The following is a 94,168-nucleotide window of genomic DNA, read 5'->3' on the forward strand; positions in this document are numbered from 1 at the left end:
GTATAATTTATCATCCCAATTTCTTGGGTATTGATTTGCGATTGACCCAAAAGTAAAAGATAATGTACCAAACGCACCTCCTGGTTCATTTAATTGATGAGTAAGTACACTCCAATCCATGAATGATTCTACAATACCTTCAATTGGTTGACCAATAGTTTCAGAACCTATTTTCCATCTAAGAATATCAAAAAATCTATGATCTTCTAAGTGCAATTCAATTGCTCTTTCTTTTCTATAATCTTCAACTAATTGAACACCAGAACTTGTAAGGGCGGGCATACCAGATCTGGCTCTTACTTGATCCAAATAAATTTTAGCTTCAGCCTCTTGACCTAATGCAATTTTAATTTCAGCCATATTCAAATAAAACTCTGTTATTCTAAAAAATAACTGCATCTGAGGTACATCACTTGTTGTATTCCATCTTATGTTATTCCAATCTATAAATTTTAAAACATTATATCTTGTAATTGCATTTTTTCCAGGCCATCCAAATACTTTGTCAGCATATGTAAATCCATCTGATCCGAAATTCCAAGCCATTGAAAAACCAAAAGTTCTAACGCCTGTATTCCTATCCGGATAATTTGGATTTACAAAAGGTTCCGTATTCCAACTTACCCCTGTTGGGTCTGTAATACTTTCATAATTTTGTTGACGTCTAAATTGCACGGTTCCATCATCATACTTAAAATTAAATGGCCCAGAACCTGGATACATAATGGATGAATAAAATCTTGGGTCTCTATTTTCCCAAAACTTTTGGGGATCATATCCAGAACCTTCATCAGTTATCCTTTGACCATCTGCCATCTGAAACATATCTGCAAATTGTTGAGTCGGCATCATATGGTTCGATCCTAAACCACCAAAACTTGGCCACAACATAAAATTAATATCAGACTGATATATTCTTGATGTAGCATTATATGCCCTTGCGAAAATAATTTCATCTGATTGATAATTAGTTTTAAAAGGAATTTGTGTGTAATCAAGTGTCAACGATTTACCAGAATTCAACACAGCCATAGTTGCTGTTTCTGCTGCGGACCATTTTGACATGTCATTTCCCGGGTTGTTTAATGGGCTTGCCATGTACAAAAGCATTCTTGCTTTTAAGGCCTTTGCTGCAATAGGGGTTATTTTACCCATAACTTCAGGTGCTGATGCTAACTCTTCAATAGCCAAATTACTTTCAGAAACTACAAAATTTGCAACCTCGTCATACGTATTCCTGCCTATTTGTAAACTCTCCTCATCTGCGAAATCAAAAGAAGTAGTAACTAAAGGTACGCCACCATATAAACGGATTAAATCAAAATATAAATAGGCCCTTATGAACCGCATCTCTCCGTTCATAATTTTTATTTTGTCAGGATCAATTGTTGAACCTTCAATCTTTTCAAAATAAGAATTGATTGTAGCAATACTCGTATAATATGAACCCCATCCAGCGAAATTCTCAACATTGTCAGGTGATATATCACCATGAATATAATCGCGAAAGCCGTCCTGAAAGTTAATTGGATCAGGGTAATACCCTGAAATATTTCTACTCCAAAGCATAATATCAGTTATTCCATCGTATCCACCAAAAGCTGGATTTGTAAGTCGCCTTAAACTTTCATAGGTATTATATACCAATGATTGTGCTAGATTTTCATCGTTAAATACCACATCTTCTGAAAATCTATCAGTAGGTGTTATGTCTAAAAGTGTATCCTTTTCACAAGAAGTATTTAGTATACAAATACATATTGTGATTAATGACACAAACATTAAAAACGATTTGTTTTTTATTTTTTCCATCATGGTTTTATTTAAAATGTTATATCTACTCCTAAATTATACGTACTCATCATAGGATAAGCTCCCAACACTGAACTCAATTCAGGATCGACAGCACCATATTTATCCATATTATTGAATACCATAAAGAAATTATCGGCTGAAGCATAAATTCTAAATTTAGAAATATGTGCCTTTGATAATAATTTATTGTCTGATATTGTATATCCTAGGTTCAAAGTTTTAAATCTAAACCAAGATTTGGTTTGCATATTGAAATCCGAGGCAATACCAATGCTGTTTTGACCACTTTTAGGTAACTCGGCATTTGGATTCTCTAGGTTAAAACTATTTTCAGCAACATATTGTAAATTATTACCATGTGTAATATTAAAATCATTACCAAATTGCCAAAAATCCCCATAACTACCATTAAAATACATAGCTAAATCAAAACCAGCATAGTTAGCAGTAAATTGAAAACCATATTTAAGCTCCGAGTTCAAATTCTTTCTATACCTATCATTTGAATTTATAATACCATCTCCATTCTTATCCTCGTATTTTAAAAACCCAGCTCTAGCTTGCGAATAAGTAGCCCCCTCCAGTGCCTCATCATCGGTTTTATATATACCTACAGCATGCAATAATAGAGGGGATCCTAATGCATGTCCAGTAAGATTTTGATAGGCTGCTACTTCAGGGTCAGCATTAGGTACCTCATCAAAAAATGTAATTTCATTTTTATTTGTAGCTACATTTCCAGCTATCTTATAACTAAACTTGTTGATTCTATTTCTAAAACCTAATTGTAATTCAAAACCTTGATTCTTCATTGTTCCTATGTTTTGATCTGGTAATATTATACCAGTATAATCGGGAACTGAAAAATTCTTTTTAGCTAAAATATTTTCTGTAAGTACTTTAAAATAATCAAACTCAAGAAATAATCTATTATCTAAAAAACTCATTTCCATACCTATATCCGATGATGTAGCGACTTCCCATGTGATATCGGGATTTGGAGACCCTAGTTCATTCAACCCTTGCGTATTTGCATTATCAATAACAGCACCGTTTGTAATACCATAAGCACTTAAAAATTGAAAAGGATTTACTCTATCATTCCCTAACTTGCCCCAAGAAGCTCTCAACTTTACTTGTGAAAAAATATTTTTGGGCATAAATTCTTCTTCGCTAATTAGCCAACCTGCACTAACACCAGGAAAATATCCCCATCTTTTTGATGGAGCAAAAATTGCTGAACCATCTGCTCTGAAATTAAAAGTTAATAAATACTTTTTCTTGTAATCGTAAGAAGCTCTACCAAAAAACGTTTGAGTTGCTACATTACTTGATGAACCATCATTCTTAAAGAAATCAGTATCTGCAACGCCTGCAAAAAGTTCTGGAATTGCGTATGTATTATATTCCGTTCTTCCTGCATACAAGTTGTTACTTTTAAAGGTCATATCCTGATAAGCAGCAAAAACCGTAACTGAATGCGCATTGTTAAACAAATGATCATAACCTATTTGAACATGAAGTGTATTTCTTACATTTTGATCAAAATAATCATGTACTCCATAAGTCCAAGTCCCAGCCAATATAGATGGTATTTTTTGAATCTCCCCCGTGATTAAATCTTTTCCAAAATAGTGGTATGGGGTGACAAGGTTCTTTCTAAATGTAGAAGTGTGTATCTTTGAGATAAATGTACTTACGTATAATCCACCAGTATTCGGAATAAGGTATTTCAAATTAACTTTACCGTTATATATCTTTGTGTCCCATTTTTGAAAACCTTCACTTAATGATACTGCCACCGGAGACCAGTAAGCATCTCCATTTGTAGGTAAATTTATATCATCATCAATAAATGCTTCAAATGTAGGATTCATATTTGAAGCTAAATCTAAACCAGCACTTGTACCATAAGTGTTTACTCGTGAAGTCTTCGATCTAAAAGAGAGATCCAAACCCATTTCCAATCCTTCAAATAAATTAAAATCCAAATTAGTCCTGATGTTATTCTGATCGTTTTTAAATTTATCATCATTTACAAGAGCAGAATTTTGGTTTGCTGTACTTGCACTAACAAAATATTTAACTTCTTCTGTTCCTCCGGAAATTGTAATATCATATTTTCCCTGATATATAGGTAAGTCTAAATAGGATTTCATCCAATTGGTACTGGTTTTTCTTCCGGAAGTAAACTCGGCAATATCATCATCCGAGTATGTTGGTGAAAGCCCATCTAACACTTCTTTATCATTTAATGCCTTCATAAAAGAAAGTGCATCTGCTAATTTAGGCAATCTCGTTGGAGACTGAAAAGAGCTTGAAGTTGTAATCCGTACCTTAGTTTTACTAAGCTCCCCTCTTTTAGTTGTTACTACAATAACACCTCCAGATGCTTGCATTCCATATATAGCTGCTGAAGCATCTTTCAATACTGAAATAGAAGCGATATCATTTGGATTGAGCCTATTCAGCCCTTCAAAATCTGCACTTGCCACTCCATCAATTACTATTAATGCTGCATTGTCTCTAAAAGTATTTGAACCCCTAATATTAATTACAGGATTACTAAAACCTGGTGAAGCAGCTGTTTGTACTATATTTAGCCCTGGTAAAAGACCTTGTAATGAGTTAGTCAAATTAACAGATGGTGTTTTAGTAGCCATACTGCCCTCGATTTGGACAATGGCACTGGTAAGCTCGGTTTTTTTCTGGGTACCATAACCCACCACCACGATATCCTCCAGTTGTTGTGCATCCAGTTCCATCTGTACATCGACCACCGATTGGTTATTGACCAGGATTTCGCTGGTTTTGTAGCCAACGAACGACACTGTGATCAGCGATTGCTCTGATACGGTCAGTTTGTAATTTCCATCCAGGTCTGTAGTGGTTCCAGTCGTAGTGCCTTTTGCAACAACAGATGCACCTGGCAGGCCATCACCGTTTTCATCGGTAATTTTACCGGAGATTTCCACATCGGCTAAAACATCGATAAACTCTTCTAAAAATGATCCTTCGGAATCATTTTTATTTACCTGTATGGTTTCATCCACACGTTTAAAACTCAAACCTGTGTTTTTCGAGATATACCTTAGCAGGTTGGCTAGGGATTCTTGCTCGAATGAAGCGCTGATCCTTTTATTTTTTTCGATGATGCTCCTTTTATAAGCAAAAGAAAAAGATGTCTTGCCTTCAATCGTGGTGAATACATCCTTGATAGATGCCTCTTTCATTTCCAGTGTCAGGTATATGTTTTCAATGCTCTGGTTCTTTTGAGCATCTACTTCACTTGCAAGTAAGAAGGTAAAAGTGAGGCACTGTACTAAAAATCCAATAATAGCAAACTGTGACATAAGGAGTAGTTGCCGTATAAATTTAAATTTCATATTTTTACATGATTTGGTGAATAGTTTATTTCATCAAAGACCTTTTGTGATTGGTAGTATTTCTTTGTCCGCCAAGATTTTGGATATACTTCATCACATTCGAACTTATCGCCAGTTGTCTTCGGATGACTGGCTTTTTTTGAGTATTATCTTTTCAATTGATCCCTCCTTTCTTTTTTAATAAATTAATCCGAACTGTTTTATTGTCAATCTCAAAATCAAACCCGTAGGAAAAGCTTACCGCTTCCAATACCGTTTCAAGACTTTTGTTTTTATACTTTCCTCTGTAATCCTTTCTTTCAATAAATTTTTTATTCTTCCATAGGTCATTGTCTATAACAAAATCAACCCCATACCACCTTTCTAAGGTCACCATGAGTTGTTCGAAGTTTACATCTTCAAAATAGAGGGTTTTATCAGTCCATGCCAGTACCTTTTCAGGATCAAAATTTGACTTTAAAATAGTCTTTTCAGCCTTTCGATACGACACCATATCATTGGGTAAAAGAGCTATAATATTTTGAGATGGGGATGAATTATTGGTCAGTGACACTTTTCCAGAAACCAGTGCAACTTCTATCTCATTTTCACCTTTATAGGCTCTGATATTGAATGAAGTTCCCAGCACGGTTGTATTGATATTTTCTGTATTGACAGTAAAAAGCCTAAGCGTATCTCTTTTGATATCAAAAAAAGCTTCACCCTCTAATATCAATTTTCTGGTATTGCTTTTCTGATCTTCATAATATTCAATGGTAGAGCCTGCATTCATCATCACTTGAGAGCCATCCGGAAGGTACACTGTAGTTTTTTGCCCCATAGGTGTGGACTTGGTGAACTGATTGGCTTTTGCCAATTTTATTTCTACCTCCGGATCATTTACTATTTCAGTTAAAATAAAAACAGTACCAATCAAAAGTGCAATTACAGCTGCCACCTTCCACAATTTCCAATTTGAATTCTTTTTAATACTGAATTCTTTTGGTTTATGATTTTCATCAATACTGGACTGTAGTTTTTGCCATACTGATGCTATGCGCTCATCCGGCTCAACCCCAATACTATCATTTCGAAGCATCAAAACAATCTGTTTGGCTTCTTCCATAGCTTCAACTTTATCTGGATTGTTCTGACGATAACGCTTCCATTTCTCCAGTGTCTCTGCATCAGGATCAATGACCAACTTGCAGAAACTGTCATCATACATGAACTCCTCTACATTCTCTTTTGACTTTGCCATAAGAAATTTTAGTGCTTTTTGATATTCTTTATTAGTGCTTTTTGATATTCTTTAAATAAGTAATGGAAGGATTCTGAAAACAGTACTCACTTTTTCATACTTTTTTTAAAAAAAAGTTGAGAACTACAGGACAAACGCATTTAAAAATTCCTACTATCCCCAGACTCCTGCCTGCCGAGGCAGGCAAGTGTTCTGGAGTCTGTTAGAGTTGACTGTAATTTCAAGGGATACCGCAACGAGTGCGGTAAGGTGGTTTTGTTTTTAAATGCGGTTGCCCTGTTGAGAACCAGGTTCTAATAGTCTGAACAAGTAAAAGATTACCACTTACCAGGGCATGCTGATATCGTGCTGTTGGAGGTATTTTCTGATTTTGGTAATGGTTCGAAACAATACATTTTTAACCGATTGATGCTCCATGTCGAGTAAATCAGCGATTTCACGATTTTTCAGTCCTGCATAAAATTTCAGATGTATAATCTCTCTTTGATTGTCATTGAGTTGTAACAAAAGGCTTTCTACCAGAGACTGGCGTTCCTTATCGGTTTGTTTGTCGATAATTTGATTTTCAACAGACCTGGCAAAGCCACTGACGTGACTTTCCTCATGTGAAATATAATCCTTTTTCTTTCGAAGCGATTCGGTTATCTTCCTTCTCAGAATTTTAAAAAGGTAAAATTTGATGGAATCAGTTGATCCGAGTCTTTCACGTTTTTTCCATAGTTCAAAAAAAAGATCGTGAATACAATCTTCCACCATCTGATGATCCTCAGATATTTTTCTTCCATAGAGCATCAACAATTTGGCATAGCGGAAATACATATAAGAAAGTGCTGACCTGTCGCCAGCCTTAAAGTCCTCCCAAATGGAAGCATCATCCTTATTTGTATAGTTGGAAGAAAACATGTGATAGCTTATCCTTTGCTCGATTCAAAACTAGATTGCCTGAATTTCACAAATATATGCAAACTTGGATATTGCGATCAATAAAGACAAGATCGCTACAGGGCAAACGCATTTAAAAAATCCTACTATCCCCAGAACACTCGCCTGCCGAGGCAGGCGAGTGTTCTGGGGTCTGTTAGAGTTAACTGTAATTTTATTAGATACCGCAACGAGCGCAGTAAGGTGGTTTTTGTTTTTAAGTGCGTTTGCCCTGAAGATCACCAATGCGATTCCCAAAATATCAGAAGTAGCGGAAACAAGAAGGCGTTGATCAGGCTTTTCTTGATGTACCGGGAGGTATTCTTTTACACAAAAGAGTGATCAGTTCTCAACAAAAACACCATTCAGCATCACCTTTTTAACACTGGCTATAGATTTGATATCTTCCAAAGGGTTTTCAGCTAATAAAATCAAATCTGCCAGTTTTCCTTTTTCAATACTTCCAAGCCTCTTATCCACTCTGAAAAACCGGGCATTTTCCATGGTAGCTGATACAATGATTTCCATATTGCTTAGCCCTGCCTCTTTCAGCAATTCCAATTCCCTATAATAAGCATATCCATCCTCTGCGTAAGGCACCCATGTATGTGAACCGACCACTATTTTAACCCCACGCTTTTTTGCCACACCGACGAACTTTACCATATTGGCAAACCCATTCACTTCTACACTATCGCCCTTGTCAAATTGCTTTTCAAACACCGCCAATGTAGGACTGAGAAAAGTCTTTTGATCTGCCAGCAATTGCATCAGTGGTTCAACCGCACTGTTCTTTTCCAAATTTAAAGAATTCCACACTTCGTATCTGCCTCGCTCCCTCGCCTCATTATCTGACGCTATCAACTGCTTGTACTTTTCAGTTTCCCGCATAGGCAAAAGCACAGTTCCAAATGAAGTCACATGCTCGATTCCATCCATACCTGCTAATATTGCATCAGCAGCATTTGTTGTTTCCAAGTGACCAGTAACAGGAATTCCTCTGTTGTGAGCAGCATCGCAAATAGACTTTATCATACCAATGGATAAGCCGTAATAAACTTTAATAGCCGTTGCACCATTATCCGCAAACCGATTGACAGCCAATTCACCTTCCAAGGCATCCTTGATTAAATAACTATTATCGGGATGGGCAGGTGGGTAAGTATCAATATGTGGCCCGGTAAGAAATAATCTTGGAATGTCTTTTTTTGTATTTCGAACCGGATCGTAATAATTCATCCAGGCACCCGGATCTCTAACTGAAGTCACCCCTCTTTTCAGATATTCTAATGCCATCAAAGTATCGTACCCATTGTGGTAATGAGCATCGATCAATCCCGGCATGAGTGTCATTCCTTTAGCATCCAAAACTTTCATGCCTGATGGAATATCGTTTTGTCCTTGCACCCCAACAAACTCGATGGTATTTCCATTTACGATTACCAATGAATTAGAAACCGGATCCCCTCCATTGCCATCTATCAGCATAGCTCCTACAATGGCGATACTTTCACTACCCTTTTTGATCTCTCCTTTGTTGGTAGCATAAATGACCTTAACATTCTGATCGGGAACAACTGATATAGATGATTCTTCAATCCGATCAGAACAAGATGCAAATATGGCTAAAGAAAAAAGTACAAGTAACTTCAATCGTGTCGCTTTCATTTTATTGATTATTTATTGCTTGAGTTTCTGTATGGTTTCAGTTTTACTTAATATACTGCTTTTTGTCAAGTAAGTACGTATGATACTTTAATTACTCTGGCTTATTAGCTGGCAGCCATTCCAGTTTCGCTATTCTGATACCATCCAAAGTTGGGTTTAAGGCAGCTATAAAATACTCTCCCTGAAAAGTAATTATTTCTGGTGCAGCAATTGGAAGTTCTCCTACCAAATAGTTGTCATTGCCCACTCCAAAATCAAATGGATTGAGGGATGCATATTGAGAATTCAGGTTTTTCTCTCCATAAACATGGTTTCTAAATAAGTAATAATACCCATCCTTTTTTAATACGAAAGGGCATTCGGCATCTCCCCCAAACCACGGCCCTTTACCTGCTTGTGATCCTCCCGCTGAAACAACAACAGGCTCACTCCAATTTTTGAGATCGGCTGAGGTACGGCAAAAAATGGCAGTTATGTATCTTTTCTTTACCTCTTGCCCATTTTCCTTCACAACTTTTTCTTCATTGGTGTGCCCTGTATAATAACAATAGAATAGTCCATTTTCGACAAAAACCATAGCATCCCGTGTATTGTAGTATGGGCCTGAGAAAATATCCGGTTCAGGATCATTCACTCTTGTAAAGTTCTTACCGTCCTGACTAGTCGCAAGACAAATCCTGTTCCAATCCCCGTAAAACATATAATAGACACCATCCTTTTGAATCACATAAGGAGCTTGTAACCCTCCCGATGTTTCTCCTAATGTAGTATCAGCCTCCATTGCTATGCCCATAGGTTTCCAATTTTTATCGGTAAGTTTTTTACCCTCCCAACGATAAAACACCCTTTCTTTGGTTCCTGCTTTAGTATGCCTTATACATGACCATATCTGCCAGGTACCATCGGCTGCCTGCCATATTCCAAAGTCCACCGGTTGCTGTTTTTTTGTGGTATAATCTCCCAAATCGGGATTTCCGGCTACCTGCCACCATTCTCCGCCTATCGTTGGTTTGAGTTGAGCATTACTATTCTGGCAATAGAAAAAAACGATACAGCAGTACAATACAATTCTTAATTTCATATTCTTTAAAAAATAATTTAATACCTCACTTAACTTATAGTCAGCACCTTGCTGATTGAAAAAATCACATACTCTTTTTTTATTTCTCATTTATCTCAAATATTGTTGATACTTCATTATTTAAAACAGCCATTACAAATCGCTTGCTTCCCGATTTTATGGTTTTAAGTTTTTTCACATCTCCTAACAAGAAAAAGCCACTTTTTTCTGGTGAAATTGGCTTGAAATCACCCTTTCCATTTCCTTCCAAATACAGCCCAACTCCGGCATCATTTCTTGTGGTTTCTACCTCAGTAGGATAAAGGTTTCCCGCAATTACCAAATCTAAGTTTCCGTCTTGGTTAAAGTCTTCCACAAGAATATCGTTGACACTGGAAACCTGAGCCTCTACGGGTAATTGCCTCATTAGAAACTTTCCTTTGCCTTGATTTTCCAGAATCACACTTGCAAAAGTCTTTGCTTTATAGTGAAGGGCAGATGCCAGGTTTGTTTTTCCATAAACATCCATTAAAGTAGCTTCAGCAAACACATTATAGCTTTGAAAGCGACTGGCGATTATGGGTATTTGCTCCGATGAGCATGACCTTCCCCTGAGTGGAAATTGCTTGCCAAAATTGTAGTAACTCAATACTATATCGTTGCTCCCATTTTGATCAAAATCATCATAATGTACTTCAAATGGCTCTTGAATCGAAGCTTTGTATTTGTGGTTGAGCCCCAAATTACCAACCACTAAATCCTGATCGCCATCGCCATCTATATCTTCCGCTTCTATACTAAACCACCACCCTTCTGAATTTGATATGCCCATTTGATCGGTGATATTCTGAAATCCTTTTCCTGTGTTTTTTATAAACGTGATGGGCATCCACTCACCCAAAAGCATCAAATCCGTGAGTCCATCCTGATCAAAATCTATCCAGGTTGCATCAGTCACTAAGCCAATATTTAGTAAATCTTTGGCAATGGTATTGGTCACATCTGTAAACACTCCTCCATTGTTGTTTAATATCCTGCTTGATGCAGGTGAAGGATAATTCCAGGGCGTATGCCTGCCTCCGATGAAGATATCTAAATCCCCATCCGCATCATAATCGAATGGACGTACACACGAACCGCTCTCAGTGAATTTTGGAATGGATACATTGCTGTAAGTGAACCCACCTTTTCCATCATTGATATATAGCCTGTCCTGATAATTAGAACTGTTTTCCGGCCATTCATTGCCACCACTTACCACATACAAATCCTGATCACCGTCATTGTCGGAATCAAAAAAAACGGCATCTATATCTTCAAACTCTTTAGAAAACAACCATGTATTGCTTGATGTTTGATCGAAAGCACCCTGTTTGTTTTGTAAATACAAAGTTGGCAACTGTCCTGAAGCCCCACCGATAAAGACATCTTCCAAACCATCAGCATTTACATCCGCAACGGCCAATGCCGGGCCAAACTGAGATAACTTATGTGGAAGTAATACTTGCTTTTCAAAATCGTCAAAATGATTTTCCATATGCTCATGGGTGATCTGATCGTTCTTAGAAAAGAGTGGATTGTAAGCCGATTTATCAGCCTCTATATCCTTTGCTTCATTTATATCAATTGAGATCAGCTGATTCGGAGTTACGTTTTTCAGTAGTGAACCCTGAGCGTTTGGCCATACTATTTTAACACTGTCGATTATGGAATTACTGACTAGTCCAAAATGTGCTACCTGCTCACTGGTGGAATACATGCCCCGTACAGAAGTGAACTCATATAGTTGCTTACTATTTTGTTGAAACAACTCAACCCTGGCACCCAATATCGGCTGATTATTCTTATTATCGGTCAGCTTTACCCTGAGGTATCCACCTGAAGAGATTTCATTTGCGTTGTTTCGATATATGTACGTTACATCGTTCACATTGCTCACTACCAAATCCAGATCACCGTCATTATCTAAATCGCCATAAGCACAACCGGCTGAAAAAGTCTTCTGGTTCAATCCCCAAAGTTCTGACACTTTTTCAAAAACATGCCCATTCATGTTTTTATAAGCGTAATTAGGCATTTTGACAGAAGGAATATGACTGAGCGTTTTTTCTAAATCCAATATATCCCAAATACTCACTTCACCTGCATCTGGATTATTTTGTATGAAGTCTTGCACTACTTGGCTTACATACTTAGAAACAGCTTTGTCCGAATCTGTATTTCGGATGTCACGCATGAGGCCGTTGGTGACATAAATGTCTTTGTATCCGTCATTGTCAAAATCAGCAAGCACATTTGACCAACTCCAATCAGTACTGGATACTCCGGCCATTTGGGCTATATCACTAAATTGGGGTTGTCCATCGAAACTCCCCAGATTCAATTGCAGGGTATTGAACATGTATTGATAATGCCCTCCGTTTTCTACTATGTCATTAAATGACTTTGGATTCATTCCACTCATGTTCGACTTAAGTCGGTAATTGTCTTCTGCCACCATGTCAACGACCATAATGTCAAGGTTGCCGTCATTATTGATATCCGCAGCATCTACTCCCATACTGTAGTAAGAAATATGGCGCATGGACTCATCTATTACATTCGTAAATGTGTTGTCACCATTGTTGATGTATATGCAATCCGGCGCTTCAAAGTCATTGCTGATGTATATATCCTGCCATCCATCATTGTTGGAATCAAAAATGGAAACACTATTGGCAAATCCAGACTTTAACAACCCTGCATCTGAAGTGACATCTTCAAAAGTTTCGTCTCCGTTGTTGCGGTAGAGCCTTGGAGAATATTTTTTCTGTTTCAGGTCTATGTCGTACAAATCAGAAAAATTCCCTGGATTTGGAGGTTGATTAAGTAAGAAGATATCTAAAAACCCATCTTTATCATAATCCAGAAAAGCAGCATGCCTTGTTCTGGCACTATCATCTAATCCATAATCGGCAGCAAATTCTTTAAATGAAACCTTGCGATTAGGATTGTTTTTGGTGGTATTGATATATAACTTGTTTCTGCGTAATTCGGGTTGGTTGTCATAAAGCTCCCGTGTGACATAGACATCCTGCCAACCATCATTGTTAACATCCCCAACGACCACTCCTGAAGACCAGCCTCCATTGTCTTCTATTCCTGACGAATTGGTTACATCAACGAATTGCATTTGTCCCTCATTGATATAAAGACGGTCGCTCACCAGGTTTCCCGCAAAGAAAATATCCAATAAGCCGTCATTGTTAAAATCGCCTAGCCCCACACCTGCCCCACCATAATAATTTGAATAAATCAAGATGTTGTGTTCTTTGGTGTCAACTATTTTGTTGTTGAAATCAACTCCTGTTTGAGATGGATTGAGTAAGCTGAACAATTCCGTTGTAGTCTGAGCAGAAAGATTCATAGCAACTAAAATTACGAGAATGGCAATCATAATCACTCTGGTAAATTGGTTATATGTATCAGCAGTATTGTTCAACTTGATTTCTTTATTTTGAAACCGTCAAAACTATCTTTCCCCACTTGACCTCCCTTTCTATTGGGTCAAACACTTTGGTCTCATACCTGGCCAGCAATTCGATTTTGTGGTTAACAGGACAATCTTCAGCTATTTTAATTATCGAACTCAGGGTAATACCATCATCCCACTTAGCAGGTGTCATTTCATCATGAAGCCTTTCGGATAAATGATCCACGTAAGGATCATCAGTAAAAACCTGAGTCCTGTGACCATTGGTATAAACCATTATTTCTTCTCCCGGTGCAACTTTCCCATCGCCATTTCCAGTACCATATGCAGCATCATTCACTACTACTCCATCATCAATCGACACACTATTAAAGTCAGGAACATCAAAAAATACTGGAATTATGAATTCTTCTTCAGAAATATAAGAGTCGTATTCAATGGATAATAAAAACCTTATAGAAGCAGGTGACCCATCAGTAGGAGGAGTCTTATTTGCTGATATTGCGAACGGGTCTGAGTGGAACATCCTTTCTCCTTTTTTTGGTAAAAACTCTATTACGCCATTTTCAATTGACACAGATTTATCCTTAGTGCTAAGTGTGAGTTTTATATTGGTCTCTGCATTGACCATTTCACCCAGATTACCAATCTTTAGCGATATCTTGTTTTCCTTTCCAATCCTAAGGAGTTTTTGGTTTTCGTTTATTTGATAATCCAGAAACGTCAATTTTGGAGCGTCTCCTTTTTTATAAATTCCAACTTCATACCCATCGCCCGGCAAGTGAAATTGCAATCTTCCATCTCCATCACTAGCCTGTAAATAGGTCTCCATTGAACCATCCTTTTTATTGTATTTGGCTATTGTATATTCAGCCTTTGGTTTGTAGATACCAGCAGTGTTGATGCTCGTCTGACAACTTCCAATTGGAGGGCCAAGCGGAAGCCATTTTTGTGTATAAAAACCAAAACCTTGTTGAGAAACATTTTTCAGGTATAAAAAGCCGGGTTTCTTTTTATCACTTTTAATAGAATAATCCCAAACATCAAAATCTGAATACAGGTCATAATGAGACCATTTTTCCTTCCTTGGCATAGGATCTCTAAAAGCATCTGTCACAAATTTCATTGCCATTTCGAAAACCCGGGTTTCCCCCGGATCGTCTATTTTATGACCTCCATCAAACTCCCAGTATTGATAGTTAAGATCATTCTCCCAAAGTGCACCATTGTGTACCTCTCTGTTGAGGGGACTGATTTCCCCTTTAGAACTGTTGTGAAACCTTAGCTGAACATCCTTCAGGTTAGTGAAGGTGTATCGTAAGGGGTAAAGTGTATGATTATCAGGATGGCCAATAAAAAATTCAGGGCTTCCGGTCAGGTTAACAGCTGCACTAACCTTATCGGGATATTTTCCAGAAAGAAAAAAGGACATATATCCTCCCATGCTAAAGCCAATTATCCCTCTTGAATTTCGATCTGTTTTTGTACGGTAAGTATTGTCAATATGATCAACCAATTCTAGAAAATAGTCTTTCATTTGAGCCTCAAAACGGACTTCATGGTGATTGCCTACATTGTAAGGTCGTGGCTCTCCTTCTTCCATGTTGCCATCCCACATTACCAGTATCACCTGATATTTATCTACCAAATCCTTTATCATTTCGTATTCCAGATTGGCACTACCGTCAACGGACTTGAAGTTTCTACCTCCCCATCCATGAAAAAAATAAACAACAGGGTAAGCACTGCCCGAGGTATTATAACCTTCGGGAAGGTATAAAGTGTAATTTTTTTCTTTCTTAAATGCCTGACTGAAATGACTATGAAAAGAAAATGAACTCTTCTGCTGCTGACAACCAGATAAGATATACAACAGTGCAGCCATAATTGTCAATCGACCTGCTGTTTTATTGAAAAGAAATAAATGCATCTCTAACGTGTTTTTAAATACTTTATCTAACAATAAATTTCCTTGTCTTTTGATCACTATCGACCATAAGTCGTACAATGTAAAATCCATTTCTTTCTTTCCCTTTTGAATCTTTGTAGCCGTTCCACGCCACTTTGTATTCTCCCTTTTTCTTTTCCGTTTGATTATAATTCCAAACGCTTTGACCTGTCATAGTGAATACTTCTAATTCAAAATCAGAAGCACGATCTAGTGTGATTTTAAAATACAATTCATTCATATTTGTAGAATCAACCGCCAAGTCAAACCAGCTGTTTTCACTGTCCTTTTTTTCAACAGAAGTTAGTAAATTTTCTCTATAGTGATCGATAACAGCCATTCCTAAAGGTTCATCCCATTGCTGCTGCATGATATCATCTTTGGCTCTCCAGTATCCTTTTTGGGTGTCTTTTGTCACTGCATCGGCTAGTGGCACTATATCACAATCAAACAAACCCGAAAGGCCATAAGTCTTGTAAAGCCCACTTTGCGCTTCTATGCGAGAACTGGATTGGCTTTCTGTACTTCCTATGGTCGATAGTTCCTTATAAATACTATTGCGCATTTTATAATCGTCTTTAGCAGCCCAGTATGCTGCCGACATAGATTCTCTATGCCAGTACAAACCCCATCTGTCTTTATTATGCTTTCCTGCTTTCCACCAATCTATGATTGCCTTTTCAATGCCAGGATGAGGATTATCCTGTAGGTAAAGGCCATACCCAAAAAACCAGGTGTTGTCTCTCCATTCATCTCCGGGATTGGCTGTCCTATCTAGGGCAGAAGCATAAAAAGAATCTGCTTCTGTGACAGCCTCTTCATATCCCGGAATACCACCGATGAGTTTTAACCCGACAAAGGCACCACCTTTTATCTGATCGACATCCTTGTTTCCCCATTCATTCCATGCATACCGAATATCATTAATCACCTCATAGGTTCGCCAGTCTCCAGTCATATTCCAGTGTAAATAATGACCCAGCCAATTGGTACCATATCCATCCCAGGCCACTCCTCCATTTCTGTCATTCTCATCAGCAGGTGTCACTCCCCAATAAGCTGAATGCCTCCGCCCAAACCCTACAAAACGACTGTCATTGCTGTTGTAATGTTTGATAAGTACATCTCTAACAAATTCCAGATGGGCTGATGCAGCCTTCCAATACCTGTATTCTCCTGTTCGTAGATATTGCATAAACAAGCGATAGCTGATCATGGTATTTCCCCGTCTCCATCCATCATAATCATCTGACCTGCTGGATATGCCCCAGGTACCCAATGGCCTGTCTTCCTTTTGGTATGCATACATAAACATCATATCACCATAATTTAACATCCCAAGCCACCCAAACTCTGTCATAGAACGTTCTATGAAAGTAGTTCCGGTTGCCAACAGCGCTTCCGTTTTGGGAAATTTATCATCGGAATGTGGCATAATCATTCCAGCAGCTTTGGTTTCCTTGTAACTATACCAATCAGGATTAACATAAGGCTGTAGTGGATCATTGACTAATGCCGCAAATTCTGAGCTTTTCAACTCATCGGCTTTACCTGAAAAATTATAAAATATGTCATGAGAAAAGCTGATTCCCTGCATGCCATAGTCCCATCCTGACGCTCTCAGATCAAGTACCTGATTGCCATGATCAGGCCACATCCAAGCAGTTAGAGACTTCCCATCTCCATTGTAAGAAAGTTCTTTGGGGTATTTATATGCCATATCTTTCATCACCATTGTTACTCCAAATTTCCCGGAATTGACCTCTATCCAACCATCCGTTTTTTGCGTTCCTTCTACGTTTTGTGTTCCAGCCTGAACTTTCCAATACAATGGAAAACTGTTGTGCTCCAAATGAAAAACATCCTCCGGTCCTGCATTGTATAAATAGGCATTATCAGCATTGCCTACTGTTACGTCCTTCGGTAATCCGGCTGCTTTGAATTTTGGTGCTGAAGTAAAATCAAGAGGAAGAGTCAGACCCATGCGACGAATGTTAGTGATTTGCGGGTTTCCCCTAAACATAAAATTGTGTTGAATCCGTAAAAATGATTTTCCATTATAGGCGTGTATCCATATCGAATAGTCATTATCGTCACCAGAAGACCCAATTCGTCCTTTCAATTTTATGACAGTACGAAGGGAACCGTGTTCAACTATTTCAGCAGTATATATTCCATCTCTAGCCCGTTTTCTTGTTTCTTCTCCTCCACCTTCAGGTCGTATCCATCGTGAACCACCTTTTACAGTGGGTTGTTCATTAATAACCGACCTGGAAGTACCCTCATTTAAATTACGAATAGAATAAGGAATAGTAGGCCGGTTTGGATTGTTGGCTTGTAAGTCGATAAAATGATCTTGTCCGCTATTGGCAGACACTATTTGCTCTCCTAGTTCGTATTTTCCGTTGTTGTTGAGATCCAGCCACATTTGATTAATAAAGCCAAATTTATTTTTACTCACTGAAAATTTTAATACTCCGGTATCAACAAAAATCTCATCATTCGATTCTATCAGTTCATTACCTTCTGACAAAGATTCTCCGGACATTATTATTGTGTCGCTACTCTTATTTTCAGGCTCAATATCTACCTGATAGTCAAGAAGTAGCCATTTTATTGATCCGTCGCTCCAACGGGAAAGCACACGTGATTGACTGGCTTTTTCTGCTAACCCAATGTCTTCTTTTTGAAACACACTGCCTTTAGCAAAAGGAACACCACCAGTGACTGGCCAAGATTTTCTGGCAATACCAGAATGATCCTCTACCTGTATTTTGAGTTGTGCCTTTAATTCATTGTTTAAAGCAAATACTATCAGCAAGAATTTTATAAGCCTCCAGGTTTGCCTATGTCTAACATCTAATTTGAGTGCCATACTTTTATAGTACATTTAGTCTTGAGAAACAGGTTTCCAATGTCAGTCAGAAATAGAAGATTGACATCAAAAAATTCCAGGCGATTCAGATATGGCCAATAGAAGCCTGCATCACTTTTTTTTAAAAGAGAAATCAGTACTCCTATTGGTATAGCATTTTAATTATTGCACATCCCACCAAACTCTGGTGGTGTGGGTATCTGGTCCCTGACGGCTTATCGCTTCCTTGAGGTTAGCCGCATTGGTAGCCGATTCACTAGGCAGGTAAACAAACCTTCTGGGAATCACTCCATCTGTTCTACTGGAAATGTACTCCGTTGGGGTTAATTCAGGAAACCCTGTCCTTCTCCAGTTGGCAAAAGCTTCAGGTAAATTAGTGAAATTTAGTGCCCAATATTGCGTCGCTATCATTTCCAAACCATCCGCAGCTATATATGGATGAGCTGTAAGATAATCATTAGCATCAGTCTCCGTTGCATATGTAGGAAGTCCCTGAAAAACATCATACATGGTCATTGCAGCTACCACTCCTTTGTTGTAATGTGTTGCTGCACTGCTACTCAGCCAGCCTCTTTGAGCCGCTTCCGCCTGTAGTAGCTCTACCTCGGGATATACCAACAACAGAGAAGGGGCAACCCTATTTGCCAATAACAAATTATTCCTTGAATAGGTATTTTGGATATCAACATCCTCGGTTACTCCTTCGTAATCTTTGATAGTAACAACGTCATAACCGCTAGGCATTCCGTTCTGATTTGCGGGATCCATATCAATTGGGCCATCTTTCGGACCAACCCCACCGCTGAAAATCATCAAACGCGGGTCATCATTACCTTTAAGCCAATCCACAAACGTCTTGCTTAACTTTTGTGAATCCTCCAACTCATAAGCGTCATAACGAGGGTTGCTATTTTCATCTGTTGGGCCTGCTGTATGAATAATCATGGCATTATCATCATTACCGGACAAAACCCCTCTGCTTACTGCTTTTTTTACCCAAGCCTCAGCAGATGCAGGATCAACGTTTGACATACGCATTCCAAGCCTGAGCATCAGAGAATTAGCCAATCTTTCCCATTTTTCCAGATCACCACCATAAATCAGGTCTTGATTTGGATTTTGAAATGTTGCACCACTTGATAAAATAATTGCAGACTCTTCCAATTCTTTTAACATATCCGCATAAATATCTTCCTGTGGGTCATATTTTGGTAAAAAATTCACATCTATAAAACCCTTGCCACCTTCGAAATAGGGTATGTCACCATATAAGTCGGTAAGCCTGTGCATAATGATCACTTTAGTAATACGTGCAACCGCATTTAAACCTGCAAGGTCGGAATCGTCTTTAGTATGTTCTACCACTTCATTGATAGTGACAACAGGCCCCAGGTATGAGTAGCTAAAAAATTGACCCTGATTCAGAGATGCTTCTAAGTATTTGTCCCCCACATTCCAGGCACCACTAACAGCCGCCATAAGCTGAACATAGCCAGGCAAATTTGTCTCCAAAGGATGCATTCCATATCTATGCGAGTAATTTTGGAGTTGAGCCTGAGCCAATAAAAAGCTCATATCTATTTCATTGACTGCATTAGGGTTTTTATTTAAATCTGCCAGTTCATCTGTATTGCACGAACTAAATATTAAAATGGATAGTGCAATGATTATCTTAAATTTTATATTTTTCATGATAGAGATCTTTAGAATTTAATACTCAGGTTGAAACCAAAACTTCTGGACTGTGGTACAGCTGTGTACTCCAATCCCTGGCTGTTTCCATTATTATAGGTGGATTCAGGATCGATATTGTCTGTCTTACTGTGAATTAACCAAAGGTTTCTACCTACGAATGAGATGTTTACAGAATTAAACGGTGTTCTTTCTATTAATTTACCAGGCAATGTATAGCCCAATACGAACGAACGTAATTTGACATAGTCACTGCTATATACCACATATTCTGTAATCCAATTGGATTGAACCCAATAATAGTCTTCCAATTCTTCTGGAGTCACTACATAATCTTCGGATATTCCTTCCGTATTAAGGGCTGTAAATGACAATCCATTCTCTCTTCCTGCCAATGTTCCTTCATGTAGCCCATTGGTATAAAACAATGTATTTGTACCTGAATGGATACTTCCTCCCATTTGAAAACCTAAAAGAAAACTCAGGTTGAAGTTTTTATAATAAAAATCATTTGATATGCCCCCGGTAACAGGTGCTACTCCTTTGCCAAGTATGCTGGTTTCGGAATCCCTTTTTGCAAAAGGTCCGCCAAATTCTCCAAACACCAATTGACCATCAATTCTTTGTTGTCTGTATCCTACAATAGAGCTAAAAGGTTGCCCAACAATATGCTGAATCCAGGCCCGCTGAGTTCTGGACTGGTCTGCTACCAGAACATCCAACCCATCGGCTAACTTTACAACTTCATTTTTATTGTTCGCATAGTTAAATGATACATCCCACGTAAATGCCCCTTTCACTGGTGTTCCTCTCAATAACAATTCGACACCTTTATTGGTCATTTCCCCAATGTTCACTGCAGCAGAACTAAAACCAGTAGCATTTGATAAAGTTGCGCTCAATATGTCATTGGTTGTTTTTCTGTCATAGTAGGCGATATCCAGTCCTAACCTATCGTTGAAAAACCGTAAATCCATTCCGATTTCAATTTCTGATACTTTTAAAGGTCGTAATGCTCTGTTTGGTACTTCTGAACTGGAAACACTCCCAAGTGAAGCTCCCTGATGGCCACCAACTATGTTGTATGTCAGATTTGTTCTATATGGAGTTAGTGGTGCACCGCCAACTTCAGACCATGCAGTCCTGACCTTTCCGAATGTAAACCATGAAGGTAATTCCATAAGGTCAGAGAATGCAAAACTTAATGCTGCACTGGGATAAAACACACTGTTGGTCTCCGGTTCAAGGGTAGAAAACCAATCATTTCTTCCGGTCATTGTTAAGAAGAGCACATTTTTGTAAGAAACTTCGGCAGATCCAAACAAAGAATTAATTCCAACCTCTCCCTGATCCAAATTGCTCTGAACGTTTACAAAATTGGTTATTGAATGAAAAAACGGTACCTGAAAATCTGTTCCACTCAGGTCGAATCTTTCATTTGATTTCCTCATTCTATTTCCTCCAAAAAATGAATTGATACGGAAGTCACCAAAGGTTTTATCCATGCCAAATATAAATTCGGCATTGGTTTCCCTTTGTCTGATCTCCGTTTCTGTCAAACTTCCATTGGAACCATTTGTACCGTATGGCACTAAGTCTCTTCTTCTGGAAGTGTACCAGTCCGTTCCTACCCGACCCTGAAGGTAAAGCCAGTCTGTAAAATCGTAACGCATCTGACCAGAAGCAATCAACCTGTCTCTTTTATCTCTGGTTTCATATTGATAAGCAGTCCAATATGGATTGTTTACAAAAGCATTATTGTTCTGCCCCAATTCTGTACCATCAGCATTTGCTCCTATTTTGGAGGTTGATCCTTTTAACGTCCGTACATCGACATTGGTAGGCATATTGGCCACCGAGTAATTGGTATTACCCGGTGAATCTGAAAGATTTGGCCTATTCTTTACGTTTTCAATATTGTATTGAATTTTGGTGGTAAGGGTTAATTTTTTAGCGAATTTTCCATTTGCACTTACCGTAAATGTATTACGATCCATACCACTGTTCGGAATAACCGAAGTGTTGTCCATATCGGAAATAGACACTCTAATATTCTTCGTTTCATCACCTGCGGTCAGAGAGACAGTGTTAGATAATGTTTTTCCAGTGTTGTAAAAATTATTGATATTGTTTCCGACATAAGAATATGGTCTTTCTACCCCATCAAACTGGTAAACTGGTGACCCGTCCAATTTAGCTCCCCAGGTATTTTTTCCATACGACAAAGCCTCTTCAGCAGTGGTTGGCTTTAGCCCCAATCTGCCCTGACCATATTCGGTTTGCAGGTCGTCGTAAGTGTTTATTATTTTATCAAAAGTGAAATTAGAGTTTAGTTCTATCCCAATTCCCTTTCTGTTTTTACCCTTTTTGGTAGTTATTAAAATCACACCATTTGAAGCTCTGGAGCCATACAAAGCACCAGCACTGTTTCCTTTCAAAACGGTCATTGACTCTATATCATCAGGATTGATACTGGACAGACCATCTCCCCAATCTTTCCCACCCCATTGACCAGCAGAACCCAAAGTAGTATTATCTATAGGCACACCATCTACCACATATAACGGCTGGTTGTTTCCTGAAATTGAACTATTACCTCGAATGACCACTCTGGTAGAACCTGCAGGACCAGAAGCAATATTTGATACATTTACACCTGCAACTTTTCCAGTCAATGCATTTCCAACATTAATTTCTCTGGCTTCAGTAAAGCCTTTTCCATCCAGTTGCGTCACCGCATAACCCAGGGCTTTTGCATCCTTCTCTATTCCCAGTGCTGTCACTACCACTTCCTCCAGTTGCTCCGCATCCACCTGCATGGTGATATCAATTACCGACTGACTGCCAACTACTATTTCCTGATTTTTATAACCAACAAAACTAACTATGATGGTAGCATCTGAAGGAACCGCCAATTTATAATTACCGTCAAAATCAGTAGTAGTACCAGTTGCTGAACCTTTAATAACCACAGAAGCACCCGGAAGACCTTCTCCGTTTTCATCTGTGACTTTTCCTGAAATATCCACTTCCAGGATAATTTCAATTTTCTTTTCAGCAATGTTTCTGGGGTCTTTGGATACCAACAGTTTGTTGTTGATCCTTTTGAATTTCACTTCAGCCTTTTTGGCTATTTCTAACAATAGAAGCTCAAAGTTTTCACCTTTTGAAACGAAAGTATATTTTTCATCCTTGTTTACAAGATTGGTTTCATAGCCAATAGTAAAATTTGTTTTCTGACTAATTTGATCCAGTAGCTGCTGCAAGCTCACATTTTCCACTGCGAGATCAACAAAAATCTCTTCCAATTTTTGGCTATTAGAATTAGTGGCCAGTAGCAATTGCATTGCCACTACCTGAACCAAAAAGACATAAAAAAGTTGCTTTGATGCGAACATCAGTACTTTAAGTAATTTTAAATACATATTTTTACAATTAAGATGGTAAAACTTATAATTAGTTTTCGGCTTGGGATTGTTACAGCAATCCTGAGCTTTTTTATTTCCTGCCTAGCAGGCACATAAAATAGGGTCAACAAATCTTTACTTCGTCATATTGCACGTTTTTAAATGGTACAGCCATTTCCTGTTAATGTGATGATGTTTTCTTTCGATATTTCGTAATCCACATTGAGAATGAATTTCAATTCTTTAAGAATCTTTTCCAGAGGTTCATTGGAATACACATTGCTGAATTTGCAACTCTTAATTTTTTCATTTGAAAATTTAATTTTTACACCAAACCATTTTTCCAGTTCTTTTGACGCCTCCAACAAACTGACATTTTTGAAAACCAAGCGATTGTCTTTCCATGCCAGTGCTTCTTCCAATTCTACTGTATTTACTATCAAATCATTACTAGTCTCAGAGACTACTACCTGCTGACGTGGAATCAGAAACACTTTCGATTTTTTTGAGTCACTTGTATTATTGAGTTCAACTTCAACCTTACCTGTTGCTACTGTAACTTTTTGATCAGCTGCATTATAGGCATCCACGTTGAAAGATGTACCAAGCACTGTGGTTGTCAGGTTTTCAGTAATTACTTTAAAGGGAAGGTTTGGATTTTTCACTACATCAAAAAAAGCTTCCCCCTTAAGTTGTACCTCACGAATGGAATTACTAAAGTTTTCATTGTAACTTATTTCACTTTCAGAATTCAACCTTACGGTAGAGCCATCTGGTAAAACTACCGTTAACTTTTGACCTGCACTGGTACGTTTTTCAACCAACTGTAAGCTGTCTTGTTCGGGATATACACTGTCTTTCTGATAAAAAAACCAGGTTAAACCAAAAATCACCGTGATGGATGCGGCTATTTTAAGTGTAGATTTCCAATATTGCCTTGTTGGTTGTTCGTCAGATACTATCCGTTCAGTTAATTTAGACAATAAGCGAATTCTGGTTTCTTCCAATTCATTTACATCCCAGGAATCAATAACATTATGCTCTGACATCTGATTGCAAAATTGTTCGTATAGTTTCTTTTCTTCTTCGGTACACTGATACATACTGTATCTATCTGCCAATTCGAAAAATTCTTGTTTTGTCATTTTTTGTGTGATTTGATAATAAGTGTTGTTACCAAGACTTTACACACACACTTTTTTATACTTTTTTTTCAAAAGGTAATTAATACGTCAAATAAGGCACTTTTGAGTAGAGAAAATACAGTTACAGGGATTCAAAGAGAAAGGCAAACAACAAAAAATGAATGTCTTTGTTGAGTCGAATCCGTATTTTTTGAAGTGCTTTGGTAATTTGATTTTCTACCGAACGAATAGAAATATTCAGCTTTGTTGCTATTTCTTTGTTGGACAGGTGCTCGAACCGGCTCATTTGAAATATTTGAGCGCAACGCTTGGGCAACTCTTTTGTAATATCATCAATTTGACGAAGCAGCTCGTTCAAATCTATTTGATGCTGAATTTTATCTGAATAATTCAAACTGTTAACGATAGCATCTGTAGAGTCATCAAATTTTATCTTCCGAATCTGACTGGCCACCTGAAAACGTACCGCCTGAAATAAATAAGCTTTAGGGTTCTTTATTTCCAAAGAATCGTGTCGTTCCCAAATGGCAGTAAACACTTCTTGCAAACAGTCTTCCACCAAATCCTTTTGCTTATACAAACTAAATGCAAACCCATACAAATCCTTCCAATACTTATCAAACAATGCATTAAATGCCATTTTATTACCCATATTGATCTGACGAATCAATTCCAGGTCATTAGCACCACGCACATTATTTGACTCCATGCATTCGGGTTTATTTCTCACAAAGGTTAAGATCTTTGCTTATAGTGACTCCAAATGTATGCACTTTACTTTAAATAGTCTAAATCAAAATGTGCAATATCCAGGCGATCAAAGCCAAATGAAATGATCGATTATAAACAAACTAAAGTCAAAAGAAGTCAAAAGCTAGTTTTATGAATGATTTTCAGAATGAGGTGTGGTTTCTGTAAAATATCAGATCAAAGGTTATTTTCCAGTAAGCTTTTGATGATATCATTCCTATAAGATTTCCGATCACTAATATTCTCTTCCAAAACAATAGCCAAGTCTTTGTGCAAGGAAGCTGGTGTCAGCTTTTTTAGTAAAGCTATTTGTGTAAAGTAATCCATTTGACCAAAACGCTTCGCAAAAAAACTTTGTGACATACTGTCCGCAACTACTTTAGCAGGCATTTTCTCTAAGGCATTTTTCGCATAATACCCTTTACTATTCTGAAAGGTCTCCAGTACTTCCGGTAAATATTTAACAAAATCATTTTCAGAGAAATTATTGATCAGGAAATAATTTATCTCCTGATCTGCCTGTCTGACTAATTCCCTTACCAGGTTTTTATCAAGCAACTTTATAGTTGAGGTTTGAATGCTGTCAACCACCGATCCATTGGCAATATGCCATAAAGCATAACATGAATACACCGCCCCTTCGATGACATTGTCTTTGACCTCCTGAATAGTAGCACCTGTAACACCATCCACTTCTGAAGTACGAGTGTCTTTCACCAGATTATCTTTTGTGTATTTTGACAATACAGAATTTGGGTTACTCAGGATATTTTGAAGTTTGATGTAATCGACATTGGTAAAAGGCTCATGATCCAGTTTGGTTAATTCCTGACCCGGGATGGTATCATATCGAAGAAATCTTCCAATTGGATCCCATGAAAAATCAATTTCTACCGCATAGCATTTGTCTTTTTCGCAAATGGGAGTAAAAATATGCGCCTTATACCCATTGAGCAATCCCAAACTATCAAATACCTGATGAAGCTCAATTTCGACAGAATCAGTAAGGTCGATACTGGAATTTGATCCTTCTTTGAAAGATGTTCCTGACTCATTGAAAAGCGCAAAGGCAATCAGTAAACCAACTAATCTGAGCATTACTTAACTTTCTGTGTCTCCATAAGTGTTCCTCCTTCATTATAATTCTGAATAAACGGTAAGCTCGTATCCCCCACACCCTTTTGCATTAATTTTTCAAGTTCTGAAAAATAATTTTGATAAACATCTCTTGGTTCAGCTTTATGATCTGTGGCTACTGATGCCGCCATTCCAACTACTTCTCCCATCATACCTCCGGTACGCATCACCCTTACTGTTCCCAGTGCAATATGAGAAACGCTGATATCTCTACCTGCCATCATTAGATTTTTAATGTTTTTGGAATACAAACATCTGAATGGAATTGGATAAGGGTAAATTTTAATGTGCTTGGCAATCGAACGAAATGCTTCTCCTTCAAATTTTTCTAAATTTTCTTCATCTGGATAATGTAAGTCAATCGTCCAGGATGTGGGTGCCGTTCCATCAGGTAATAATTCCTGATTTCTTAATTCATTTTCCGTCAAAATATAGTCTCCAACCAGTCGGCGAGACTCACGTTTACCGCCAACATAAGCCAGCCACTTCAGTTTTTCGTTTCTGAATTTCTCCTTATTGGAATAGTGATTTTTCAAATAAGACCAATTGGAGTAGGCTACAATTAAACCATAATCCCTGATAAATTCAGTTTCCTTTATCATGTCCTTGCCCATTCCAGTCTCCCAATTCCAATCTCCACGGGTAATGGCGAATGCTTTCTCCTCACTCCAGGGTAAACCCCATTCAATATCCGGATAATCAACAGGCATACCGGCATCTTCAGAAAACCATTGCACTGAAATACCCATAGTCAGATTATCTGCTTCCTCCGGAGCAGTAGGCTCATTGAACTTGCTCCGACTTTCCCTACCAGTCATATACTCTGCTCCAGCCAGATAACCGATCGTTCCATCACCAGTACAATCTGCAAATAACGGAGCATTGAATGCCAGTTTTTCACCCGTCTCCAAATTTTGGGCGATCACCTTAACGATCCTGTTTTCTTTTGTTTCTACCTGATTGGCATGGTGGTTCAAGAAGAGTGTAAGATTCGGTTCGGCTAAAACAGCCTTCAACTTCTTATCATCTTCATAGTGACCCTTTGGATGGGCATTTCCTCCCTTTTCTGGTCCAATTTCATTGACCAGGTTGCCTATGGCAGGATAGGGTTCCAAATTAATACGTCCTGCTAGGTGTACCCTTACTTCTGAACTATTGTTTCCGCCAAGCACAGGCCGATCCTGAATAAGTGCAACTTTAACCCCCAACCTTGCTGCAGATATGGCTGCACAGGTACCTGCCATACCTCCGCCAATAACTACAAAATCAAAATCACTTTCTTTGGGTTCTTTACTCCATCCCAACAATTCACCTCTTAGCATTTCCAACCCCTCGATATTATTTGGTGGAACGTCATTTTTCTCTTGAGTAAAGTAAATGGCATCACATCTGCCATCAAAGCCAGTAAGGTCATGAAGTGAAATCTCAACGTTGAGGTCATCTATTTTCACCTTTCCCCCAGAAACCCAATTCCAATTCCGATCCTGAATCCCAAATGTTTTCGGATTCAAGACACCATTTATTCCAACCTGAAATTGACCTGCTGGTTTGTCTGACCATTGAGCGTTCCAATTTCTTGTTCTTACGAACATTTTGTAAGTACCTTGTTCGGGAAATGTAACTTTGGTTGATGCATCAGCTACTGGTTTCCCCATACCATGAGCCAATAGATACGGTGAACCCATTACATCCATAGATTGCTGGTCAATGAACCAACCACCTTTTTTGTCGAAACTTTCTGTTTCTATCAAAACAGCATTTCTATTTTGACTTATGCCTGTCGTATAGCACAACAAAGCAATAAGAGCAATTACTAATGTTTTCATTTTTGTATTTGTTTTTAATTACGATAAAATTTCATTTACTACTCTTCCATGAACATCCGTTAACCGAAATCTTCTTCCCTGATATTTAAAAGTGAGTTTTTCATGATTCACACCAAGCAGGTGCATTAAGGTAGCCTGAAAATCATGAACATGAACGCCATCACTTATTATGTTATATCCAAAATCATCGGTACTACCATATACAGTACCCGCTTTCACTCCGGCTCCTGCCATAAACAAAGTAAAACATTTAGGATGGTGGTCTCTACCATAATTCGTAGTACTCAGTGTACCTTGAGAATAATTTGTGCGACCAAATTCACCTCCCCATATTACGAGTGTATCTTCCAAAAGCCCCCTTTGTTTTAAATCCATGATGAGGGCAGCTGACGGTTGATCGGTTTCTTTGCATTGTTTTTTTATCGCATTGGGCAAGTTGCCGTGCTGATCCCAACCCTGATGGTAGAGTTGCACAAACTTCACGTCTTTTTCAATCAATCGTCTGGCAAGCAAACAATTGGCAGCATAAGTGCCTGGTATTTTACTATCCTCCCCATACATCTCATAGATGTAGTCTGGCTCTCCAGTGGTATCCATGATTTCAGGTACCGAAGTTTGCATTCTGAATGCCATCTCATATTGAGACATTCTGGCTCTAATCTCAGGATCACCAACTCTATCAAATTGTATTTCCTGAAGGGTATTCAAATGATCAAGTTGTGTACGTCGGTTCTTTTCAGAAACGCCGGGAGGATTTGACAAGAAGAGTACCGGGTTTTTTCCAGCTCGAAATTGTACGCCCTGATGCTCAGAAGGAAGAAAGCCATTACCCCAAAGCCTGGAGTAAAGCGGCTGACCAAATTTGTCCTTTGTTACTAAAACTACAAAACCCGGCAAATTGGAATTATCACTACCTAATCCATAGCTCACCCATGAACCAATAGATGGTCTGCCCGGAAATTGTGAACCTGTTTGAATGAAAGTAACTGCCGGATCATGGTTAATCACTTCGGTGTACATTGATTTTATGAAGCAAAGTTCGTCGGTGATTTTTGCAGTATGTGGCATTAATTCACTTACCCATGCTCCGCTTTGTCCATGTTGTTTAAAATTGAAAAGTGAACCTGCCAATGGAAAAGAAGTTTGGCCAGCACTCATTCCTGTGAGTCTCTGTCCTTGTCTTACACTTTCAGGCAACTCTTGTCCGTTCAGTTTATTCAACAGTGGTTTATAGTCGAACAAGTCCAACTGCGACGGAGCTCCACTTTGGAATAAGTAAATCACTCTTTTTACTTTAGGAGTAAAATGCGGCTGTCCCAGAATACCCCCAGACTCTGGTATTCCCGCATTTAAACTAAATGGATGCATCATCGAACCTAATGTCAGAGCACCTAATCCTAGCGAAGTTTTCGTCAGGAAATCTCGTCTAGTGTAATTACTCTTTTGGTGATTGCACATATTTTTATCTTTTATTATAAGTTTCGTCCATATTAAAAAGGGTATTTGATAAGACTGTCAGGGTAGCCATTTCCACCGGATCAAATTTATTATCCACCTTAAAATCACCCACTGATAAGTAATCAACTACTCCTGATTCGTCTTTGCGGAATTCAGTCATTTCTTCATGATAGAGGGACTCAAAGACAGACAACTCCTCCTCATTTGGAAGTCTGCTTAATGCCAGTTTAAACCCCGTTTCGATTTTTTCTTTCAAAGAATCTCCAGCCTCCTTCTTTATTCGCAACGCCAAAGCCCTGGACGCTTCAAGGAACTGGGGATCATTGAGCAATACAAGAGATTGTAGGGGCGTATTGGTTCGCTCTCTCTTAATTGTACACACCTCTCTGCTTGGAGCATCGAATATTGTCATAAATGGTGGCGGGGAAGTCCTCCTAATAAAGGTGTACATGCTCTTTCTATATTGCCTTTCATCCCGATTTCTAATATAATACATCAGTTTATTAGAGAAATTCCCCTTTTCAATCCAAAGGCTATCCGGTTGATAGGGCTTTACACTTTCCCCTCCAATATTTTCATTGAGTAAACCACTTGCAGCCAAAACATTGTCCCTGATAAATTCCGCCTGCCAACGATAACTTGGTGCTCTTGCCAGCCATATGTTTTCATTATCCTTTTCGAGATGAATATCCGTGATCTTGGAATCCTGACGGTAGGTATGACTCATGACCATAAGCTTGATAAGAGATCTTAAATTCCAATCAGATTCTACAAACCAAATGGCCAACCAGTCCAACAATTCGGGATGGGTTGGAAGATCTCCCTGACTGCCAAAATCGTGTGCTGTACCGACTATCCCCCTTCCAAAAATCATCTGCCAATATCGATTTACTGCCACCCTTGCTGTAAGCGGATTTTTTTTATCAAACAACCATTGACTCAATCCGAGCCGATTTTTTGGCAGGCTATCTGACATTTCTAAAATCTTAGCAGGTGTCCCTGCTTCTACAGATTCACCGAGGGCATCATACACACCTCTGTTCAATATGTATGTCTGTCTTGGTGGATCCATCTCACGCATCACTGTCAACTCTGCAATCGAATCCAGAATATTCAACTTTTCGGTTCTAAGTGCCAATAACTTTTCAGATACCTCCTTTATTTTTTTCTTTTTAGGGTGAAAAATTACAGGTACTTTACCTTCATGAGATTGGTTAAATATCGATTCCACCTGCGAGGGGAGCACTTCTACATCAAAGACAGATAATTCATCAATAGTCCCCTTCAATACACCATTATCGCCAGTTCCTATCCTGGTGTTTTTACCCATTAGCAATCCCCGTGAGTCTCGCTCTAGTTTCCCTGTAAGTGGCAAAATACTTTTGTACAGCTCATCATAAATCACCTTTTTCTTGGCCTTCTTTTTGTCTATGTATATGGATATGCCTTCAGCTCTAGAAGATCCATCATAAGTAAAAAACAAATGAGACCATTCATTGAGGGATATTTTATCAACTGTTTTTACATGGACGTAATTATGAGGAAGTTGGCTTATCAATTGTACTGCTACCTGATTCGTAGAATCGAGGTAAAAATTCCAACCACGCCAATAGCTATTTTTCCACCCACCATTACCGATGATTAATTTAGTTTTTCCTGTCTCTTCGGAGAGCTTGACCCAGGCTGATACTGAGAATGACTGTGTGGCCTCAAACTGACCAAATGATTTTATCAATACACGATCATCCTGATGATCAAAAAAACGTGCTTTACCTGAGATCCCATCAATTTCATCAGTATTGTTTTGAACCGTCAATGGTCTTTCGTCTATATATTTTGAAGATTTAGTCTCGGTTAACTTTTCAAATGAATGGTGTAGAATAGGCTTTATTTTTTCAAATTCATTACTTTCTACAAAAGATGAAATGGCCTCTATTTCAGTTTTCTCAAATCGGTATGAGGTTTCCCAGTCAGAAATTTTAGCGTCCAGTTCAGAAATCTTTGCATCCTGCTCTGCGTCGGACAACAGAACCATAGGACCAAAGTCATTATCATTCCCAATCATCCCAAGTTCTTTTATATTATTGAAAAAGGCACTAAGCTGATAATATTCCTTTTGGGAAATGGGATCAAACTTATGGTTATGGCATCTGGCACATTCCACTGTTAATCCCAAAAAAGCAGTGCCCACCGTATTTGTTCTATTCCCCACATATTCGAGTCTATATTCTTCATCGACTATTCCTGATTCTGAATTGGTGGGGTTGTTGCGATTAAAAGCTGTTGCAATGATTTGATCCTTCGTAGCATTAGGCATTAGGTCACCTGCCAGTTGCTCACTCACAAATTCGTCGTAAGGTTTGTTTTCTTTAAAAGCATTGATCACCCAGTCCCTCCAAGGCCAAACAGTCCTCAATCCATCGGAATGATGCCCGTGAGAATCGGCGTATCGTGCCAAGTCCAACCATTCCAAGGTCAATCGTTCTGCATGAGCATCGGTGCTCAGTAATCTATCCACAACCTTTTCATAGGCATTATCAGAATTGTCATTGATGAAATCATCAATCTCACCAAGAGTCGGAGGAATACCCGTGAGCTCCATGGTTACCCTCCGAAGCAATTGATTCTTCGCAGCTACATTAGAGGGTTCCAAACCATTTTGACCTAATTTATTCTGGATAAATAAGTCAATTTCATTATTTACTTTCCACCCGTCAATGGGTTTCGGCAAGTCTCGCTTCTCTGGAGGAATAAATGCCCAATGCTCCTTCCATTTTGCTCCCTGTTCCACCCATTTGATAATCGATGCTTTTTCATACGCTGATAAGAAATAATTGGATTCAGGAGGTGGCATCATGTACTCCTTATCTTCACTCAAAATTCGGCTAATCGATGCACTTTCTGATAGATTTCCTGAAACAAAAGCAAAATTTCCATTCTCCGTTTTTGAAAACATTCCTTCTGGATTGTCTAATCGCAAATCCGCCCCCCTTGTCATATCATCCGGGCCATGGCATTGATAACATCGATCAGAGATGATCGGTTTGATGTGGATATTAAAATCTATTTCTTCTGGAAGTTTCTCATAGGCTTGAGAAACGTCTTCCGGCATTTCAATATTACAACTTATAAGCGTGATTAGCACACAACTCCAAAGACTATACTTGTTATAGCTCATAGTTTGTCAAATTACAGATATAAAAAGCCCGGTTGGCAAAACCACCAACCGGGCTTTTATATCGGTTTTAATCAATATCCTCCTTCATTTTGATTTATGTCAGCTCCTAATCCGGCATAGGTATCAACTTCTGATTGTGGTATAGGCAACAAATAATCCCTTGGATTAGAAAAAGTTCTATTTTGAGAATTAGGGAAACGTTGGTCAGTATTCAAGTCATACTGACTCTCAATACCCTCATAAGAAACGAAACAGTCATCATCAATTTGAGGAATCAGGGTGGCATTTGCCTCGTCCAAAATTCTTCCATAAAGGGTAACCGGCATCACCTTTTCGGCTATTTTCCAACGTCGTATATCAAACAAACGAAAGCCTTCATTGGCAAGCTCCACTTTACGCTCACGTCGAATCACTTTTCTCAACTCAGCCTGATTGGTGGTAGTGATAGCAGGGTAGTTACCCGTATCCGTCACATCTACACCATAAGCTCTTGCACGCACACGATTGATGGCTGTCAATACTGTAGCATCAATACTGTTTTGCTCAATCTTAGCTTCAGCATAAATCAATAGTACTTCGGCAAACCTCATCAAAGTGAAATTTTGATCACTGAACACTTGATTGATCTTTTGAGCCTCTTCATCTGTATATTTCTTCCACAGGTAACCACAAAATGCTGCCGGCCAAATGACCACCCTTGAGTCTTTATTTGACCCTCCACTTGATCCATCCGTTAGCCTCACTATTAAACTATCAGGGTGACTCTCAAAAATAAGTCCTGCCCACTCACTTTGAGGAGTGATTATTGATGCCTTCAGCCTGGGGTCTCTATTGTCAAATGGATGTTTAGGATCATAAATAGCAGACTCATCTATCGGAAGGCCATCAGTAGCTTCATAGCTGTCAATCATGGACTGAGTAGGAACTACAGTACTGTAACCATTCCTGTTTCTTGAACCCTGAGCCTGAGGAAAATTTGTTGTTGCAAATCCTTGCATAAACGGCATCACAAACATTATTTCATCGGAATTATCTGCTGCATTTGTAAATAAAGCCTCGTAGTTTGGATATAAATCATAATTATCATTGTCGATGACAGTTTTCGCTGATGCAGCGGCTTCCGCAAACAGACCATTGTACAAAGCGATCCTTGCCCGCAAACCCAATGCGTAACCACTGGTAATCCTTCCCGGGTCTGATTGGGTCGCAGGCAAAAGGCCTACCGCAGTTTCAAGGTCATCTAACAAATTCGCAGCAATGGTTGCTTTTGCTGTTCTGGGTAGCAAAGCTTCTTCCGGGGATTTTGCCAATGATTCAGTGAAAGGAACATCTCCAAACAATTCGATTAGATAATGATAATAATAAGCCCGTAAAACCAAAGCCTGACCTTTTATTTCATTGAATGCTACTTCCGGAACTACATCCTTCGCCCGATCCATGTTTACCAGCAAATTATTGGCACGACCTATACCTCTGTACAAAGATAAGTATATGTCCTTAAAACCAGCTGTAGAAGCACTGTGGGTACCTGCACCCAACTCATCAAACCCTGTATATCCACCTCTAACCAATCCTATATCTGTAGCAGCATTGTCCATAGTTACCGGAATAGGCAAACTATACCCTCCTTGCCAAACAACAGACCTGTAAACCCCCGTCAAAGCCAAATCAAGTTCTTGCTCATTGGAGAAAAAAGTAGCATCTGTTGGTTGTGTTAGTGAGTTAAGATCCAACACCTCTTTCTCACAGGCACTCATTGAAAAGAGTACTGTAAGCACTAAATATATTTTCTTAATGTTTTTCATAATTTCCATTTTTAAAATATCAATTGAGACTAAAACCTAACCTCTATACCAAAAGTGTAAGATGAAACGATGGGATAGAATTCACCTTGAGATCCGCTCGGTACAAGGGGATCGACACCATCAGGCATTTTGTCCCAGGTGATTAAATTCTGACCTGAGAAATAGACTCGTGCGTAACTTATCAGGATATTCTCCAGTAATGAACTTGGAAGAGAATAACCGAAATTGATATTTCTAAGCCTCAAATAAGAACCATCAAATACATAAGTACTGGAAGTCTGGATGTCGTTGCTACCAGCACTGGTAGGTGATAAAATAGGAAATTTAGCATTGGGATTTTCAGGTGTCCAACTCTCTTTAAGTTGCCATTCCTGAATTTTACCAGCATTGTAAAGCGGCCATACTACATCTCCTCCCAGTCTGACATCTCTCTTTGTTACACCCTGAAAAGCAAATGAGAGGTCGAACCCTTTATATTGGAATCCCAGATTAAATGAATAGCTCATTTGTGGAAAAGAATTTCCTATGATCACCCTGTCATCACCATTGATCAAACCATCAGCAGCATCAGGGATACCATCATTATTCGTATCTACTGTCAGTTGGTCTTTGTAGCGAAGGTTTCCTGGTTTCAAAGTGCCAATTTGGGCTGGTGCATTGTCTATCTCATCCTGGGACTGGAATATACCCTGTGTTTCATACCCATAAATAGAGTTGATAGGCTTTCCTAAAGTGGTAATCCCTGTACCACTAATAATTGGCCCTACCCCAGCAAGATCTGTCACTTTATTTTTAACATTTGAAGCAATGAATCGTACGTTGTACGTAAAGTCATTGATATCATCCTGCCAACCCAGTGAAAGATCCCATCCACGATTTTCGAGACTAGCAGCATTTTGTGTTGCAGGATCCAATCCAACATTCAGCGGAATAGGAATTTGCAACAAAATGTCATTCGTTTTTCTGATGTAATATTCAGCTGTTAAATTCAACTTGTTCTTGAAAGCACTGGCATCAACACCAAAATTGGTTGTCTCGGTAGTTTCCCATTGGATCGCTTCATTTGCCAATACATTTTGTGTAGCTCCTGTAAAAACTGTGTTCCCAAATACATAATTACTGCTACCCAATGCAATAGAAGATACATAAGGGAAATCGCTACCTATTTGTTGATTTCCTAATTGTCCCCAGGAGGCACGCAATTTCAAATCACTAAACAGACCGTTTGCTGGGAAGAAGCTTTCTTCTGCTACTCTCCAGCCAACAGAAAACGATGGAAATACAGATGCCCTGTTGGCTTTAGCAAATCTTGAAGATGCATCCCTTCTAATGTTAGCCTCAAATAAGTATTTGTTTCCTATTGAATAGTTTACACGTCCAAAATAAGACAGCAAACCATTGTGCGAGGCACTGCCAGAGTTGCTATCATTTTCTTGTGAACCAGCATTAAGTACCTGATAATTCTGTAGGATAAACTGATCCCTATAGGCACCAAACCCGGAACTATTGGTTTTGATCATTTCATATCCAGCCAAGGCGGTCAGGCTTTGATTGTTGAAATCAAGGGTGTAAGATGCTATAGCATTTAGGTTGTGCGTTAAAGATCGATTGTTACTTTGACTCAGTGAACTTCTGTTTGGAGTAGTCCTGGTTGTTTTCAAATCCCAATCAATAATGGTGTCAATAGTTCTGACAAACTCTTTACCGTAAGTATCCCCATATTCAGGTGAATACATCAATGACAGGTTTAATCCCTTTATTGGTTCGTAATTTAACCGTGTAACACTTCGGAAGTAATTATTCTCTACTACATTCAAACCACTTGCTTCTGCAAATGCTATTGGGTTTTGACCACCCCAAGCGTCACCCCAAGACCCGTCACTGTGACGCACAAAATAGATAGGGGGAGTTCTGAATGCTTCTCGATTAATAAGATTAAGTCCTGTAGAAGGCTCCTTGGTTAGTCCCTGACTGAAATTTAAATCGAAGTTGATTTTAAATTTATCTGAGACTTTAAAATCGGAATTGAATCGACCATTGTACCGTTTGAAATTAAAATTGGGAATATTTCCATTTTGCTCCTGATAGGAAAGGGATGCCGCCACGGTCAACCTATCAGTACCACCGGAAGCACTGATCTGATGATACTGCATAAATCCACTTTCAGAATACAATTCATTTACCCAATCTGTATCAGCGTAGCGATCAGGATCTTTTCCAATATTAGCAGCATAATCGTCGATTACAGCTTGTGAAGAGGATCCATCATGCTTAAGGAATTCAAGACCTCCTAAAAATTTTGGTCTCCCTGTTACTGACTGTTTGCCTATGTAACTTTTATAACCTACTTTGATTTCACCTTCTTTGGCTCTTTTTGTGGTAATCAGAATCACTCCATTTGCTGCCCTGGATCCATAAATAGAGGATGCAGCAGCGTCTTTAAGGACAGACATATTTTCAATGTCACTAGGATCTATTCCGTTAATATCACCCTGTACCCCATCAATCAATACAAGCGGCTCATTTTTAGATCCGGAACCTAAAGAACCTAGTCCTCTAATTACAATGGATCCAACATCCTTTCCAGGCTGCCCACTACCCTGAACTACCGTGAGACCAGGTACTGCCCCTGTCAATGCGGATGAAACCTGAAATACAGGTTGTTTGGTTAATGATGATCCCTCCACTTGCTCCACCGATCCGGTCAGGTTCACTTTCTTCTGAGTTCCATATCCTACCACTACTACTTCTTCCAATTGAGCTGCATCAAGAAGCATTGCTATGTCTATTACTGTTTGCGACCCTACTGTGATTTCCTGTGTACTATACCCTACAAATGAAACTACAAGGACAGCATCAATGGCAGCACTCATACTATAGTTTCCATCCAAATCAGAAGTAGTACCCGTACTAGTCCCTTTTATAACAATACTTGCACCAGGTAATCCCTCTCCATTTTCATCAGTAATTTTGCCTGATATGTCCACATCTTCGATAATGACTTCAACATCATTATTTTGTTTGTTTCGAATATTTCCTTTTTGTACTATGATATTTCTGTTTACCTGACGAAATTTCAAGCCTGATTTTTTAGATATATCAATCAAAATATCCCTTACTCTTAAAGACTCTCCTTTACGAAAGGAGATATCCAATGATCTGTCAATGTCTTCTTTGCTGTATGAAAAGCGGAAATCTGTGTGATTTTCCAGCATTTTAAATACCTTCTCCAATTTGGCGTTGGTAAATTCCATTTCAACAGTAACATCGCTTACACTTTGTATTTTTTGGGCACTGGTGTCTTCCGCCCATATAGAGCTCAACATAAAACATTGAACGACAAGACCGTATAGTGACAGCTTAGAAAGCATAATTAACTTGTCTAGTAATTTTAACTTCATAATTTTGTATTTGAGATGAATAATTCGTTTGAGTCTCGGCTTCATGTGATTGTTGGCGCTATTTCATGAAACCAATAGGACCGGCCTCTGAGGTCGGTCTTTTTTTGTAGTGGTTTTGGTTATATTTTCATAGGCATGCTTTTTATTTTAAAATAACTATATCGTCATGAAACTCATAATCGAATCCCATGGACAAACCGACGTTGTGTAACACTCTTTCAAGGCTTTCTTTCTCAAAAGTTCCAAAAAAGTGTTTTCTCTTTTTTAATTTCGTTTGGTTTTGAATCTCTACTCCATACCACAATTCAAGGGTAGGAATAATTTCTTCCAAAGTAAGGTCGTGAAATATTAGCTTGCCATTTTTCCATGCCAATACTTCCTCTACATTGAAAGTGTCCGGCTCTGAAATACTGTTGCCCTTCACTATGGAAAATTGCCCTGGCAACAGCGTCATTTCATTTTTTTGACCGTTTTTACCTCTATCAGTCTTCAACTTCACTTTTCCAGTAACCAGGCTTATCTGTATCTCATGTAGGGCAAGTGCATCCACATCGAATGATGTTCCAACTGCTTCTACTTTCACATTTCTGCAATCAACCACAAAAGGCATTTTAGGGTTTTTGAATACATCAAAAAATGCCTGACCTGTTAGGTGAATATCCCTGTTTTCTTGTCCAAAATTAGACGAATAGCTTATTTTACTCCCGGAATTGAGCCATACTATAGAGCCATCCGGCAAGGTAATGGTTGACTTCTGTCCGGGTAGTGTTTCTTTTTCTATTATCTTGCTCGCCACTTCATTGGTCTCTGCCCCTGAGAAGAAATCAATCTCGTTCGCCAAGATCGCAGAAGCAATGACGATCAATACTGCTGCAACTTTCAAGAGGTTACCTATATTTGAGCGTATCCAGTTAGGCCTTTTCGCAGTTACAGGTTCAAAAACGGCTTCCCAAATTTGTTTTCCTACTTCTTCCTGGTTGATTAACATTTGATCTTCCTCACCAAAAAACCTGTCTTGCCATATTTCGGCGAACACCTCATATTCGTCTTTGGCCTGAGCAGATGAGTCCAACCATTTCTGAATTTGCGCCTTCTCACTGGTCGAAGCACTTCCGGAAAGTTCCTTAGCCAATATATCGTATGGTGTGTTGTTTATTTTCATGGTTTCAATCTATTCAAAGTAAAAAGCCAGAAGTAAGCGTTTACCCTTAATGTTTTATTTTTTTAATATTTACAATTTTAGTCATAGTGGCTTTTCCAGCTTTATAATCTGCTATCGTTTTAGCAATGGCCTTCATGGCTAGACTCATGTGGGCTTCCACCGTTTTGATGGATAAATCCAGCAACTCTGCCACATCTTTGTATTTCAACTGATCTTCCTTGATCAATTTAAAAACCATTTTTCGCTTGGTAGGCAAACCATCTATGGTGTCCTTTACCACAGTGTAAAATTCATTGCCTATGTACTCATCCTCCGGAGAATTGCTATAAGTCAACAACAAATCACCTTCACTTTCCAGTTTTCCCGAATAAACCAACGGTGTATTTTTTCTAAGGTATTTTAGAGCCTGATGTTTGGTTACTATAAACAAGTATCCTTCTATGCTGTCCATTTGAGCAATTTTTTCACGTTTTTTAAGGATAGTCAAAAGCACATCCGAAACTATCTCTTCAGCAGTATTGTGGTCATTTATATACAGAAGGGTAAACCAAATCAGTTTGGGATAATACTTATTGAAAAAGTAGTTGTAAGCATCACGATCATTGGATTGAGAGAGTTTTTGAAAAACTTCTTTCAAACTCCATTCTTCGTATTTCTCTACATTTTGCAAAAGTGACTTCAGTTTAGATAGTTGTATCAAGTTACACTCGATTTCTATGAAAAGCCAAAATGCAGGAAATACCCTTAGTCAGGTGTGGAATTATTTTTCATAAAGTTTTATAAACCTTTATGTGACATTATTTAAAGATTTATAGACATGTAAGAGTCACTAACCTATCCACAAAATGGACCGACTGGATTGTATACATTTGACTGAACAGTAAGTTAAGCTCACAGAAGCTAAATTTACTTTATTATGAAAAGAGAAAGAAGATCCTTTGACTAGAGTTTATATTATATAATCGTGGCTTATCGGTAAGTTATACATACATATCGATATCGCTTTTTATATACCTACACTAATTTTTGATTAACCGAAACTAAAACGTCATTCACCTATAGCGAGAGATTTCTGCTGTCCCATAGAGCTATGTTTGGAGAAATTTATCTCATACAACTATGAAAAAGCTCCTGATCGCAGTACTGTTTTTTGTCACTTACGCAACAGTAAGTGCCCAATTTGTGGATGACAAAAATTGGTTGGTTGTTACGGCTGACAACAACCAAATTGGATCACTTTTTCAAAAGCCAATCAAGGATTTATTAAAAATCAACAAGCCTTCTTTCAGCATAGGCGTGGAGCATTACATGACTGAAAACTTCAATATTTCTGGCAAGGTTTCAATGGGAAAAGTATATGATTCAAGATATTCAAATCAGGGAGAACCAAATTTCCTTATGGCAAATTTCACGGAGGTAGAGGCTTCAGGAATATTTAAGCTTAATAATGTGATTATGCCCAATGAACAAAAATTCACTCCGTTTCTGGAACTGGGATTAGCACTTGCCAACTTCAATGGAAACGAAAACGATAAGGTCAATGGCGTTTCAGTAAAAGTGCCAATGGCAGTCGGGGTTCGCTACCGTCTGAATGAAAATATGCAGTTGGTCGCCAAAATCGGTAACCACGCCACCACATCGACAAATTATAGACGATTGTCACTAGGTTTTTCTTTTTCTCTCAAGGGAAAACTGGATGCCGATAAAGATGGTGTATATGATAAAGATGACGAGTGTCCATCTGATTTCGGCCCTATAAGCAACAATGGATGCCCCTACCCAGATACGGATCAAGATGGTGTGATAGATATTGACGATGAATGCCCACTTATAGTGGGCAACTTAAAAGGATGTCCGGATATGGATAATGACGGAATTCCCGACCATAAAGACAAATGCCCTGAAATTTTCGGCTTGAGCCAACACGACGGTTGCCCTGATACAGATGGAGATGGAATCATAGACTCTGAAGACCCATGTCCAAATGTGATGGGAGCAGTGAATGGATGTCCTCAAACCGACTTTATTTCTCAGATACACTTTGATTTCAACAGTAGCATAATAAATTCAAACTACTATGCAGAACTGAACAAGTTGGTAAAAGCCCTGATTGGTCAAGAAGGTATGAAGGTTGTTCTTTTGGGCTATACTGATAATGTAGGTGAGAAAAAAACCAACATAACATTATCTAAAAGACGCGCTGAAAACGTTAGAGCCTACCTTATAAATGGGGGTTTAAGCATCAATCAAATCACTATCAACGCATTTGGGGAGAAATATTCAATAGCAGACAATAGTACAGAAGAAGGACGTGCCAAAAACCGAAGGGTAGAGATAACTATATCGGAGTAAATGGAAGCTGAAGCTTTTCCATTCATCGAAACTTAATTGCATTTCACCGACACTTTTTGTCCGCTTCGCTGTGTTTGACTCTATCGAAAATCAATTATAGTGATCTTTGAATCATCAACTCCAGAATTTAAAAGCATGACGACACCCCCTTCCATACTATTTATAGACGATGACATGATCGAACGAATGAAATTCAACCGTACGGTCACTTCTCTTGGTTTTGAAAACAAAATCATAGAGGCTACCAATGGAGAAGAGGCGCTGAAAATACTGGAAAGCAAAGACTCACTGCCCGATATTATCCTCCTGGATCTCAACATGCCAAGGATCAGCGGGAAAGAGTTTTTGAAAATCTTAAAAAGTAACGAAACCCTGAAATTTATACCTACCATTGTATTGACCACATCCAGCAATCACAAGGACTTGCTGGAATGCTATAAAATAGGCATTGCCGGATACGTACTTAAACCTTTAAAATATGAAGATTATATGAAAAAGATTTCAAAAGTTATATCTTACTGGAACACAAATGAATTAATAATCTTATAAAAATGAAGGGAGTTGTCTTTACTGAGTTTCTTGAAATGGTGGAAACCAAATTTGGACTTGAAACTGTAAATGAAATCATAGAGCAATCCGAACTCAAGTCTGAAGGTATTTACACTTCAATAGGCACCTACGATTTTAGCGAGATGCAATCTTTAATAGGTTCTCTAAGCACTCATACTTCCATACCCGTAGATGATTTGATTTATGTATATGGTGAATACTTTTTTAATTATCTGATCTCAACACATCCAAAAATATTTGAACACTACAAATCTCCTGCTCATTTTTTGAAGTCAGTGGAAGGGCATATTCATGTTCAGGTAAGGAAAATTTACCCAGATGCAGAGTTGCCAACATTTGAAGTATCAGAAGTGACAGACAACATAATGGAAATGACTTATTCCTCACCACGGGCGTTGTACAAATTTGCCGAAGCATTAATTGTTAAGACATTTGCTTTCTATAAACATAAGATTACCATCTCCTTTAACAAACTAAAAAAGGATGGAACTTTAGTCAAATTTACCATTACCCACAATGGAAAACAGTAGAATAGTAAGCCTGGAAAAGGCCTTAAAACGGGAAAGAGCAGCTAGAAAACAAGCGGAAAACATCCTTGAAATGAAGTCGCTTGAGCTGTATGAGATCAATCAGAAGCTCAAAATGAGCAGTCGTCCTAAGCAAGCGATAAAAGCAGTATTATCACATACAGATATCAATGATGCTTATGTTAAAATAGATATGGACGGAAATTTCCTGGCCATGAATGAAGCGGCAGTGAAGGTTTTTGGCTATGACATTATGAATGAACCGGTCAATGCTTTTGACCTTATATATAGGGATGACTACAGCCATGTGATGGCCGCTTTCAGGGGGATGGTGGAAAACGGCAACAACATTGACTTTGTCGCCCGGGCTTACTCGAAAAATAATCCTGTAAAAACTATACATGTCAATGCCGAAGCAATTTATGATGATGACAATAAGCCAATTGCAGCGGAAGGCTTCCTATGGGACATCACCCAGGAATCCAAAATGAAAGAACTGCTAGCCCAGCAGGAAGAGCAGTTATCGATCATTGTAAACAATTCTTCTTTTGGTATAGTGTTGTCCGAAGGTGAAAACATAAAGAGGGCCAACCAGGCCTTTCAAGACATGGTTGGTTACACCCATAGGGAGCTTGTCAATATGGATTCCAATCAATTATTCCGACCAGAAGACATTGAAGATATTGACCAGGCAAGAAATAGTCTCAAAGCCGGTAAGAAGTTTATTGAATTTGTTCACTTCATTCAAAAAAAGGACGGCTCCCTAATAAAGACCAAAATCAATGTAACAAATGTAGTATCTGAAGATAAGCGCACGAATTACAGAGTATCGATCATAAAGGATATCACCGAAGAATCGAGAAAGCAAGAAATATTTGAAGAACAAAAAAAGCAACTCGAAATAATAGTTGAGAATTCGCCATTGGGGATTTCCCTGGCAGATACCAACGGGTTTACCAAAGTGAACAAGGCATTCTGCAACCTCCTGGGCTATTCGGAAACGGAATTGTCAAAATTGTCTTTTAAAGATATAACCTACCCCACTGATCTAACTAAATCTTTGGAGTTAAGTCAAAAAATGTTTGAGGGTCAATTGGATGATTTTACCGTAAGTAAACGCTACATCAAAAAGAAGGGGGGCATTATCAATGCAAAAACTCATGTGAGTGCCGTCAGGGATTCAAAAGGGGACGTGAAATATATTATGGGCATTCTGGAAGACATTACTGAGCAAGTAAAATCGGAACAGTTCCGAGAGCAACTACTAAAACAACTAAAAAAGAGCAACAATGAATTGCATGAGTACGCCCATGTCGTTTCTCACGATTTAAAATCTCCGCTTAGGAATATTTCTGCTATAGTAAGTTGGATCAGGGAAGACTGTAAGGAAATTATCAATGAAAAGGGCAACAACAATCTGGTGATGATTGAGAACACAGTAGAAAAAATGGAAAACCTCATTAATGGAATATTGACTTACTCCAGTATATCGCAGGGCGAAGAGGAATCTATTATTTCGATAGATGAAACAGTCAGAAATATTGTAAAAATGCTTTACGTACCCGATCATGTTACTATCACTATTCAAAAGACCCTGCCGAAAATATATGGAGATCAAATCCGTATGCAGCAACTTTTTCAAAACCTGATAGGTAATGCCATAAACTACATGGACAAAAAAGAAGGTGAAATAATAATAAATTGTGAAGAAGAGGACGATTGGTGGCTTATTTCAATTCAAGACAATGGAATCGGTATTGCTAAAGAATACCACGAAAAAATATTTGGCATATTCCAATCTCTGAACTCAGAACAAAACTCAGAATCCACAGGAATCGGGCTGTCAATAGTTAAGAAAATAGTAGAACTATATGGAGGCGAAATATCCCTGACCAGTGAAGTGGGGAAAGGCACTACTTTTTATGTGAAACTAAAAAAACTTATTGCATAACGACATGTATATATATTCTACAAATTTAGAAGAGATTATTGAGGTATTGATTAGAGACTTTAAAGATAAAACAGTTGTCATATCTCTGGCAGAAAACACCAATTTTGATATAAATGAACTTATTGAATGTTTGGTTGAAAATGACATTCAATTTATCGGAGGTATCTTCCCCAAGATTATCCACAACGTTCAGGTTTTTGAACAAGGAATGATTTTGACGGGTTTTTCCGATGTAGAGAAAACTTTTTTAGTAGAAGGGCTGAACACTACAGATTTTGAAGTCCCTTCCTTAGAATTAGATTCAACCAAAGATAACTTCTTCTTCACTTTTGTAGATGGACTTACCACCAATTTGTCACTTTATTTATCAGAATTGTACAGTCAGTTTGGAAGTAATATGGCGTATTTTGGAAGTGGGGCAGGAAGTCTTAGCTTAAAACAAATACCATGTGTATTCAATAAGGATGGAATATTTCAGGACGCAGCTGTTGGTTTTATTGCACAGAGCAAAGTAGCATTGGGCGTCAAGCACGGATGGAAGCGGGTTGCAGGCCCTTTTATTGCCACTAAAACAGAAAAGAACGTTATCAAGCAAATCAACTGGCAAAATGCATTTGAAGTATATAAAACAATTGTGGAAGAACACGGAAAGGCAGAAATAAGGAAGGACAATTTTTTTGATATATCAAAAGCATATCCATTTGGAATATTGAAAGACAACTCTGAATACGTGGTGAGGGATCCCTTGTCTGTAACCGACGAAGGGGAACTCGTCTGTATTGGAGAAGTGCTGGAAAATACCGTAATGGATATTCTAAAGGGGGATAACGAAACCTTGGTAAAAGCGGCAGAAGATGCTGCAGAGGCGGTCATTGACCAGCTAGAGTTTCCTCACCATGCTTATATAAGCGATTGCATTTCGAGGGTGCTTTTTTTAGAAGATGATTATCACTTGGAGCTTGAAGCGATATTGGGAAAGTTGTACAAAAATGGGAAACAAATTCCTCTGGAAGGAGCCCTGACCCTTGGAGAAATTTCATCCTTTGGTGATGGATACCTTCAGTTATTCAACAAAACAGTTGTCATTGGGTTATTTGAGAAATAGAAAGAAGTGGATACATTCAGCAAAAACATAATGGATATCCTTCAGCTGTATGAGTTTTCTATGGCTATCGGAAAATCTTTGAACTATAAAGAAAACTGTGATTCGTTGCTTAAACTCATCATGTCAAGAAAAGGCTTGCACTCTTGTTGGATTCATGCCTACCAAAGCAACTACTGTAGGGTAACATACTCTATACCAGCCATAACCAACGATAATTTTCCGAATTGTAACAAAAACTTCCTGAAAGAAATACATAACCAGAATAGACCCATGTGGTTTCCAATAACCGATGATATTCGCCAAATTGCTCCATTGACACTTGTAAGTGGATGTGTAGCGGTTTTTAATCTAAAAGATGAGGGTCTTTTGTTTTTACACAACTCTAAAAAACAGGAGTTTACAGAGATAGAGCTTAATCAACTAGGACCAATCATAGACAAATTTACTCTTTCGCTACAGGCATCTGCTGCTTTTATCAAACAAGAGCAATTACTGATTAGCCTAGAAAAGCAAAATCAAGAGTTGAGTGATTATGCCCATGTTGTTTCGCATGATTTGAAATCTCCTCTTAGAAACATTGAAGCACTGACATCTTGGATAAAGGAGGACTCCAGTGCATCGTTAGATGAGAAAGGGACTCAGACTTTTGATCTTATAACAGCCAATTTGGAGAAAATGGATGGATTAATAGATGGTATCTTGAAATATTCCACCATAGATAAAGACAATAGTGAAAGTTACCTTATCAATCTTAATGATTTGGTCACACAAATCATTACGGTCATGAAAGTCCCACAAAATGTAAATGTTGTCTTTATAAATGAATTACCAGTAATCCGAGGTGATAAGTACAGGTTACAGCAACTCTTTTTAAACCTAATAGTGAATGCCATCAAATACAACGACAAGGAGAAAGGTTTGATAGAGATAGGCTCAAGGGCAGTCTTAGGAGGACATGAATTTTTTGTTCGGGACAATGGTAAAGGCATTGACAAAGCATTCAATCACAAAATTTTTGAAATGTTTCAAAGTTTGGAATCCGATAGTCAGGCGACAGGCATTGGACTGTCCATTGTAAAAAAGGTAATATCTTATTATAAAGGTGAAATCTGGCTCGATTCAGTGTTAGGTCAGGGATCTACTTTCTATTTCACCCTCTATGACAATGGAGCAGCCTAATTTATCTAACATTCAATCAATTGCCAGAGGCAGTAAGGATTTTGAATTGAAATTACTCAATGTGGTGAAAGAGGAACTGCCTACAGAAATTGATGCTTTTGAAAAGTATATCAAGGAAGGTGTCTATGACAAGGCTTCAGAAATGGTACACAAAATCAAACACAAAATAAGCCTCCTCTCAATGGAGCAGAGTTATTACACAGCTGAAGAATTTGAAAATGAGCTTAGAAATAACAATCCAAATCTTTTGATGGATTTTGAGGAAATATTAAAAAAAATGCGTATTTTTTTGCAACGATATTAACTCACTTGTATGAACTGCATTATTATAGACGATGAACTTACTTCCCGTATCATCTTAAACCAGCATTGTTCTGGTGTATCCGATCTGGATGTTATAGAGGAATTTTCAAATGCAATTCAAGCAATGAAATTTCTCAATGCCAACGAAATTGATTTGATATTTCTGGATATTCATATGCCTGATTTTTCAGGCTTTGACTTCATACAGACTTTAAAGAATCCACCTAAAGTAATACTTACCACTTCGGATAAAGGACTGGCACTGGACGCTTTCGAATACGACTGCATTGTTGATTATTTAGTTAAACCAATTTTGTTTCCCAGATTTGAAAAAGCGGTTGAAAAAGCCAGATCGTTCAGCCAGAGAGATAATTCGAAAGCTGAAGCAAACAATAGTGGCTCGAAATCGACGGTTACCACGAACGAATTTTACGTCAACATCGACCGTACGCTGATCAAGATTGATACTGACACTGTTAATGTCATCGAGGCAAAAGGGGATTATATTTTTATAAAGACTACAGCAAAGGAATATAAAGTACACACTACACTTAAGAAGATTGTAGATAAGCTCCCGCCAAATGTCTTTTTACAGGTACATCGTTCTTATATCATTAATTTGTCACGGATTGTGGATATCGAAGACAATAGTATCCTGATAGATAAAGACGTGATCCCGATAAGCCGCTCCAAAAGGCCAGAACTTATGAGACGATTAAATCTCGTTTAGATTTCACACCGATTCATCCCGAATCGGTTTCTTTTTTTAAGCCCAAATACTGTACTCCTTTCGGTAAATCACTCCACAGTTGTAAAGTCTCCATTGACCGAAACAAAAACGTTATCTACCTCAGACAGTCCATTTTGTTTGCGTTACCAGCCTAAGTTTGAACCATAATTAATAACAAAAAACAATTTTTAAACAAAACAAACAATAATTATGAAAACGTTAAAATTAATTTTCGCAGTAGCAGTAGTATTTGGATTCCAAAACCTTTCTGCACAAGACAACAATGACACAAACGAAGCAAGTCATTCTCTTACTGTAGATGTTCCGGAAGTAGCCATCATCGATATCTTTGATGCAGCTACTGGTACTGAAGCAGGTCCCATTACCATGAACATGGACAATGTAACAAAAGTAGCAAACAACAATTCCGAAGCTGGTCTCTATGCATTTGGAGATGAGCGTTACTCTTCACTCTATTTGAATTACACAAGTGTGGTAGGAGCGGCTGGTACTACTTTTGACCAGACCAGAACTATCGACGTAAAATTGGAAAACGGAAGCGAACTTCCAGGTAGCGTGGACTTTGTGATTACTCCATCGGCTGCAGCTATCGACCCAATGGGTGGAGATGCAAGTTCAAGGGGAACAATCAAGCCTGCGGCTAAATTCGGTGTAACTACCCCGATCAATACTTCTGTGGTACTTGTTGAAAACATCAAAAGTATCTACAGTGGTGACGGTGCAAAAGGAGTTCAATTGGAGTACTCTTTGGAGCAGAACGGAAACTTCTCAGCCTATCAGGCCGATACTTATACAGCTTCAGTTCTATACACTATATCTGATCTGTAATAATCAGATAATACCACTCCAATCTAAGCCCTTGGTCTCGCTGAGTCCAAGGGCTTTTTCATGTTTTATCTTCCTTAAAGAATTGTCCACTGAACACAGGTTGATATCATGCTGTTTTCCTTCGTTTTCAACCGCTATAATCAATTCCTATTCCTTTAAATCCTAGCTTTCAAGGTTACAGCATTTTCAATAGCAATGTTGGTTTTGGCCTTTCAAATGGCTTACTGAAACAAAACGGCTGTTCACCGAAAGCTAATTGCCATTCACCTGTTTTTCCTCATAACATGCTGATTTACAAGATACTTTTACTATAAAATTAATTAACCAAAAAGTAAACGTCATGAAAAAAATAGCATTATTATCAATTATATTGATCGGATTCTTAATGTCCGCTTATGCCCAGGAATGGATGGTCGAAAGCTACATGGAACGAACCCATATTAGCACTAAAATAGGAACATCGGTAGGACTTGTTCTTTCAGGAAATATCAAGGTGGGTGCATTTTATCAAAAGCATGCCAATACTTCGTTGTTCCAGGAGGAAGAACTCCCACACCTATATGAGGAACATTTCAAAGGGATTTACTTCAGTTATCCAATAAAGCAATCTAAAATATTTGAGCTTGACATGAAAATCAGGACAGGGCTTACAAATGTGGGCTTTATAATCACACCTTCATTCCATGCCTATGTAGAGCCTATAAGGAAGGTAAGGCTTGGCTTGGGGCTAGGTATGAGAATGCTTAGACCCACGGTGCAACCCTCTATTTCTATCACCCTTTAAACGAACATATAAGATTGAATTACCATTACAAATTTGTGCAGGGTTCAAAGATAAAATGATCATCGCTAAACATCGGTGGTCATTTCCCTTTATGTAAATCCAGGCTACTGCTGATAAATCTGACTTTATTTTTCATGACCAAAAGGCTTCAAAAATTGAAGCCTTTTTTAGTGGCGCAAAGTGAAATTCTGAATTGAAAAATCAACCTATCCAAAGTGGAGAGATACTGCTCGACAAAGAAGTATCAGATTTCCTGTGTGGACAGGAAACAAGCAAAATACAGTAAAAGAAGCATATTGACCATCCACCTATACTAAGCTACCAACTACCGACACATGGGCATTTGAGGGATATGAAAGCTGCATTTTTGAGATATAATTCATAAACAAATAATCAAATGAAACATTTAATAGCACTCTTAATCATTCTTTCGATCGCCTCAAAGGCGGCTTTGGCCAGCGTTTCAATCATGAATGGGCTTAGCCACATGTACAACGGAAACTCCGGGGATGTAATTCAGGGGCAGGTAGTTCTTGTGAACACTTCTGATCAAAGCCAGCGCGTAAAATTCGAACTGAACGAGGCTCTTTTCTCATGTACATCTGGTCGGGTTTTCACAGAAAAGAGTACTCATGTCCAATCATCCAGCACGTGGTTTGAAGGTGAAGTGATGGAAAAGGTATTGTCCCCAAGGGAAAAGTATGTGTATCGCTTCACTATCCGAATTCCAGAGGATCCAAGCTTGCGAGGTTCTTACTGGACAGCACTTATGGTGTCAGTAGAAAAACCCATCCGGGAGGAGATAATGAACAATGGAATAGGGTTGAATACGAAAGTGAGATATGCAGTTGGCTTACTGACCAACGTAAATGAATTTGACGAAGTAACTCTTGATTTTGAAGAAGTGGATCTTGATACCGACTCACCTAAGTATAAAAATGAATTAGGCATCAAAATACGAAACAATGGGATTTTTATAGAAGGCGTTGCTTTGGTTTTGGAAGTGTATAATGACGCAGGAAAAAGAGTAGCTGTATTTGAAACAGATAGAAATATGGTTTTCCCAGGTGTATGTAAGACCTATTCATTGGACATCTCCAGTTTGCCAGCCGGTAAGTACGAGTGCTTGCTTCTTGCAGATGCAAGAGAGGAGTTTACAGGCACAAACCTGTCTTTACAGTTGGACTCATCGATAGAACTATAAGAATTTACACAACCCTTTAAAGCCATCAAGCCATGTTCAATACTAGCATAAAATACCTAATCATAGTTGCCCTGTTACTTGCTGGTACTGTTGTGCATGCACAAATGGGTTTTAGGATCACCGCCTTAGAAAAGGAAGAAACTTATCTACCAGGAGAAAGATATACATTGGTGATGGAAGTGGTGAATACCTCCAACACCTCGCAAAAAGTAAATCCCCAAATCAATTTACCTGAAACATGGGATTTGATTACCCAGCCAGCAAATACCATATTGAGATCAGGAGAAAAGAAACTGTTGTTTTACAGCATGTTTATACCAACAGGGGAAAGTCCTGGAACCCGGAAAGGGGTATTTAACCTTCTCAATAATCGAGGTGAAACCATAGTCTCCAAAGAATTACTTTTTACCATAGAAGAACACCACAATCTTACTGTTGAAAAACTCATATCAGAGCAATTTATTCAGGCAGGTGAACTGATAGAAACAACTTTTGAAATAAGAAATGATGGAAACGTCAGTGAAAAAGTCATACTTTCTTCAAGGAATCTGATTGAAGGGAAAGCCTTGTTCAACATAGCTGCTGATTCCACGGTTCTCGTAAAAGTCGTTCAGCCAACAAACGAAAAAGATTATTCTATGCGGCAGGTGACCACTAACCTGGAAGTGGAGAACAGCACTACAGGCACTATCCAAAAAGCTTTTAGTTCAACAAAGGTTATTCCAACGAAGGTAGCTGCTAAAGATGCATACTTACGGTATCCGATGGAAGCCAGCATATACCACAACAGCTATACCAGCAATAACATGAGTGCCAATTCCCAATATTTCGAAGTGCGCGGAAACGGGCATTTGGACTCAGCCGATAACCATTTCCTTAACTTATTGATTAGAGCACCAAAACAAGCTAGCCAAAGTAGGTTCGGGGTGACCGATCAATACAGTTTCATCTATAAATACAAAGATCGTACAACCGTGTATTTGGGAGATCACTCTTTCAACATGAACCGATTGGGCTTTACCGGAAGGTTCGGCATGGGCATTAAAGTGGATCAAAAAGTAAACAATTGGTTGCTAAGTGGATTCTATACCAAGCCAAGGCTTTTTAGCTACACCACAGAGCCTACCATTGGAGCAAAGGCGGTATATAGATCATCTGATTATTTAAAAATGGGCATTTCTGTTTCCCATTCGAAAGAGATAGCGCAATACTACAACTACCAGGCTGTGAAAACAGATGGGCAATCAGGTCAAATAGCCGTATTCGAAGTGGACTACCAGGATGAAACCACTACTGTCCGTGCCGAGTTGGCCACAAGTATGACCAGCGAAACCATGGACTATGCCACCGACTTTAATTTGAGCCACAGAATGGGCAAACTTTTCTATAACGGTAGTGTGACCATGGCCGGTGAGAATTATTTTGGGACTTTGAGCAATAGCACCAGGTATTCCAACTCCTTAAACTATAACCTGAATAAATGGAATTTTGGAATTGGGCATGGCTATTCTCAGGTTCACGAACGTGTGGACTCAACCCTATTTGGTGCACGTCCAAGTTTTGAAAATTATTATGCTGCCATTGGCTACCGTGTAAACAGAAACCACTATTTCAATGTTAGGGCTTCCCATAGGAGCAGGGAGGATCAAAGTGATCTTCAAAGTTTCAATTACCGTGAAAAGGGGATTACCTATCGCTATAGATACACAAGGGAATTTTTGACCTTGAATGTTAGCGGTACTTACAACAGAACCCAAAACCTGATTGGTGACAACAATGGGTTTAGGGATACTTATGGTCACTCACTTGGAGCGATCTATAAAATGTCACAGAATTTTTCTGTTAGGGGGAACTTCAGCCACAACAGGACAAACAGGTATAACCAAGCCAATATAAATACGGATTTTTTTCTATACGGAACAGGCATCAACTACAATGTCAATAGGATGTTAAGGTTTAGTGGAAGCTACAACAGTGGCTTCAGTCCGGAAGACACTTATAGAAAAAGGGATTTCATCAATGCCAGCGTGATGGTGAAGAAAGGAAGAAACCATCAGCTAGAGGCGCGTGTGAATTATTTCATCACACCCAACACGATCAATAATAAAGAAGTGTTTGCCTATGTAAAATACACCTACCGTTTTGGTGCGCCTTTGAAAAAAATATTGAAACAGGGTGGCGTTAGTGGACAGGTTGTTTCAAATGATCCTTCCATAGATTTAAGAGGTGTGCAGTTTATGGCTGTAGGAAATTCCGTAAGATCGGACAGGAGTGGGCGCTTCGAATTGAACAATTTACCAGAAGGTGACAACTATGTTATTTTGGACGAATCCACTCTTCCCAGAGGTATTGTTTCTGCTTCACAAATACCTCTTCAGGTGGATGTTTCTGAAAACCAGAAAGAATCTTTACAAATAGAATTGGTGAAGGCTGTGGAAGTGAGAGGCCAGCTCCAGGTTGAAAATGCGAAAATCGACTACAACCTTAAGGGTTACTTGAAGCTGCAAAATGATTCTTTCACTTATTATGTTGAATCAGATAAAGAAGGAAACTTTAAGTTGAATCAAGTGGTACCTGGATCGTATAAGCTTTCCCTTATAAGGCTGAAAAACGAATCAAACCTGTTGGCTACCACAGAGCAGCTTACAATAGATGTGAAAGATAATGCGCAAATGGCTATATTCAAGTTGAAAGCGAAAGAGCGCAGCATCAAGTTTAAAAACAAAGAATTTAAAGTAGGACAATAATGAAAACACGACTAACATATATAGCACTGGTTTTGCTAGTGAGCACATCTTTGTGCCAGGCACAAGAAACACTCAATGCCAACGATCCCAATACATTCATTTTTGGAGGGGATCAAAAATCCACTTCACTGTCAGTGGATATTCTTCCGGTAGCGATAGTGGATGTAGAGCCGGATCCAGGGTCATTTGGTTCTGGTGGTGGGGCAGCAGCTGATATGGAGGCAGGACTACCAGTGACTGGTGGGACGGCAGGCAGTCTCGATAACCTCTGGCTCAACTTTACACACCGTGCGCTCAATTATCAGCCTGCTAGGATTTATGTATCCACCAACCAACCCGTACCTGCCGGAATGACCATCAAGGTTCAAATTATCAGTGTAGGCGCTGGTGGGGATTACCCTAAAAATCCTAATTATAATCAGATAACCCTTAGTCAGGCAGATCAGGTCATTGTATATGATTTTGCCAACGGATATACCGGAGACGGTCTAAACAATGGGTATCAGCTTAGTTATACCATTGATAATCCAGGAGGGGCTTCTCTTCCAGCAGGGTTTGAAGTATTGTACAGAATTCAATAAAAATCAAAAGCCATGAAAACGACACATATATTCATATTCTTATTTTTCATTTCCCAATATAGCTTCGGGCAACTTCTTCCCGGTACATTGGATGTTACTGGTTTTCCAAGCATGTCCCAATCAATTAATGACCTGGTTGATGAAGCGGGTGAAGATGATGCCAGCTATGGTTTCGAATCGGTTTTTGATGCTTCTCAAATATCCTTCATTTTGGATCCTTATACCAATCCTATCACTGGGTTTACGACTTCATCCAATCAAAATTGTACGGCAAATATTTATAGGTACTCAGTATATATGCATACCCAAAATCCACCCCAAAACACGGTTGTTCAGGCAAAAACAACTTTTAATAGTGGGGTGAGATTTCCTGCTGCTATTCCTTATGATGACTTGATAATCAGGCCACTAGGTCCTCGGGATTTAACGCCAGAAAATGGTGGGGCTTACATTACCATACCAAACCAGGGAAATGTTGCTATAAAGGTCTTTGAATTTATTGGTTGCAGGGAGCAGATTCCAATTCAGTTTAAGATAAACCCAAGTGCTTTAGCTATTTCTGGTAACAGTAATTTCAATGTTATTTACACCGTAGTAGGAAGCTTGAATTGATAACTATGATCAATAAAGTATTTTTCGAACGGTTTACAACGGAGGAACTCAATGAATTAAACACTTTTATTGAACAGGTAATAAGTCACAAAGAATTTGATTTACCACAAAAAATAGCTGATTCAGAAACTTCCATACGAATAAAAAAACACCTCAACAGAATGGGCTTTAAAAACTGGAAGAATCTTGCCGACACTTCTCATAAAGAAATCATCAATGACCACAAGTTAAATTCAAAAACCTTAAAAGAAATTGATAAGGAATTAAAAAAAAGAAACTTAAAATGGAAGAAGTAAATTCAAGCAATTTTTCACTTCATCAAAATCATACTATTTCACAATCACCATTGGAAAATCCTGCCCCCTGGACCAGGACATTGGGTATTGTACTGTTCCTTTATGAAGTTCAGTCAACTCTGGAATACGATCGTTTAAATAAGACTCCAATTCTTTGATTGTCACCTTCTTATCATCATTACTTCCATCAGCTTTACCAGCCATTCCTTCTATAAGGGCATAAGTAAAAACACCGTGCCCCAATTCCGAAAACTCAGTAGCATACTGTTCGGATCCGGTAGAAGCCAGTAAGACGGTTCCGGCGGATCTGGCCAGCTGTAGCATGGCTTTTTCACTTGCCACTCCCCTTTTGGCAAAGGTTTCTACAGCTCCTCCACTTTGACAGGCATCAAGTATCACTACTTGTTTTTGAGCTGCTATTTTGGAGCAATATTGTTTTAACTCTTCCGCCGAAATTCCTTTTTCTCTGTACATTTCAGATTGTCCGTAAAGCTGGGTAATGTCGTGTAATCCAAGAAAAAATTCATTTTCAAATTCACTTTCATCCATCATACCATGACCTGCATAGTAAAACACAAAAACATCATTGGGCTTTGCCTTGGTTGCAATTTTCTCAAATGCAGCTACCACATTGCCCTTATTGGCTTCTTGATCTTTGATAAATATAAGTTCGGCATCCTGAAAAATTTCTATTGATTTACTCAAGAAATGATCCGTAAAAGCTGTAGCATCTGCTATGGCATAGTTCAGATTGTATTTGGGATTTTTATACTGATTGATTCCTACCGCCAGAATATACAAGTCAGATTCAAGCTGATCTGCTTTATAATTCACAACGATCTGATCATGATCTGACTGATATCCCGAATCACTAATTGCCACAGCCTTAATGATATTTTGACCGGGAATGACATTGACCGAAGAAACAAATGTATCAGAAGCCATCTTGAAACCTCTGGTATTTTCATTCACCAATTTATCATTGACAAATATCCTTACCTTGCTTACCGGATCTCCATTTTCCCTGACCTTCACGGTAACGGTTATCTCATTCCTTTTACTGTAAAAAACACTGTCATCAGAAACTATCTCAATGGAAGGAGCATTGGCAATCATACGCTCAATATCTTCTTCTGACTCTCCATTCTGCTGATTGAAAACAGTCTCTCCCAAATTTGGTGTGTACATTTTATCAAATGTAGCAGCTACAGGAATTCTACGGACTCCATTGGTCCAATAGATATCTTCTGCAGCATCTATGGACCCCTCCGTCTTTCCGTCCGGAGTGATCAATACATAACTGTGGCTATTCTCCAAAGAAGCATACAATGTAGCCACCTTCTTCACTTCTTGCGCATCAATAATATGTGACACGTTCCTGTTATCGGTAATAATCATGTGCTTTTCATCATTAAGAAAACTCATATCAGCAATCTTCATGTCAAGAGATCTCAGGTTATTGGCAATCAACTGAATAGATTTCAAAAAATTTCCCTGACCATCATATACATTCAAATGTTTCAATGTAGCTACAAAAATCCTGTTTTCGCCAGCCAGTACATCTGTCGGAGTGTAGTTGATTTTATCTGTACTATCCCAGCCAATTTTTTCCGTGATTTTGAAATCAGTGGCAACAGGTTTCCCCTTGTTTTCATCAAATTCCACAACCTCCATGTTCAAAATAGTTGGTGTAAGCAACTGAGCAGCACATCGGTTTGTCACCAAAAGAAATTTTGAATTGATATCGTTTGATGGCGGCAACAAAAACGGTCGCCACACATCATGAAAAACCTCCTTACCAGTTGTATAATCATATACATTCAACTTGTAATCATAACTTACATTATGTCTGCCTACTACCAGGTATCTATCTTTATAAAACTTTATGGAATTGATATCTACAGTAGGTCTCAGTTTAAATGATTTTACCAGGCTGAAATCACTTGTTTTCATAATAACGGCATAAGGAATCAAACTTCTTAACACTGTAAGTGCGATCAGTGACCCATCGGAGTTCATATCCAGAGAAAATGGAAGCCCCCTTTCGCCCTCTTGCTCAGCTATTTTTTGTCCGGTTTTAATGTTCCATTTAATCATCTTCCTGTCACGACTTATGCTCAACAGATATTTTCCGTCAGGTGTAAATTTCAATCCCGATATAAAATCACTATGTCCGGTCAAGACCTTAGTAAGCTTAAGCCTTTGTGCATCAAAAATCTGGATATCTGATCCTGCATTTTTACCAGCAAGATTCATTACACCATAGGCCTTGGCGATGTGTCTTCCATCAGGACTTACTTCCGTGTAGCTAAGTGCCCCTTTCAAACTTGCAGCAGTTCGTCTTTCATTTTTACCTTCCAGCCAGTTTTTTTGGGCAAAAACCTTAGGTGAAGTAAGTAATAGGATTACAAGCAACAATATTTTATAGTTCATAATCAGTAAATGCAAATTATATTCTAAATATACCACCTATTGGGTATTTCATCTGCTTAAAAAAGCTTCTAAGTTTGTTTCATATTCTAATGGCTTGACATCAATAATTCATCAATCAATGGTGTCTGTTCATCGAATAGCAAAAACAATATAGTATTAATTGTAAAAATTCATCTTAAATTCGGTTAAACAAAAAAATCTGATGTTATGACAAATTCAATTAAATTTTTGGGAATAATGTGCCTTATGCTCTTAATTTCCTTTGGAGCCACTGCTCAACAAGATACAAAGGCTCTTACTAAAGAAATCAAGGATAAGGCTGTAAAAGAAGCGAGAAAAGAAGCCAAATCTTATGCCAAAGACGGATGGTACACTCAACCGGGATCGCTTCCTATGGACAAACAAATCGAAAAAGCATGGATGAAGCAGTATGAGGAAGATGAAAACGGATATCCAAAGTACTATGTGGGGACAGGAAACTCAGTAGCAGGAGCTCAATCTGCAGCAAAATTGCAGGCATCTACCATAGCCAAGCAGGATTTGGCTGGAAGGATCAGCTCAAGCATAGCTTCCATCATAGAAACCAACATTGCCAACGAGCAAATTTCAGCTGAAGATGCTGTCACCATCCAACAAACTGTATCGGCCTCTACAGAAATCATAGCGCAAAAGCTGGGACGTGTGGTTACGCTTACAGAGTTGTACAGAAAAGTTGGCTCTAAAAACATTGAGGCCAATATAAGAATTGCCTACAGTCAGGAGTTGGCTATGGATGAAGCCAAAAAAGTAATCAAAAAAGACCTTGAAGAAAAGACCAATGTCGCCAGAGAAAAACTGGACAAGTTGATGAATTTTTAATACTTTCTCTAAACATTTGATTAACTCAGAAAGTCCCGATTACTTGAACTATTGGGACTTTCTTTGTTAAAAAACATCAACAACAGATCATAGAGCAATGATTAAACCATTTCAATTTCTAACTGCTTTCTCTCTGATTTTCATTTCTTTGAAATCCATGAGCCAGCCATTCCAAACCGGTATGGATTTCAATGATCAGGAATATGCTCAATTACCAATAACAGCTCCTCTGACACGTGGCGATTTTGACAACCTACCTTCAAATATCAGTTTGCAGAAATATGCACCAACACCCGGAAATCAAGGGCAAACAGGCACATGTGTAGCATGGTCTTCCGCCTATCATGCTCGTACTATAGCCGAGTCTATTCGCACCAATAGAACACTGAAAAGTGAGACTGATAAAAACACCTTCTCCCCAACATTTGTATACAACCAAATAAGACTTGAAAATGGGTGCGAAAAAGGAACTTACCTCAATCAGGCACTAGATTTAATGAAAAATCAAGGGGTGGCCAAATACACGGATCTTCAGTTTGATTGCAATCACACAGTAAATTCAGCAGACAAGCAGCATGCTGCTCCCTATAAAATAAAGGACTACAAAACACTCTTTTTACAAGACGGTAACAACAAAATACTGCCGGTAAAAAAGAGTCTGTCAGAAAAAAAACCAGTATTGATCGGCATGCTTTGCCCAGAGTCGTTTTATTATGCCAAAGATGTGTGGCAACCCAAGCAGGAAGAGTACGGCAAACCTTTTGGAGGTCATGCCATGGTGACTATAGGTTATGACGACAACAAATACGGTGGTGCATTTCTAATCATGAACAGTTGGGGAACACAGTGGGGAAACGGTGGTTTTATTTGGATTAAGTACAGCGACTACAATGAGTTTGTGAAATATGCTTTTGAAATGATAGAATCTCTACCAGATAACAAAGTACTGGCAGGAGCAATGAACCTTTCGCTCAAAGAAGGTGGATATATGAAAATATCATACAATGCAAGCAAAGGTATTTATACCTCTTCCGTTCCTTATCCAAGTGGCACACAATTCAGGCTTTACATTGCCAATAACGAACCAGCATATGTTTATGCCTTAGGGTCAGATTTATCGAAAAAGTCATTCGATATTTTTCCTCACGAGAAAAACATCAGCCCTTTTTTAGGATACAAAGGAAACAATGTGGCAATCCCAAGCGAAAAACACTGGATAAGAATGGATCAAAACACTGGTACTGATTATTTCTGTATCTTGTATTCTTCCAGTAGCCTCAATATTGACCAAATCAAAAGTGATTTAGAGAGAGCTCCAGGCAATAGTTTCGTAGAAAGACTGAATTATGTACTAAAAGACAAACTGGTTCAAAAGAATATGATTAGTTATTCAACTAACAATATTTCGTTTAAAGGTGGATTTTCCGGAGAAGGAATCATTCCTATTGTGGTAGAAATTGAACATATTTAAACATACGAGAAGTCAGTTGAATTTAAAATAATTAAGATTTATACATGAAAGCATTTTTTTACATATTAGGCATAGTCATCGGTTCGCAAAGTATTGTTTTTTCCCAATCCCCAAATTGGACTAATTACACCATGCGCAATGCCTCCTACCCTGAGAGTAGCTATCTTACCGGATTTATTTCGGAAACCAATGTCAATGGTAGCGATCCGGGTGAATTACTTCAAAAAATCAGTGGATATGCTAAAGATCAACTGGTGGAAAATATACTAGTAGAAATCAAGAGTATCAGTACGCTCAATATCCACAATGTGAACACCGTAACCCAGGAAGAATTTCAAAAAAACAGTACTTCTTTCAGCAATGCCACCATTGCCGGATTGAAAACTGAAACCTATTATGATCAGAAGAAAAAAACAGGTTTTGCATTCGCATTCGCTAAAAAATCGGAAGTCAAAAACCACTATGAAAATGAGATATCGACTTTGCTGGACAAGTGCAATACCAATTTTGAATTGGCAAGCAGCCACAAAAATGAAAATAATAATCAGGGGGCTTTAAAATTACTATTTCAAATACAAACATTTATCAAAAACATAGAGCATGCCCAAACCATATTAATCACATTAACCGGAAATTATGATCTGGCATCTTTAAAAAGAAATGAAAGTCGGATCATTAAAATGAAAACCGAGAGCGAAATCAACAAAGTGAGGAATACTCAACAATTCACTCTTGAAGATGCCGCATACTATATTGCATTTGCACTAAACACCCAAACAGACAACCTAAATGCACCAGTAAGAGTGAGTAATTTCACCTATCAGGATACTCCAATGGGCAGTATTTTCTCCAGAAGGCTTCAATCTTCTTTGGAACAAAAGCTTGTTCAGGAAGGGTATAAAGTTGCTAATCAGGCAGTTGAAAACAACGGGTTTGTACTCAGGGGCAGCTATTGGGAAGAGGGAGACAAACTTAAGATTACAGGAATTCTCAGGGATCAAAAAACATCTTCTGCCATTGCCAGTGTGGATTGCTATTTACCAAAAAATACTTTGACGAGTGCTGGTATTTCTTTTACTCCTGAGAACTACAAGCAGGCGTTAGTTAATATGAAAGAACTGGCTAAAGATGAAATAAAAGGTGGTGGGCTAAATATAGACCTGTACACCAACAAAGGAAGGGACAATCTCATCTACACCGAAGGAGAAGAACTAAAACTATTTGTAAGAGCAAACAGGGAATGTTACATGCGGTTTATCTACCATCTGGCTGACGGTTCCAAAGTGCTTTTACTGGATAACTACTATATCAATCACGACAATGTAAATCAAGTGTACGAGCTTCCTTACGAATTTGAGTGCGCTGAACCTTATGGAATAGAAACGCTACAATTGAATGCCCAGGCCGAGCCATTTCCCCCGCTTGCTACCAAAGAAGAATATGGGTATAATTTTATTCTTGATGATACCAATACCATTATTACAAAAACGCGTGGTTTCAAGAAAAAAACAGATACTGAAGAGATAAAAGCCGAAAAGAGAATGGTGTTTACTACCATGCGGGATTAAATGTAAAAAGAGACTAACTCAAAAGGCAGATAATTCCAGACTCCTGTTTAATCCTTTTTTTAAAACAACTCCATCAAAAAAACTAAACTCCTGCTTTTTCAATCGTTTGCAAAGTCTTTTCTAAACCAGTTTTTGCTACTTCCAGCAAGTCTTGTTTATGGTATTCCGGATTATACAATTCCAAAGATACGCATCCTTTAAACCCTGTACTTTTCAGGTCTTTCAATATTTGGGGTAATGGTAAGATTCCATCTCCGGGATATACCCTGTCTTTGTCCTTCATTTCATCTATACTCATGCCTTTAGGGGCATCATTGAACTGAAAAATAGCAAACATGTCTCCCCTCAGTGATTTCAATCCGTCAAATCCACCTTTGCTTATGTACATGTGAAATACATCCGGGATAATACAGGCCTGAGGATGACTTGCATCCAGAGCCACAGCGGTAGCCTGCCCCATCGTTTTCAACGGAAACATCTCTACAAAAACAATAGCCGGTATCACATTGTATTCATTGATACCAATGTCGAGTAATCTTTTGTAACAAGAAGAGACAAACCTGGTATCGTAATTATCACCCACTTTATTTGGAATGGCTTGTACATATTTACAGCCAACCTCAGATGCCATGCGCATACGATTCCGAGTTTCAGGCAAAGATTTTTGAAAAGCTTCTTCATTTTCAGGAATACAACCCCAAAGGCCGATCATACTGGGCACAAATAAACCATTGTCTTTTATCTTTTTTCCAAGTTCTTTTAAGTTACCTCCGGACTTTTCGTACTCAGCCAGTTCTCCGTCCCATGGCTCGATAGCATCATATCCTGCTTTTATGGCAATATCTACTTTTTCTTCCAGGCTTTTGGCTGTTCTGATAGTAGCTGTGTCCAGACATATCGGCCATGGACTTCTTCCATTCTGAAATCGTTTTTCTTTGGCTTTAACTGATTTTTCAGAACTATACCCAAATGCTGTGGTAGTAAGTCCCAGAGCAGCACCACTTGCAATAAATTTTCTTCTGTCCATAATAAACGTTAATTTTTATGATAATACGTTGGTGATATAATAAACCTGTAGTGTAATTTAATACAGCTGTAGCAATACTTAAACTTTTGTATAGATTTTCAAACCTTTTCCGTGATATACGGTGAGGCATATCACATAAAAAATACCTCAATCATAGTCTAAACTTTTGTCATATCGCATGGTATAGGCAGAACCTATTCCAATCAATGCACCAAACAAATGTGATTCCCATGAAACCCCGGGCCTTGACGGTAACACTCCGTAAATAATTCCACCATAAAGCACCACCACCACGATGGCTATTGCCAGGGATTTAACATTCTTTCTAAAAAAACCAAATGAAATAAGAAAAAAAGCCAATCCATACACCAAGCCACTGGCTCCTATATGGTAAAACCCTCTTGCAAAAATCCAAACACAAATATTGGTAAGGAAATAGCACTGCAAAAACACCCGCACCGCTATAGAATTATAAAACACAAATAAGGTTGTTCCCAGAAAGATTAAAGGAAAGGTATTTGAAAGGATGTGATTCAAACTGCCATGTATCATCGGAGCAGTTAAAATTCCTATAAGCCCGGATGTGGTTCTTGGAAAAACTCCAAGAAACCCCAAATCAATATTAAAAAAGAATTGAACCGAAAAAAAAACCCACATCAGGAATGCGAGTCTAAGCGGGGGGACAATGCTATTTCGTTGAAATTTAGGCATTAAAAAAGTCCCGTCTGGACGGGACTATGTTTTTCTTAATAGTCTGACGGATCTTTGATCATGTCCAACTCTACAAGCTTGGCTTCTTCATAGCTCACTGACATATATCCCAATACTCCTCCGGAAGCTCCAGCCACTTTTTTAGCCATATCTTTCAAACTGGCTACAAGTTTCACTGAAAAATTATGATCAATTTTTGGGAGAATATGATTCAATTTTCTCAATTCACTTATAATGGAACTGTTTCTTTCCTCAACAGAAGAAGACAATTCTTCTGTAAGTTTGAAGAATTTACTCTCGAAAGTTGTACCTACTTCCTTATAATAACCAATCAACTGCTCTCTTTCTCTGGATTGTTTTCCCTGTGCGAGATCCAAAGCCTGTGCAATTTCTTTTTTGTCTATCTCACCATCTGCTCCTGCAATCAATATAGCAACATAAACCGGCGCATTCAACAACACCTCTATTTCATCGTCACGTAGTGTACTAAACTCACTTATCATCTTATTAAATTTAATTATAGGTAGATTGAGCCCGAAATTACAGGAAATCAACCAATTCCAAAACTGTTCAATTATATTTTTTCAGCATTCAAATTCAATATAACTTTTATCTCAAAAAAACTCTGTCACTTTGAACCTAAAGCTTAGCTCTATTGTCGAATGCTATTCGATCCTTAATAAAAGATTCGATTTGTTCCACACCAAGTTTTTTTGCTATAATCCTTTTATCTCTATCCAACACATAAATAGTCGGAGTTGTTCTCACATTGTACTGGCGCCTGAAATTACTTCTCGTAAAAGGATCAGCAGCATTTACCCAATCCAACTGATGTTCCTGAATAAACGCTTTCCATTTGTCAATATCTGTATCGGAATCTACAGCTAACACCTCTACTCCTTCCGATTGCAGTCCATGATAAATATCCAGCAACACCGGCGTTTCTTTCTTGCAATGTCCGCAATCCGGACTGTAAAAAAACAATATAGTATAATTAGCAGGAATAGAGCTAAGGCTTATTGGGTCTTGTAATGTATCCAGCAAATTCAATCTGGGAGCAATCATTCCTATTTGATTTTCCCTATGAAAATCCATTTCTTCCCGAAGTTTCGTGAGCATTTCTTCATCAGCCCATGGGGTTTTCCCTTTTAAATAGTAGTTTTCAGAAATATGAACAAATGCTTTATCCAGTCCCATTATTTTAGAATTCTGGTATTTTTGAAAAAAATACACCACCCAATACCTGAACATCTCTTCACTGTCTTTAGACTTATTGAGAATGTAATCGACGGAAGCAACTACCGAATCAGGAGTCTGAAAAGTAACCTTATCCATATATTCCATGACTTTAGCATGAAAAATTGGAGCCCGCAAAGTCCCTTCGTCGTTGAAATCTATCCCATCAAAAAAATGATCCTTATAGTCGTTGTATAGCTTTCTTTTTTCTTCAACAGACATTCCCTCGGCTTGTGCTATATTTTGTTTTTGAGGTTCCATCAACCGTAACAGCACTGCGGCGTAATACTCTTTATATAAGTTTTTCAGGCTGTCTCTTTTCGCCAGGTTTTCGTCTCCCAACTGTTCTGCCTTTTCATATATTGAGGTAGAGTCCTTCTTATTTTTTGCTTGTTTCAACTCTTCGGTCAGGCTTCTCATCTTGATCTGATGATCCTTCATCATCAATTGAAAAACCCTAAACACTTCATTTTCAAGAGAGTTATGGATTTGCATACTTCCATAAGGATCAGACTTGGTGGTCTTAATTGAAAATTGCTGTTCATTTACTAAAAACTCAAAGTAGAAGCTCTTAGAGTAAAGAAAATAGACTCCTTTTTTGAGCCTCTTGGTATTCGAAAAACTAACTTCTCCTTTTGGGCTCACCGATGATGTGTCCTGATAGTACCTTTTCTCACCAAAGTGATACCCCAAATAGGCGACACTGTCTTCCAAACCTTCAACTTGCAACCTGATATCGTATCGTTCATTCGACTGACCCGTTAATTGGTCTAGCGATACTACAGACAAAAGAATTAATAAAAATAATAAACGCATCCTACCAAAATTAATATTATTCTATACGCAAAACGATTGGTACATAGGATTATATGCCCCTCCTTACATAAAAGTATGATCCAAATATAAACATTTAGTTTATGTTTATATTGCCCAAAAACTTTAGTTCGTGTAGAACTCAAATTACAAAAATAGTAAAAAGCAATATTGAATACTGCCCATAGATATTATCAATAATATTATATTTACCAATCCGATTTTCATAAATTAACGGTAAATTTAGAGCATACTTATTTTAACTATTTCCAAAATTACTACGTGGTAAATCATTTAGAATCGCAAAAAATTAAGGGTTATTTGGTTAGGATTTTGATTGGGGCAATCATCTATTTTTTCCTGATCACTTTACTCATTCATTTTGAAAGAGACAGCCAACAGTCGTCAATCGTTGACTACAGACATGCCATTTGGTACACAGTTGTCACTCTTACTACTGTAGGATATGGAGACTTGTATCCTGTAACCATCTTTGGGCAATATATAGGCTACATGTTTATCTTCCTCAGTTTAGGCGTTTACGGCTTATTAGTCGGTCAGTTTGCAAGTATAATATCAACTATAAAAGAAAATAAAATGTTAGGCTACAATGGAACAACCCTCATGAATCATGTCGTAATAATAGGCTGGAATGAATTTAGCCAAATGGTGGCTGATCAACTAATAGGAGCCGGAAAAGATGTGGCTATTGTGACCGACAAAAGAGAACATGTTGATCATATAAAAGAAAAATACCACAGAAATAGTGTTTTCACCCTTTACAGCGATTTTCAAAATTATGAAATCCTTCATAAAGCCAATATCGAAGATTCAAGCGTGGTATTCGTAAACTTACCGGACGACACTGAAAAACTGGTGTACATTCTAAACCTCAAAAAAATCTATGAAAATCTGGAATATGTGGTGACCATTGAAAATGCCAACCTCAAAAACACATTCATCGGAGCTGGTGTAACCAACGCCATTTCACCCAATGAGATTTCTTCTAAGATACTAGCCAGTTATATGTTTGAGCCGGATGTGGCTACTTACACCGAAGACATCATGTCATTTGCAAAACATGAAAATGATTATGACATCAAACAGTTTTTAGTAACACATGACAATCCGTATGTAAACAAGACATATCAGGAAACTTTTTTCGACCTTAAAAGACGCTATAATACCATATTGATTGGGATAAGTAAAAAGGACAAATCCGGCAAACGAAAACTAATCAAGAACCCACTCGGAGAAGTAAATATTAACCTGGGAGACTATCTTATAGTAATATTAAATGGTACTTCTTTCGACATCATACTCAAAGTATTCAATGTAGAAGAGGGTTTTTTCAGAGACGCAAAACGATAGATATGAATAAATCAGCAATAGTACTAATAATCGCAACATTCCTGCTTTTTTCTTGCGAGAACAGAGAGGTCAATCCTGAAAAAGGGCCTAATTTCAGTGAAATCCACGAAAACATGGAATATCATTTTGATAAAATAAAAATAGACGGGTATGACTACCTCATATTAGAAAGAGACAGAAACAATCCTCATGAGGGGTTTGGGTTTATGGCATTGAATGGAACCCGGTTTGGAAGCAATCAGGATACTATTAAAGCATATCTAAAAACAGTACTGAAGGTTCAGGCGGAGCTTATGGCAAAATTAAATGAGGAAACAACCGAAGAGTCAGCGTCAAAAATTGATGAAATATTAAACAGCAATCTATCGCAAATAAAGACTTATGCAAGAAAAGATTCTACAAAAAGGAAGAGCAAAAACTAACAGTTTTTGCTCTTCCTTTTTGTCTTTTATATACACTGTCTCCTAAATTTTGGCAAAATAAATTTTAAGATCTTCTAAAACGATTTTAGTTTCATTATCCACTACTCCTATTTTTAATACATCCTTTGCTACCTTAATGGCATCAATCAATTCATCCTCATCAGGAAAAACTTCCTCCAGAATTTTACAATAAGAAATCATACACATCAACACAACTACAGCAGGTGAAGGTTTTTGTCCCTTCAATACAACCGCTTTCAATACATCCCTGATTTCCTGTTCAAAAGCATAGTTTGCATTATCCATTCTTTCAGAGATTGGAATAAACAGAAGCTTGGTAGATTCGACACTCAATATTCCACGCTGTACCAGCAACTCTATTATTTCATCCTGAATATGGTCAAATCCTGGAGCCAATCGATCAATAGTTTGCACCACTGAATCTCCTCCATTACCTATACCTTTCAAAACACTGTCTAATATTTTATTCCCTGTACCGGAATTATCATTCATCACTATTTTACCCCCCTGAAAACTAACTTTCTTGGATAGAGACAACTCTAAAATACAACTAGCTATCAATCCCTTATCTATTGAGTGCTCTGCAGCTGCCAACAGTCTTCCTTCATCATCATCTAATGCAATCAGCATTAATCCTTCTGCTATACTTAATTTCATAACTTGGTAGATTATTTTACTTCTTTTTTAAAAAATTCAACTTTTCAGAATCTTCTCAATAGTCAATCCCTGAACTAAAATTGAGAAAACTACTACGGCATAAGTTGCTGCTACTATTAAATCTTTAACTGGAATACTGTCGGAAAGTGAAAGTGCCAAAGCTACAGAGATTCCCCCTCTCAGTCCACCCCAGGTAAGTATTATTATAGATTTTTTCTCAAATTTTATCCCGAATAATTCCATCGCAACAACGGGCAAAGATACTCCCAAAAACCTTGCAATCAATACCACTACAATGGCTAATGCTCCTATTGTTATATATTCTGTTTCAAACGACTGAGCTATTACTATCATCTCCAGACCAATCAAAATAAACAAAATAGCATTTAGTGCCTCATCCAGTAAGTGCCAGAATTTAAATACATACTCACCTGTAGCATTGGCCAGATGTTCGCTCCTACCCTCATTGCCTATAAACAATCCCATAATTACCATTCCCAATGGCCCTGATACATGGAGTAATTCAGCCAGTCTGCCACCAACCATCACCAATGTCAAAGTAACCAATACTTCCAGCTCCACATGATCATTGTCTATATAGTCGAGTAGTTTAAATCCCAGAAACCCAAACAACGCACCAAGGAGTAAGCCCCCAAAAACCTCTTTCACAAAAAGTAATATTACGTCCATTGCCCCCACTTCATCTGAGCTTTCATGCTCATGTTGGGCTGCACCTTCGTGTTGGGTATAATCAGCATACTGCACTATATTTTCATTACCGGTTTCCGTATTTGCCTGATAAACCATTTCGTGTGTACCATTGTCCTGTACTCGAGCCTCTTCGCCATGATGCCTGCTCGAAGGATCTGCTATTCCCAGAATCGTAAGAAATATAACCACACCTACTCCGTCATTGAACAATGACTCACCTGCAATTTTTATTTCCAAACTTTTAACCAGTCCGAATTTTTTCACCAGTGACAATACAGCAATAGGATCTGTAGGTGAAATCAAAGCCCCGAACAAAAGACAGTAAATAAGATCAACCTCTTTTCCTGCAATAATAAAAGCCTGCTGCATTAAAAATCCAACAACAAATGTTGACAACAAGGTACCTAATGTTGCCAAGACAATAACCGGTATCTTCTGATCAAGTAAAGTTTTTAGATTCACCGATAGTGCTCCTGCAAAAAGTAAAAAGTTCAACATTACATTGAGCAGGACTTCTTTGAAATCAAAAGCTTCAATAATGTGTTCAGCTCCTTGCACAATAGGAGGCATAAAATAGCCAAGAATCAGGATTACAACTGATGAAGCCAATGCTATGGCCATCAAACCGATTGTTGAAGGTAACTTTAAAAGTGTGATGTTGACAAGTGTAAAAACCGCTGCTAAGAAAATCAACAGTGTCATCAGGTCTAATATACCCATATTTCAATTGTTTAGGTTTGGTGGTTAAACTTCCAAAGGCGACTATTACGCATAACCTATAGAAGATACAATTTCTATTCTTTTATATTATAGATCGTAATATACTTATTATTAAAGGTTCAAAAACCTATTTGCTTTACAATAATAACAAAAATACTCTCTTTCGATAAAAAAATACAAGTCAAAATATCCCTTGTAGAAAATATTATATCCTTCATTTTTATATGAACGAAAAATAAGTCGGTTGTCAAGATAAATGGAAGAGTATAAGACACTATAAACAAACCTGTCTTTTATACTCGTTTTGAATGTAATTCTATCATCACCATAAGCTTTAATCTCAAATTCAAAAATTACAACTGAAGTTTTTTTTTACGACATGTCCTGGCAAATAGCTGATTGAGAGTAGCAATATCTGTGATAGTATTTTTAATAATCAACCGACTTTTTCCAAATATTAAAATTTTTCAAATCTTAGACGAGATTATTTCGTTTACATTCTCTTTTTAAAGAAAGAGAAAATAATTTTGCGCCCTTCTAGGAGAGATGGCAGTCTCTAGAGGCACTTTTCAGAAAAATTCAAATTACCAAATGGAAAAAACAGCGGTAAAAAATTTTGTCATTGATTTTGACAGCACATTCACTCAGGTTGAGGCCTTAGACGTATTGGGAGAAATATCTCTCACGGGAACTGATAAAGAAGAGGTATTGCTTAAGATAAAAGATTTTACCGACTCTGCTATGGCCGGAAATATTTCATTTCGTGAGTCTCTAAACGGTAGAATAAAGTTGCTTCATGCGCACAAAGATCAATTACCCGAACTCATCTCTGTGCTAAGAAACAAAGTTTCAAAGTCATTTATTAGAAATAAAGAATTTCTTTCTAACCACTCAGAAAATGTTTACATCATATCCAATGGTTTCAAAGAGTTCATTTGCCCAATTGTAAAGGAATACGGCATAAGAGAAGACCATGTATTTGCAAACACCTTTTGTTATGACGAGGCAGGATACATAGTAGGCTTTGATATGGACAACATACTGTCCGGAGACAAAGGAAAGCCTGCCGTAATCAAAGAAATGAAACTCAAAGGAGAAGTTCATGTGATTGGAGACGGATACACAGACTATGAAATCCGTGAATACGGCATGGCCGAAAGATTTTATGCCTTTACCGAAAATGTATCCAGACAAAAAGTATTGGAAAAAGCAGATCATATAGCACCATCATTAGACGAAATACTATATCACAATAACATGGAGAGAGCTCTATCATACCCTAAAAACAGAATCAAAGTATTGTTACTTGAAAACATTCATCAGGTAGGTGTAAACCTAATGCAGGAAGAAGGTTATCAGGTAGAAGTATATCCTGCCGGTCTTTCTGAAGACGAACTGGTTGAGAAAATCAAAGACGTTTCCATTTTAGGTATTCGTTCGAAAACAAATGTCACGAAACGAGTAATCGAAAATGCAAAAAAACTAAAAGCAGTTGGCGCATTTTGTATTGGCACCAACCAGATAGATTTAAAAGAATGCCAAAAGAACGGTATAGCAGTATTCAATGCTCCCTATAGCAACACCCGATCTGTTGTAGAACTGGCTATTGCGGAAATGATAATGTTAATCAGAAATTTGCCAGACAAAATAGTTGCCATGCATGCCGGCAAATGGGATAAGTCTGCCAAAGGAAGCTATGAGATACGAGGTAAAAAATTAGGTCTTGTCGGCTATGGTAACATTGGCAAGCAACTTTCAGTTATAGGTGAGGCTATGGGGATGCAGGTTTATTACTATGACTTAAACGAAAAGCTGGCATTGGGCAATGCTACAAAATGCAAATCATTGCAGGAAATGCTAAGCACTGTTGATGTAGTTTCTCTTCATGTAGATGGCAGAAAGGAAAATAAAAACCTGATCGGTAAGCAAGAATTTGAATGGATGAAAGATGGGATGATTTTCCTAAACCTGAGCAGGGGTCATGTAGTTGATATTGCAGAATTGAAAAAGAACATCGAAAGTGGCAAAATAGCAGGTGCGTCTGTAGATGTTTTTCCAGTGGAGCCATATAGCAATGCGGATGAGTTTATCTCTGAATTGAGAACATTACCAAATACGATACTTACTCCTCACATTGGTGGTAGTACACAAGAAGCACAGGAAAACATTGCCGAATTTGTACCTACTAAAATTATGGATTATATCAATACAGGATCAACTACCAACAGTGTAAATTTCCCGGATATAACCTTACCTGCATTCGAAAATGCACATAGGTTCATTCATATACACCACAACAAGCCTGGTGTATTGGCTGAAATCACAAATATGCTCGCTTCGCACAATATCAACGTAGTAGGCCAATACCTAAAAACAAATGAAACCATAGGTTACGTTATTACAGATATTGATAAAGGGTATGATCCCGCTGTTACTAAAGAATTGAAGAAAATAGAAGGCACAATAAAATTCAGGGTGCTGTATTAAAAACCAGAAAGAATATTGAATGCACTAAAAAAGCCTTTAGCAGAACTAAAGGCTTTATAGTGTTAAGGCGACAAGGTTAATTAAACCCCTGTTATTTAAAGGATTTGAGCTGCCGAATCAATTCAACCTTCCACTGTTATCCTACAAGAGGTTTTGACTCAACGAATCGAATCAAAATGAGGCCCGGTTTAGCCAACCAGCTTCACTCAATTATTGTTAAAATGTTAGGTTTAATAACAATAGCGTCAACCTTAAGCAACTGATACAAAGTTATCCAAGCAATTATCATTTTACAATGAACTGCTAAACTTTTCTTTTTGATGAAATTAAATTCACTCGTTTTCTTTTTCAGAAAACAAGATTTACTGAACATTGCACTATGAAAAAAATCCATTTCACTCCGGGTCCTTCAGAAGTATATTTCACTGTCGAAGAACATGTTAAAAACGCATTCAAACATCAAATTCCAAGCATTACTCACAGAGGAAGTGAATTTATTAGTCTTTATAGAGAAACAGTAGAAAACATCAGGACACTCTTAAATCTACCAGACAACTTTCAAATCGCATTTACAACTTCTGCCACAGAAGTATGGGAAAGAATGTCGGAAAACTTAATCGAAGAACATTCATACCACCTGGTCAATGGAGACTTTTCAGGCAAATTCCATAAAGCAGCAAAAGCAATTGGAAAAAATGCAATTGCCAACATGGCTGCTCCCGGAACCTGTGCCAATGTGAATGAATTAACAATTCCAGATGAAGTAGAGCTTATCGGCCTTGCTCAAAATGAAACCAGCACGGGGGCTGCACTTCCGTTGGAAGACATATATACTCTAAGGAAAAACAACCCCGAAAAGCTCTTGGTTGTTGATGCGGTGAGCTCACTTCCGGTAATTGACCTGGACTTTAGTCAGGTTGATTCTGTTTATTGTTCAGTTCAAAAGTGCTTTGGCCTTCCTGCTGGTCTTGGCGTATGGATATACAACGAAAAATGCCTTGAGAAAGCCGGACAATTAAAAGTCAAAGGCAAATATCATGACACTTACCATTCATTGTTGAATTTGGAGAAATTCACAAAAAAACACCAAACACCATGCACTCCAAATGTCTTGGGAATTTACCTCTTGGGGAAAGTTGTGGGTGACATGTTGCACAAAGGAATAGATGTAATCAGAAGAGAGTCCAATTACAAATCTGCCCTTTTGTACAATCTGTTTGAATCACACGATCAATTAAACCCATTTGTTAGTGAAAAGCGTTTTCGTTCGCTTACAGTTGGTGTCGCTGAAGTGAAGGGTGACTCTTCCAAACTTATCAAAAGGCTATCAGATCAAGGCATGGAAACAGGTAGCGGTTACGGAGAATTTAAAAACTCACACATCCGTATAGCCAACTTCCCAACTCACTCTAAAGAACAAATAGAAATGTTGGTGGATACCGTAAGTAGTTCGGAGTTCTAAAGACTACCAACCACATCGGTCAGAAAATCAGGGATGTTTCTGAATAATAGAAAAAAGTTCTATTATTCAGAAATTTCAATATTGAATTATTTCGAGTTAAATTTGCATTCCTAACCCCACGAACTATGTATTCGTTCAAGAAAATACTGGTCGCTCTTGACCACACCTCGCATGACAAAGAGCTTGTAGATGCAGCCTCTTTCATTTCTACTCTGTCGAAAACAAAGGATGTATATTTTATAAATGTTGTCAAGGATTTGAATATCCCAAAAAACATTAGAAAAGAATTTCCAGACATTATATCTAATGCAGTATCAGAACGAACTGTGGAAATACAAAACCTGGTGAAAGAGAACTATTCATACAAAGAAGCTAAAACTCACATTGAAATTAAACCCGGAAATCCCACCAGTGCCATTCTAAAATACAGTATTGAAAAAAATATTGACCTGATACTGGTAGGAAGGAAAAACACGAGAAAAGACGGTGGTATAATAATAAACAGGCTGGCCAGAAAAGCAGCCTGCTCTCTCCTTGTAATACCAATCGAGTACCAGAAAAGAGTAAAAAAAATCTTAGTACCAATAGACTTTTCAGACTACTCAGTTGAAGCACTCAAACAGGCCATAAATCTTGCAGCCCCCAACCTTCCCAATGTGAAAATATACATTCAAAATGTATTTCAAGTACCAAATGGATACCGCTACACTGGCAGGACTTTTAAAGAATTTGCAGTCATAATGAAAGAAAATGCCGAGAAGGACTACAAAAGCTTTATGCATAAAATCGACACCAAAGGAGTGAATATTGAACCTGTTTACACTTTGGATCGAAGCGACAACCTTATTGCTAAGATATACAGCACCGGACTAAGACTGAATGCAGATGCCATTGTCATTGGAGCAAAAGGAAGGACTGATACTACCGCCATTTTCATAGGAAGTAGTGCCGAAAAACTCATTCATATAGATTCTACCATACCCATAATGGTAGTGAGGCCTAAAGGAAAACGAGCAGGAATAATCGAATTGTTAAAAGACATTTAGATAAAGATCTAAGAGTCATCTCATTTGATTTACAACCCAAACAAATATCAATTTCTTAAAATTGATATTATTACCAATTCACTTTCCTGACAATGGTTTATATTCTATTTTACATATAGATATAATCTCATTAGAAAATGAAAAAGAATAGATTATTAATTTTCCTTCCAAGGATAATTGTAGCGTTTATCCTCTTGCAAACATTGTTTTTCAAATTTGGTATCGGTGGGAATGAAGCGTTGCAAGAGTCAAAAGAAATATTTGGAATTATCGCACTAAGAACATTCGGAAGTGCTGACCAGGAAGCAGTCATTCGTATAGGTACCGGAATAGCAGAGCTAGCTGCATCTATTTTAATCCTTCTAAATGCTACAGCCTACATTGGAGCACTAGTAACCATCGGTCTAATGGGAGGAGCCATACTATCGCATCTCTTATTTCTGGGAATAGAAGTAAAAGGAGATAATGGCCAGCTTTTTATCATGGCAATGGTGGTATTATTAACTGCTCTTATCGTATTGTATAGAGAGAGAAAGAAAGTACCACAACTCTTCAAAAAAAATTAAGTCTATTTTTACTTGCCTGGCAAAGACTATTTAAAGTCTGTCTATAATGTGCTTTAAGAAGCCTTTCAGGATTCTTAAAGCTTACTGTTTTAACAGTTTTACCAATCTTTAAAAGCTTAGTAAAGCGTGGATCGTACTTTATAGACAGACTCTATTTAATCACAAACGTCTCTGATCCCATTTTGTAGTCATCAGTATATACATCAATCTGATGTTTGCCAATGGCATAATCACTTCCCTTACTATATAAAAAAGTAAGGCTTTGCTTAGTTCTGTCGTAGAGTATCTCCTGCTTTGCCGTATAAAATATCTCTCTTCCCTCAAACATAAATGATCCTGAGCCTGAAGCTACATCAAAAAGCACATTGCCATCCGGATCGGTTATTTTGATCATAATATCTTTTCCTTCGATTGGTGCTACTTTGTTTTCATTTATGTCAAATTGTATTTTTAAATGATCCACGTGACGATTTCTGAATTCACCTTCCCTTTCTCTTCCCTTATCAGATACAGCCAATATTTTCATTCCTTCAATCTTCAATCTTGAAGCTACCGCAATTTTCTCTTCAAGCTCAGTTTTGTTACTTTCAAGATTTCGCAAAGATGCATTTAACTCATTCTTCTCCGTTTTCAGCACCACATTTTCTTCATTCAGCTGCTCATTGATCAGCTTGAGCTTTTTTATTTCTTCATCCTGATTTAGCAGTAATTGCTGATAGCCATCCACTTTATCTTTTAATCCGGCTATCTGTCTGTATGCTCTTGTTCTAAACTGTTGTTTTTCTTCTTCCAACTGCTCTCTGATTTTTACCAGAGTATCAATTTCTCCACCGAGCTGAGATATTTCAAGAATTTTTTTATCCAACTCTCCTCCAATAGAATCCAGACTATAGTATGCTTCGTCGAGTTGTTTTTCCGTTTTGGCCTTTTCTTCTTCCAAATCCATGTTCTCAATGAATTTATAGACAAGCCCTCCTCCGATGACTACTATGAATATGATTAAAACGGCTACCAGGATGTTCTTTTTTGGAGCTTCTTGTCCCGCATTGTTTGCTCCCTGTATTTCTTCCATTAATTCTATTTTCCTTTAAAACTGCAAAATTAGGCTTTAATTACACTTTACCAAGAAATTAAAGAAGTAGTGGGAATTTGGAGAGAATGATTAACATTTTCTCACTACACACAAAAAATACACTTGGAATATCACCAATTTAATACGTAATCCTCTTTCTCTAATTCCTTTTTAAAGAAAACAATCCCCATATCAAACAGGTCAATTGTTAGTGTAACTTCAATTTCCAGTTTAATCTCTTCCCAAGCCTTTGTCATCTCTTTTGACCAATGAATATCGTCAAAAATCAAAACAGATTGTTCATTGATATGGTGTTTACATTGATGATAATACCGCATGGTAGCCTCATAGGTATGATTGGCATCAAAAAGAATAAGATTCAATGTATTGACTCGATTAAATATTGAGGCCAACGCCTGATCAATAGGTTCATTAATTAACTGTATGTTGGAATTGCTAAAACCACTAAAATTGGATTTAGCAATACTGGCTGTTTCCGGGCATCCTTCTATAGTAACCAGCTTCTTAACACAAGAAGGTGCAGCAAGGTACATTGTGTTTATACCCAGAGATGTTCCTAATTCCAAAACAGTCTCCGCACCTATACTTTCAATAATTCTATAATACAGCCTGGAGTTTTTAGCAGGAGCCAATGCATATCTCGCAATATCAGAAATCTTTCTTCTTGTGTTAGGCGTTGCTGAAGAACCTGCACCTAAATCAAGTACATTGATTTCTTTGGTGTTGTTAAGCAAATTATCTCTTACTTTTTCTATTCCGGAAAATCCGGGGATAGAACAATCCGATTTTACCACATCTCTATAAAAGCCAAAAATAAAAGGTGAGTGCAATGAATGATCATCCATTGACTGTAGCCAGTAATAGAAATAGCTTTTAATTTGAAACAGTTTCTGAGCAGAAAGCACAACAGACAAATTCCTGTGGAAATTTAATTCAGCCGCTCTAGTGTAATCATGGTAAATTCCGGAATGGACACTTCAAAGGTTTTGCCGTCCAAAATTCTTTCCATTAGGTAAGTACCAGACATTTTTCCTATACCAGACTTCAGGTTACAACCCGATATATACTGATGATCATGCCCTGATTCCAAAATCGGCTGCTGGCCAACCACACCTTCTCCTTCCACCTCGTGTGAGATATATCCGGCATCATTGATGTACCAGTGCCTCCTCAACAGTTTAATTGTGTGATCACTTTGGTTGACAATAGTTACCTTATACGTGAATACATAATGAAATTGTCTGGGACTAGAATACTCCGGTTGGTACTCTGTCTCAACTGTCACTTTAACTCCTTTGGTTATTTCTGAAACCATAAATTCTTTTAAGAAAGAAATAATTAAATGAATTAATTTCGATTTAATTTAGATGTCTAATTACGTCATTTTATTTTGATATAAAAAACTCTATGGAAGTAAAAATTGAAGAAAGTTGGAAAGAAAAGTTAAAGAATGAATTTAGTAAAGAATATTTTGAACAATTGGTTGAATTCATAAAGTCTGAGTACCAAAATTATAAAATTTATCCTCCAGCTAAAGATATTTTTAATGCATTCAATCTTTGTTCTTTTCACAACACCAGGGTTGTGATTATAGGACAAGATCCTTACCACGGAGAGAGACAAGCTCATGGATTATGCTTTTCAGTCAATGAAGAGGTCACCCCTCCACCATCACTGGTAAATATTTTCAAAGAAATAAAAGAAGACCTCAACATCCCCATCCCTGCAAACGGCAACCTGGAACATTGGGCACAGCAGGGAGTACTGCTACTCAATGCTACTCTGACTGTGCGGGCCAAACAACCGGGATCCCACCAAAATAAAGGATGGGAGGAATTTACAGACGCAGTGATAAAAAGCATCTCCGATGAAAAACAAAACGTGGTGTTCTTACTTTGGGGTTCTTACGCTCAAAAAAAAGGAGCGATAATAGACAGGTCGAAACATCTGGTATTAGAATCAGCTCATCCGTCTCCCTTTTCTGTGCACAGGGGATTTTCAGGGAACAAACATTTTAGTAAAACAAATGATTTCCTGCTTTCGAAAAACCTACCAACCATTAATTGGAAATAATTTTCAAAATGCATTAGCTTTAAGTATTTATTCTTGCACAAAAAAACGACAACATGAAGGGAATGGCATCATTAGTACGAACTGTAGTAGTTATAGCATTGATTGGGATTATTTATTACTTTAACCAAAATGTAATAAATAATAAACTTGAAGACTGGTTCGCTACTGCTCCGGACAAACATTTGAATATAGCAAAAAAAGCTGCAAACAATCATGCCATTAATGAATGTCTCAAAGAAATAGATATTGCAATAATGGAGATGGAAGACATTGAAGTTTTTTCAGACAATGTCTCCCGAGACCTTATAGAAAAATCCATCGAGGATCTTCAGCTTCTGGAAAATCATATACAAAATCATGAGCTCAATGTGGATGAATTGAATCTGGTTTTTGCAAAAGGAATCAACAGCCTGGCCTACACATATCTAAAAATCTCTGAAGATGAGCTAAGGCATGATCATGAAATCAAAGCTGTTCACTCACTTAAAATCGTAATTGACCACTTGTACAATTCGATGAGTTTTATGAAGAAAAAGAACATCGATGACGAGAAAGTACTGATCAAGCACATTTATTCTGTCATTGACAGCATCCAGCAAACAGACAATTTTGATTTTAGCTCACTGGATAGGCTCTTCAGTGAAATACAGGAGATCATAGCTGAAGAAGAATTGAAACTGAAAGAACAAAGAGCCGGGTAAAAGCTTTTTGATTAATCGATACCATTGAACAACCTGCTCCATCTTATTTTGCCCAAGAAACTTTCGTTAGGGTCTATTGAAAGCCAGATGAAGGAAGCCTCACCTACTACATGGTCTTCAGGTACGAATCCCCAAAACCGGGAATCTTCAGAATTGTGTCTGTTGTCTCCCATCATGAAATAGTAGTTCTGCTGAAAAGTATATTCATTTAGTTCTTTGCCATCAATAACAAGTTTACCATCTGCTGTACTTACATTTTCCAGTCCTTCATAGTCTCGGATGGTAGAACCATACTTAGCCAGGGTCAATGAATCAATCTTGATAGTCATACCCTCTGCAGGGATCACCAACGGACCAAAAAAGTCAGCGTTCCAGGGAAACATAGTTGCATCAGGAAAGATTCGATGGTTAATGTAAGATTCGGGCTCTTTGAATCTCACCACTTCTTTTACAAAATCAAGTGACTCAAATTTCTTAGCATCTTCAGGTCTGGCATGTACAAAATATCCTCCGTTGACTTCACGTACATCCCAAACACCATTTTTCTTAAATACTCGCTCATTGATGGCCTGATCTGTTGCTATTTGGTAACCAAACTGCATGTTTTCAGGATTTTCTCCTTTCTCACCGTTGATATATACCTGAGAATCCCTCACCTCCAGTGTATCACCGGAAATAGCGACACATCTTTTGATATAATGTGTTTTCAAATCAACAGGATGTTCAAATTCAGGAGGGTAATTGAATACTACCACATCGTTTCTTTCCACGCTTCCAAATCCCGGAAAGCGAAACTGAGGCAGTTGAATAGCATCAGAATAAGAAGGTGCATCTGTTCCCCATATTTTAGCATGAGTCAGCGGAATTTGCAAAGGAGTTTTGGGAGTTCTTGGCCCGTAATTGATTTTACTTACAAAAAGAAAATCTCCTACCAGTAGAGAGTTTTCCATAGAGGGGGTAGGAATGGTAAAGGCTTCCATAAATGCCCATCTAATCAATGTAGCTGCTATCACAGCAAAAACTATGGCGTCAACCCATTCTCTTACCGGTCCTTTCTTAACGTCTTCTTTCTTCTTGAAAAATTCGAAACCCATACTAATTTTTTTTCGGCAAATATATAACTATTCCTTAAAGACTGAAATTTAAGTAATCATCCATGTTGAACACTCCCTTTTTGTCAGAAAGCCATTCAGCGACCATTACTGCTCCCATGGCAAATCCTTTGCGGGTATGCGCTTCGTGAGTAATCCTGATGTCATCAATTTCAGATGTGTAATTGACACTATGAGTGCCCGGCACTTCCCCTTCCCTTTTTGAATAAATGCTCAAAACGGAAGAATCGCTGGCCTCTCCCTCTTTCCAGCTACTTAAATCTTTATTCTTTTCAATTATACCTTCAGCAATGGTAATTCCGGTACCACTTGGAGCATCCAGTTTATGAATATGATGTATGTCTTCTACTGACACTTTGTATCCTTTGCCTGCCATCAATTCCGCAAGGTACTTATTGACTTTGAAGAAAATATTCACTCCAAGACTATAGTTAGAAGCATAGAAAAATGTGCCGCTATTTTCTTTACAATACTTTTCTACTTCGGGCATTTTATCCAACCAACCGGTACTCCCGGATACAACCGGGACTTTCTGTTTCAGCACAGACATAATGTTGTTAAAAGCAGATTCCGGAGAGGTAAATTCAATCACTACATCTGTAGTATCCGGAGTGATCTCCGTAATTTCACTTGAATTATTCAGATCTATAACTTTGGATATGGTGTTTCCTCTTTCAATCGCCAGTTTTTCTATCAACTGCCCCATTTTCCCATATCCTACCAATGCTATTCTCATATCTTTTTCAAAAAATAATATTGCAATACTTTACTTACTTAAATTAAATACCAGCGACACTCCTATATTCTGTGCGGTATAACGATTGCCCATATACATAGCCGGCCGCACCTCGAAAGAGAGGTCATCATTTACATCAAACTCACTCAAATGAGCAGCAATGTGTGCATCTACTATACTCAATAGGTAATATAATGTTCCCAAAACCATCAAATAATCCCGATCTCTTCTCAGTTGTTCGGCATTTCGTTCCAGAGTAGTTGCAGAACCAAACCTTCCACCAAATGGATTTACGGTATTTTCATTTCCGTCAGTTTCCGCCAGGTAAGCATTTCGAAATGCATTGTACAGCACATGCCTGTTGTTGATATAATGGCCAAATAGCATCAGTCCACCATACACAATCGGCAATTTCCAATACTGTCGGTTGTAAATCTGGCCAAGCCCGGGGAAAACTGCAGCATACAACGATGCTTTATTCGGATCCAACGTGGAGACAGTGGTAAAAGTCTCTATTGCATCTGACTTTGTAATTGAAGAATCTGACAATAGTAACCTCTGTGCTACAGAATGATGAGTAGATAATGCTATAAAAGAGAATAAAAGTAAGCTTACAAAGCGCATTCCTATTTAGGATCAATAATTTCCAATAATCTGTTTAACTCAGATACGGAAGTATATGGTATTTTGATTTCGCCTTTTTCATCATCTTTCGGAGTAATTTTTATTTTTGTCCCGAAATGAGAGCAAAGTTTATCCTGCCAGTGGCTTATTTCTCTATTCCTTTCTGCGGAAACTGTGCCTTCAGATTTCTCTTTTTCTTCAGGGAAAGCAGCTTGTTTCACCAGAGCTTCCACTTTCCTTACGGACAATTCTTCTGTCAATATTTTCTTGAAAATATTCAATTGCAATGCAGCATCTTCTATATTGATCAATGCCCTGGCATGCCCCATCGACAATCTACCATCTCTTACTGCAATCTGAATATCTGGCGGCAACTTTAACAGCCTCAAATAGTTATTGACAGTAGTTCTGTTCTTACCAACCCTTTCACCCAATTGCTCCTGCTTGAGGTCACACTCTGCCAACAATCTTTTGTAACTCAACGCCACTTCCATAGCGTTCAGGTCTTGCCGTTGAATGTTTTCAATCAGAGCCATTTCCAGCATTTGCTGATCATCGGCTTCACGTATATAGGCCGGGATTTTGTCAAGGTTTGCCAGTTTAGAGGCCTGAAACCTTCTCTCACCGGAAATTAACTGGTAAGAATTGTTGTTAAGTTTCCGAACAGTAATCGGCTGAATAATCCCCTGAACTTTAATAGATTCTGAAAGCTCTTCCAGAGCCTCCTTATCAAAATGGGTTCTGGGTTGAAATGGATTGACCTCAATCTGATCCAGTGAAACTTCAGAAATATTCCCTACTCCTCCTGTTCTTTCTCTGAGAGACCTTACTGGTTTTTCATTAGGAGAATCATCAAGCAAAGCTCCAAGTCCTCTTCCAAGCGCATTCCTTCTTTTGGGTTTATTTTCACTCATGATTCTATTATTTATAATTGAACAGCAACTAAGATTCTAAGACTACTTTATACAAATAGTGCTTCGTTTTTTATTGCTATTTCTTTTGCAAGGTTTAAATAGCTTATTGCTCCTTTGCTCTCAGCATCGTGCACAATAGCTGGCAGACCAAAACTTGGTGCTTCACTCAATTTAATATTTCGGGGAATCAATGTATCAAAAACCATCGATTTAAAGTGAGTAGTCACTTCATCCACCACCTGGTTTGATAACCTCAACCTTACATCATACATGGTAAGTAAAATTCCTTCTATTTCCAGATCAGGATTTAATCTTGACTGAATAATTTTAATTGTGTTCAACAGTTTCCCTAAACCTTCCAAGGCAAAATACTCACATTGAACAGGAACAATAATAGAATCTGAAGCGGTCAATGCGTTGACTGTGATCAATCCCAAAGACGGAGAACAATCTATAATAACAAAATCATAGTCCTTTTGCAGTTCGTGCAAAACCGTTTTCATTTTGGTTTCTCTCTCGTCGTAATCAACCAACTCCACTTCAGCACCAACCAAATCTATATGAGAGGGCAACAAATCGAGGTAACTAATATCAGTCTTGATAATACAGTCGTAAGGATCTACGCCATCAACCATGCATTCGTAAATACCAGCTTTCACCTGTTTTGGATCTTCTCCTACACCAGATGTCGCATTTGCCTGTGGATCGGCATCTACAATTAGCGTTTTGTACTCCAGAGCAGCCAAACTAGCTGCCAGATTGATAGCTGTAGTTGTTTTGCCAACTCCTCCTTTTTGGTTTGCTATTGATATTATCTTACCCATTATCTATTTGTTGTTACAAATTCTGCGGTGGTTCATCTCTCCTAAAACTGAGGTGAGTTACAAATATATAAACCTCAACTTATCAAACCCGATTATCTTAATAGGAAATTGTCCACAATGGATGTGGATAACTTTTACTTGAAAAAGAATTAAAGTGAAAAACGCTGAAAAATGTAAATACTACCTCTTTCTCCCCCTTTTCTTATCCGGAGTTTTCTCAGCCAGTTCAAAGCATTCCTTATAAGTAAGTTCTCCAGGTTCCTTGTCTTTCGGGATTTTTACATTTTTCTTTTCAAACTTAATGTAAGGCCCCCAGCGTCCATTCAGTACCTGCACTTCCGGGTTTTCATCAAATCCCTTGATAAATTTCTCAGCATCTGATTTACGCTTGGCTTCTATCAATTCTACCGCTTCGTCGTAGGTAATCTCCAGCGGGTCTTTGTCTTTCGGTATAGACACAAACTTGCCGTCATGACGGATATAAGGACCAAACCTGCCAATAGCTGCAACCACTACTTTCTCTTCATATTCTCCTAATTGACGTGGTAATTTAAATAGTTCAAGTGCATCTTCAAGGGTGATATTTTCGAGAAACTGTCCCTTTTTCAGACTGGCATACTGAGGCTTCTCCGCCCCCTCTTCTTCACTGAACTCACCAATTTGAACCATAGCACCAAACCTGCCCAAACGTGCAATCATTGGTTTGCCTGATTCTGGATGATTCCCCAGGTTTCTTTGTTGCCCTACTTCTGATCTCTCAAGTGTTTCTGTTGATTCTACTTTTTTATGAAAACCTGTATAGAAAGATTCAATCATCTTCCCCCACTCTTTTTTTCCACTTGCTATTTCATCAAATTCTTTCTCAACATTGGCTGTAAAAGAATAATCCGTAACTGTAGTAAAATGCTCCACCAAAAAATCATTTACCACCATGGCAATATTCGTTGGGAAAAGCTTGTTCTTTTCTGCTCCTGTATTTTCTTTCTTGTCCAGTACAACTACCTTACCCTCCCTGAGCACTACTTCCTTGTAAGTTCTTTCATACCCATCACGAGATTCTTTCACCACATAGTCACGCTTCTGAATGGTAGAAATAGTAGGAGCATAAGTAGAAGGTCTTCCAATTCCCATTTCCTCCAATTTCTTCACCAGACTGGCTTCCGTGTATCTTGCAGGATGCCTTGAAAAGCCCTCTTTGGCTTTCATTTCATTCAAATTCAATTCTTGTCCTACACTGATAGGAGGCAACATCCCCTTTTGCTCGTTCTCAACAGTATCATCATCTGTAGATTCGGTATAGACCTTAAGAAACCCTTCGAATTTCACTACTTCCCCTGTTGCTACCAGATTGTCATCCTGAGTAGAAATATCTATAGTGGCTACCGTTTTTTCTATTTGTGCATCAGACATTTGGGAAGCAATGGCTCGTTTCCAAATGAGATCATACAATTTATTTTCTCTATCGTCTTTTCCCGCTGTACTCACATTGAAATTCGTTGGACGAATAGCTTCATGAGCTTCCTGAGCAGATTGATTTTTTGTTTTAAAAACTCTGGTTTTAGAAAATTCTTTCCCGTAATTGCTTTCTATAGCTTGTTTAGCTCCGGCCAGGGCTTCTTCTGACAGATTCAAAGAATCCGTTCTCATATAAGAAATCTTTCCTGCTTCATACAACTTCTGAGCCACACTCATAGTCATGCCTACGGGGAATCCCAATTTCCTACTGGCCTCCTGCTGAAGTGTGGAAGTGGTAAATGGAGGTGCCGGAGTTTTCTTTGCTGGCTTCTTTTCCAGATTTTTAATTGAATAATCAGCCCCTATACACTTTTGAAGAAAATCATTGGCTTCTTCCAAAGTCTGCAACTTCCTTGGAAGTTCAGCGGTAAGCACCTTCCCTCCATCCAATAAAAAATCTGCAGTAATTTTAAAAGAGGAAGTACTCTTAAATTGATCTATCTCACGTTCCCGCTCTACGACAAACCTCACTGCTACTGATTGTACTCTTCCCGCAGAAAGCCCTGTCTTTATTTTTTTCCATAAAATAGGAGACAACTCAAAACCAACCAACCTGTCCAGCACTCGTCTTGCCTGCTGGGCATTTACCAAATCGACATCTATTCCTCTGGGATTGGCAATAGCTTTGGCTATCGCATTTTGAGTTATTTCATGAAAAACGATGCGTCTGGTTTTATCATCTTTTAGCTTCAAAGCTTCTTTTAGGTGCCAGGAAATGGCTTCTCCCTCACGGTCATCATCACTAGCCAGATAGACCATGTCAGATATCTTCACTTCCTTTTTCAGTTGGTTAATGACTTCCTTTTTATCTTTAGAAACCTCGTAAGTGGGTAAAAATCCATTCTCAATATCTATGGCATTATTACCCTTGGGTAAGTCTCGTACATGCCCGTAACTAGACATCACTTTGTACTCCTTTCCCAGATACCCCTCTATGGTTTTGGCCTTAGCCGGTGACTCTACTATTACTAAATTATGCGACATGAATTTGTTGTTGTATTGAATGAAAGTGCCAAATATCCATAAAAAAAAACTATTAAAGCAAAAACAATTTTTTAAAATCCCATAAATTACTGATCAATCACTCCTGATAATTACTATGTCAAAGCAATTATTTTTAATCAGACATGCACAAGCTGAAGGCATGCAATCAGATATTAAAGACATTGACAGAATACTCACGAATGAGGGTTGCCGGGACGCAATGAGAATGGGAAAGTTACTATCCGAAGAAGGACATACACCTGATCTGGTATTATCCAGCACAGCCGAAAGAACCAGAGAAACCACTCGTTATCTTTGCGAACAGTTGAATTATGATTTCGAAAAAGTAATATTTACTGAAGACCTCTACGAATCGTCCGTAAGACTCATGCTCAGTACCATCAACAAAGTAGCAGATCAACATAAAACACTTTTTGTAATAGCCCATAACCCTTCTATCAGCTACCTTGGAGAATCACTTACAGGAGATCCTACAGGCAACATGCCTCCTTGTGGAGTACTATATCTGAAGTCATCTACAGGCTCATGGCAGGAAATCTCTCAAAATTCCTGTTCGCTAAAAAAGTTTTACGACCCTATAGACCTTTAATTATTATGAATTAAAGTCCATTGAGAAAATCTCTAAACTCTTCACTGTCATAAGAAGCCATTCCTGATTTCTTCACTACGATTTTTCCCTGAGGAGAAATCACAAAGGTTGTAGGAATGGAGTTGGTTTGAAATACAGAAGGCAATAGTGAAGCCTCACTATAAATAGGAAAGTCGTAGGCTTTTTTTGCTGCAAACTGAATGGCCTTATCAAAATCCTGATCTCTGGAGATCATCACAAAAGCAATTTCATCGGAATCGATTTTACCATACAAACTATTAATATCCGGCATCTCTGCCACGCATGGAGGACACCATGTTGCCCAAAGGTTAATAAATATAGTTTTACCTCTGAACTTTTCGAACGAAACAGTATTCCCATCTACATCTACCAAGTTGAATTGATAAGAGGCATCTTGCTGTTCACTAGCAGGAATCACCTCAGGCTTGATCAGCCCGGGAGCCAGTACAACCCGTTGTATCATACCTATCACTTCTGTATGAAGGCCTGTGAAGTATAGTGTCAGAACTACTCCAATCAACACTACCCATTCTATAACTTCCCTTTTTATTTTCTTTACCATCGTTACCTGAACGTTAAATTCATTTTCTATTCAAAATACAAAATCAGAATGAAATTAATTCCATCAAAGTATTAATTTTGGTGCCCGCATAAAAAAACAATATCAAAAGACACTAAACAAATCTGTATGAGTTCAAAGTACGCAGCAATAATTGCAGGAGAAAAAAACATCAGGGAGCAACAAGTTAAAGCTGTAATAGAATTATTGGAAGAAGGAGGTACTGTTCCATTTATTTCAAGGTATCGAAAAGAAAGAACAGGTAATCTTGATGAAGTAGCAATTTCTTACATAAAAGAACGCCTGGAAAAACTCATTGAATTTGACAAAAGAAAAGAAGCTATACTCAAGTCTATAGATGAGCAGGGAAAACTCACCGATGAACTCAGAGCAAAAATTGATACCACTTCTACATTGGCTGCATTAGAAGACGTTTATCTTCCCTATAAGCCAAAACGAAAAACCAAAGGGTCAATTGCCAAAGAAAAAGGACTTGAACCACTGGCAAAAGACCTGTTTAAACAAAGAAACATTGACATTATTGCCCTGGCTGAAAAATTCATAGGCACTGAAAAAGAAGTAAACTCTGTAGATGAAGCACTACAAGGTGCACGAGACATTGTAGCAGAATGGATCAATGAAAATGCTGAAATACGGGCAGAATTAAGGAATTTATTTTTGCAGAAAGGGATACTGACATCTAAGGTGATGAAAGGCAAAGAAACTGATGGACAAAAATACAAAGACTACTTTGACCTATCAGAGCCCATTAAGAGTGTGCCTTCACATCGCTTGCTGGCAATGAGGCGTGGAGAAAAAGAAATGATCCTGTCTTTAGACATAAGCCCTGATGAGGATGAAGCAATTTTCTGCATAGAAAAGAAAGTATTGAAAGCCAGCAATGACGCTGCTGAACAGGTGAAAATTGCTGCAAAAGATGCATACAAACGACTGCTAAAACCATCCATGGAAACTGAAACCCGAATGGAGTCTAAGCTAAAAGCTGACGAAGAAGCGATTCGTGTATTTGCAGAAAACCTCAAACAACTGCTCCTGTCTCCCGCTTTGGGTCAAAAAAATGTAATGGCAATAGATCCGGGATTCCGAACCGGCTGCAAGGTAGTCTGCCTCGACCGGCAAGGACAATTACAGAAATTTGATGCCATCTACCCTCACCCTCCACAAAACAGAAAGATGGAAGCTGGTGAAACACTGAAAAATCTAATAAAACAATTCAACATAGAGGCGATTGCCATCGGCAATGGAACTGCTGGCAGAGAATCTGAGCAATTTGTGCGCTCATTGGATCTGGACCCGTCCATTACCATAGCTATGGTAAACGAAAGCGGCGCATCCATATATTCAGCTTCAGAAGTAGCCAGAGATGAATTTCCCAATGAAGATTTGACCGTTCGAGGATCTGTTTCCATAGGAAGAAGAATGATGGATCCCCTCTCTGAACTAGTGAAAATTGATGCAAAATCCATTGGAGTGGGGCAATATCAACACGATGTAGATCAGCTTTTACTCAAACGCAACCTCGATGAAATAGTAGAAAGCTGTGTAAATGCGGTTGGTGTAGAGTTGAACACTGCCAGCAAGCAATTGCTTACTTATGTATCCGGTCTTGGGCCACAACTGGCAGAAAACATAGTGAATTACAGAAATGAAAATGGGTCGTTTAAAGACAGGGCTGCTTTGAAGAAAGTACCCAGGCTTGGCGATAAAGCATTCGAACAGGCAGCAGGTTTTTTAAGAATAAGAGAAAGCAAAAATGTGCTGGACAGAAGCGCAGTGCATCCTGAAAGATACGACACAGTGCAATTGATGGCGAAAGATCTAAATTGTCAGATGGAAGATTTAGTAAAAAACGACAGCTACAGAACAAAAATCGACCTAAATAAATATGTGACCAGCGAATTTGGTATTCCTACCCTTAAAGACATCTTATCCGAACTGGCAAAACCAGGAAGAGATCCACGGGAAAAATTCGAAACCTTCAGTTTTGCAGAAGGAGTAAATGACATGACTGACCTGAAAATTGGCATGAAAATCCCTGGTATCGTAACTAACATTACCAAATTTGGCGCATTTGTTGATATAGGAGTACACCAGGATGGCTTAGTGCATGTCAGCCAAATAGCTGATAAGTTTGTGAACGATCCTGCTGAGATCGTAAAACTCCAGCAAAGTGTAATGGTGACAGTCACTGACATAAACATTGAACAGAAAAGAATCTCACTATCACTTAAGGCAGACCCATTTGGCAAAACACCGAGGAAAAGTTTCGAAAAACCGAAAAAAAAGGAAAAACTTCCCGACGGTGATTTTCAGAGCAAATTGGGAATGCTTAAAGGAAAGTTTAATGGAAGTTGATAAATTTATTTAATTTTAAAATCCCAAAACTGCTAAAAATTTAATTCAAACCTCTAATGGTTAAATTTTGATTACTATGAAAAATATAGGTCTATCAGTTGTGTTCATATTGCTTATTGCAGCCGGAAACTCCATGGCACAAAAGCTGAAATACAAAGACATCTTCGAATTGATTGAAAAGAAAGATTATGATACAGCCATTCCTCAAATCAATGCTTTTCTAAAAGACTCCAAAAATGAAGATCATGCCAACGCTCACCTGCAAAAAGGGCTATATTTCGAACAAAAAATAGAACAGTATCATATCATAGCTGACTCTGCATCTCTGCTTCAGGAAAGCGATTCTGCCATTTTCTTTTTAAACAAAGCCAAGTCCCTGATCAATGATAAGGAGCTAAAAAAGAACGACGAATATTATCAAAGTTTCTACAGGAGAGATTTGAGAACAGGTGATTTCGGAATCAAACTTTCGGATGTTTCCCTCGATCTTGAAAAGAAAATAGCAGCGTTGCAAGATTTAAGTAAATATGCCAAAATCATTTGTACCAACCTGAATATTGCAGACAGAAATTACAAACTATCCAACGAACAATACCGACTTATTGCATCCTTATATGAGAGCCAGAACGATTTTTTACTGAAAGCAACAGAGTTGGAAAAAGACGCTTTGCAAGGAATGATAAATCGCACAGACTCTATTAGAACGGCTATAGATGCAGTAAGAGATGCTGTCAGCAAGTTGGGAAGAAAAGGATACAGCCCTGAAATTCAATTTACTGAAATTAAAAAATTCGGCGAAGACGGCATGAGCGAAGCGGATTTCTATCAAAATGATATTGTAGTTTGGGATTATCTGGCATGGGCCGAAGATGTCCAACAAAAGATTCGCATAGATGTGAGCAGAATGCGTGACAACCTGAACCAAACTTACGAGGAATTAAAAGCAAAATATGATTTAGTGAAAGCAGGAGGGGGAATAAGTGAAGGTGAATTAACCACCTCCATTGACTCCAAATTGAAGAGTCAAATTAGAAGTGTAGATGAAAATCCATTACCCGAAAAACTACTGGACATACTCATCAACCACACCCAATTTGAATTTATTACAAACAAAAAACTAAATACAAAACTGGCTGATGAATCAGATGTCAATTACCAACTCAGCATTACCGGGAAGATAAACACCCTGATAGATGAAATCTCTAAACAAACATCCGTTCTGGTAGAACCTTACACTACCAACGGAACGAAGAAGTATTCCAACTTCATTGAAACCAATTATGGTGGTGAGTTTGGGTTGATCAAATACAGAAAGGGACTTGAGAGCCAATTTGACAAGGAAAAAAAGAAATGGGAAGAACTACAATCCTATTGGACAGAAAAAAGCAAATGGGGGGTGAGTGAAGATGCTGCTGACTCGATATACCTGATTGCCAGAACTGATAGTACATACACCAGCATGAAGCTTTCTAAATTTTATACGCTATCGATCACAGAGGATGATTCAGCTAATATTTACGCTTTTGGTTTGGAATTTACCGGAGAAAAAGACAAAGGATATCTGGCTAAAATAGGAAATGACAGAATTATAAAATGGAAAGTTAATTTCGATCTTGATAATTTTCAGTATGACGATGAAGTGTTGCGTGTAAATGGTGCCTATGCTCCAACTTCGGAAGGTGACCTGGCAGGATACCTTTACAGCAATGTCCCCGAATCTAAAAACAATTTTATAATATTCAATAGCAGCAAACAAGGTCAGCTTAATTGGGCTACCGCCGCAAAAATCACCAATGAACCGATATCCATCAAATTCAACGATTTTGTAAAAGAAACCAATGTCTTCCTGATGGATGAAAAAGCGCTGGAAACCTACGAAGGTGAAGACCCCATCTATATCGTGTTTGACAGGAAAGGAACTAAAGTAAGGTAACAATAAACAGAATGAATAAACACACTCAATTACTCATTTTATTCATTCTGCTGACCTCACTATACTCCTGTGGTACAGGAGACATAGCCAAAGAATTCACCAAAACTCAAGCCGTTATGCTTTTGTCCAGTGATGAAAATAAAACATGGATACGCATTTCCAAAACTGAAAACGGCACAAAACAAGAATTGGCTGCCTGTGAGCAAGAGAACCTCTTGTATTTTGAAGTGACCGAATCAGATTCTATTTTGTACAGCGTAGGCGAATTACCCGGGTGCAGTACTTCCGACGTTGAACCTGATACACTTTTGAAAGCTACCTGGTCCCTCTCTCAAAACATCAACCTGATAGCCACCGATACACTTTTCTTAACAGATGAAAACAACAAACAACTGCCTCCTTATATCATCAAACAACTGACCGGAAGAAAGCTAAACATTCTGTTTACCGATGACAACTCGAATGTCATTGTAGAGGAGTATGTTTATTAATCTGAACCCAATTTTAAAAAACGGCTCGTAATCACAACAGATACAATAATTGACATAGCTTCCAAATTAGACTCTATATAAAAGAAGCTAAATCCATACCGATCAAAACCAATGCAAGTACAGATGATAGGCGTAAAACTTCACATATTTTTTAAGGATATTAGTACCAGAGTTATAGATCATTAAGAATCCTAAGTTCAATGACTGAGATTTACCAAAAATAAGGAAAGGAAATAAGAAGATACTATATCATAAAAGACGGATCAGATACAGAAATTAAGTCAAATGAGAATGATACAATTATTTCAATTGACTGAAATTTTTAAGACCATTCCCGGCACGGAAATATCTCCCGTATCTCCCGAAGATGTCCCTATTTCATCGATTAAATTCCCCGGTATTTTTATGGTGTTGGCATGAATAGCAACTTTACTGGTGATATCTGCTGCTTGCTTTGACAACAAATCCTGAGCATATATTACTACTCCATTCGGCAGGTCTTGCATCAACTGTAAGGATAAAGATTCATAATGCCCAAATACACCAATCGGTTTATTCAGTTCCACTTCTTTCAGTATCACATCCGCTTTGGGATAAATCCAACTTTGGTTGGGTTGTACCCTGCCTTCGGTTGCAATGGCAACTGCACCATTTGGAAATTTGGAAGCCATAACATAAGGTGCCAATTCCCTATAATTTACTTCAGGGAGTGCTGTATTCCGAGACATAATAGCCGGGGCACTTTGTCTTACCATTTTTCCATGAGATGGCCTAAACCAGGTATCACTTTCCTGAAAAACAATGCTGTCAACCAGATTGTTTTTTGAGGCGAAAAAGGTGCCATACCCTGCTTCCATTGGAGGAGCAATCCTTTGCCACAAAACCAATCGATCCATCTCATTCAGACGTTGATCAACGTGTCGGTCTCCGGCAATTTGAAGATGCAAATCTTTTCCTTTGTACATTCTTGGTGTTTTCATTGGGTGCCTTTTTACAGCCACCAACAAACCCAATGCAGCAGCTATGTTAGGATCATCCTGAATGTTGAGAAATGCCCTGTACTCACTATTTCCTGTAGTTTGTATTAAAATATCACGAATGCGTTGCATGGTGGTAGTACTCACCAATAATGGTGCTGCATCATACGTTCGAAAAACGTCCGTATTTTTTATCACATCCAAAGACTTTTCTACTTTTTTACTCGCTTTTTCCAGGGAAGCATCTAATTGCTGTGAAACCACCTCTTCAATATTATAAACCGAAGGGTAGAGCGATAATCCCGGGATATCCCACTTAGGATTGACAGGCCCTGCTCCTGTGATATGCTCCAAAGTGAGTTCCGGATAGATCTCCTCTTTTATCCTCGAAGCATAATAATGTTTGGTGTCCCCTCCATCTATTTTCCAATATTCAACCCCGGCGTACTTACTCCATTCCACAAACTTTCTCATTTCTTCTTCAGATGGATTTCCCCTCACCCATAAGCCCAGGCCTTTCCATCCTAAAGCCTTAATATCTATATTCATTTGCCTAATCCTTTCCTTTGGTTCAAAATGAGCATACTTAGGAAAATCCAGTGTATCCATGATCAGAGTGAAGAAAGTGTTTTCAGGGATGCTTTTGTCTTGCCAGCCATGATCGATTACAAAATAGTAATCACTTCTTGTTTTTGGCAACATGGTAGTAGCCATACCACCATCACCAAACATATTTTCTTCAGTCATTTCCTCTCTGGCAGCAGGATTAGAAAAAATGTTTTTAGCGTCTGGATTAGTAACTTCTTGTCCTTTGTTAATAAGGTAATTTTGCCAATACCAAGTACACCAATAATTAGGAGCTGTGCTGGTTTCATCCGGCACTAAGTTTATAGTTTTTTCTTGATCGGCACATGCCACCAAAAGGCAAATTAAAAGAATCAGGGTAATGTAGTTTTTCATTTTTAATGTTATGGTTATTGATAATCTTTAGCTATCGGGTGTATACCCACATAACGAATAGCACTAAACTAGTGAAATCTGCCGAAGCTCACAACAGTTCAAAGTGGCACTGCGCTTAGAAAGATGAAAAATCCTGTGAGCTGCACTCGGTAGAAAGCACTGCCTTTTCCCAGCGGCAGACTTGCCTACCGGACAGGCAGGGTCACGGTGATGTTCGCACTGAAACCAGCCAGAAAGCACGTTGGCATATAAGCGATAGCGCCTGTTATATGCCTCTATTTCTATTTGAAGTTGTTTTGTTTGAACCACCCAGTTGAGTATTTTTTCTTTGTTGAGTCGTAAACGGTAAGCTTCGTTTTTTTTAGTTGCCCCTGTTCGTCTTTTAGTTTCAGAAATTGGCCTTCTTTGAAAATGAATGTTCGCCATTCTTCCGGATTAAGAGGAGTGGCTTCTAGCTCTTCTTTGGTTGTCGAGTTGAGATGCAGCTTGTTAGTTTCGCTCTTACTTTTTTCTAGTAGTGCGAACCGCCTCATGAACAACGACTTTTTACTTCGATTGGTTATTGTAACAATGAGACTGTCAGATACTTTATGCGCCTCAATTTTTATCTTTTTACGTTGGGATTTCAAATAGTTTAAGATGTTCCACGCCAAACTGATTATTGAAATGGATAAGGCAATTATTGAAATTAAGAGTTTAGAATCCATTTGTTTCTCGACAGTGCAGATGTCCGCTCTGAAAGTGCAGTGGCATATAACGTACAGCGGCTAAAAATTGTGACATGGCTTTTTGCGTGAAAGTTTTAGTGATTGTTGAACGAACCTCCTTCGTCGGAAGCCCTTCGGGGAATGCCAAAGAACTTCTAACTTCGGAGTTCACAAAATAAGAATTGAAGTTATGAAAAAAAAGTAAAACAATCATTGAAAAAGCATGTGAACAAGTACCTAAT

The 94,168-nt window shown here is 38.2% G+C and carries 71 protein-coding genes (1 of these 71 running past the window's edge); 30 read left to right on the forward strand and 41 right to left on the reverse strand.

Features of this window, described 5'->3' with window-relative positions; genetic code table 11:
* The 21 genes from AAOP42_RS23355 to AAOP42_RS23455 all read right to left on the reverse strand — a co-directional run.
* Positions 1 to 1,815 carry the 5' portion of a RagB/SusD family nutrient uptake outer membrane protein gene (locus tag AAOP42_RS23355; protein ID WP_349531016.1) on the reverse strand. It extends 75 nt beyond the left edge of the window, so 1,815 of the gene's 1,890 nt are visible here — the first part of the coding sequence; its start codon is at positions 1,813 to 1,815; the stop codon falls past the left edge of the window.
* 8 nt (positions 1,816 to 1,823) lie between these two features.
* Positions 1,824 to 5,201 (reverse strand): TonB-dependent receptor, encoded by a 3,378-nt coding sequence (locus tag AAOP42_RS23360; RefSeq protein WP_349531017.1) that lies wholly within the window; start codon positions 5,199 to 5,201, stop codon positions 1,824 to 1,826.
* Between the two features lie 154 nt (positions 5,202 to 5,355).
* Positions 5,356 to 6,441: a FecR family protein gene (locus AAOP42_RS23365; RefSeq protein WP_349531018.1), complete on the reverse strand. Its 1,086-nt coding sequence runs from the start codon at positions 6,439 to 6,441 to the stop codon at positions 5,356 to 5,358.
* 324 nt (positions 6,442 to 6,765) lie between these two features.
* Complete coding sequence (locus AAOP42_RS23370; protein WP_349531019.1) at positions 6,766 to 7,344, reverse strand: RNA polymerase sigma factor; 579 nt, start codon at positions 7,342 to 7,344, stop codon at positions 6,766 to 6,768.
* A 360-nt stretch (positions 7,345 to 7,704) separates the two neighbouring features.
* Positions 7,705 to 9,030: an amidohydrolase family protein gene (locus tag AAOP42_RS23375; RefSeq protein WP_349531020.1), complete on the reverse strand. Its 1,326-nt coding sequence runs from the start codon at positions 9,028 to 9,030 to the stop codon at positions 7,705 to 7,707.
* A gap of 91 nt (positions 9,031 to 9,121) precedes the next feature.
* Positions 9,122 to 10,201 carry a glycoside hydrolase family protein gene (locus AAOP42_RS23380; protein WP_349531021.1) on the reverse strand — a complete coding sequence of 360 codons (1,080 nt, stop codon included), beginning with the start codon at positions 10,199 to 10,201 and terminating at the stop codon, positions 9,122 to 9,124.
* Positions 10,191 to 13,571: a VCBS repeat-containing protein gene (locus AAOP42_RS23385; protein WP_349531023.1), complete on the reverse strand. Its 3,381-nt coding sequence runs from the start codon at positions 13,569 to 13,571 to the stop codon at positions 10,191 to 10,193. Before AAOP42_RS23385 ends, AAOP42_RS23380 begins: the two co-directional genes overlap by 11 nt.
* Positions 13,572 to 13,581: 10 nt before the next feature.
* Positions 13,582 to 15,582, reverse strand: coding sequence for an alpha/beta hydrolase (locus AAOP42_RS23390; protein WP_349531024.1), 2,001 nt, complete (start codon positions 15,580 to 15,582; stop codon positions 13,582 to 13,584).
* On the reverse strand, positions 15,515 to 18,385 hold the full coding sequence (locus AAOP42_RS23395) for an exo-rhamnogalacturonan lyase family protein (RefSeq protein WP_349531025.1): 2,871 nt from the start codon (positions 18,383 to 18,385) through the stop codon (positions 15,515 to 15,517). The genes AAOP42_RS23390 and AAOP42_RS23395 overlap by 68 nt, the downstream gene beginning before the upstream one ends.
* A 162-nt stretch (positions 18,386 to 18,547) precedes the next feature.
* On the reverse strand, positions 18,548 to 20,077 hold the full coding sequence (locus AAOP42_RS23400; RefSeq protein WP_349531026.1) for a SusD/RagB family nutrient-binding outer membrane lipoprotein: 1,530 nt from the start codon (positions 20,075 to 20,077) through the stop codon (positions 18,548 to 18,550).
* 11 nt (positions 20,078 to 20,088) lie between these two features.
* Positions 20,089 to 23,502, reverse strand: coding sequence for a SusC/RagA family TonB-linked outer membrane protein (locus tag AAOP42_RS23405; protein WP_349531027.1), 3,414 nt, complete (start codon positions 23,500 to 23,502; stop codon positions 20,089 to 20,091).
* A 140-nt stretch (positions 23,503 to 23,642) separates the two neighbouring features.
* Positions 23,643 to 24,629 carry a FecR family protein gene (locus tag AAOP42_RS23410; RefSeq protein WP_349531028.1) on the reverse strand — a complete coding sequence of 329 codons (987 nt, stop codon included), beginning with the start codon at positions 24,627 to 24,629 and terminating at the stop codon, positions 23,643 to 23,645.
* A gap of 121 nt (positions 24,630 to 24,750) precedes the next feature.
* Positions 24,751 to 25,338, reverse strand: coding sequence for an RNA polymerase sigma-70 factor (locus AAOP42_RS23415; protein ID WP_349531029.1), 588 nt, complete (start codon positions 25,336 to 25,338; stop codon positions 24,751 to 24,753).
* A 218-nt stretch (positions 25,339 to 25,556) separates the two neighbouring features.
* Positions 25,557 to 26,477, reverse strand: coding sequence for a hypothetical protein (locus AAOP42_RS23420; protein WP_349531030.1), 921 nt, complete (start codon positions 26,475 to 26,477; stop codon positions 25,557 to 25,559).
* Complete coding sequence (locus tag AAOP42_RS23425) at positions 26,477 to 28,342, reverse strand: FAD-dependent oxidoreductase (protein WP_349531031.1); 1,866 nt, start codon at positions 28,340 to 28,342, stop codon at positions 26,477 to 26,479. The genes AAOP42_RS23420 and AAOP42_RS23425 overlap by 1 nt, the downstream gene beginning before the upstream one ends.
* Before the next feature lie 18 nt (positions 28,343 to 28,360).
* The gene (locus tag AAOP42_RS23430) at positions 28,361 to 29,800 is read right to left on the reverse strand and encodes a DUF1501 domain-containing protein (protein WP_349531032.1); all 1,440 of its coding nucleotides are present in this window, start codon (positions 29,798 to 29,800) and stop codon (positions 28,361 to 28,363) included.
* Between the two features lie 4 nt (positions 29,801 to 29,804).
* Positions 29,805 to 32,978, reverse strand: a complete 3,174-nt coding sequence (locus tag AAOP42_RS23435; RefSeq protein ID WP_349531033.1) for a DUF1553 domain-containing protein — start codon at positions 32,976 to 32,978, stop codon at positions 29,805 to 29,807.
* 71 nt (positions 32,979 to 33,049) lie between these two features.
* Positions 33,050 to 34,783 carry a RagB/SusD family nutrient uptake outer membrane protein gene (locus tag AAOP42_RS23440; RefSeq protein ID WP_349531034.1) on the reverse strand — a complete coding sequence of 578 codons (1,734 nt, stop codon included), beginning with the start codon at positions 34,781 to 34,783 and terminating at the stop codon, positions 33,050 to 33,052.
* 29 nt (positions 34,784 to 34,812) lie between these two features.
* Positions 34,813 to 38,184, reverse strand: coding sequence for a SusC/RagA family TonB-linked outer membrane protein (locus AAOP42_RS23445; RefSeq protein ID WP_349531035.1), 3,372 nt, complete (start codon positions 38,182 to 38,184; stop codon positions 34,813 to 34,815).
* A gap of 142 nt (positions 38,185 to 38,326) precedes the next feature.
* Positions 38,327 to 39,346, reverse strand: coding sequence for a FecR family protein (locus tag AAOP42_RS23450; protein ID WP_349531036.1), 1,020 nt, complete (start codon positions 39,344 to 39,346; stop codon positions 38,327 to 38,329).
* Positions 39,347 to 39,392: 46 nt separating this feature from the next.
* Positions 39,393 to 40,046 (reverse strand): RNA polymerase sigma factor, encoded by a 654-nt coding sequence (locus AAOP42_RS23455; RefSeq protein ID WP_349531037.1) that lies wholly within the window; start codon positions 40,044 to 40,046, stop codon positions 39,393 to 39,395.
* Positions 40,047 to 40,465: 419 nt separating this feature from the next.
* Here AAOP42_RS23455 and AAOP42_RS23460 point away from each other — a divergent pair, with 419 nt between their 5' ends.
* From AAOP42_RS23460 to AAOP42_RS23530, 15 genes are all read left to right on the forward strand, one after another.
* The gene (locus tag AAOP42_RS23460; protein WP_349531038.1) at positions 40,466 to 41,698 is read left to right on the forward strand and encodes an OmpA family protein; all 1,233 of its coding nucleotides are present in this window, start codon (positions 40,466 to 40,468) and stop codon (positions 41,696 to 41,698) included.
* A 135-nt stretch (positions 41,699 to 41,833) separates the two neighbouring features.
* A complete protein-coding gene (locus AAOP42_RS23465) occupies positions 41,834 to 42,247 on the forward strand; it encodes a response regulator (RefSeq protein WP_349531039.1) in 414 nt (137 codons plus the stop codon).
* A 2-nt stretch (positions 42,248 to 42,249) separates the two neighbouring features.
* Positions 42,250 to 42,798: a heme NO-binding domain-containing protein gene (locus AAOP42_RS23470; RefSeq protein WP_349531040.1), complete on the forward strand. Its 549-nt coding sequence runs from the start codon at positions 42,250 to 42,252 to the stop codon at positions 42,796 to 42,798.
* The gene (locus tag AAOP42_RS23475) at positions 42,785 to 44,746 is read left to right on the forward strand and encodes a PAS domain S-box protein (protein WP_349531041.1); all 1,962 of its coding nucleotides are present in this window, start codon (positions 42,785 to 42,787) and stop codon (positions 44,744 to 44,746) included. Before AAOP42_RS23470 ends, AAOP42_RS23475 begins: the two co-directional genes overlap by 14 nt.
* Positions 44,747 to 44,750: 4 nt before the next feature.
* Positions 44,751 to 45,851 (forward strand): FIST signal transduction protein, encoded by a 1,101-nt coding sequence (locus AAOP42_RS23480; RefSeq protein WP_349531042.1) that lies wholly within the window; start codon positions 44,751 to 44,753, stop codon positions 45,849 to 45,851.
* A gap of 30 nt (positions 45,852 to 45,881) precedes the next feature.
* The gene (locus AAOP42_RS23485) at positions 45,882 to 47,030 is read left to right on the forward strand and encodes a sensor histidine kinase (protein ID WP_349531043.1); all 1,149 of its coding nucleotides are present in this window, start codon (positions 45,882 to 45,884) and stop codon (positions 47,028 to 47,030) included.
* Positions 47,017 to 47,334 (forward strand): Hpt domain-containing protein, encoded by a 318-nt coding sequence (locus AAOP42_RS23490; protein WP_349531044.1) that lies wholly within the window; start codon positions 47,017 to 47,019, stop codon positions 47,332 to 47,334. Before AAOP42_RS23485 ends, AAOP42_RS23490 begins: the two co-directional genes overlap by 14 nt.
* Positions 47,335 to 47,343: 9 nt before the next feature.
* On the forward strand, positions 47,344 to 48,063 hold the full coding sequence (locus AAOP42_RS23495; RefSeq protein ID WP_349531045.1) for a LytR/AlgR family response regulator transcription factor: 720 nt from the start codon (positions 47,344 to 47,346) through the stop codon (positions 48,061 to 48,063).
* Positions 48,064 to 48,273: 210 nt separating this feature from the next.
* Positions 48,274 to 48,912 (forward strand): hypothetical protein, encoded by a 639-nt coding sequence (locus tag AAOP42_RS23500; RefSeq protein ID WP_349531046.1) that lies wholly within the window; start codon positions 48,274 to 48,276, stop codon positions 48,910 to 48,912.
* Between the two features lie 340 nt (positions 48,913 to 49,252).
* Positions 49,253 to 49,696, forward strand: a complete 444-nt coding sequence (locus AAOP42_RS23505; protein ID WP_349531047.1) for a hypothetical protein — start codon at positions 49,253 to 49,255, stop codon at positions 49,694 to 49,696.
* 397 nt (positions 49,697 to 50,093) lie between these two features.
* On the forward strand, positions 50,094 to 50,900 hold the full coding sequence (locus tag AAOP42_RS23510) for a hypothetical protein (protein ID WP_349531048.1): 807 nt from the start codon (positions 50,094 to 50,096) through the stop codon (positions 50,898 to 50,900).
* 32 nt (positions 50,901 to 50,932) lie between these two features.
* Positions 50,933 to 53,647 carry a hypothetical protein gene (locus AAOP42_RS23515; RefSeq protein ID WP_349531049.1) on the forward strand — a complete coding sequence of 905 codons (2,715 nt, stop codon included), beginning with the start codon at positions 50,933 to 50,935 and terminating at the stop codon, positions 53,645 to 53,647.
* A complete protein-coding gene (locus AAOP42_RS23520) occupies positions 53,647 to 54,228 on the forward strand; it encodes a hypothetical protein (protein WP_349531050.1) in 582 nt (193 codons plus the stop codon). The genes AAOP42_RS23515 and AAOP42_RS23520 overlap by 1 nt, the downstream gene beginning before the upstream one ends.
* 12 nt (positions 54,229 to 54,240) lie before the next feature.
* Positions 54,241 to 54,840: a hypothetical protein gene (locus AAOP42_RS23525; RefSeq protein ID WP_349531052.1), complete on the forward strand. Its 600-nt coding sequence runs from the start codon at positions 54,241 to 54,243 to the stop codon at positions 54,838 to 54,840.
* Positions 54,841 to 54,845: 5 nt separating this feature from the next.
* Positions 54,846 to 55,136 (forward strand): hypothetical protein, encoded by a 291-nt coding sequence (locus tag AAOP42_RS23530; protein ID WP_349531053.1) that lies wholly within the window; start codon positions 54,846 to 54,848, stop codon positions 55,134 to 55,136.
* 33 nt (positions 55,137 to 55,169) lie between these two features.
* Here the strand turns inward: AAOP42_RS23530 and AAOP42_RS23535 are convergent, their stop codons facing one another.
* Positions 55,170 to 57,569, reverse strand: coding sequence for a caspase family protein (locus AAOP42_RS23535; protein ID WP_349531054.1), 2,400 nt, complete (start codon positions 57,567 to 57,569; stop codon positions 55,170 to 55,172).
* A 207-nt stretch (positions 57,570 to 57,776) separates the two neighbouring features.
* Between AAOP42_RS23535 and AAOP42_RS23540 the strand changes: the two genes are divergently transcribed.
* From AAOP42_RS23540 to AAOP42_RS23550, 3 genes are all read left to right on the forward strand, one after another.
* Positions 57,777 to 58,427, forward strand: a complete 651-nt coding sequence (locus AAOP42_RS23540) for a hypothetical protein (RefSeq protein WP_349531055.1) — start codon at positions 57,777 to 57,779, stop codon at positions 58,425 to 58,427.
* Between the two features lie 97 nt (positions 58,428 to 58,524).
* Positions 58,525 to 59,898, forward strand: coding sequence for a C1 family peptidase (locus tag AAOP42_RS23545; protein WP_349531056.1), 1,374 nt, complete (start codon positions 58,525 to 58,527; stop codon positions 59,896 to 59,898).
* A 44-nt stretch (positions 59,899 to 59,942) separates the two neighbouring features.
* Positions 59,943 to 61,466 carry a DUF4384 domain-containing protein gene (locus AAOP42_RS23550; RefSeq protein WP_349531057.1) on the forward strand — a complete coding sequence of 508 codons (1,524 nt, stop codon included), beginning with the start codon at positions 59,943 to 59,945 and terminating at the stop codon, positions 61,464 to 61,466.
* A gap of 82 nt (positions 61,467 to 61,548) precedes the next feature.
* Here the strand turns inward: AAOP42_RS23550 and AAOP42_RS23555 are convergent, their stop codons facing one another.
* From AAOP42_RS23555 to AAOP42_RS23570, 4 genes are all read right to left on the reverse strand, one after another.
* Positions 61,549 to 62,493, reverse strand: a complete 945-nt coding sequence (locus AAOP42_RS23555; protein ID WP_349531058.1) for a sugar phosphate isomerase/epimerase family protein — start codon at positions 62,491 to 62,493, stop codon at positions 61,549 to 61,551.
* 147 nt (positions 62,494 to 62,640) lie between these two features.
* Positions 62,641 to 63,204 (reverse strand): rhomboid family intramembrane serine protease, encoded by a 564-nt coding sequence (locus AAOP42_RS23560; protein WP_349531059.1) that lies wholly within the window; start codon positions 63,202 to 63,204, stop codon positions 62,641 to 62,643.
* Positions 63,205 to 63,239: 35 nt separating this feature from the next.
* Positions 63,240 to 63,707, reverse strand: coding sequence for a hypothetical protein (locus tag AAOP42_RS23565; protein WP_349531060.1), 468 nt, complete (start codon positions 63,705 to 63,707; stop codon positions 63,240 to 63,242).
* A gap of 136 nt (positions 63,708 to 63,843) precedes the next feature.
* On the reverse strand, positions 63,844 to 65,256 hold the full coding sequence (locus AAOP42_RS23570) for a redoxin domain-containing protein (RefSeq protein WP_349531061.1): 1,413 nt from the start codon (positions 65,254 to 65,256) through the stop codon (positions 63,844 to 63,846).
* Between the two features lie 279 nt (positions 65,257 to 65,535).
* On the opposite strand from AAOP42_RS23570, the gene AAOP42_RS23575 reads away from it, so the two are divergent.
* Both AAOP42_RS23575 and AAOP42_RS23580 read left to right on the forward strand, forming a co-directional pair.
* The gene (locus tag AAOP42_RS23575) at positions 65,536 to 66,624 is read left to right on the forward strand and encodes a potassium channel family protein (RefSeq protein WP_349531062.1); all 1,089 of its coding nucleotides are present in this window, start codon (positions 65,536 to 65,538) and stop codon (positions 66,622 to 66,624) included.
* A 2-nt stretch (positions 66,625 to 66,626) separates the two neighbouring features.
* The gene (locus AAOP42_RS23580) at positions 66,627 to 67,046 is read left to right on the forward strand and encodes a hypothetical protein (protein WP_349531063.1); all 420 of its coding nucleotides are present in this window, start codon (positions 66,627 to 66,629) and stop codon (positions 67,044 to 67,046) included.
* A gap of 42 nt (positions 67,047 to 67,088) precedes the next feature.
* Here the strand turns inward: AAOP42_RS23580 and AAOP42_RS23585 are convergent, their stop codons facing one another.
* Together AAOP42_RS23585 and AAOP42_RS23590 are read right to left on the reverse strand one after the other, a co-directional pair.
* Complete coding sequence (locus tag AAOP42_RS23585; protein WP_349531064.1) at positions 67,089 to 67,724, reverse strand: GOLPH3/VPS74 family protein; 636 nt, start codon at positions 67,722 to 67,724, stop codon at positions 67,089 to 67,091.
* Between the two features lie 36 nt (positions 67,725 to 67,760).
* Positions 67,761 to 69,155 carry a cation:proton antiporter gene (locus tag AAOP42_RS23590; protein WP_349531065.1) on the reverse strand — a complete coding sequence of 465 codons (1,395 nt, stop codon included), beginning with the start codon at positions 69,153 to 69,155 and terminating at the stop codon, positions 67,761 to 67,763.
* Between the two features lie 591 nt (positions 69,156 to 69,746).
* On the opposite strand from AAOP42_RS23590, the gene serA reads away from it, so the two are divergent.
* The 4 genes from serA (at position 69,747) to AAOP42_RS23610 (ending at position 74,716) form a co-directional block, all read left to right on the forward strand.
* Positions 69,747 to 71,642 (forward strand): phosphoglycerate dehydrogenase, encoded by a 1,896-nt coding sequence (serA, locus tag AAOP42_RS23595; RefSeq protein ID WP_349531066.1) that lies wholly within the window; start codon positions 69,747 to 69,749, stop codon positions 71,640 to 71,642.
* Between the two features lie 379 nt (positions 71,643 to 72,021).
* Entirely contained in the window at positions 72,022 to 73,104 is a 1,083-nt protein-coding gene (locus AAOP42_RS23600; RefSeq protein ID WP_349531067.1) for an aminotransferase class V-fold PLP-dependent enzyme, read from the forward strand.
* Between the two features lie 125 nt (positions 73,105 to 73,229).
* Positions 73,230 to 74,150, forward strand: coding sequence for a universal stress protein (locus tag AAOP42_RS23605; protein WP_349531068.1), 921 nt, complete (start codon positions 73,230 to 73,232; stop codon positions 74,148 to 74,150).
* Positions 74,151 to 74,287: 137 nt separating this feature from the next.
* Positions 74,288 to 74,716, forward strand: a complete 429-nt coding sequence (locus AAOP42_RS23610; RefSeq protein WP_349531069.1) for a DoxX family protein — start codon at positions 74,288 to 74,290, stop codon at positions 74,714 to 74,716.
* Positions 74,717 to 74,867: 151 nt separating this feature from the next.
* On the opposite strand, the gene AAOP42_RS23615 is transcribed toward AAOP42_RS23610, so the two are convergent.
* The 3 genes from AAOP42_RS23615 to apaG all read right to left on the reverse strand — a co-directional run bounded on the left by AAOP42_RS23615 (position 74,868) and on the right by apaG (position 77,124).
* Positions 74,868 to 75,788: a coiled-coil domain-containing protein gene (locus tag AAOP42_RS23615; protein ID WP_349531070.1), complete on the reverse strand. Its 921-nt coding sequence runs from the start codon at positions 75,786 to 75,788 to the stop codon at positions 74,868 to 74,870.
* A gap of 131 nt (positions 75,789 to 75,919) precedes the next feature.
* Positions 75,920 to 76,654 carry an O-methyltransferase gene (locus AAOP42_RS23620; protein ID WP_349531071.1) on the reverse strand — a complete coding sequence of 245 codons (735 nt, stop codon included), beginning with the start codon at positions 76,652 to 76,654 and terminating at the stop codon, positions 75,920 to 75,922.
* A gap of 83 nt (positions 76,655 to 76,737) precedes the next feature.
* A complete protein-coding gene (gene apaG / locus AAOP42_RS23625; protein WP_349531072.1) occupies positions 76,738 to 77,124 on the reverse strand; it encodes a Co2+/Mg2+ efflux facilitator ApaG/CorD in 387 nt (128 codons plus the stop codon).
* Positions 77,125 to 77,216: 92 nt separating this feature from the next.
* Here apaG and ung point away from each other — a divergent pair, with 92 nt between their 5' ends.
* Entirely contained in the window at positions 77,217 to 77,882 is a 666-nt protein-coding gene (gene ung / locus AAOP42_RS23630) for a uracil-DNA glycosylase (RefSeq protein ID WP_349531073.1), read from the forward strand.
* A 62-nt stretch (positions 77,883 to 77,944) separates the two neighbouring features.
* Positions 77,945 to 78,583, forward strand: a complete 639-nt coding sequence (locus AAOP42_RS23635) for a hypothetical protein (RefSeq protein ID WP_349531075.1) — start codon at positions 77,945 to 77,947, stop codon at positions 78,581 to 78,583.
* Between the two features lie 11 nt (positions 78,584 to 78,594).
* On the opposite strand, the gene lepB is transcribed toward AAOP42_RS23635, so the two are convergent.
* The 6 genes from lepB to topA form a co-directional block, all read right to left on the reverse strand.
* Positions 78,595 to 79,677, reverse strand: coding sequence for a signal peptidase I (lepB, locus tag AAOP42_RS23640; protein WP_349531076.1), 1,083 nt, complete (start codon positions 79,675 to 79,677; stop codon positions 78,595 to 78,597).
* A 34-nt stretch (positions 79,678 to 79,711) separates the two neighbouring features.
* Positions 79,712 to 80,431, reverse strand: a complete 720-nt coding sequence (gene dapB / locus AAOP42_RS23645; protein ID WP_349531077.1) for a 4-hydroxy-tetrahydrodipicolinate reductase — start codon at positions 80,429 to 80,431, stop codon at positions 79,712 to 79,714.
* Between the two features lie 30 nt (positions 80,432 to 80,461).
* Entirely contained in the window at positions 80,462 to 81,055 is a 594-nt protein-coding gene (locus tag AAOP42_RS23650; RefSeq protein WP_349531078.1) for a DUF5683 domain-containing protein, read from the reverse strand.
* Positions 81,056 to 81,057: 2 nt separating this feature from the next.
* On the reverse strand, positions 81,058 to 81,969 hold the full coding sequence (locus AAOP42_RS23655) for a ParB/RepB/Spo0J family partition protein (RefSeq protein ID WP_349531079.1): 912 nt from the start codon (positions 81,967 to 81,969) through the stop codon (positions 81,058 to 81,060).
* Between the two features lie 47 nt (positions 81,970 to 82,016).
* Entirely contained in the window at positions 82,017 to 82,793 is a 777-nt protein-coding gene (locus tag AAOP42_RS23660; protein ID WP_349531080.1) for a ParA family protein, read from the reverse strand.
* Positions 82,794 to 82,973: 180 nt separating this feature from the next.
* Complete coding sequence (topA, locus tag AAOP42_RS23665; RefSeq protein WP_349531081.1) at positions 82,974 to 85,292, reverse strand: type I DNA topoisomerase; 2,319 nt, start codon at positions 85,290 to 85,292, stop codon at positions 82,974 to 82,976.
* 115 nt (positions 85,293 to 85,407) lie between these two features.
* Between topA and AAOP42_RS23670 the strand changes: the two genes are divergently transcribed.
* Positions 85,408 to 85,902, forward strand: coding sequence for a SixA phosphatase family protein (locus tag AAOP42_RS23670; protein WP_349531082.1), 495 nt, complete (start codon positions 85,408 to 85,410; stop codon positions 85,900 to 85,902).
* Between the two features lie 10 nt (positions 85,903 to 85,912).
* Here AAOP42_RS23670 and AAOP42_RS23675 read toward each other — a convergent pair whose 3' ends face one another.
* On the reverse strand, positions 85,913 to 86,485 hold the full coding sequence (locus AAOP42_RS23675; protein WP_349531083.1) for a TlpA family protein disulfide reductase: 573 nt from the start codon (positions 86,483 to 86,485) through the stop codon (positions 85,913 to 85,915).
* A 126-nt stretch (positions 86,486 to 86,611) separates the two neighbouring features.
* Between AAOP42_RS23675 and AAOP42_RS23680 the strand changes: the two genes are divergently transcribed.
* The 3 genes from AAOP42_RS23680 (at position 86,612) to AAOP42_RS23690 (ending at position 91,282) form a co-directional block, all read left to right on the forward strand.
* Positions 86,612 to 88,858 carry a Tex family protein gene (locus AAOP42_RS23680; RefSeq protein WP_349531084.1) on the forward strand — a complete coding sequence of 749 codons (2,247 nt, stop codon included), beginning with the start codon at positions 86,612 to 86,614 and terminating at the stop codon, positions 88,856 to 88,858.
* 76 nt (positions 88,859 to 88,934) lie between these two features.
* Positions 88,935 to 90,791: a hypothetical protein gene (locus AAOP42_RS23685; protein WP_349531085.1), complete on the forward strand. Its 1,857-nt coding sequence runs from the start codon at positions 88,935 to 88,937 to the stop codon at positions 90,789 to 90,791.
* An 11-nt stretch (positions 90,792 to 90,802) separates the two neighbouring features.
* Complete coding sequence (locus tag AAOP42_RS23690) at positions 90,803 to 91,282, forward strand: hypothetical protein (RefSeq protein WP_349531086.1); 480 nt, start codon at positions 90,803 to 90,805, stop codon at positions 91,280 to 91,282.
* 305 nt (positions 91,283 to 91,587) lie between these two features.
* Here AAOP42_RS23690 and AAOP42_RS23695 read toward each other — a convergent pair whose 3' ends face one another.
* From AAOP42_RS23695 to AAOP42_RS23705, 3 genes are all read right to left on the reverse strand, one after another.
* A complete protein-coding gene (locus tag AAOP42_RS23695; RefSeq protein ID WP_349531087.1) occupies positions 91,588 to 93,219 on the reverse strand; it encodes a hypothetical protein in 1,632 nt (543 codons plus the stop codon).
* Between the two features lie 281 nt (positions 93,220 to 93,500).
* On the reverse strand, positions 93,501 to 93,752 hold the full coding sequence (locus AAOP42_RS23700; RefSeq protein ID WP_349531088.1) for a hypothetical protein: 252 nt from the start codon (positions 93,750 to 93,752) through the stop codon (positions 93,501 to 93,503).
* Positions 93,753 to 93,915: 163 nt separating this feature from the next.
* A partial coding sequence (locus AAOP42_RS23705) for a hypothetical protein (RefSeq protein ID WP_349531089.1) occupies positions 93,916 to 94,168 on the reverse strand: 253 nt, incomplete at its 5' end.

This window comes from Reichenbachiella sp. MALMAid0571, assembly GCF_040151475.1.
GTDB lineage: Bacteria > Bacteroidota > Bacteroidia > Cytophagales > Cyclobacteriaceae > CAXBNB01.

Excerpts from the sequence above, each read along its gene's own strand:
- AAOP42_RS23360 (WP_349531017.1), bottom strand. The coding sequence starts at position 5,201 with ATGAAATTTAAATTTATACGGCAACTACTCCTTATGTCACAGTTTGCT.
- AAOP42_RS23365 (WP_349531018.1), bottom strand. The coding sequence starts at position 6,441 with ATGGCAAAGTCAAAAGAGAATGTAGAGGAGTTCATGTATGATGACAGT.
- AAOP42_RS23370 (WP_349531019.1), bottom strand. The coding sequence starts at position 7,344 with ATGTTTTCTTCCAACTATACAAATAAGGATGATGCTTCCATTTGGGAG.
- AAOP42_RS23375 (WP_349531020.1), bottom strand. The coding sequence starts at position 9,030 with ATGAAAGCGACACGATTGAAGTTACTTGTACTTTTTTCTTTAGCCATA.
- AAOP42_RS23380 (WP_349531021.1), bottom strand. The coding sequence starts at position 10,201 with ATGAGAAATAAAAAAAGAGTATGTGATTTTTTCAATCAGCAAGGTGCT.
- AAOP42_RS23390 (WP_349531024.1), bottom strand. The coding sequence starts at position 15,582 with ATGGATTTTACATTGTACGACTTATGGTCGATAGTGATCAAAAGACAA.
- AAOP42_RS23395 (WP_349531025.1), bottom strand. The coding sequence starts at position 18,385 with ATGGCACTCAAATTAGATGTTAGACATAGGCAAACCTGGAGGCTTATA.
- AAOP42_RS23400 (WP_349531026.1), bottom strand. The coding sequence starts at position 20,077 with ATGAAAAATATAAAATTTAAGATAATCATTGCACTATCCATTTTAATA.
- AAOP42_RS23405 (WP_349531027.1), bottom strand. The coding sequence starts at position 23,502 with ATGTATTTAAAATTACTTAAAGTACTGATGTTCGCATCAAAGCAACTT.
- AAOP42_RS23410 (WP_349531028.1), bottom strand. The coding sequence starts at position 24,629 with ATGACAAAACAAGAATTTTTCGAATTGGCAGATAGATACAGTATGTAT.
- AAOP42_RS23415 (WP_349531029.1), bottom strand. The coding sequence starts at position 25,338 with ATGGAGTCAAATAATGTGCGTGGTGCTAATGACCTGGAATTGATTCGT.
- AAOP42_RS23420 (WP_349531030.1), bottom strand. The coding sequence starts at position 26,477 with ATGCTCAGATTAGTTGGTTTACTGATTGCCTTTGCGCTTTTCAATGAG.
- AAOP42_RS23425 (WP_349531031.1), bottom strand. The coding sequence starts at position 28,342 with ATGAAAACATTAGTAATTGCTCTTATTGCTTTGTTGTGCTATACGACA.
- AAOP42_RS23430 (WP_349531032.1), bottom strand. The coding sequence starts at position 29,800 with ATGTGCAATCACCAAAAGAGTAATTACACTAGACGAGATTTCCTGACG.
- AAOP42_RS23435 (WP_349531033.1), bottom strand. The coding sequence starts at position 32,978 with ATGAGCTATAACAAGTATAGTCTTTGGAGTTGTGTGCTAATCACGCTT.
- AAOP42_RS23440 (WP_349531034.1), bottom strand. The coding sequence starts at position 34,783 with ATGAAAAACATTAAGAAAATATATTTAGTGCTTACAGTACTCTTTTCA.
- AAOP42_RS23445 (WP_349531035.1), bottom strand. The coding sequence starts at position 38,184 with ATGAAGTTAAAATTACTAGACAAGTTAATTATGCTTTCTAAGCTGTCA.
- AAOP42_RS23450 (WP_349531036.1), bottom strand. The coding sequence starts at position 39,346 with ATGAAAATAAACAACACACCATACGATATATTGGCTAAGGAACTTTCC.
- AAOP42_RS23460 (WP_349531038.1), top strand. The coding sequence starts at position 40,466 with ATGAAAAAGCTCCTGATCGCAGTACTGTTTTTTGTCACTTACGCAACA.
- AAOP42_RS23465 (WP_349531039.1), top strand. The coding sequence starts at position 41,834 with ATGACGACACCCCCTTCCATACTATTTATAGACGATGACATGATCGAA.
- AAOP42_RS23470 (WP_349531040.1), top strand. The coding sequence starts at position 42,250 with ATGAAGGGAGTTGTCTTTACTGAGTTTCTTGAAATGGTGGAAACCAAA.
- AAOP42_RS23475 (WP_349531041.1), top strand. The coding sequence starts at position 42,785 with ATGGAAAACAGTAGAATAGTAAGCCTGGAAAAGGCCTTAAAACGGGAA.
- AAOP42_RS23480 (WP_349531042.1), top strand. The coding sequence starts at position 44,751 with ATGTATATATATTCTACAAATTTAGAAGAGATTATTGAGGTATTGATT.
- AAOP42_RS23485 (WP_349531043.1), top strand. The coding sequence starts at position 45,882 with ATGGATATCCTTCAGCTGTATGAGTTTTCTATGGCTATCGGAAAATCT.
- AAOP42_RS23490 (WP_349531044.1), top strand. The coding sequence starts at position 47,017 with ATGGAGCAGCCTAATTTATCTAACATTCAATCAATTGCCAGAGGCAGT.
- AAOP42_RS23495 (WP_349531045.1), top strand. The coding sequence starts at position 47,344 with ATGAACTGCATTATTATAGACGATGAACTTACTTCCCGTATCATCTTA.
- AAOP42_RS23500 (WP_349531046.1), top strand. The coding sequence starts at position 48,274 with ATGAAAACGTTAAAATTAATTTTCGCAGTAGCAGTAGTATTTGGATTC.
- AAOP42_RS23505 (WP_349531047.1), top strand. The coding sequence starts at position 49,253 with ATGAAAAAAATAGCATTATTATCAATTATATTGATCGGATTCTTAATG.
- AAOP42_RS23510 (WP_349531048.1), top strand. The coding sequence starts at position 50,094 with ATGAAACATTTAATAGCACTCTTAATCATTCTTTCGATCGCCTCAAAG.
- AAOP42_RS23515 (WP_349531049.1), top strand. The coding sequence starts at position 50,933 with ATGTTCAATACTAGCATAAAATACCTAATCATAGTTGCCCTGTTACTT.
- AAOP42_RS23520 (WP_349531050.1), top strand. The coding sequence starts at position 53,647 with ATGAAAACACGACTAACATATATAGCACTGGTTTTGCTAGTGAGCACA.
- AAOP42_RS23525 (WP_349531052.1), top strand. The coding sequence starts at position 54,241 with ATGAAAACGACACATATATTCATATTCTTATTTTTCATTTCCCAATAT.
- AAOP42_RS23530 (WP_349531053.1), top strand. The coding sequence starts at position 54,846 with ATGATCAATAAAGTATTTTTCGAACGGTTTACAACGGAGGAACTCAAT.
- AAOP42_RS23535 (WP_349531054.1), bottom strand. The coding sequence starts at position 57,569 with ATGAACTATAAAATATTGTTGCTTGTAATCCTATTACTTACTTCACCT.
- AAOP42_RS23540 (WP_349531055.1), top strand. The coding sequence starts at position 57,777 with ATGACAAATTCAATTAAATTTTTGGGAATAATGTGCCTTATGCTCTTA.
- AAOP42_RS23545 (WP_349531056.1), top strand. The coding sequence starts at position 58,525 with ATGATTAAACCATTTCAATTTCTAACTGCTTTCTCTCTGATTTTCATT.
- AAOP42_RS23550 (WP_349531057.1), top strand. The coding sequence starts at position 59,943 with ATGAAAGCATTTTTTTACATATTAGGCATAGTCATCGGTTCGCAAAGT.
- AAOP42_RS23555 (WP_349531058.1), bottom strand. The coding sequence starts at position 62,493 with ATGGACAGAAGAAAATTTATTGCAAGTGGTGCTGCTCTGGGACTTACT.
- AAOP42_RS23560 (WP_349531059.1), bottom strand. The coding sequence starts at position 63,204 with ATGCCTAAATTTCAACGAAATAGCATTGTCCCCCCGCTTAGACTCGCA.
- AAOP42_RS23565 (WP_349531060.1), bottom strand. The coding sequence starts at position 63,707 with ATGATAAGTGAGTTTAGTACACTACGTGACGATGAAATAGAGGTGTTG.
- AAOP42_RS23570 (WP_349531061.1), bottom strand. The coding sequence starts at position 65,256 with ATGCGTTTATTATTTTTATTAATTCTTTTGTCTGTAGTATCGCTAGAC.
- AAOP42_RS23580 (WP_349531063.1), top strand. The coding sequence starts at position 66,627 with ATGAATAAATCAGCAATAGTACTAATAATCGCAACATTCCTGCTTTTT.
- AAOP42_RS23585 (WP_349531064.1), bottom strand. The coding sequence starts at position 67,724 with ATGAAATTAAGTATAGCAGAAGGATTAATGCTGATTGCATTAGATGAT.
- AAOP42_RS23590 (WP_349531065.1), bottom strand. The coding sequence starts at position 69,155 with ATGGGTATATTAGACCTGATGACACTGTTGATTTTCTTAGCAGCGGTT.
- serA (WP_349531066.1), top strand. The coding sequence starts at position 69,747 with ATGGAAAAAACAGCGGTAAAAAATTTTGTCATTGATTTTGACAGCACA.
- AAOP42_RS23600 (WP_349531067.1), top strand. The coding sequence starts at position 72,022 with ATGAAAAAAATCCATTTCACTCCGGGTCCTTCAGAAGTATATTTCACT.
- AAOP42_RS23605 (WP_349531068.1), top strand. The coding sequence starts at position 73,230 with ATGTATTCGTTCAAGAAAATACTGGTCGCTCTTGACCACACCTCGCAT.
- AAOP42_RS23610 (WP_349531069.1), top strand. The coding sequence starts at position 74,288 with ATGAAAAAGAATAGATTATTAATTTTCCTTCCAAGGATAATTGTAGCG.
- AAOP42_RS23615 (WP_349531070.1), bottom strand. The coding sequence starts at position 75,788 with ATGGAAGAAATACAGGGAGCAAACAATGCGGGACAAGAAGCTCCAAAA.
- AAOP42_RS23620 (WP_349531071.1), bottom strand. The coding sequence starts at position 76,654 with ATGGATGATCATTCATTGCACTCACCTTTTATTTTTGGCTTTTATAGA.
- apaG (WP_349531072.1), bottom strand. The coding sequence starts at position 77,124 with ATGGTTTCAGAAATAACCAAAGGAGTTAAAGTGACAGTTGAGACAGAG.
- ung (WP_349531073.1), top strand. The coding sequence starts at position 77,217 with ATGGAAGTAAAAATTGAAGAAAGTTGGAAAGAAAAGTTAAAGAATGAA.
- AAOP42_RS23635 (WP_349531075.1), top strand. The coding sequence starts at position 77,945 with ATGGCATCATTAGTACGAACTGTAGTAGTTATAGCATTGATTGGGATT.
- lepB (WP_349531076.1), bottom strand. The coding sequence starts at position 79,677 with ATGGGTTTCGAATTTTTCAAGAAGAAAGAAGACGTTAAGAAAGGACCG.
- dapB (WP_349531077.1), bottom strand. The coding sequence starts at position 80,431 with ATGAGAATAGCATTGGTAGGATATGGGAAAATGGGGCAGTTGATAGAA.
- AAOP42_RS23650 (WP_349531078.1), bottom strand. The coding sequence starts at position 81,055 with ATGCGCTTTGTAAGCTTACTTTTATTCTCTTTTATAGCATTATCTACT.
- AAOP42_RS23655 (WP_349531079.1), bottom strand. The coding sequence starts at position 81,969 with ATGAGTGAAAATAAACCCAAAAGAAGGAATGCGCTTGGAAGAGGACTT.
- AAOP42_RS23660 (WP_349531080.1), bottom strand. The coding sequence starts at position 82,793 with ATGGGTAAGATAATATCAATAGCAAACCAAAAAGGAGGAGTTGGCAAA.
- topA (WP_349531081.1), bottom strand. The coding sequence starts at position 85,292 with ATGTCGCATAATTTAGTAATAGTAGAGTCACCGGCTAAGGCCAAAACC.
- AAOP42_RS23670 (WP_349531082.1), top strand. The coding sequence starts at position 85,408 with ATGTCAAAGCAATTATTTTTAATCAGACATGCACAAGCTGAAGGCATG.
- AAOP42_RS23675 (WP_349531083.1), bottom strand. The coding sequence starts at position 86,485 with ATGGTAAAGAAAATAAAAAGGGAAGTTATAGAATGGGTAGTGTTGATT.
- AAOP42_RS23680 (WP_349531084.1), top strand. The coding sequence starts at position 86,612 with ATGAGTTCAAAGTACGCAGCAATAATTGCAGGAGAAAAAAACATCAGG.
- AAOP42_RS23685 (WP_349531085.1), top strand. The coding sequence starts at position 88,935 with ATGAAAAATATAGGTCTATCAGTTGTGTTCATATTGCTTATTGCAGCC.
- AAOP42_RS23690 (WP_349531086.1), top strand. The coding sequence starts at position 90,803 with ATGAATAAACACACTCAATTACTCATTTTATTCATTCTGCTGACCTCA.
- AAOP42_RS23695 (WP_349531087.1), bottom strand. The coding sequence starts at position 93,219 with ATGAAAAACTACATTACCCTGATTCTTTTAATTTGCCTTTTGGTGGCA.
- AAOP42_RS23700 (WP_349531088.1), bottom strand. The coding sequence starts at position 93,752 with ATGAGGCGGTTCGCACTACTAGAAAAAAGTAAGAGCGAAACTAACAAG.